The sequence below is a fragment of the Streptomyces sp. Tu6071 genome (assembly GCF_000213055.1).
GTDB classification, from domain to species: domain Bacteria; phylum Actinomycetota; class Actinomycetes; order Streptomycetales; family Streptomycetaceae; genus Streptomyces; species Streptomyces evansiae.
The window spans coordinates 3,556,945-3,672,287 of record NZ_CM001165.1 but is presented as its reverse complement, the minus strand read 5'-3'; the positions used below and the strand labels follow the sequence as shown (position 1 = coordinate 3,672,287).

General features: G+C 74.3%; 83 protein-coding genes, 10 tRNA genes, 1 other RNA gene, 2 pseudogenes and 1 riboswitch (1 of these 97 running past the window's edge). Of the genes and pseudogenes, 53 read left to right on the top strand and 43 right to left on the bottom strand.

Translation table 11 applies throughout. The features are described 5' to 3' along the window. From STTU_RS15125 to STTU_RS15115, 3 genes are all read right to left on the bottom strand, one after another. Positions 1-367 carry the 5' end (the start) of an SPFH domain-containing protein gene (locus STTU_RS15125; protein WP_007824309.1) on the bottom strand. The gene continues 764 nt to the left of window position 1, outside the view, so the window shows 367 of its 1,131 coding nt (coding positions 1-367); its start codon is at positions 365-367; the stop codon falls past the left edge of the window. Between the two features lie 27 nt (positions 368-394). Next, positions 395-637 (bottom strand): hypothetical protein, encoded by a 243-nt coding sequence (locus tag STTU_RS15120; protein ID WP_009067445.1) that lies wholly within the window; start codon positions 635-637, stop codon positions 395-397. 341 nt (positions 638-978) lie between these two features. Then, on the bottom strand, positions 979-1,899 hold the full coding sequence (locus STTU_RS15115) for a DUF6008 family protein (RefSeq protein ID WP_234019239.1): 921 nt from the start codon (positions 1,897-1,899) through the stop codon (positions 979-981). 369 nt (positions 1,900-2,268) lie between these two features. Here STTU_RS15115 and STTU_RS15110 point away from each other — a divergent pair, with 369 nt between their 5' ends. After that, on the top strand, positions 2,269-3,036 hold the full coding sequence (locus tag STTU_RS15110; protein WP_043255264.1) for an NPP1 family protein: 768 nt from the start codon (positions 2,269-2,271) through the stop codon (positions 3,034-3,036). Positions 3,037-3,184: 148 nt separating this feature from the next. Further along, on the top strand, positions 3,185-4,201 hold the full coding sequence (locus tag STTU_RS15105) for an NAD(P)/FAD-dependent oxidoreductase (RefSeq protein ID WP_007824304.1): 1,017 nt from the start codon (positions 3,185-3,187) through the stop codon (positions 4,199-4,201). 273 nt (positions 4,202-4,474) lie between these two features. On the opposite strand, the gene STTU_RS15100 is transcribed toward STTU_RS15105, so the two are convergent. Together STTU_RS15100 and STTU_RS15095 are read right to left on the bottom strand one after the other, a co-directional pair. Further along, positions 4,475-5,065: a GNAT family N-acetyltransferase gene (locus STTU_RS15100; RefSeq protein ID WP_007824302.1), complete on the bottom strand. Its 591-nt coding sequence runs from the start codon at positions 5,063-5,065 to the stop codon at positions 4,475-4,477. A gap of 44 nt (positions 5,066-5,109) precedes the next feature. After that, a complete protein-coding gene (locus tag STTU_RS15095) occupies positions 5,110-5,541 on the bottom strand; it encodes a hypothetical protein (RefSeq protein ID WP_007824300.1) in 432 nt (143 codons plus the stop codon). A gap of 177 nt (positions 5,542-5,718) precedes the next feature. On the opposite strand from STTU_RS15095, the gene STTU_RS15090 reads away from it, so the two are divergent. Continuing rightward, a complete protein-coding gene (locus STTU_RS15090; protein WP_043257422.1) occupies positions 5,719-6,678 on the top strand; it encodes a GlxA family transcriptional regulator in 960 nt (319 codons plus the stop codon). Between the two features lie 151 nt (positions 6,679-6,829). Here STTU_RS15090 and STTU_RS15085 read toward each other — a convergent pair whose 3' ends face one another. Beyond that, positions 6,830-7,120, bottom strand: coding sequence for a chaplin (locus STTU_RS15085; protein ID WP_043255262.1), 291 nt, complete (start codon positions 7,118-7,120; stop codon positions 6,830-6,832). A gap of 158 nt (positions 7,121-7,278) precedes the next feature. Beyond that, positions 7,279-8,235 carry a hypothetical protein gene (locus STTU_RS15080; protein ID WP_234019238.1) on the bottom strand — a complete coding sequence of 319 codons (957 nt, stop codon included), beginning with the start codon at positions 8,233-8,235 and terminating at the stop codon, positions 7,279-7,281. 285 nt (positions 8,236-8,520) lie between these two features. Between STTU_RS15080 and STTU_RS15075 the strand changes: the two genes are divergently transcribed. Continuing rightward, positions 8,521-9,177: a hypothetical protein gene (locus STTU_RS15075; RefSeq protein WP_007824291.1), complete on the top strand. Its 657-nt coding sequence runs from the start codon at positions 8,521-8,523 to the stop codon at positions 9,175-9,177. A gap of 15 nt (positions 9,178-9,192) precedes the next feature. Here the strand turns inward: STTU_RS15075 and STTU_RS15070 are convergent, their stop codons facing one another. Beyond that, positions 9,193-9,630, bottom strand: coding sequence for a hypothetical protein (locus STTU_RS15070; protein WP_043255260.1), 438 nt, complete (start codon positions 9,628-9,630; stop codon positions 9,193-9,195). 226 nt (positions 9,631-9,856) lie between these two features. On the opposite strand from STTU_RS15070, the gene STTU_RS15065 reads away from it, so the two are divergent. The 6 genes from STTU_RS15065 (at position 9,857) to STTU_RS15040 (ending at position 17,095) form a co-directional block, all read left to right on the top strand. Next, the gene (locus STTU_RS15065; RefSeq protein WP_234019237.1) at positions 9,857-11,221 is read left to right on the top strand and encodes a PP2C family protein-serine/threonine phosphatase; all 1,365 of its coding nucleotides are present in this window, start codon (positions 9,857-9,859) and stop codon (positions 11,219-11,221) included. A 26-nt stretch (positions 11,222-11,247) separates the two neighbouring features. Continuing rightward, a complete protein-coding gene (locus tag STTU_RS15060; RefSeq protein WP_043257419.1) occupies positions 11,248-12,291 on the top strand; it encodes an NAD(P)-dependent alcohol dehydrogenase in 1,044 nt (347 codons plus the stop codon). Positions 12,292-12,607: 316 nt separating this feature from the next. Further along, entirely contained in the window at positions 12,608-13,969 is a 1,362-nt protein-coding gene (locus STTU_RS15055; protein ID WP_007824289.1) for a hemolysin family protein, read from the top strand. A gap of 133 nt (positions 13,970-14,102) precedes the next feature. Beyond that, a complete protein-coding gene (locus STTU_RS15050) occupies positions 14,103-15,122 on the top strand; it encodes a hemolysin family protein (protein WP_007824288.1) in 1,020 nt (339 codons plus the stop codon). A gap of 397 nt (positions 15,123-15,519) precedes the next feature. Beyond that, on the top strand, positions 15,520-16,599 hold the full coding sequence (locus tag STTU_RS15045; protein ID WP_234019391.1) for an acyltransferase family protein: 1,080 nt from the start codon (positions 15,520-15,522) through the stop codon (positions 16,597-16,599). 58 nt (positions 16,600-16,657) lie between these two features. Next, on the top strand, positions 16,658-17,095 hold the full coding sequence (locus STTU_RS15040) for a nitroreductase family deazaflavin-dependent oxidoreductase (protein WP_043257418.1): 438 nt from the start codon (positions 16,658-16,660) through the stop codon (positions 17,093-17,095). 77 nt (positions 17,096-17,172) lie between these two features. Here the strand turns inward: STTU_RS15040 and STTU_RS15035 are convergent, their stop codons facing one another. The 3 genes from STTU_RS15035 to STTU_RS15025 all read right to left on the bottom strand — a co-directional run bounded on the left by STTU_RS15035 (position 17,173) and on the right by STTU_RS15025 (position 19,385). Beyond that, a complete protein-coding gene (locus STTU_RS15035; RefSeq protein WP_007824285.1) occupies positions 17,173-17,730 on the bottom strand; it encodes a Uma2 family endonuclease in 558 nt (185 codons plus the stop codon). Positions 17,731-17,826: 96 nt separating this feature from the next. Further along, positions 17,827-18,153, bottom strand: coding sequence for a hypothetical protein (locus STTU_RS15030; RefSeq protein ID WP_007824284.1), 327 nt, complete (start codon positions 18,151-18,153; stop codon positions 17,827-17,829). Positions 18,154-18,449: 296 nt separating this feature from the next. Beyond that, positions 18,450-19,385 carry an EamA family transporter gene (locus STTU_RS15025; protein ID WP_007824283.1) on the bottom strand — a complete coding sequence of 312 codons (936 nt, stop codon included), beginning with the start codon at positions 19,383-19,385 and terminating at the stop codon, positions 18,450-18,452. A gap of 26 nt (positions 19,386-19,411) precedes the next feature. On the opposite strand from STTU_RS15025, the gene STTU_RS15020 reads away from it, so the two are divergent. Further along, a complete protein-coding gene (locus STTU_RS15020) occupies positions 19,412-19,936 on the top strand; it encodes a CGNR zinc finger domain-containing protein (protein WP_007824282.1) in 525 nt (174 codons plus the stop codon). 12 nt (positions 19,937-19,948) lie between these two features. On the opposite strand, the gene STTU_RS15015 is transcribed toward STTU_RS15020, so the two are convergent. Then, complete coding sequence (locus STTU_RS15015) at positions 19,949-20,905, bottom strand: quinone oxidoreductase family protein (protein WP_007824281.1); 957 nt, start codon at positions 20,903-20,905, stop codon at positions 19,949-19,951. A gap of 161 nt (positions 20,906-21,066) precedes the next feature. Here STTU_RS15015 and STTU_RS15010 point away from each other — a divergent pair, with 161 nt between their 5' ends. Beyond that, positions 21,067-21,528 carry a MarR family winged helix-turn-helix transcriptional regulator gene (locus STTU_RS15010; protein ID WP_007824274.1) on the top strand — a complete coding sequence of 154 codons (462 nt, stop codon included), beginning with the start codon at positions 21,067-21,069 and terminating at the stop codon, positions 21,526-21,528. Positions 21,529-21,544: 16 nt separating this feature from the next. Here the strand turns inward: STTU_RS15010 and STTU_RS15005 are convergent, their stop codons facing one another. Next, positions 21,545-22,162 carry an RNA polymerase sigma factor gene (locus STTU_RS15005; RefSeq protein ID WP_007824272.1) on the bottom strand — a complete coding sequence of 206 codons (618 nt, stop codon included), beginning with the start codon at positions 22,160-22,162 and terminating at the stop codon, positions 21,545-21,547. A gap of 190 nt (positions 22,163-22,352) precedes the next feature. Here STTU_RS15005 and STTU_RS15000 point away from each other — a divergent pair, with 190 nt between their 5' ends. The 4 genes from STTU_RS15000 (at position 22,353) to STTU_RS14980 (ending at position 27,617) form a co-directional block, all read left to right on the top strand. After that, complete coding sequence (locus tag STTU_RS15000) at positions 22,353-24,056, top strand: serine/threonine-protein kinase (protein ID WP_043255258.1); 1,704 nt, start codon at positions 22,353-22,355, stop codon at positions 24,054-24,056. 102 nt (positions 24,057-24,158) lie between these two features. Then, complete coding sequence (locus STTU_RS14995) at positions 24,159-24,920, top strand: DUF4232 domain-containing protein (RefSeq protein ID WP_043255256.1); 762 nt, start codon at positions 24,159-24,161, stop codon at positions 24,918-24,920. A gap of 609 nt (positions 24,921-25,529) precedes the next feature. After that, positions 25,530-27,182 (top strand): ATP-binding SpoIIE family protein phosphatase, encoded by a 1,653-nt coding sequence (locus STTU_RS14985; protein ID WP_007824267.1) that lies wholly within the window; start codon positions 25,530-25,532, stop codon positions 27,180-27,182. Positions 27,183-27,302: 120 nt separating this feature from the next. Continuing rightward, on the top strand, positions 27,303-27,617 hold the full coding sequence (locus tag STTU_RS14980) for a hypothetical protein (protein WP_007824266.1): 315 nt from the start codon (positions 27,303-27,305) through the stop codon (positions 27,615-27,617). A gap of 92 nt (positions 27,618-27,709) precedes the next feature. On the opposite strand, the gene STTU_RS14975 is transcribed toward STTU_RS14980, so the two are convergent. Further along, a tRNA-Ser gene (locus STTU_RS14975) sits at positions 27,710-27,797 on the bottom strand. 98 nt (positions 27,798-27,895) lie between these two features. On the opposite strand from STTU_RS14975, the gene ffs reads away from it, so the two are divergent. From ffs to STTU_RS14950, 6 genes and pseudogenes are all read left to right on the top strand, one after another. After that, positions 27,896-27,994: signal recognition particle sRNA small type (gene ffs / locus STTU_RS32465), an RNA gene on the top strand. A 41-nt stretch (positions 27,995-28,035) separates the two neighbouring features. Continuing rightward, positions 28,036-30,179: pseudogene (locus STTU_RS14970) on the top strand (DNA polymerase III subunit gamma and tau). Between the two features lie 231 nt (positions 30,180-30,410). Then, on the top strand, positions 30,411-31,676 hold the full coding sequence (gene purD / locus STTU_RS14965) for a phosphoribosylamine--glycine ligase (protein WP_007824262.1): 1,266 nt from the start codon (positions 30,411-30,413) through the stop codon (positions 31,674-31,676). A gap of 457 nt (positions 31,677-32,133) precedes the next feature. Continuing rightward, positions 32,134-33,834, top strand: a complete 1,701-nt coding sequence (locus STTU_RS14960) for a hypothetical protein (protein WP_007824260.1) — start codon at positions 32,134-32,136, stop codon at positions 33,832-33,834. A gap of 392 nt (positions 33,835-34,226) precedes the next feature. Beyond that, a complete protein-coding gene (locus tag STTU_RS14955; protein WP_007824256.1) occupies positions 34,227-35,717 on the top strand; it encodes a N,N-dimethylformamidase beta subunit family domain-containing protein in 1,491 nt (496 codons plus the stop codon). Positions 35,718-35,881: 164 nt separating this feature from the next. Continuing rightward, positions 35,882-36,781 carry a phosphoribosylaminoimidazolesuccinocarboxamide synthase gene (locus tag STTU_RS14950; RefSeq protein WP_007824255.1) on the top strand — a complete coding sequence of 300 codons (900 nt, stop codon included), beginning with the start codon at positions 35,882-35,884 and terminating at the stop codon, positions 36,779-36,781. 163 nt (positions 36,782-36,944) lie between these two features. Here the strand turns inward: STTU_RS14950 and STTU_RS14945 are convergent. The 8 genes from STTU_RS14945 to STTU_RS14910 form a co-directional block, all read right to left on the bottom strand. Beyond that, positions 36,945-37,017: transfer RNA gene (locus STTU_RS14945), tRNA-Gly, on the bottom strand. 45 nt (positions 37,018-37,062) lie between these two features. Next, the gene (locus tag STTU_RS14940; RefSeq protein ID WP_010275894.1) at positions 37,063-37,707 is read right to left on the bottom strand and encodes a response regulator transcription factor; all 645 of its coding nucleotides are present in this window, start codon (positions 37,705-37,707) and stop codon (positions 37,063-37,065) included. Beyond that, entirely contained in the window at positions 37,704-39,320 is a 1,617-nt protein-coding gene (locus STTU_RS14935) for a sensor histidine kinase (protein ID WP_007824253.1), read from the bottom strand. The genes STTU_RS14940 and STTU_RS14935 overlap by 4 nt, the downstream gene beginning before the upstream one ends. A 118-nt stretch (positions 39,321-39,438) precedes the next feature. Beyond that, positions 39,439-40,230: an ABC transporter permease gene (locus STTU_RS14930; RefSeq protein WP_009067536.1), complete on the bottom strand. Its 792-nt coding sequence runs from the start codon at positions 40,228-40,230 to the stop codon at positions 39,439-39,441. Next, positions 40,227-41,291, bottom strand: a complete 1,065-nt coding sequence (locus STTU_RS14925) for an ABC transporter ATP-binding protein (protein ID WP_007824249.1) — start codon at positions 41,289-41,291, stop codon at positions 40,227-40,229. Before STTU_RS14925 ends, STTU_RS14930 begins: the two co-directional genes overlap by 4 nt. A 136-nt stretch (positions 41,292-41,427) precedes the next feature. After that, positions 41,428-41,500, bottom strand: a tRNA-Gly gene (locus STTU_RS14920). Between the two features lie 65 nt (positions 41,501-41,565). Further along, positions 41,566-41,637: transfer RNA gene (locus STTU_RS14915), tRNA-Gly, on the bottom strand. A gap of 278 nt (positions 41,638-41,915) precedes the next feature. After that, entirely contained in the window at positions 41,916-42,233 is a 318-nt protein-coding gene (locus tag STTU_RS14910) for a histone-like nucleoid-structuring protein Lsr2 (protein ID WP_007824243.1), read from the bottom strand. Positions 42,234-42,687: 454 nt separating this feature from the next. Between STTU_RS14910 and purS the strand changes: the two genes are divergently transcribed. Genes purS through purL form a run of 3 tightly spaced genes read left to right on the top strand, consistent with a single transcriptional unit; the run spans position 42,688 to position 45,856 of the window. After that, positions 42,688-42,933: a phosphoribosylformylglycinamidine synthase subunit PurS gene (gene purS, locus STTU_RS14905; protein ID WP_007824241.1), complete on the top strand. Its 246-nt coding sequence runs from the start codon at positions 42,688-42,690 to the stop codon at positions 42,931-42,933. Further along, the gene (gene purQ / locus STTU_RS14900; protein WP_043255251.1) at positions 42,930-43,610 is read left to right on the top strand and encodes a phosphoribosylformylglycinamidine synthase subunit PurQ; all 681 of its coding nucleotides are present in this window, start codon (positions 42,930-42,932) and stop codon (positions 43,608-43,610) included. The genes purS and purQ overlap by 4 nt, the downstream gene beginning before the upstream one ends. After that, entirely contained in the window at positions 43,607-45,856 is a 2,250-nt protein-coding gene (gene purL / locus STTU_RS14895; protein WP_043255249.1) for a phosphoribosylformylglycinamidine synthase subunit PurL, read from the top strand. The genes purQ and purL overlap by 4 nt, the downstream gene beginning before the upstream one ends. 58 nt (positions 45,857-45,914) lie before the next feature. Here the strand turns inward: purL and STTU_RS33090 are convergent, their stop codons facing one another. Next, positions 45,915-47,651: an MFS transporter gene (locus STTU_RS33090; protein WP_078518976.1), complete on the bottom strand. Its 1,737-nt coding sequence runs from the start codon at positions 47,649-47,651 to the stop codon at positions 45,915-45,917. A 160-nt stretch (positions 47,652-47,811) separates the two neighbouring features. On the opposite strand from STTU_RS33090, the gene STTU_RS14885 reads away from it, so the two are divergent. The 5 genes from STTU_RS14885 to STTU_RS14865 all read left to right on the top strand — a co-directional run bounded on the left by STTU_RS14885 (position 47,812) and on the right by STTU_RS14865 (position 52,072). Then, on the top strand, positions 47,812-48,480 hold the full coding sequence (locus tag STTU_RS14885) for a TetR/AcrR family transcriptional regulator (RefSeq protein ID WP_043255247.1): 669 nt from the start codon (positions 47,812-47,814) through the stop codon (positions 48,478-48,480). 41 nt (positions 48,481-48,521) lie between these two features. Beyond that, positions 48,522-48,809, top strand: a complete 288-nt coding sequence (locus STTU_RS35455) for a hypothetical protein (protein ID WP_007824236.1) — start codon at positions 48,522-48,524, stop codon at positions 48,807-48,809. A 412-nt stretch (positions 48,810-49,221) separates the two neighbouring features. Next, entirely contained in the window at positions 49,222-50,274 is a 1,053-nt protein-coding gene (locus tag STTU_RS14875; RefSeq protein WP_052862374.1) for a methyltransferase, read from the top strand. Beyond that, positions 50,271-51,128 (top strand): DUF3159 domain-containing protein, encoded by an 858-nt coding sequence (locus STTU_RS14870; RefSeq protein WP_043255246.1) that lies wholly within the window; start codon positions 50,271-50,273, stop codon positions 51,126-51,128. Before STTU_RS14875 ends, STTU_RS14870 begins: the two co-directional genes overlap by 4 nt. Before the next feature lie 140 nt (positions 51,129-51,268). Beyond that, the gene (locus STTU_RS14865) at positions 51,269-52,072 is read left to right on the top strand and encodes a maleylpyruvate isomerase family mycothiol-dependent enzyme (RefSeq protein ID WP_007824232.1); all 804 of its coding nucleotides are present in this window, start codon (positions 51,269-51,271) and stop codon (positions 52,070-52,072) included. Between the two features lie 105 nt (positions 52,073-52,177). Here STTU_RS14865 and STTU_RS35450 read toward each other — a convergent pair whose 3' ends face one another. Next, entirely contained in the window at positions 52,178-54,259 is a 2,082-nt protein-coding gene (locus STTU_RS35450; RefSeq protein ID WP_234019390.1) for an AfsR/SARP family transcriptional regulator, read from the bottom strand. Positions 54,260-54,353: 94 nt separating this feature from the next. On the opposite strand from STTU_RS35450, the gene STTU_RS14855 reads away from it, so the two are divergent. The 3 genes from STTU_RS14855 to purM all read left to right on the top strand — a co-directional run bounded on the left by STTU_RS14855 (position 54,354) and on the right by purM (position 58,284). Continuing rightward, the gene (locus STTU_RS14855) at positions 54,354-55,229 is read left to right on the top strand and encodes an alpha/beta fold hydrolase (protein WP_007824227.1); all 876 of its coding nucleotides are present in this window, start codon (positions 54,354-54,356) and stop codon (positions 55,227-55,229) included. A gap of 257 nt (positions 55,230-55,486) precedes the next feature. Beyond that, complete coding sequence (purF, locus tag STTU_RS14850) at positions 55,487-57,016, top strand: amidophosphoribosyltransferase (protein WP_007824225.1); 1,530 nt, start codon at positions 55,487-55,489, stop codon at positions 57,014-57,016. Between the two features lie 188 nt (positions 57,017-57,204). Beyond that, positions 57,205-58,284, top strand: a complete 1,080-nt coding sequence (purM, locus tag STTU_RS14845) for a phosphoribosylformylglycinamidine cyclo-ligase (protein ID WP_009067548.1) — start codon at positions 57,205-57,207, stop codon at positions 58,282-58,284. A 219-nt stretch (positions 58,285-58,503) separates the two neighbouring features. Here the strand turns inward: purM and STTU_RS14840 are convergent, their stop codons facing one another. Then, on the bottom strand, positions 58,504-58,761 hold the full coding sequence (locus tag STTU_RS14840; protein ID WP_007824221.1) for a DUF3073 domain-containing protein: 258 nt from the start codon (positions 58,759-58,761) through the stop codon (positions 58,504-58,506). 321 nt (positions 58,762-59,082) lie between these two features. Next, positions 59,083-60,222: a Leu/Phe/Val dehydrogenase gene (locus STTU_RS14835; protein ID WP_043255244.1), complete on the bottom strand. Its 1,140-nt coding sequence runs from the start codon at positions 60,220-60,222 to the stop codon at positions 59,083-59,085. Between the two features lie 233 nt (positions 60,223-60,455). Here STTU_RS14835 and STTU_RS14830 point away from each other — a divergent pair, with 233 nt between their 5' ends. Together STTU_RS14830 and bldC are read left to right on the top strand one after the other, a co-directional pair. Next, positions 60,456-61,286, top strand: coding sequence for a hypothetical protein (locus STTU_RS14830; protein WP_007824217.1), 831 nt, complete (start codon positions 60,456-60,458; stop codon positions 61,284-61,286). Between the two features lie 736 nt (positions 61,287-62,022). After that, positions 62,023-62,229 carry a developmental transcriptional regulator BldC gene (bldC, locus tag STTU_RS14825; RefSeq protein WP_007824215.1) on the top strand — a complete coding sequence of 69 codons (207 nt, stop codon included), beginning with the start codon at positions 62,023-62,025 and terminating at the stop codon, positions 62,227-62,229. Positions 62,230-63,121: 892 nt separating this feature from the next. Here bldC and STTU_RS14820 read toward each other — a convergent pair. The 7 genes from STTU_RS14820 to STTU_RS14790 all read right to left on the bottom strand — a co-directional run bounded on the left by STTU_RS14820 (position 63,122) and on the right by STTU_RS14790 (position 69,846). Then, a tRNA-Asp gene (locus STTU_RS14820) sits at positions 63,122-63,196 on the bottom strand. Between the two features lie 100 nt (positions 63,197-63,296). Further along, entirely contained in the window at positions 63,297-67,298 is a 4,002-nt protein-coding gene (gene hrpA, locus STTU_RS14815) for an ATP-dependent RNA helicase HrpA (protein ID WP_007824213.1), read from the bottom strand. 129 nt (positions 67,299-67,427) lie between these two features. Next, positions 67,428-67,501, bottom strand: a tRNA-Phe gene (locus STTU_RS14810). A 20-nt stretch (positions 67,502-67,521) separates the two neighbouring features. Next, positions 67,522-67,596 (bottom strand) — tRNA-Asp (locus STTU_RS14805). 28 nt (positions 67,597-67,624) lie between these two features. Then, a tRNA-Glu gene (locus tag STTU_RS14800) sits at positions 67,625-67,697 on the bottom strand. Between the two features lie 142 nt (positions 67,698-67,839). Then, the gene (locus STTU_RS14795) at positions 67,840-69,432 is read right to left on the bottom strand and encodes a metallophosphoesterase family protein (RefSeq protein WP_007824212.1); all 1,593 of its coding nucleotides are present in this window, start codon (positions 69,430-69,432) and stop codon (positions 67,840-67,842) included. A 63-nt stretch (positions 69,433-69,495) separates the two neighbouring features. Next, positions 69,496-69,846, bottom strand: coding sequence for a metallopeptidase family protein (locus tag STTU_RS14790; RefSeq protein ID WP_007824211.1), 351 nt, complete (start codon positions 69,844-69,846; stop codon positions 69,496-69,498). Between the two features lie 1,073 nt (positions 69,847-70,919). Between STTU_RS14790 and STTU_RS14785 the strand changes: the two genes are divergently transcribed. The 4 genes and pseudogenes from STTU_RS14785 to STTU_RS14770 all read left to right on the top strand — a co-directional run. Further along, positions 70,920-73,154: a DEAD/DEAH box helicase gene (locus STTU_RS14785; RefSeq protein ID WP_043255242.1), complete on the top strand. Its 2,235-nt coding sequence runs from the start codon at positions 70,920-70,922 to the stop codon at positions 73,152-73,154. Between the two features lie 107 nt (positions 73,155-73,261). Further along, positions 73,262-74,791: an amino acid permease gene (locus STTU_RS14780; RefSeq protein ID WP_007824203.1), complete on the top strand. Its 1,530-nt coding sequence runs from the start codon at positions 73,262-73,264 to the stop codon at positions 74,789-74,791. An 83-nt stretch (positions 74,792-74,874) separates the two neighbouring features. Beyond that, a tRNA-Lys gene (locus STTU_RS14775) sits at positions 74,875-74,947 on the top strand. 297 nt (positions 74,948-75,244) lie between these two features. Continuing rightward, positions 75,245-76,024: pseudogene (locus tag STTU_RS14770) on the top strand (GH12 family glycosyl hydrolase domain-containing protein); the annotation flags it as partial. 165 nt (positions 76,025-76,189) lie between these two features. Here STTU_RS14770 and STTU_RS14765 read toward each other — a convergent pair. The 3 genes from STTU_RS14765 to STTU_RS14755 form a co-directional block, all read right to left on the bottom strand. After that, positions 76,190-76,555: a hypothetical protein gene (locus STTU_RS14765; protein WP_007824200.1), complete on the bottom strand. Its 366-nt coding sequence runs from the start codon at positions 76,553-76,555 to the stop codon at positions 76,190-76,192. Positions 76,556-76,741: 186 nt separating this feature from the next. Continuing rightward, entirely contained in the window at positions 76,742-77,668 is a 927-nt protein-coding gene (locus STTU_RS14760; RefSeq protein ID WP_007824198.1) for a class I SAM-dependent methyltransferase, read from the bottom strand. Positions 77,669-77,769: 101 nt separating this feature from the next. Further along, entirely contained in the window at positions 77,770-78,399 is a 630-nt protein-coding gene (locus STTU_RS14755; protein WP_007824197.1) for an XRE family transcriptional regulator, read from the bottom strand. A gap of 127 nt (positions 78,400-78,526) precedes the next feature. Here STTU_RS14755 and STTU_RS14750 point away from each other — a divergent pair, with 127 nt between their 5' ends. Next, on the top strand, positions 78,527-80,161 hold the full coding sequence (locus tag STTU_RS14750; RefSeq protein ID WP_007824196.1) for an MFS transporter: 1,635 nt from the start codon (positions 78,527-78,529) through the stop codon (positions 80,159-80,161). Positions 80,162-80,745: 584 nt separating this feature from the next. On the opposite strand, the gene STTU_RS14745 is transcribed toward STTU_RS14750, so the two are convergent. Further along, positions 80,746-81,441, bottom strand: a complete 696-nt coding sequence (locus STTU_RS14745) for a TetR/AcrR family transcriptional regulator (RefSeq protein ID WP_007824194.1) — start codon at positions 81,439-81,441, stop codon at positions 80,746-80,748. 158 nt (positions 81,442-81,599) lie between these two features. Between STTU_RS14745 and STTU_RS14740 the strand changes: the two genes are divergently transcribed. The 8 genes from STTU_RS14740 (at position 81,600) to STTU_RS14700 (ending at position 91,880) form a co-directional block, all read left to right on the top strand. Beyond that, positions 81,600-82,331 carry an SDR family oxidoreductase gene (locus tag STTU_RS14740; RefSeq protein ID WP_007824193.1) on the top strand — a complete coding sequence of 244 codons (732 nt, stop codon included), beginning with the start codon at positions 81,600-81,602 and terminating at the stop codon, positions 82,329-82,331. 280 nt (positions 82,332-82,611) lie between these two features. Further along, positions 82,612-83,013, top strand: coding sequence for a TOBE domain-containing protein (locus tag STTU_RS14735; RefSeq protein WP_007824192.1), 402 nt, complete (start codon positions 82,612-82,614; stop codon positions 83,011-83,013). 71 nt (positions 83,014-83,084) lie between these two features. Next, complete coding sequence (gene modA / locus STTU_RS14730; RefSeq protein WP_007824191.1) at positions 83,085-83,921, top strand: molybdate ABC transporter substrate-binding protein; 837 nt, start codon at positions 83,085-83,087, stop codon at positions 83,919-83,921. 248 nt (positions 83,922-84,169) lie between these two features. Beyond that, complete coding sequence (locus STTU_RS14725; RefSeq protein ID WP_007824190.1) at positions 84,170-86,794, top strand: ABC transporter permease; 2,625 nt, start codon at positions 84,170-84,172, stop codon at positions 86,792-86,794. Between the two features lie 51 nt (positions 86,795-86,845). Then, positions 86,846-86,919 (top strand) — tRNA-Met (locus STTU_RS14720). A gap of 877 nt (positions 86,920-87,796) precedes the next feature. Beyond that, a complete protein-coding gene (locus STTU_RS14710) occupies positions 87,797-88,963 on the top strand; it encodes a PP2C family protein-serine/threonine phosphatase (RefSeq protein WP_043257410.1) in 1,167 nt (388 codons plus the stop codon). Positions 88,964-89,148: 185 nt separating this feature from the next. Further along, a riboswitch (cyclic di-AMP (ydaO/yuaA leader) is annotated at positions 89,149-89,287 on the top strand. Between the two features lie 12 nt (positions 89,288-89,299). Further along, entirely contained in the window at positions 89,300-90,652 is a 1,353-nt protein-coding gene (locus tag STTU_RS14705; protein ID WP_199785022.1) for a M23 family metallopeptidase, read from the top strand. Between the two features lie 283 nt (positions 90,653-90,935). Continuing rightward, positions 90,936-91,880: an aldo/keto reductase gene (locus tag STTU_RS14700; RefSeq protein ID WP_043255234.1), complete on the top strand. Its 945-nt coding sequence runs from the start codon at positions 90,936-90,938 to the stop codon at positions 91,878-91,880. A 13-nt stretch (positions 91,881-91,893) separates the two neighbouring features. Here the strand turns inward: STTU_RS14700 and STTU_RS36075 are convergent, their stop codons facing one another. The 3 genes from STTU_RS36075 to STTU_RS14685 form a co-directional block, all read right to left on the bottom strand. Beyond that, complete coding sequence (locus tag STTU_RS36075) at positions 91,894-93,387, bottom strand: PrsW family intramembrane metalloprotease (RefSeq protein WP_007824186.1); 1,494 nt, start codon at positions 93,385-93,387, stop codon at positions 91,894-91,896. A 231-nt stretch (positions 93,388-93,618) separates the two neighbouring features. After that, a complete protein-coding gene (trmB, locus tag STTU_RS14690) occupies positions 93,619-94,521 on the bottom strand; it encodes a tRNA (guanosine(46)-N7)-methyltransferase TrmB (RefSeq protein ID WP_007824185.1) in 903 nt (300 codons plus the stop codon). Between the two features lie 430 nt (positions 94,522-94,951). Continuing rightward, the gene (locus STTU_RS14685) at positions 94,952-96,382 is read right to left on the bottom strand and encodes a hypothetical protein (protein WP_007824184.1); all 1,431 of its coding nucleotides are present in this window, start codon (positions 96,380-96,382) and stop codon (positions 94,952-94,954) included. Positions 96,383-99,342: 2,960 nt separating this feature from the next. Here STTU_RS14685 and STTU_RS14680 point away from each other — a divergent pair. Together STTU_RS14680 and STTU_RS35890 are read left to right on the top strand one after the other, a co-directional pair. Next, positions 99,343-101,658 carry an asparagine synthase-related protein gene (locus STTU_RS14680; protein ID WP_158678794.1) on the top strand — a complete coding sequence of 772 codons (2,316 nt, stop codon included), beginning with the start codon at positions 99,343-99,345 and terminating at the stop codon, positions 101,656-101,658. Positions 101,659-102,775: 1,117 nt separating this feature from the next. After that, positions 102,776-106,276 (top strand): BTAD domain-containing putative transcriptional regulator, encoded by a 3,501-nt coding sequence (locus STTU_RS35890; RefSeq protein ID WP_052862372.1) that lies wholly within the window; start codon positions 102,776-102,778, stop codon positions 106,274-106,276. Between the two features lie 79 nt (positions 106,277-106,355). Here STTU_RS35890 and STTU_RS14670 read toward each other — a convergent pair whose 3' ends face one another. Next, positions 106,356-108,338 carry a sigma-70 family RNA polymerase sigma factor gene (locus STTU_RS14670; protein WP_043255232.1) on the bottom strand — a complete coding sequence of 661 codons (1,983 nt, stop codon included), beginning with the start codon at positions 108,336-108,338 and terminating at the stop codon, positions 106,356-106,358. 245 nt (positions 108,339-108,583) lie between these two features. Further along, positions 108,584-109,396 (bottom strand): TetR/AcrR family transcriptional regulator, encoded by an 813-nt coding sequence (locus tag STTU_RS14665; RefSeq protein WP_043255231.1) that lies wholly within the window; start codon positions 109,394-109,396, stop codon positions 108,584-108,586. 363 nt (positions 109,397-109,759) lie between these two features. On the opposite strand from STTU_RS14665, the gene STTU_RS14660 reads away from it, so the two are divergent. Both STTU_RS14660 and STTU_RS14655 read left to right on the top strand, forming a co-directional pair. Then, complete coding sequence (locus STTU_RS14660) at positions 109,760-111,049, top strand: NAD(P)/FAD-dependent oxidoreductase (RefSeq protein ID WP_234019235.1); 1,290 nt, start codon at positions 109,760-109,762, stop codon at positions 111,047-111,049. Positions 111,050-111,482: 433 nt separating this feature from the next. After that, positions 111,483-113,168: an ATP-binding SpoIIE family protein phosphatase gene (locus tag STTU_RS14655; protein ID WP_043257405.1), complete on the top strand. Its 1,686-nt coding sequence runs from the start codon at positions 111,483-111,485 to the stop codon at positions 113,166-113,168. Between the two features lie 72 nt (positions 113,169-113,240). On the opposite strand, the gene STTU_RS14650 is transcribed toward STTU_RS14655, so the two are convergent. After that, positions 113,241-114,587 (bottom strand): MFS transporter, encoded by a 1,347-nt coding sequence (locus STTU_RS14650; protein WP_007824170.1) that lies wholly within the window; start codon positions 114,585-114,587, stop codon positions 113,241-113,243. A 122-nt stretch (positions 114,588-114,709) separates the two neighbouring features. On the opposite strand from STTU_RS14650, the gene STTU_RS14645 reads away from it, so the two are divergent. Beyond that, on the top strand, positions 114,710-115,258 hold the full coding sequence (locus STTU_RS14645) for a MarR family winged helix-turn-helix transcriptional regulator (RefSeq protein ID WP_007824167.1): 549 nt from the start codon (positions 114,710-114,712) through the stop codon (positions 115,256-115,258). Positions 115,259-115,343 lie beyond the last annotated feature (85 nt).

Sequence of the window (115,343 nt, the reverse complement as noted above, 5' to 3'; positions counted from 1 at the left end):
TCTCCTCGACGGTCATCGAGCCGATGATGCTGCGCAGGTGGCCCGCGAAGATCCGGCCGGTGAGGACCGACATCTGCTCCTGGTCGGAGAGGAAACGCTGACCGGCGTTGACGATCGACTCGACGTCGTTGCCGACCTTGAAGGCGATGACCGCGCGCACGGTGAGCGCGATGCCCTGGCGCGTCACGCACTTCTCGACCACCTCGGACTCGGCCATCGCGAGCGAGAGGAAGCGGGACTTGCGGATGATGGGCAGCACGAGCTTGCCGTGCCCGGTCACGACGCGGAAGGGCGCGCCGCCCAGTCCGCGCTTGCCGCCCGAGATGAGCATGGCCTGGTCGGGCGCTGGTACGCGGTAGCCGAACATACGGTGATTCCCCCCTAGTTGGGTGGTCTAGGGGTGCGGGCCGAGGAGACCGTCGAGCGGGTCCTCCCAGGGCACCACGTCGATCTGCCGCGTACCGCGCGAGCCGACGACGAGGACGCGGGTACCGCGTGGGATCGGCGCCTCGGACCAGGCGAGGAACAACTCCCGCCCGCCGCGCACCTCCGCGAGCACTTCCCCGGGCCCCGCGGAACCCCGCGTGGCCACGACGACTTCCCCCGTACAGCCGAGCACCGCGTCATCCGACGCCAACGAACCGTCCCCCGGACCGTTCCGATACGAACGGGTGCAGGGTAGGACGCCGGATGCGCGGTCACCATCCCGGTTGCACCATGAACGGCCCATGAACGGATCATGTTTCGGGGACGAGGGCGGGGCGGTGCTGGTCGGAGCGCGGGTTCTCGGATCGAAGCGGTGGGCTCCCGGACCGGGCGCCTACGGCACGGGGCGCGGTCCTACGGCACGGGGCGTGGCCCTACGGCACGGGGCGTGGCCCTACGGCACGGCGCGCGGCCTGTGGCGCGAGGCGCGGCCCTGTGGCGCGGGGCGCGGGGCCCGGGAGCCGCACGGGACGTACGGGCGGCGGGGCACCGTCAGAGGTGCTTCGCCGGTGCGAGTACGCGCGAGGGGTCGTCCGCGTGCGAGGGCTCCTCTTCCCCGTGCGGGGAGCCGTCCGCGTGCGCGAGCACGTCTTCCGTGTGTGCGGAGGCGTCGGCCCGCGAGAGGTCGTCATCCGCGTGCGCGGGGTCGTCCTCCCCGTGCGGGGAGAGGGGTTCGGACACGTCCGCGGTGGCCGCGACGTCCCCGGGCTCCACGAGGCCGTAGCTCTCCCTGACCCTCCGCTTCTCCTTCCAGAGGTGGTAGACGGCGGTCACGAGGATGAACGTGCCGACCAGGTTGGCCACGAAGTGCCACCACACCCGGTACGTCACCAGCGCCGGGCCGGGCTCGATGGCACCGAACCACGTGGACAGGCCGATGGCCCGGCTCGCGCCGAACGCCACGGAGAGGGTCAGGGCGACGTGTTCGAGGCCGTGGATGCCCTGCATCCAGACGCCCATCCGGGCCCACTTGCGCGCTTTCAGCTCTCCGGTGACCCGGTGGGTGATCTGCACGACGCCGACGAGCCCGGCGAGGAACATGAAGTTCCCCGTCAGATGCAGGATCTCCATGCCGAGGGCGGGCTTGCTGGAGTCGACCTGGCCCAGGCCGCGCGAGAAGCTCTCGGCCCACGGCGTCATCCACGCGGGGGCGTACGGGTGGGCGACCCAGTAACCGGCCTGCGTGACGTGCTCCTGGAAATGCCCGAGCTGGCTCACGACGCCGACGCCGATGAGCGCGACGGCGAGCTTGTACATCCACGGCCGGACCGCGCGCCGGTTCCCGACCGCCAGCACGACGACGGCGGCCCACATCGCGGCGGTCCAGCCGATGAAGAGGACGGCGCCCAGGGTGTCCACCGTCGAGACGGTGGGTCCCATGCCGGGCATCCCCGGCATGCCTGAGTGATCCATAGGAGGTTCCTTCCCTGGTGTCCCCCCACCGCACCGCCGCACTCGGAGGGCGTGGAGGAACGCGGTTTGTGAGAAAGGGACTTCGTCTCGTGCCGAGGCACGAGCCGGTCGGCGCATCCCGTACAGAAGGCTGCTCCGGAAAAACCCTGACGGCCTCTTCCTCCATGCTGAAAAACCGGTGGCCGCCGGGGCCGTACGCCGTGGGAGAGAGCGAAGTGCGGCGTGGGGCGCCCGGGACGTTCCGGCGCGGGCCCCGACCGGTTGCCCGGCCGTCATGTGCCGGTCCCCGCACGGTGGTTGCGACGCCGTCCGCGTGTGAATAACTCCCCTTGCAGACCCCACACTTCTGCTCGTCCAAGGGAGAATCGCGTGCCCCACCTCACGAGACGCCTCGCCACCCTCGCCGCGCTCAGCGCCGTCACCGTCCTCGCAGCCGCCGGTACCGCGCTCGCCGATCCGCCCGGCGCGCTGCCCGAGAACGCGAGCGCCCTGGAGAAGACGTACGAACCGGCCTACGACTACGACAAGGACGGCTGCTACGCCAGCACCGCGATCGGCCCGGACGGCACGCTCAACGGCGGGCTGAAGCTCGGCGGCGACGTCAACGGCCAGTGCAGGGACGCCTCCGACCTGGACAACGTCAACGTCTACGCCCGCACGAAGTGCGACAACGACTGGTGCGCCATCGTCTACGCCTCGTACTTCGAGAAGGACCAGGCCGCGCTCGGGCCGGGCAGCGCGGGCCACCGGCACGACTGGGAGCACAACGTGGTGTGGGTGCACGAGGACCGCGTCGCGTACGTGTCGACCTCGCAGCACGGCGGCTTCGCCGTCCACGCCGCCGACAGCCTCCCCTTCGACGGCACCCACGCCAAGGTCGTCTACCACAAGGACGGCATCAGCACGCACTGCTTCCGCGCCGCCAAGAACAACGGCGGCGACGAGCCGCCCGAGAACCACAAGGGCACGTGGCAGCGCCCGCCCGTCGTCGGCTGGGACGGCTACCCGTCCGGCATCCGCGAGAAGCTGACCGCCGCCGACTTCGGCTCGGCCCTCCTCGGCATCCGCGACGACACCTTCGCGAGCCACCTCCAGAAGGCGCTGCCGGCGGGCATCCCCTTCGACCCGTACGCGTAAGGAGCGGGGGCGGGGCGAAGGACTGATCCGGCGCGCCCGCCCGCCGCCCCGGCGCGGGACGCGGGTCCCGCTCCTTTGCCGGGGCGGCAAACATGTTTGCCTCTCGCGCCGAGGCTGCCGCACGGTGGCGGCAAGGCAATGAGAGGCGGTGGTCGTGATGACCGGGGTACGGGAGCGGTACGACGTCGTGGTCGTGGGCGGTGGGCCCGCCGGGCTCGGTGGGGCGCTCACGCTGGCGCGGGCGCGGCGCTCCGTGCTCGTCGTGGACGCCGGCGAGCCGCGCAACGCGCCCGCCGAGGGCGCGCACGGGGTGCTCGGGCTGGAGGGCATCAAGCCCACCGAGCTGCTGCGGCGCGGGCGCGCGGAGGTGCGCGGGTACGGGGGCGAGGTCGTCGCGGGCGAGGTGCTGGACGTGACGCGGGACCGTGAGGGGTTCGCGGTGGCGTGCGCGGACGGGACGACCGTCCGGGCGCGCGCCGTGCTCGTCGCGAGCGGGCTCGTCGACGGCCTGCCGGAGGTGCCGGGGCTGCGGGAGCACTGGGGCGGGGACGTCGTGCACTGCCCGTACTGCCACGGCTGGGAGGTGCGCGAGCGGGCGATCGGCGTGCTCGGCACGGGGCCGATGTCGCTGCACCAGGTGAAGCTCTTCCGGCAGTGGACCGACGACCTCGTCTACTTCCCGGACCGTCAGCCGGTGCCCGAGGACGAGTGGATCGCCGCGCGCGGCATCCGCGTCGTGCCGGGAGAGGTCGCGGGCGTCGAGAGCGACGCGGAGGGGCGGCTGAGCGGCGTACGGATGGCGGACAGAACGTTCGTTCCGCGCCAGGCGCTCGCGGTCGCGACCCGTATGGAAGCCCGCGCCGGCTTCCTCACCGGCCTCGGTCTCGCCCCCGTACCGCACCCCTCCGGCATGGGCACCCACCTCCCCGCCGAGCCCACCGGCCGCACCGAGGTCCCGGGCCTGTGGATCGCGGGCAACGCGAGCGACCTCTCGGCTCAGGTCGGGGCCTCGGCGGCGGCGGGCGTCCTCGCGGCGGCCCAGCTCAACATGGAACTGGTCGAGGCCGACACGGAGCGGGCGCTGACGGCCCACCGCGCCCGCGAGGTGTTCTCGCCGGAGTCGGAGGCACGGGTGAGCGCGGTGGTACGGGGGAGCGAGGGCTGAGCCGCGCGCGGACGGCGGGGGCGGTCCCGCTCGCCCGGCTGATGGCGCGGCGTGTTCGCCCGGCTCATGGCGCGGCGTGTTCGCCCGGTCCGCGCTGGGGCTGTTCGCCCGGCCCGCGCCGGGGCGTGCTCGCCCGCCCACACCGCGGCGTGCCCGTCCCGCGCGCACGGTATGTTCCGCGCCCCCGCCCGGCCCCCGTTGCGCCCGTCCCGCCCGCCCCGGCGGCCCCCAGGGCTGACGCCCCTCGCCCTGGGGGTCACCGGGGCGGGCGGGTCATCCCACCCGTTCCGTACGGGGGTTGAGCGAGACGTGGGCGTGCATGTCGTGCCAGCCGTCCGTGTGGCGGGCCGCCGCGGAGCGGGTCGCTTCGAGGGGGTAGCCCGCCTTCGTCGCGACGCGGCACGAGGCGGTGTTGCCGGTGGAGTGCTGGAGGACGAGGCGGGCGAAGCCGCGCGCGAAGGCCCAGTCCGTGAGGGTCCGCACGGCGCGCGGGGCGAGGCCCTTGCCGCGCGCGGCGGGGACCGTCCAGTAGGCGACCTCGCCCTCGCCGTCGAGCGCCTCGATCCGGTGGAGGCCGCAGCGGCCCAGCAGGGTGCCGCCGGAGGCGATCGCCCACTCGGCCCGGGACTCCGTGTGCCACGCGTCCCGCCACTCCGCGATCCACTCCGCCGCCTCCGCCGCCGTGTCGGCCCGGCGCGCGTGCCAGTACTGGATCGCCGGATCGTCGTACGCCGCCCGTACCGCCTCCGCGTCCCCCTCCTGCCACGGCCGCAGCACCGCCTCCGTCCCCACGACGGGGAGGACCGGCTGCGGGTGGCCGGAGAGGGTGCCGGGGGGCAGGGTCAGCGGGGTGAGTCGAGGCATGGGGGCATCGTTCCGCGCCCGGCGCGGTGCGCGCACCCGGTTTCTCAGGCGCTCGAACCCGGGCGCGCGATCATCAGGACCGTCACCGCGACCCACAGCAGGTTGAAGACGCCCGTGAGCATGCCGAGGCGCGGCGCCGCCCACGCCCCCGTCGCCGGGCCCTCCCCGGTCAGCGCGTACTCCTGCCCCGGCAGGACGGCCAGGACGAGGAGGACGGCGGCCAGCGCCGTCAGCGCGATCGACGCCCCCACCCACGGATCGCCGAGCACCCCCATCGTCGCGCCCGTCGCGAAGCCGAGGACCGGTACGGCGAGGGACACGGCGGCGTAGACGCGGCAAATGCGGTGGAGGAGCGCGGGGCCCGGCGAGCCCGCCTCGCGGCGCTGGAACGCGGGGAACATGCTCGCCGCGACCGCCACCGGGCCCACCGCCAGGATCGCCGCGACGACGTGCAGGGAGAGGAGAAAGGTCTTCACGGGACAGTGACGCTACGGGGGAGCGCCGCCCGCCCCCAGTGGCAAAAGTGACACCCTTCGCCGACTTTCCGCCACGCGGGGACGAGGGGCCCCGTAAGCCCTCCGAGCTGCGGGAATCACGGCTCGTGGACGCTGGGCTGCGGGATGGCGGTGGGCGCGGCGCAGTACGTTCGTGCCATGCACACCGTCGCCGTCCTCGCCCTCGACCACGTCATCCCCTTCGACCTGTCGGTCCCCATCGAGACCTTCGGGCGGACGCGGCTGCCGGACGGGCGGGACGCGTACCGGGTCGTGGTCTGTGCCCTCTCGCCCGGCGAGGAGGTGGCCACCGGGGCCTTCACGCTGCGCGCCCCGTACGGGCTCGACGCGCTCCGCACCGCGGACACCGTCGTCGTGCCGGGGACCGCGACGCCGCTCGCCCCGCTGCCCGCTCCCGTCCGGGAGGCGCTGCGCGAGGTGGCCGCGCGCGGGACCCGTATCGCGTCGATCTGCACGGGCGCCTTCCCGCTCGCCGCGACCGGGCTGCTCGACGGGCTGCGCGCCACGACGCACTGGGCCGCGGCGGCGCTGCTCGCCGAGACGTACCCGGCCGTCGAGGTCGATCCCGACGTCCTCCACGTCGACAACGGGCAGTTCCTGACCTCGGCGGGGGCCGCCGCCGGGCTCGACCTCTGCCTGCACCTCGTCCGGCGGGACTACGGGTCCGCCGTCGCGGCCGACGCGGCGCGGCTCTCCGTGATGCCGCTCGAACGAGAGGGCGGGCAGGCGCAGTTCATCGTGGCGCCGTGGCCCGCGACGCCCCGGGGCGCCGAGCTGGAACCGCTGCTCGCGTGGCTGGAGGCGCACCTCGACGAGGAGGTGACCGTGGAGCGGATGGCGCGGCAGGCGGGGACGAGCACGCGGACGCTGATCCGGCACTTCAAGGAGCAGACGGGGACGACACCGCTGCGGTGGCTGCACCGGGCGCGGGTGCGGCGGGGGCAGCACCTGCTGGAGACGACCGGGTACTCGGTGGAGCGGATCGCGGGGCAGGTCGGATTCGGCTCCGCCGGGGCGTTCCGGGAGCGGTTCAAGCGGACGACGGGGGTCAGCCCGCAGGGGTACCGGCGGGCGTTCGGCGGGGTGGGGGCGGCGTAAGGCGTCGGGGGCGGGTCCGGGGGGTCCCGTGGGGCCAGTCCCTGGGCGGGGTGGCCCGTGGGGCGGTTCGTGGGAGGGGTGGCCCGTGAGGCGGGTCCCTGGGAGGGGTCCCGCGAGGTGGGCGGGCACGCGCTCACCTCGCGGGCGAGGGTCACCAGCCCTGGTGGTTCCAGCCGCCGTGGTTGCCGTGGTGGCTCGGGACGTCGGCGTTCACGCAGGTGTTGCCGAAGGCCGGGTTGAGGAGGCCGATGACGTTGACCGTGTTGCCGCAGGCGTTCACGGGGACGTGGACCGGCACCTGGACCAGGTTGCCCGAGAGGACGCCCGGGGAGCCGGCCGCGAGGCCCTGCGCGCCCGCGTCGGCCGAGGCGGCCCCGGCGGCTCCGACGATGGCCGCGCCGGCGGCGAGGGCGAGGCTCGCGGTCCTGATCATGCGTCGCATGAGGGTGCTCCGTTCCTGACCCGCGCGGTCCGCGCCGATCGCGGCGCCGTCACGGGGTGAGGCCGCCTGGGGGACGGCCTCGTGAAAGGTCCGGAGCGGGAGGGGCGGGGGATGGGCGAAGTCACCCGTACGGGTGCACGCGGGCCGCGCCCCCGGCGCTATCCGGCCCTGCGGGACGACCGCGTACCGCGGAACCGGGGGATGAGCAGGCCCACCGCTCCCGCCACGCCCACCGCGCAACCGACCCCCACCAGCCACCACGAGGCCGTCGTCAGGGCGTGGGTCAGCGCGTCGTACCCCGCGCCCGCCGCCGGGCGCGAGAAGCCGGACGGGATGCTGCCGAGGGTCTGGTCGCGGCCCGCCATCAGCGCCAGGCGCAGGACGACACCCGCGAGGGCGACCCCGAAGGCCAGGAACGAGAGCGCGCGGAGCCTGCGGTGGGCGAGCGCGATCGAGGCCCCGCCGAGGACGAACGCGGCGATCGCGGGCCACGGCCCCGCCGTCTCGAAGGCGTGGAACACCTTCCGGGCCGTGCCCAGCTCGCGGGACTCGACGAACGTGATCGACGTGTCCGTGTCCGGGATGCGGTCCGCGTACGGGACGTGGTTGTCGATCAGCTGCTGCTTGACCTGCTTGGTGACCGGGCCCAGGTCGATACGGATGTCCCCGCCCGACTCGCGGTCGCTCAGCGCGTCGAGCACCGCCGTGTGCGCGCCCCGCGCCGCCGCGTCCCACGCGTCGCGGAAGGCGGGCGAGCCCGTGAAGGACACCGCCGCCTCGCGCACGAACTCCCGCCCCTGGTCCTGGAGCGGACCGAGATCGACCTGCCGCATGACCCCGTCCGTCACCGCGTCGGCGACCGCCTCGCGCACGTCCCGGTTCGACGCGAGCGGCGAGACGGCCTCCACGAAGGTGTCCGTGTCCCCGATCTCGTACTTCGCCCACACGGAGAGCGCCCCGGCCGGTACGCACACACAGGCCACCACGGCGAGCACCACGGCGAGCACGGCCCGCACCACGTGCCCCGCACCGCGCCCGCGCCCCCGTACCCGCGCCTCGCCCTCCACCACCGCGCCGCCTCCCGCAAAGCCCTCGTGAATCCCTACGTCGTGCACGTCCCGCACCTACCCAGGCAACGCGCCCCCGCACGTGCGCGCCAGTCCCACGGGCGTACGGGTGAGCAGCGGGAACACGGCGCGGACGCGGCCGGACACGCCCCCGGGCGGGCCAATGGGCATATCGGGCGATTGCCGCATGATCTGCTGCCGGAGCCGTCCGCCGCCCCCGCCCCGCCGCCTCAACCGGCCGCACCGCCCAGCATCGCCGCTCGAACCGGCCGCACCGCCCCGCACCGCCCCCGCACCCCCTCCCGAACCGACAGACCCCGACGGGATGCCCCCATGCGCCACCGTCTTGCCGGTACGAGCACGACCGCCCTCCTCGCCCTCGCCGCGCTCTGCCCCGCGGCGCCCGCCGCCCCGGCCGCCCCGCCGTCGCCCGCGCCCGGCTCCCTCACCCTCGTCGAGCGCGTCCTCGACGGGCCGGGCGGGCCGGGCGGGGCGGCGCGGGCGGAGGAGTGGACGGTGGCCGCGCGCGGGCCCGTGGAGATCGAGGGGGCCCACGGCTCCCGCGCGGTGACCGGGGCGCGCGTTCCGGCGGGGGACTACCGGCTCACCGAGTACGGCGGGCACCCCGGGTACGCCTCCACGCTGTGGCACTGCGCGGGCCGCGCGGGCCCGCTGCCGACAGGCGACGGGAAGGTCACGGTGGCGGCGGGGGACGCGGTGCGGTGCGAGGTGACGAACCGGCCGGTCGCGGCGGGAGCGGGCCGGAGGACGGGTACGGGGGCCGGGTTGCCGGGGCCCGGCGGGAACCGCGCACCCGAGCCCGCGTCCGCGCGCACACGCGCCTCCGCGCCGGCCTCCCCCTCCGGTCGGCTCGCCGATGCCGGGGACGGCGCGGCGCCCGGCGCGTGGCTCTTCCTCGCCGTCGTGCCGGGGGTGCTGTGCGCGGTCGGCCTCGGCTTCCTGTGCGTGCGCGGGCGGCTGCGGGACTGAGCCGGGCGGGGCCCCTCAGAGGTGGGCGTCCGTCGGGACCTCGCGTGTGTAGAAGTGGTAGAAGGCCATGAGGAACGCGCTCGCCGCGAGGATCAGGCCGAGGAAGACCGACCACAGGATGGTCGGGTTCGACAGGCTGTGCAGGTAGCCGATCGAGCCGCCCCAGAAGACGGCCCACACGAGCGCGCGGCGCACGCGCGGGATCGCCGGGGTGACCTGCCGCAGGGCGAGGTACACGAGGCCGAAGACGATCCCGGCGACGCACCCGTAGAGGACGTTCCAGCCCGTCATCCTGTGCTCGTGGCGCGTGGTCACCGAGGCCCAGAGCCCGTACCCGGCCGCGAGCCAGAAGACATTGCTCGCCGTGATCGCCGTGATCCTGCGGGCCGGGCGGTGGCGCTGAGCCGGGGCGGGAGGCTTCGGAGCGGTGGCGGGGGCGGCGGCGTGAGCCATGGCTGTCTCCTTTGCGGTCCTTTGTCTCCAGAGTCCTCCTCCGGTACGGGGCGGCAACCGGAGCCGGGAGCGGTACGGGCCCGCCCCCCTCGCCACCCCCGGTCCGCCCCCGTCGCCGTCCCCCGGCCCGCTCCGTCGCCGCCCCCGCCCCTCGCTCCCGGACCGCCCCCCGCCGCCCCGCTCCGCTCCCGTGGCGCCCCCCTGCCGCCCGTGTTTCGCTGGGCGGGTGAGTTCTCGCCCGGCGATGCGACCCCTCACGTCCCGCATGTGGGGCGGGGAGCCGCTGCGGCTGCGCGGGCACCGCGTCGCCTGGCTCGTGCCCGCCGCGCTGCTCGTGCTCGTCGTCGGCCTGGACTGGAACACCGGCGGCGGCTACCGGATGATCACGTGGATCATCGTCGTCCCCGGCATCGCGGCGGCACTCTGCGGCGTGTGGACGACCACCCTCTTCGCCGTCGTCTCCTGCGCCGTGTACGTGCTCATGAACCTGGCCTGGTCGGAGCAGTACCGCACCGGCTGGCCGGACTTCGTCCTCGTCGTGGGCGGCGGCGCCGTCGCCGTCGCCACCTGCGTGCTGCGGCTGCGGGCCGGGCGGTACGTGGGCCACCTCCAGGACGTCGCGGAGACGACCCGTTCCACCGTGCTGCGCCCGCTGCCCCCGCACTGGGCGGGCATGGAACAGGCCGCGATCTACCTCCCGGCCGACACCACCGCGCGCGTCGGCGGCGACTTCTACGACATCCAGCCCTCCCGGTACGGCACCCGGGTGATCCTCGGCGACGTCCAGGGCAAGGGCCTCCAGGCCGTCACGGCCGCCGCCGCCGTCCTCGGCTGCTTCCGCGAGTGGGGCTACCACGCCGCCGACCTCGCGGTGGTCGCCGACCGGCTGGAGACCCGGATGCGCCGTTACCAGGCGTACAGCGCCGTCATGGGCCTGGCCGCCGAGGAGGACCGCTTCGCGACCGCCGCGCTGCTCGGCTTCCCGCCGATGTCCGGCCACGACGCCGACCCGCTCGACGAGATCGCCCAGGCCGACCCCTCGCAGTTCCCGCGCCCCACCCCCTACGAGATGGAGATGGTCGACTTCGGGCACGAGATGCCGCTCGCCGTGAGCCCGCGCGGGGTGCGCGAGATCGAGACCGTCCCCGTGCTCCCGCTCGGCCTCAGCGCCCTCGTGCGCACCGTCTTCGCCGTGCGGCGCTTCCGCGTCGCCGCCGACGAGACGCTGTTGCTCGTGACGGACGGGGTGACCGAGGCCCGCGACCGCGCGGGCGAGTTCTTCCCGCTCGTGGAGCGGATCGGCGCCCGCGTCGCCGCCGACGCGGAACTCGTGCGGCCGGTGCGGCTCGTCGAAGTCGTCCGGGACGAGGTGCTGCGCCACACGGGCGGGCGGCTCACCGACGACACCACGATCCTCGCCGTGCGCCGCGCGGGCGGGAGCGACTGGCCGCGCGAGCCGCCCGCCCGCACCCGTACCCGTACCGGACCGGCCCCCGCGCCGTCCCCCGCACCACCGGCGGACCGCCCCCCACCCGGGGCCGGCCCCCCCACCGGCGGACCGCACCCCGTAGGAGCGGACCGCACCCCGTAGTGAAGGAGTCCCTCATGGCAGAGACGATGAAGGCAGTCCAGTACCGCACCGTCGGCGCCGCACCCGAGGTCGTCGAGATCGAGAAGCCCGAGCCGAAGCCCGGCGAGATCCGGCTCAAGGTCACGGCGGCGGGGGTCTGCCACTCCGACATCGCCGTCATGAGCTGGAGCGCCGAGCAGCTCACGTTCCCGCTCCCGCTCACCCTCGGCCACGAGGGCGCGGGCGTCGTCGACAAGCTCGGCGAGGGCGTGCGCAACGTCGCCGTCGGCGAGTCCGTCGCGGTGTACGGGCCGTGGGGCTGCGGGCGCTGCTCCAAGTGCCAGCAGGGCAAGGAGAACTACTGCCTCGAAGCGGCCCGCCTCGGCATCTACCCGCCCGGACTCGGCAACCCCGGCGCGATCGCCGAGTACATGATCGTGGACGACGCCCGGCACCTCATGCCGCTCGGCGACCTCGACCCGGTCAGGACGGTGCCGCTTACGGACGCGGGGCTCACCCCGTACCACGCCATCAAGCGCTCGCTGCCCAAGCTCGTGCCCGGCTCGACCGCCGTCGTCTTCGGCACCGGCGGCCTCGGGCACGTCGGCATCCAGCTCCTGCGCGCCCTGACCCCCGCCCGCGTCATCGCGCTCGACGTCAACGACGAGAAGCTGCGCCTCGCCAAGGAGGTCGGCGCGCACGAGGCCGTGCTCTCCGACGAGAACGCCGTCGAGAACGTCCGCAAGCTCACCCCCGGGGGCCGGGGCGCCGAGGCCGTCTTCGACTTCGTCGGCGTCCCGCCGACCGTCAAGGCGTCCGGCGCCTGCGCCATGATCGAGGGCGACGTCACGATCGTCGGCATCGGCGGCGGCAGCCTGGAGGTCGGCTTCGGGCTCCAGGCGTACGAGACCGTCGTGACCTCCCCGTACTGGGGCAGCCGCTCCGAGATGGGCGAGACCTTCGACCTCGCGCGCGCCGGGGCGGTCGACGTCCACATCGAGACCTACGCGCTCGACGAGGCCCCCCAGGCGTACGAGCGGCTGCACGACGGGAAGGTCCAGGGCCGCGCGGTCATCCTGCCGAACGGCTGAGCAGGCCGACCGGTCGTCCCCGCCGGACGGCCGGGCTGCGGTCCGCCGTCCCGCCGAGCGGCCGGGCGGGCGGTCCGTCCACCCGCCGGACGGTCGCGCGGCCGACCGCTTGCTACGACACCCGTGTAGAGCACGATCGCCGGGACAGTCGTAGAGTCGCGGAACCCCCGTGGGGCCCGGCAGCACGCCGGGCCCCACACCCCGCTCCCTGTGCCCCGAGGAAAGGAACCCGAGGACCGATGGGTGAACCCCCGCGAGCCGCCCGCGCCCCGCGCACCGCCCGCGCCCTGCCCGCTCACCCCCGGCCGGTGACCGCGTGATCGCCGTCGTCCAGCTCCTCGTCGCCGCCCTTCTCACCCTCGCCTGCGCGCTCTTCGTCGCCGCCGAGTTCTCCCTCACCACCGTCGAACGCTCCGACCTGGAGCGCGCCGTGGACGCGGGCGAGCGCGGCGCCGAGGGCGCGCTCGCCGCCGTCCGCTCCCTCACCTTCCAGCTCTCCGGCGCCCAGCTCGGCATCACCGTGACCTCCCTGGTCATCGGGATGCTCGCCGAACCCGCCGTCACCGAACTCCTCCACGGCCCGCTCTCCGCGATCGGCCTGCCGCGCGGCGCCACCTCGACGATCGGCTCGATCCTCGGCGTCGGCGTCTCCACCGTCGTCCTCATGGTCATCGGCGAACTCGTCCCGAAAAACTGGGCGATCTCCCGGCCCGTGACCGTCGCCCGCGCCGTCGCGGGCCCGCACCGCCGCTTCTCGGCCTTCTTCGGCTTCTTCATCCACAGCCTCAACGCGACGGCGAACTTTTTCGTGCGGCGCCTCGGGCTCGAACCGACCGAGGAACTCGCCTCCGTGCGCGGCCCCGAGGAACTCGTCGCGCTGGCCCGGCACTCCGCCGCCGAGGGCGCGCTCGAACCGGACTCGGCCGAGCTGTTCATCCGTACGCTGCACCTCAACGACCTCACCGCCGAGAACGTCATGACCCCGCGCGTCGAGGTCCAGGCCCTCGCCGAGGGCGCGAGCGCGCTCGACGCCGCGAACCTCGCGCACGCGACCGGGCTCTCCCGCTTCCCCGTCTACCGCGAGCACCTGGACGAGGTCACCGGCACCGTCCACATCCGCGACGTCCTCGCCCTCGAACCGGCCGCGCGCGCCCGGACCCGCGTCACCGACCTCGCCACGCCCCCGCTCCTCGTCCCCGACTCGCTCCCCGCCGACACCCTCCTCGCCCGCATGCGCGCCGCGCGCACGATGGCCGTCGTCATCGACGAGTACGGGGGCACGGCGGGCGTCGTCACGGTCGAGGACATCGTCGAGGAGGTCGTCGGCGAGGTGCGCGACGAGCACGACCCCGAGGAGACCGAGGACCTCGTGCCCGGCGCGCCGAGCACCGACGGCCGCGAGACGTGGGAGGCGGACGGCTCGCTGCGCCTCGACCAGCTCCGCCTCATCGGCCTCGACGCCCCCGAGGGCCCCTACGAGACGGTCGCGGGGCTCCTCGCGACCCGCCTCGGGCGCATCCCGGAGGCCGGGGACGTCGTGGAACTCGGCGAACTCGACGCGACGGCCCAGGGCTGGGAGTTCACGGTCCTGTCGGTGGAGCACCACCGAGCCGAGCGCGTACGGGTCGTGAAACCGGCCGAGGACGACGCGGCCCACGTCGAGGAGGACGGCCGATGAGCACGCGAGGCACCGCCGCGACGGGCGCCCGAAGCACTGCCGCGACGGGCGCTCAAGGCCCGCGCACCCGCCGCCTTACCCGCACCCGCCCCCTTAGCCGCACCCGTATCCGTACCGGCCGGGAGGACGCCCGATGACCGCCGTTCAGCTTCTCGTCGGGCTGCTCACGCTCTTCACCAACGCCTTCTTCGTCGGCGGCGAGTTCTCGCTCATCTCCGTGCGCCGCAGCCAGATCGAACCGCTCGCGCAGGCCGGGGACAAGCGGGCGGCCAGCACCATCAAGGCACTTGAGCACATCTCCGCGATGCTCGCGACCGCGCAGCTCGGCATCACCGTCTCCTCGCTCGTCCTCGGCGCCGTCGCCGAACCCGCGATCGCGCACCTCCTGGAGCCGGTCTTCGAGGCGGTCAGCATCCCGCACGGCCTCGTGCACCCGCTCTCCTTCGTCATCGCGCTGACGCTCGCCACGTACCTGCACATGCTCATCGGCGAGATGGTCCCGAAGAACATCGCGCTCGCCGAACCCGTGCGCACCGCGCTCCTCCTCGGCCCGCCGCTCGTCGCGCTCACCCGCCTCCTCAAACCCCTCGTGTTCGGCATCAACAGCCTCGCCAACCACCTCCTGCGGCTGCTGCGCGTCGAGCCGAAGGACGAGGTCGAGTCCGTCTTCACCGACGACCAGCTCGCCCGCATGGTCGAGGACAGCAGCGAGGCGGGGCTGCTCAGCGAGGCCGACCGCGACCGGCTGCGCGACGCGCTCGAACTCGGCACCCGTCCCGTCGGCGAGATCATCAAGCCCGGCGCGACGCTCGTCACGGTCGACAGCACGGTCACCCCGGCCCGCCTCGAACGCGTCGCCGCCGAGTCCGGCTTCTCGCGGCTGCCGGTGACCGGCGAGGGCGGCGCGCTCCTCGGCTACCTCCACATCAAGGACACGCTCGGCGTCACCGAGCGGGACAAGCCATTTCCGCGCGCCGCCTACCACCCCCTCACGCGCGTCCGCATCGACACCCCGCTCGACGACACGCTCACCGCGCTGCGCACCGACGACAGCCACCTCGCGGCCGTGACGGGCGAGGAGGGGCGGGTACGCGGCTTCGTGACGATGGAGGACGTGCTGACGGAGCTGGTGGGCCCGGCGGCGGCGGGCTGAGGGCGCGGCTCGCCCGCCCGCCGGTGGCCCGGGGCCGTTCCCGTACCGAGTTTGTGAGGGCCCTGAGAAGGCGCTGAGAGAAGTACGCGGCCGAAACCGGACGCATCGCCTCCAGGGTGGGACAAGCCACACCCGGCGGCCTTGTGCCCGGTGCGGTGGGGGCCACTACGCTGCCGCTGATGCCTTCCACCGACATACTTCCCGCATTTCTGGTGAGACGCGTACCGACCCGTCGGCGTTCCATCGGGGAGGGATTGTGAACGAGTCCGCGCGCGGACACGGATCAGAGGGCGGTACGGAGCCGTCGTCCGAGGGGCGCGTACCGCTGCCTGCGGAGCGGGGGGCGAGAGGCGCCCTCGCGACGGGTACCGGCAGCGACACCCTCGTACTGAAGCGCGTGCGGGCGCCCGGGGAAGCGGCGGCGAAGCCCGCGGGGACCGGGGGGAAGCCGGCCGCCAAGCGGCGCGACCCCTTCTTCGACAACGCGAAGTACCTCGCGATCCTCCTCGTCGCGATGGGTCACGCCTGGGAGCCGCTGCGCGGGGACAGCCGGGCCGCCTCCGCGCTCTACATCTTCGTCTACACCTTCCACATGCCGGCGTTCATCATCATCTCCGGCTCTATGTCCCGCAGCTTCGACATGCGCCCGGACCGGCTGCGCCGCCTCATCACCGGGGTCGCGGTCCCGTACGTGATATTCGAGGTCGCGTACACGCTCCTGAAGCGCACGGCGGGCGGCGACCCGGACTACCCGTTCAGCCTGCTCGACCCCTGGTACCTGACCTGGTTCCTCATCGCGCTCTTCGTGTGGCGCCTGACGACACCGATCTGGAAGCTCGTGCGGTGGCCGGTGCCGCTCTCGCTCGCCATCGCGATCCTCGCGGCGATCTCGCCGGACATCGGCGACGACCTCGACATGCAGCGGGTCCTTCAGTTCCTGCCGTTCTTCGTCGTCGGCCTCAAGCTCAAGCCCGAGCACTTCCAGCTCGTGCGCCGCCGCGAGGCCCGCCTCCTGTCCCTGCCGGTCCTCGCGGGCGGCGCGCTCTTCGCCTACTGGGCGGCGCCGCGCATGAACGCGGCCTGGTTCTACCACCGCGACAGCGCGCAGGAACTCGGGGCGCCCGGCTGGACCGGCGTCGTCATGACGCTCGCGCTCTTCGGCTGCTCGCTCGTGCTCACCGCGTGCTTCCTCGCGTGGGTGCCGCGCCGGCACATGTGGTTCACGGCCCTCGGCGCCGGGACGCTGTACGGCTACCTGCTGCACGGCTTCCTCGCGAAGGGCTCGCGCTTCGGCGACTGGTACGCGGCGGACTGGCTGCACAGCCCGGTGGGCGAGATAGCCGTGACGCTCATCGCGGCGACCGTCATCACGGTGCTGTGCACGCCGCTCGTGCAACGGCTGTTCAAGTTCGCGATGGAACCGGAGATGCGGTGGGCCTTCCGCCGGGACGTCGAGGAACTCGCCAAGCGGCGGTGACCTGGCGGCGCGGGGCGTGGTGAGAGATTGTCGGCACCGACACGAAAGGGTGGACGCGATGCCTCTGAGTGGTGAGTACGAACCGAGCCCGGAGAAGTGGGTACGGGAGCAGGTCGCGGAGTACGAGGGCAGCGGCGGGACGCGCGGGACGGAGATGCGCGGGATGCCCGTCATCCTGCTGACGACGCTCGGCGCGAAGAGCGGCAAGATCCGCAAGACGCCGCTGATGCGGGTCGAGCACAACGGCCAGTACGCGGTCGTCGCCTCCAAGGGCGGCGCCCCCGAACACCCCGTCTGGTACTACAACGTCAAGGGCCACCCCGAGGTGGAACTCCAGGACGGTCCGACCCGCAAGGACTACACGGCCCGCGAGGTCACGGGCGCGGAGAAGGCCGAGTGGTGGGACCGCGCGGTGGAGGCGTTCCCGGACTACGCCGACTACCAGAAGAAGACGGACCGCCCGATCCCGGTCTTCGTCCTGACCCCGAAGGACTGACGCGGAACGACACGGAACCGCCCGCGCCCTCAAGGGGGCGCGGGCGGTTCCGTCGTGCGGGCGACGGGCCCGCGCCCTCACAGCTCGCCGGTCTCCAGCACGAGGTCGAAGGGAGCCGGGAGGGGAAGAGGCGTACCGAAGGGGTGGGGGCCCTCGACGCGCGTGTAGCCGAGCGGGCCCGGTTCCGAGAACAGCGTCGTGCTGCGTTCCTGGCGGTCGACCAGGAGGTACAGGGGAGCGCCGTACTCGGCGTAGCGACGGCGCTTGATCACGCGGTCGGTCTCGGCGTTGGAGGGGGAGGTCACTTCGACGACGAGGAGGGTCTGGTCGGGCAGGAGGGAGTCAGCGCTCTTGGCGACGTCTCGAGGTACGACCGCGAGGTCGGGGATGTACCAGTTGGCGGAGCCCGGCAGATCGAGATCTCCCGACCCGATGCGGCAGTTGAGCTCCCGCACCTTGGCGTAGATCTGCTCGCGGATCTCGTCAGCGGCTGACTCGTGGGACCAAGTCGGTGACACCGGCGTGATGACCCCTTCGACGATCTCGGCGCGTTCCCCCGCCACATGCTGGATGGCGTACTTGAGCGCCTGCTCCGCGTCGATGCCCCGACCGTAGTCGGACGTTGCCTCGCTCATGCCGCACCTTTCGCGGACGTTCTACCAGAGAGCGTCAGAGTAGTACAAAACTACCCCTACTCGTCTTGCGCACCCCAGACGTTGACCGGGACGGCCTCATCCCCCGCCCCCCAGTGCCGCGTCCCCCTCCATTCCCCGCTCCACCTGCCCCGGTACGTCCGCCAGCAGGTACAGGGACTCGTCGAAGACGGTCAGGACGACGACGACCATCACCGCGTGCGCGACCACGTATTCGATGAGGACCCCTGGCGCCACCTGCGCCTTCCGGTTGTCCTCGTGCGTGCCGATGGGGGCCGTCGCCGGGTGGTACGGGTTGCGGGCGAGGACCGCGAGGCCCCGTTCGAGGGTCTCCCTGCGGTCCGGTGAGAGCAGCGCCGCCGACTCGGCGCACTCCACCGTGTAGGTGACGCGGAATCCGTCCATGGCGGGAGGGTAACCGCTGCGGGGGTCAGTACTCCCGCCGCTCCGGGTAATGGCACGCCACCCCGCCTACACCCGTGGGGACTTCCCTCGCGCAGGGCCCCCGGTCGGCTTCCGGGAGCGCCGCGCGGCGGGGGTGGCGGTCGGCGGGGGCGCGTTTGGCCGGGGCGGATGCACGCGTACGGGTCCAGTGGCCGGTCCGGGTCCCGGCGGTGGGTTCCTGGCTCTGGCGCCCACCGCCGGGATGCCGCTCGTGACTCACTTACTTAGGTCAGCCTAACCTAACTCGCCCGTGTTCTTCAATCCTGCCCGGCCGCCCGTGCCCCGCCCCCGCTCCCCGCCCGCGCCGACCACCCCGCCGCCACCACCACGAGCGCGATCGCGACGACCTCGCGGACGCCGAGCGGTTCCCCGAGGAAGGCGAGCCCGACGAGCGCGCCGACCGCCGGGGTGAGGGCGAGCAGGACCCCGAAGGCGCGCGAGTCGATGCGGCGCAGGACGGTCATGTCGAGCGCGTACGGGACGAGCGAGGAGAGCAGCGCGACCGCGCACCCGGGCAGCAGCGCCCCCGGATCGGCGCGTACTTGACCGCCGCCGTGCACCGCCGCGAGCGGGACGAGCGCGCACGCCCCGGCGAGCAGCGCGAGCGAGAGCCCGCCGAAGTCGGGGAAGAGCCGCCCGACACGCTTGCTCAGGAGGACGTACGCGGTCCTGCACCCGGCCGCCGCGAGCCCGAACCCCAGCCCCGCGAGCGGCAGTTCACCCCCCGGCGCCCCGAGCAGCAGCACCCCGCAGAGCCCGAGCAACCCAGCCAGGAGGTGCGCGGCGCTGCGCGAGAGCGCGACGGCGAGCAGGAGCGGGCCGAGGAGCTCGACGGTCGCGGCGACACCGAGCGGGAGGCGGTCGAGCGCGAGGAAGAAGGTCAGGTTGTTGCCCGCGAAGACGAGCCCGAGCGCGCAGGCCCCGAGCCACTGCGCACGGCTGTACGAGGCGAGGCGGGGCCGGACGAGCAGCGCGAGCAGCACCGCCGCGAAGCCGAGCCGCATCCCGGCCACCACCACCGGATCGACGCGCCCGTAGAGGGACTTGGCGACAGCGGCCCCGAGCTGGAGGCTGCACATCTGCCCGAGCACGAGGAGCGGGGCGAGGCGCGCGAGGGAACCGGCCGCTCGCGGGCCGGTGGGCGCGTGGGGCGGGCCCGTGCGCGGGGGAGTGCTTCGTATGCCTGTACGCATGACCGCCAGCGTGGTGTCATGCCCTTGTGCAGTTCAACCATTACGGCGGCGAGGCGGCCCGCCTCGCGGCGGCCCTGGTCAACGCGGCCCCCGCCGAGGACCTGGCCCCGCTCCTCCGCGCCCACGGCATCCACCGCCCGCCGCCGACCCCGCGCGGCGTACGGGAGTTGCGGGCCTGGGCGGCGGCGTCCCTCGCCCCCTGCTTCGCCCCCTCCGGCGGCCGGCCCCTGGACCCCGAGGCGCTGGCGGCGCGCTGCGCCCACGCCAACGCGGCGCTGGAGCAGGCGGCCTCACTGCCGCGCATCTCTCTCCACGACGGCACCCCGCACCTGCACTACGGCCCCGAGGACCAGGCGACGGTAGGGCACGTGAAGGCGTCGACGGCGGCGGCGCTCGCGTACGTCATCTGCTCGTCGAGCGCGCACCGCCTCGGCCGCTGCGCCCGCTGCGACGCGGCGTACGTCGACACCTCGCGCGCGGGCCGCCGCACCTACTGCACCGTGCGCTGTGCGAACAACGACGCCGTGGCCCGCCACCGGGGCCGCGCCTGAGCCCCCCGCTCGCTACGGCACCAGCACGACCCGCTCCCCCGCGGCCACCTCCTCGCCCCACACCTCGTGCACGCGCGCCAACGGCCGCGCGACGGGCCGCACATCGATTCGTCCGCTCACGATCTCCTCGGCGAGCGCGGGGAGTTCGGCGACGATGCCGGCCGTCGTGACGGAGCCCTGCCCACTCCCGACGAAGGACAGCGCGCCCGCCCGCAACCACGCGGAGGAAAGGGTGAGTTCGGGTCCGGCGACGGAGCCGAGCTGAATCCAGGTGAGAGGGCGGGAGCGGTCGGTGCGGGCGGTGAGGAGGGCGGGCACGGCGCGCTCGGTGGGGGCGCCCCACAGGTAGTCGAGCACGACGTCGACATCCCCGGCGGCGGCCCCGAGCCGCCCGGCCACCTCGTGCTCCTCGCCGCGCAGGTCGAGCGGTTCGGCGCCGAGCGCGTCGAGGAGGCCCAGGCGGTGCGGGTCGCGGCCCGCACCGACGACGCGCGCGGCCCCGAGCCCGCGCGCGACCTGCACGGCGAGCCGCCCGGCGTTCCCGGTGGCGCCGAGGACGAGGACGGAGGAGCCGGGGGCGAAGTCGACGCGGCGGCGCAGCGCGACCCACGAGGACATGGCGGGGTTCATCCCGGCGGCGACGGCGAGCGGGTCCGTACCGGCGGGGAGCGGGACGGCGCGGCGGCGGTCGACGAGGGCGCGCTCGGCCAGGGTGCCGAGGGCGGTGTCGGGCGCGACGAAGTAGAGCAGTTCACCCTCCTCGGTCCGCCCCACGCCGTCGATGCCGGGGACGAGGGGCAGCTCGTCGCGCGAGGTGTAGTGACTGCCGTCGGCGGCGGAGCGGACGCGGGGGTGCAGCCCGGCGGCGAGGACGTCGACGAGCACGTCGCCGGGGCCGGGGGCGGGAGGGGGCCCGACCTCCTCGTAGCGGGGCGGGGTGCCGAAGGTGCGGACGAGTGCGGCGCGCATGAGGGGGCTCCTCGGGGTGGCGGGGGGTGCGGGGGCTGGCGCGGGGGGCTGGTGCGGGGGGGGGCTGGTGCGGGGCGGGCACGGCGCGGTAATTTGGTACGTGCCACGTACTACATTCGAGAGTAGTTCGTGCCACGTACTAACGCAAGGAGTCCCGTCCCGTGCCCACCCCCGCACCGCTCCCCGCACCGACCCCGCCCCCGGACGACGCCCCGCTGAACACGGTCGACGCGCTCGTGCAGCTGTCCTTCCTGGTCCAAGGCGTCCTGTCGGCGACCGGCGCCGCGCACGAGCTCTCGGTCGTGCAGCTCCGCCTCTTGGGCGTCCTGCGCGACCGGCGGGCGGGGATGCTCGCACTCGGCCGTCACCTGGGCCTGGACAAGTCCTCGATGACGGGCCTCGTCGGCCGCGCCGAGAAACGCGGCCTGGTCCGCCGCTCCCCGTCCCCGCACGACGGGCGCGCGGTCCTGGTCGGCCTGACCGAGGAGGGGCGGCGCCTCGCGGAGGAGGGGGCCGAGGAGATCGCGCGGCGGCTCACGGAGGCGACGGCCCACCTCGGGACGGAAGGGCGGGCGGAGCTGACCCGGCTCGTGGGGACGGTGCTCCGGGGCGTGGGGGGCTGAGGAGGCGCCCCGGGGGTCACCGCTTCCCCGTGTCTCCCCGTACCGGCGCGGGCGCGTCCCCCACCACGAGCCAGGGCCGCACCTGCCGCCGCGCGTGGTGCAGCCGCGACTTCACCGTCCCCAGCGGAATCCCCGTGCGCTCCGAGATCTCCGTGTAGTCCATCTCGCAGATGTCCCGGTAGACCAGCGGCGCGACGAGGTGCGGACTGTCGCGTTCGAGCCGGTCGAGCGCTTCGAGGAGGTCGAGCCGCGAGCCCGCGATCACGCTCGTCGTGCGCGGGTCGGGCCGCTGGTGCTCCTCGGCGGGCAGCGGCTGCTCGGCGGCCCGCCGCTTCAGCTCGCGGTACTTCTGCCGCGCGCAGTTCGCCACGATCGTGTACAGCCACGTACTGAACTTGCTGCGCCCCTCGAAGCGCCCGATGTTCCGCGCCACTTGGAGCAGCACGTCCTGCGCCGCCTCCTCCGCGTCCTCGCGGTAGAGCAGGAACCGCCCGCAACGCCGCACCACTTCGGGCTCCACCGCCCGCAGCAGCGCGTCCAGCGCCGCCGCGTCCCCGTCGGCCGCCGCCGCGGCGAGCGCCTCGGTGTCGGGCACCTCCCGGTACCCGTACGCGCCCTGCCCAGCCTCACTCATCGCCCCACCCCGAACCCACGACCCCGTACCCCCCGGCCCCGGACCAGCTACCCCCGCCCCCGCCCCCGCACACCACGACCCCGGCCCGTGCGCCCCCGCGCGCCCCGCCGCGCCAAGAAAATCCGGTGCCGAAAGCAAAAGTACGGAGGGGTCGCGGAGCGTCGGAGACCATCTGGGCATCATAAAAGGCATGCCCTCACCTCAGCGGATCGGCCGATACCTGGTGCAGCGCAGGCTCGGCTCCGGCGCCTTCGCCGTCGTCTGGCTCGCCCAGGACGAGCGCCTGCAAGCCCCCGTGGCCGTCAAGGTCCTCGCCGACAACTGGGCGGGCCGCCTCGACATCAGGGAACGCTTCCTGAGCGAGGCCCGCCTGCTCCGCCAGGCCGGTTCCGGGGGAGTCGTGCAGGTCTACGACATCGGCGAGCTGGAGGACGACCGGCCCTACTTCGTCATGGAGTACGCCGACGCGGGCACGGTCGAGGACCTCCTCATGGCCGGACCGCCCCCGCTCGCCGAGGCCCTCCGCCTCGTGGCGGGCGCCGCGACCGGCGTCGCGGCCCTGCACGCGGCGGGCATCGTGCACCGCGACATCAAGCCGTCGAACGTCCTGCTCAAGAGCCCCGGCGGCCCCGGCCCCGTCCGCGCGGGCACCGAACGTGTCCTCGTCGCCGACCTCGGCCTCGCCAAGAACCTCGCCGCCTCCTCGGGCCTCACCGTCGTCGCGGGCTCCGCCGGGTACATGGCCCCCGAGCAGTCCGACCCCCCGCCCGGCGGCATCGACGCGCGCGTCGACGTCTACGGCCTCGGCGCACTCCTCTACCACCTCGTCACCGGTACGGTCCCGGGCCAGGCGGGCCGCGTCCTGGACCCCGCGGAACTCCGCCCCGACCTCCCCGCCCCCGTCCGCGCCCTCGCCCTGCGCGCCCTCTCCCCGGCCCCCGACGACCGCCCGCCGAACGCGGCGGACTTCGCCCGCGAGCTGGAAGCGGTACGGGCGGCCGTCGCGGACGGGGCGGGCGTCGCGGACGGGACGGGCGTCGCGGACGGGGCGGGGGAGCGGGAGGGGAAGGCGGTACGGGAGCCGGAGGACGGCGCGGTCCGGGGAGGGGGCGGTACGCCGAGCCCCTCGCCGGACCCGTCCCCCGCACCGGCCAGCCCCGTACCGCCCACCCCCGTACCGGCCACCCCGACCCCCGTACCGGCCGCTCAGGCCCCCGTACAGCCCGACCCCGCCCCCGCCCCGCCGGAGCCCGCCCCCGCGCGCCGCCGCCTCCGTCCGCTCCTCGCCACGCTCACCGTCCTCGCCCTGGCCGCCGTCGGCACCACGCTCGCGCTGCGCGCGAGCGGCGGCAGTGGCGACGACTCCAGCGCGGGCAAGCGCACGACCAGCCGCCGCATCGCCGACGCCACCGGCGCCCTCCACCTCACCGTCCCCGCCGCCTGGGGGCGCGAGTACGCCGACGGCGGCTGGGACCCGGCCGCGATCGGCCTGCCCGCCGCGAAGGAGCCGGGCCTCACGGTCGCCACGAAGGTCTCGGACTGGTCCGACCCGGACAGCGGCGTCGACGGCGTCTTCGCGGGCGCCGTCGACCTCGGCGCGAAGGACGCCGCGCCCCTCACGGCCGCCGTCGAGGCCCTGCGCCACAACGACTGCCGGTCGCCGAAGGAGGAGGAATGGGACGAGGGCGAGTGGAAAGGAGTGGTACGCACGTGGACGGGCTGCGCGGGCCACCGCCTCTCCGAGGCCGCCCTGGCCCCGAAGGACGGAGGCACGCGCGGCGCGTACGTGCAGATCCGCTGCGCGGAGGACGGGGACGCCTGCGACGGAGCGACGAGGAAGGTACTGAACGGGCTGGAACTGGCCCCCGCGGGAAAAAGCACCGAACGGCCGTGAACTTTCCCCGGTGACCACGCATCGAAGGAGTACGTAAGCGGGACGTACTCGGCGAAGCCCCCCACGCCCCCGCCACGCCCCCCACGAGACGCGGAGACCACCATGCGCACGACCACCGGGAAGACCACGAAGGCCCGCCGCGCGGGCACGACGGCCGCGGCGTTCGCCGCCGCGGCCCTGCTCCTCACCGCCTGCGGCGGCAACGACACGGGCGGCACGGACGCCGCGCGGAAGGTCGACAGCCAGGCGGGCCCGCTCCCCGGAGACCAGGCCGACCCCAGCGCGAGCGAGGAGGGCGGCAAGGACCCGAGCGCCCCCGCGAGCCCCGGCGGCGACGCGTCCTCCACGCCCAGCGGCAAGGAGAGCACGGGCGGTGGCGGCGGCTCGAAGACCGGCGGCGGCACGGCCACGAGCGACCCGGGCTCCGACGCGAAGCCCGCCGCGAGCACCCAGTGCCACACCTCGGAACTCTCCGTCCGTCTCGGCGACAACCACCCCGGCGCGGGTCAGGAGAACTTCGCGCTCGTCCTCACCAACACCTCGTCGCGCACCTGCACCGTCTACGGCTACCCGGGCCTCGCCTTCGTCAACGACGCGGGCGAGCAGGTCACCGTGGACCCGGAACGCGCCCCCGGCACCAAGGAACGCGTCTCCCTCACCCCCGGCAAGAGCGCCTGGTCCCCGCTCACCTTCAGCAACCCCCGCGCGACCGGCGTCACGACCGTCACCCCGGCCGCGATCCGCCTGACCCCGCCCGACGAGCGCGACTACCTCAAGGCAGCGTGGAAGGGCGGCCCGGTGAGCAACACGGGCAAGGCGAGCGTCCCGCGCGTGGGCCCGTTCACAGCCGGTACGGGGGAGTGAGCGCGCGCGACGCGTAGCGCCCCCGCGCCCCCGTACCCCCGATCGGCCCCCTCCCGGACTGCACCCGGCCCGCATCCCCCCGACGATGGGGAGAACGGGCCGGTACGTCCCCCACGCGATGGCCGCCCGGACCCGTAGCGGGACGGCGAGAGGCGGGCACGGTGACCGGAAGCGGAGGCGGAGCGACGCCCCCCGGCGGCCAGGAACCGCCCGGCGGCCACGACCCGGACGGCGGCCAGGACCCGGAGGAGGGCCGGGGCGCGGACGGCGCCCACGACGGGGACGAGAGCCGCGGCGCGGACGGCGCCCATGACGAGGGCCAGAGCCGCGGCGCGGACGGCGCCCAGGTCCCGGACGAGGGTCACAGCGCCGCCGAGCGCGCCCAGATCGACCACCTCAACGCCCTCGAAGCCCCCCACCGCACCCCCGCGGGCAAGGAGAAGGGCGAGCCCGACCCCACGTGGGCCAAGAACGACAGCACGCGCGTCCAGGACCCGGAGCGCCCCCTCCGAAGAACCCCTCCCGCAGCCCCCGCCCCCGCCGCACCCCATCCCCTCGCGCGCCGCGGCCCTCCTCGCCACCGGCCACGAGCTGGCCGAGACGGTCACGATGGACGAGGCCCTGCGCGTCACCGCCCGGCTCCGCGACGAACAGGGCTTCGACCTCAACGGGCAGGTCGTCTTCGGCGTCGGCGAGAACTTCCTGCACGCCGAGGGCCAGTCCGGCTACCGCGCCCCCGGCCAGACGGACACCGGCGAACTGCGGATGCCGCTGAGCACCCGCCACCCCGCCACCGAGGTCGCGCACACGGGCCGCGCCGTCTGGCTCGAATCCCCCGAGGCGTACGCGCGCGGCTACCCCGCGATGTGGCGCCTCACCTCGCGCCGGGGCCGCGAGGCGTGGGCGTACCTGCCGCTCGTGACGGGCGGCAAGGTCCAGGGCGTGTGGCTCGCCGCCTTCGGCGCCCCGCGCGTCTTCTCCGCCGCCGATCGCGCCCTGCTCCGCACCGCGGCGGCGCTCCTCACGAGCGCGCTCGAACGCTCCCGCACGGGCGCCGCCGAACTCGCCCTCTCGCGCGGCCTGCGCTCCAGCATGGGCGCGGCGGCCGGCGGCGTCCGCAAGGGCCTGACCGTCGCGAACCGCTACGTGCCGACCGGCGGCGGCCTCATGGTCGGCGGCGACTGGTACGACGTGATCCAGCTCCCCGGCGGGAAGATCGCCTGCGTCGTCGGCGACGTGCAGGGCCACGACGTGCACGCGGCGGGCCTCATGTCGCAACTGCGCACGGCGGTCCACGCCTACGCCGCCGAGGGCCACGGGCCCGACGCGATCCTCGCCCGCACCTCGCGCTTCCTCGCCGCCCTCGACGAGGACCGCTTCGCGACCTGCCTGTACGTCGAGGCCGACCCCGCCACCGGCGTCCTCATGCTCGCCCGCGCGGGCCACCCGCACCCCGTCCTGCGCCTGCCGGACGGTACGTGCCTGATCAAGCACGTACGGGGCGGGCTCCCGCTCGGCCTGCTCGGCGGCGCCAACGACTACCCCGTCGACCTCGTCGAACTCGACCCCGGCGAGATCCTGATGCTCTGCACCGACGGGCTCATCGAGAACGGCGGCGACGACATGTTCACCGGCTGGGTCCGGCTGCGCGACGCGCTGACCGAGGCCGACCCGGGCGACCTGGAGGGCATGGCCGACCGCCTCCTCGCCACCGTCGAGACCCCCGACCCCGAGGTGGCCCCCGCGCACGGCGGCGACGACATCGCCCTCCTCCTGCTCCGCCGCGACGCCCACCCCGAACAGGGCACGGGCGCGATCCCCGAACGCCGCCTCGTCCTCACGCTGCGCCAGGACCGCCCCGAGGGCCTCGCCGAGGCCCGCGCGGAACTCCGCCTCCTCCTCCACGACTGGGCCCGCCAGGACCAGGTCGACACGGCGGTCCTCCTCACCTCCGAACTCCTCGGCAACGTCCTCGTCCACACCGACCAGTCCGCCGCCCTCGCCGCCCGCCTCCTCGGCCACGCCGGCACCCGCCACCTCCGCGTCGAGGTCACCGACCAGGGCGACGAACTCCCCCACCAGCAAGCCCCCGGCGAACTCGCCTCCTCCGGCCGCGGCCTCATCCTCCTCGACCTCCTCGCCTCCGCCTGGGGCGTCCGCCCCGAACCCGAGGGCAAAACGGTCTGGTTCGAACTGAACGAATCGGAGGACGACGACACCCCGGAAGAGAAGACCGAGGAAGAACTCCTGGAGAACTGGTAAAGCCCACCGCCCGCCCGAACCCGACAACTTCCCACCGGAAACCGACCGATACACACGAGTTGTCCCCGGCGCGCCCGTCCCCCGCTCACACTGTGGGGCCTGAAGGAATGAGGCCGCCCCATGAGCAACCCCTACCTCGACGCCCCCCTCAGGGCGCGCATGTACGCGAAGACCTGGCACAAACTCGTCCGGGTCTCCGCGGTCGTCCTCTCCGCGGGCCTGCTGGCCCCACCCCTCTTCTTCATCGCGGCGAAGAAGCGCGTCGTCCCCATGACCGTCCCGGCCCTCTACGCGGCGGCGACCTACGGCACGGCCGTCCTGGGCGACGCCCTCGGCAACGGGGGCAACTGGGTAGGCGGCATCCTCGCCCTCACCCTGATCACAGCGGCGGTCCACGCCGCGATCCTGGACACGGACTGGAAGACGGGCCGCTGACCACACTCCAACGTTGAGGTGTGATCGCCACAACGTCGAAGGGCCCCACCGAAACCGGTGGGGCCCTTCGACGTATTGCCCGGTGAGAGCAATGGCGGAGGATACGAGATTCGAACTCGTGAGGGGTTGCCCCCAACACGCTTTCCAAGCGTGCGCCCTAGGCCTCTAGGCGAATCCTCCGCAGGAGACATTACATGAGGCAGGGGAGTGCTCGCGAACCCGATCCGGGGGTGGGGGAGAGGGGTCGAGGGTGGGGTTCGGGATCGGGTAGGGTGGCGGGCAGCCCCTCACGTGGCGCTATCTGACTGAACTCCCCCAGGGCCGGAAGGCAGCAAGGGTAGGTCGGCTCTGGCGGGTGCGTGGGGGGCGTTGTCGTGTGCGGGGCCGTTTGTCGGTGGGCGCCTATAACCTCGTAGGTGTGTCGTCCCTCGCGCTGTACCGCCGCTACCGTCCCGAGACCTTCGCCGAGGTCATCGGGCAGGAGCATGTCACCGACCCCCTGTCGCAGGCCCTGCGCAACAACAGGGTCAATCACGCGTATCTGTTCAGCGGGCCGCGCGGGTGCGGCAAGACGACCAGCGCCCGCATCCTCGCCCGCTGCCTGAACTGCGAGCAGGGGCCCACGCCCACGCCCTGCGGCGAGTGCCAGTCCTGCCAGGACCTGGCCAGGAACGGGCCGGGGTCCATCGACGTCATCGAGATCGACGCCGCTTCGCACGGTGGCGTGGACGACGCCCGTGACCTGCGCGAGAAGGCGTTCTTCGGGCCCGCGTCGAGCCGGTACAAGATCTACATCATCGACGAGGCCCACATGGTCACGTCGGCCGGTTTCAACGCCCTGCTCAAGGTCGTCGAGGAGCCGCCCGAGCACCTCAAGTTCATCTTCGCGACGACCGAGCCCGAGAAGGTCATCGGGACGATCCGCTCGCGTACGCACCACTACCCCTTCCGGCTCGTGCCGCCCGGGACCCTGCGCGACTACCTCGGCCAGGTCTGCGGGCAGGAGGACGTACGGGTCGAGGACGGGGTGCTGCCCCTCGTCGTACGGGCCGGGGCGGGGTCCGTGCGTGACTCCATGTCGGTCATGGACCAGCTCCTCGCCGGAGCCGGTGACGACGGTGTGACCTATGCCATGGCGACCTCGCTGCTCGGATACACCGACGGCTCGCTGCTCGACTCCGTCGTCGACGCCTTCGCCGCCGGGGACGGGGCCGCCGCCTTCGAGGTCGTGGACCGCGTCATCGAGGGCGGCAACGACCCGCGCCGCTTCGTCGCCGACCTCCTGGAGCGGCTGCGCGACCTCGTGATCCTCGCCGCCGTGCCCGACGCGGGTGAGAAGGGACTCATCGACGCGCCCGCCGACGTCGTCGAGCGGATGCAGGCGCAGGCGTCCGTCTTCGGGGCCGCCGAGCTGAGCCGCGCCGCCGACCTCGTCAACGAGGGCCTCACCGAGATGCGCGGCGCCACCTCGCCGCGCCTCCAGCTCGAACTCATCTGCGCGCGGATCCTCCTCCCCGCCGCGTACGACGACCAGCGCGCCGTCCTCGCCAGACTCGACCGCCTGGAGCGGTCCGGGCCACCGGCCGGAGCGGTGGCGGGGGCGGCCTACCCGCAGGCCGCCGCGCCCGCGCCCGCTCCCGTCCAGGCACCGGCACCGGCACCGGCACCGGCGCAACCGCAGGCGCCCGCCCCCGCGCAGGCCCCGGCGCCCCACGCCCCCGCCCCCGGCGGCTGGCCCGCGCCCACCGGGCCCGGCTCCGGGGACCACGCGCCCCCGCCCGACGACTGGGACCTCGTCGAGAGCGGCTCAGGTTGTACGAGCTGATCGTGCGACCCGGACCGGCCGCCCAGGTCCCGGCGCACGCCCAGCCGCAGGCCCAGGCCCCCGCCGCGCCCCAGCCCGCCGCCCCGCCCCCCGGCAGCGGCCTCGATCCGCGCGCGCTGTGGCCCGAGATCCTGGAGACGGTGAAGAACACGCGCCGCTTCACCTGGATGCTGCTGAGCCAGAACGCGCAGGTCGCCGGTTTCGACGGGACGACCTTGCAGATCGGCTTCGTCAACGCCGGGGCCAGGGACAACTTCCTCAACGGCAACAACGAGGACGTGCTCAAGCAGGCGCTCCAGAGCCGCTTCCAGGTCAACTGGAAGATCGAGGCCGTCGTCGACTCGCAGGGCGGGGGCGGCGGCGGAGCGCCCCAGTCGCCACCGCCTCCGGGGGGCGGCTACGGGGGGTACGGCGGCGCACCCGCGGCGCCCGCCCCGGCGCCGAGCCCCGCCCCCGCACCGCAGAGCGGCGGCGCACCGACGGCGGCGCCCGGTGGCCCCTCCGCCCCGCCGCAGGCCCAGTCGCGGCCCGCGCCCGCCCCCTCCGTACCGGCCCCGGCCCCCGAGCAGCGCCCCGCCGCCGCTCCCGCGCGCCCGCCCGTGGCGCCCGAGGACGACATGCCGGCGGCCGACGACCCGGACCTCGTCGAGAGCGCGCTCAGCGGGTACGAGCTGATCGTGCGCGAGCTGGGGGCGACCGTGCTCGACGAGTACGACAACGACGCGGCGCCGCACTGAGCCGGTGACGGGTGACGGGTGACGGGTGACGGTGACCGGTGACGGGTCGGGCCGGGCCACCGGCTGAGGCACGTCGCCGACCGAAGCGGGATGTGGGGCCCGAGCCGTCGGAGGTCCGGCCGCCCGGCCCGACCAAGAGTCCCCGCCCCATCACGCCCCCGGCCCCCGCCCCCACCCCACCCCTCCGCCCGTGAGCCCCCCGCCCCCCACCCGCCCGTTAGGGTGAGCCGTGTGAAGGTCCTCGTCATCGGAAACGGCGCCCGCGAACACGCCCTGTGCCGCTCTCTCTCGCTCGACCCAGCCGTCGAAGCCCTGTACTGTGCCCCCGGGAACGCCGGGATCGCCGAGGTCGCCGCCGTGCGGCCCGTCGATGCCCTGGACGGGGCCGATGTCGTGCGCCTGGCCCGGGAGACGGAGGCGGATCTCGTCGTCGTGGGGCCCGAGGCGCCGCTCGTCGCCGGGGTCGCCGACGCCGTGCGCGAGGCGGGTATCGCCTGCTTCGGGCCCGGCCGCGAGGCCGCCCTGCTGGAGGGCTCGAAGGCGTTCGCGAAGGACGTCATGGCCGCCGCGCAGGTGCCCACCGCGCGCGCCTACGTGTGCACGACCCCGGAGGAGGTCGACGCCGCGCTCGACGCCTTCGGCGCCCCGTACGTCGTGAAGGACGACGGTCTCGCGGCCGGCAAGGGCGTCGTCGTCACGGACGACCGCGCGCGGGCGCGCGAGCACGCGCTCGCCTGCGGCCGGGTCGTCATCGAGGAGTTCCTCGACGGGCCCGAGGTCTCGCTCTTCGCGGTCACGGACGGCACGACGGTCGTCCCGCTCCAGCCCGCGCAGGACTTCAAGCGCGCGCTCGACGGCGACGAGGGCCCCAACACGGGCGGCATGGGCGCGTACTCGCCGCTGCCCTGGGCGGACGCGGGCCTCGTCGACGAGGTGCTGCGCACGGTGCTCCAGCCGACCGTCGACGAACTGCGGCGGCGCGGCGCGCTGTTCAGCGGGCTGCTGTACGCGGGGCTCGCGCTCACCTCGCGCGGCGTGCGCGTCATCGAGTTCAACGCGCGCTTCGGCGACCCCGAGACGCAGGTCGTCCTCGCGCGCCTGCGCACCCCGCTCTCCGGCCTCCTGAACGCCTCGGCGCGCGGCGAGCTGGCGACGCTGGAGCCGCTGCGGTGGAGCGAGGACGCGGCCGTCACGGTCGTGGTCGCCTCCGCGAACTACCCGGCCGCGCCCCGTACCGGCGACGTGATCACCGGGCTCGACGAGGTCGCCGCGAAGGACGCCCCGGACGCGTACGTGCTGCACGCGGGGACGCGCCGCGAGGGCGAGGACGTCGTGAGCGCCGGGGGCCGCGTGCTCTCGGTGACGGCGACGGGCACGGACCTGACGGTCGCGCGCGAGCGCGCCTACGCGGCGGTGGCGCGGATCGGCCTCAAGGACGCGCAGCACCGCACGGACATCGCCGAGCGGGCGGCGCGGGACGCGGTGGCCACGGGCTGATGCCCCCGGGACCACCCGGAAAACGTGCCGGGCGCCCCGGGGCCCGTACGCGTACACGTCCTCGTGCACACGTACGGACCCCGGGGCGTCCGCTTGTCAGCACCTTTGCCCAGAGCCATTCCATCGAGTGATCGAAGCCGCATACGGCTGACGACGGCGCGCGCCCCCACTAGGGTGCGGCGCACGTGCTCCATCGCCGGTCGGCCCGTGCAGAGCGGGCCGCGCGGGCGGGCTGCGGCACTTGGCCCACCGGCATTGCGATGTCGGGGGCCGGTGTCACAGTGGGGGATGTGAGCGACGCCGGAAAGCGCGACGGGCCGCGGTCCGCCGCGGATCAGCGCGGGAAGCAAGCGACGAGGCAGAAACGGACCGGGCACCAGCACGGGTGCGCGGCCCGTCGGTGCAGGCCGGGCCCGCGGGGGTCCGGCGGGCGCCAGGGGTAGGGGGTCGGCAGGTCGTGTCGTCGGGTACGGGTGTGGAGGTGGGCGCGCTCGCCGCGCGGTCCAGGGCCGCCGCGGTGCTGCGGGTCAAGTCCGCGGCGACCGCGCTGGCGGTGCTGCCCGCGGCGTGCGCCGTCGTGCTGTGGGCGGGCGCGGTCGGCGGGCGGCTGGAGGGTACGGGGTGGGACGCGGCGAGACTGTGGGTCGCGGTGCTCGCCGTGCTCGCGCTCGCCCTCGCCGGGGCGACCGCGCTGCTCATCGCGCGCGCCGCGCCCGCCGAGTCCCCGGCCGTGCCGGTCGAGGAGCGCGCCGCGCCCGCCCTGTACCACCTGGTGCGGGAGCTGGCGGAGCGGCTCGGGGTCCCGGCCCCCGCGGCGATAGCGCTCACGCCCGACTGCGACAGCTGGCTGGAGGAGCGCGCGGCGGCGCCCGGGGTACGCGCGCAGGTCCTCGTGATCGGCTCGCCCTTCCTGTGGTGGCTGCGCGTCGCCGAACTGCGCGCGCTGCTCGCGCCCGTCGTCGCGGGCACGGAGCCCGCGGCGGAGCCGACGACGGCGCAGGCCCGCAAATTCGTCCGGGGCCTGGACGCGGCGCTCGCGACGGCCGGGCCCCGCGCCCCGCTCGCCCACCGGGTGCTGCTCGCGGTGCCCGCGCGCCTCGCACGGCTGCTGCTCGTCCGGTGCCGGGGCGCCGCGGCCGACATGGAGCGGTACGTGGCGGCGGCGTGCGCCGAGCGGGCCAGGAAGGTGGACTACGGGCGACGGATCACCGCGCAGGAGCAGGTGGGGCTCGCGTACGCGGGCTGGGACCGGCTGCTGGGCCGGGTCGCGGTGCCCGCGTGGCGGCTCGGGCGCTGGCCCGCGCGGCTCGACGCGGGCGTCGCCGCGGCGCTCGCCGAGCTGTCCCGCAGAGACCGGCTCGCCGCCGACGAGCAGGCGATGCGGCTCACCGAGCCGCCCGCGAGCGAACTCCTGGAGGAGCCCGAACTCGCCGACGAGGCCGCCTCCCTGCTCGCCGCGCGGCTCTTCCACGGGGAGCGGGGCGGCGAGTGGCGGCCGGTGAGCTGGCGCGACTACCCGCGCGAGGTCGTGGAGCGGCTGTGGCGCGCGGACGTGGCGCGGCTCGGCGAGGTGCTGGGCGAGGACGGGCGGCCGTGCACGGTGGCGCGCGTCCTGGAGCACCTGACGGTGAGCGACAGCCCGCCCGAGCGGGTCGGGGTGATGGCGGCGCCGCCGCTGCGCGAGGGCGGGGCGCGCGGCGGTGCGCCCCGTACGACGGAGTACGCGGCGCGGACCGAGCCCGAGATCTTCCCCGAGACGCCCGAGGAGGAGGCCGACCGCTTCGCGCACCCGCGCGCGGCGGCGCTCGCCGCCGGGCTCGCGGCGCGGGTCGCGCGCGAGGAGACCACCGGGGGCGTGGGAGCCACGCGCACCTCGGAGGGGGTCTACGAAGGGAACGGCGGGCTGCCGCTCTTCGCGCCGCCGCCGGTACGGAGCGGGGTGGAGGTCCTCGCGGACCACGTGACCTCGCTGGTGTGCTGCGCGGCGGTGGACGCGGGCGGCGCGATGCCGGGGCTCGACTGGCTGGACGGCCCGGTGCTCCTGGTGGACGGGGAGCGGGTGCGCGACCTCGGGGCGCGGGTGCGGAGCCTGGTGGAGGACGGCGACTCGATCCCGCTGCGCCGCTGGCTGGCGCGGGTGGGGGTACGGGTCGGGTAGGGGCGGGGTGGTGCGCGGGGGCGCCGACCGGCGGGGAGGCGCGGCGCCTTACGGGGGCGTCCGGCGGGAAGGCAGGGCGGTGCGCGCGGGCGCCCGACCGGCGGGAAGGAAGGGCGCCGTCTCGCGGGAGCGCACGGGGGTGCGCGGGGGCGCCGCCCCGGCGGGAAAGGGGCGGCCGTTTGTGCGGGCTCACCCGAACGAGGAACTCCGTTTCCGTCCGCCCGGCCCACCGCCACCAGGCAGAAGCGGTTCTGCACCGCTTCGGGCACAGGGCCGTTGGCGGGGATTCGGGGGGAACGGTGACGGTGTGCGTGCTTAGTGTGATGTGCTGGCTTCCGCCCCGGTGACGAGGGGCGCGGCACCGGGATGCGGGGGACGAGGGAGGGGCGGAGATGGGGGCGGAACGCGGGAAGGGCCGGTGGGAGTCGGGGGCGGTCGCGCACGCGGCGACGGACCCCTTCGGGCAGGGCCCGCTGCCGTGGCTGCGCGCGAGCGAGACGTACTTCGACGACACCGGCAGGGTCGTCCCCTGGTACGTCGAGCACGCCCCGGCGCCCGGCGCCGAACTGCGGATGCCGAGGCCGCGCCGCGAGGAGGGCTCGCCGCGTTCGTCCGACGACGTGCACCAGCAGATCAAGGGCTTCACCTCGACGGGCGCCGTCGCCCCCGGCGAGTCGATCGACTTCCACGTCACGGTCAACCCGCCGCAGTCGTACTCCATGGACTTCTACCGCATCGGCCACTACGCGGGGGCCGGTGCCAGCAAGATCGCCTCGACGCCCCGGCTGCAAGGACTCACCCAGCCCGAGCCGCTCCTCGCCGACCGCACGGTCTCCTGCCACCACTGGTGGCGCACGTGGCGGCAGCAGATCCCCTCGTACTGGAAGCCGGGCGCGTACGTCGCGGTCCTCACGACGTACGACGGGCACCGCTCGCACATCCCGTTCACCGTCCGCGACAGCGAGCCCGCCGACCTGCTCCTCCTGCTCCCGGACGTGACCTGGCAGGCGTACAACCTCTACCCGGAGGACGGCAGGACGGGCGCGAGCCTGTACCACGCCTGGGACGACAAGGGCGGGCTGCTCGGCGAGGAGGACGCCGCGATCACCGTGTCCTTCGACCGCCCCTTCGCGGGCGCGGGCCTCCCGCTGCACGTGGGCCACGCCTACGATTTCATCCGCTGGGCCGAGCGCTACGGCTACGACCTCGCCTACGCCGACGCCCGCGACCTCCACGCGGGCCGCGTCGACCCGACCCGGTACCGGGGCCTCGTCTTCCCCGGCCACGACGAGTACTGGTCCGTCCCGATGCGCCGCACGACCGAGCGCGCGAAGGAGGCCGGGACCTCGCTCGTCTTCCTCTCCGCGAACACGATGTACTGGCAGGTCGAGCTGAGCGCGTCCCCCTCGGGCGTCCCCGACCGGCTCCTGACCTGCCGCAAGCGCCGGGGCCCCGGCCGCGCGACGCTGTGGCGCGAGGTGGACCGGCCGGAGCAGGAGCTCATGGGCATCCAGTATGCGGGCCGGGTCCCCGCCCCCGCCCCGCTCGTCGTGCGGCACGCGGAGCACTGGCTGTGGGAGGCGACCGGGGCGCACGAGGGCGACGAACTCCCCGGGCTCGTCGCCGGGGAGGCCGACCGCTACTTCCCGCGCACGCAGTTGCCCCCGTACGAGGACCGGATGCTCCTCGCGCACTCGCCGTACGAGGACCAGGGCGCCGTCCGCCACCAGGAGACCTCCCTCTACCGCGCCCCCAGCGGCGCCCTCGTCTTCGCCTCCGGCACCTTCGCCTGGTCGCCCGCGCTCGACCGGCCGGGCCACGTCGACACCCGTATCCAGCGCGCGACGGCGAACCTCCTCGACCGCATCTGCAAACGCGACTGACCGGCGTCCGCCGACGTCGGGGGCGGGGGCTCGCACCGCTCGTACGGGCGGGCGTCACGCGTGCCCCACCGCCCTCACGCCGTCCACCCGGCACCCTGCGGCGTCGCGCCTCGCTCCCGTACGGGACAATCGGGGGGCATGGGACGGAAGCACGTGGAGGAACCGTGTCCGGATTCGTAGAAAAGCCCGAGCCCGTACAGGTGCCGGGGCTGGTGCATCTGCACACCGGCAAGGTGCGCGACCTCTACCGGAACGAGGCCGGCGAGCTCGTGATGGTCGCGAGCGACCGCTTGTCCGCCTACGACTGGGTGCTGCCCAGCGAGATCCCCGACAAGGGGCGCGTGCTCACGCAGCTCTCGCTGTGGTGGTTCGACCAGCTCGCCGACCTCGTCCCGAACCACGTCCTGTCGACGAAGCTGCCCGAGGGCGCCCCCGCCTCCTGGGCCGGGCGCACGCTGGTCTGCCGCTCGCTCGACATGATCCCGGTCGAGGCCGTCGCGCGCGGCTACCTCACCGGCTCGGGGCTCGTCGAGTACAACGCGTCCCGCACGGTGTGCGGGCTCGCGCTCCCCGAGGGCCTGGAGGACGGCTCCGAGCTGCCCGGCCCGATCTTCACCCCGGCGACGAAGGCCGAGGTCGGCGAGCACGACGAGAACGTGAGCTACGAGGAGGTGGCCCGCCGGGTCGGCGCCGAGACCGCCGCGCAGCTCCGGCAGACGACCCTCGCGGTCTACGCCCGGGGCCGGGACATCGCCCGTGAGCGCGGGATCATCCTCGCCGACACGAAGTTCGAGTTCGGCTTCGACGGGGAGGAACTCGTCCTCGCCGACGAGGTCCTCACCCCCGACTCCTCGCGCTTCTGGCCGGCCGATTCCTGGGAGCCGGGCCACGCCCAGCCCTCCTTCGACAAGCAGTTCGTCCGCGACTGGCTCACCTCCCCCGTCTCCGGCTGGGACCGCAAGAGCGAGCAGCCGCCGCCCGAGCTGCCCGCCGAGATCGTGGAGCGGACGCGGGCGAAGTACGTCGAGGCGTACGAGAAGCTGACGGGCGTGCGCTGGGGCTGAGACCCGGAGCGGCACGGGCCGAGCGGTCGACGGGTGCGGGGCGATGTTCCACGTGGAACATCGCCCCGCACCCGTCGACCGCCATGTTTCACGTGAAACATGGCGCGCCCGGAGACACCGCGCACACGAAGAAGGCCCCCCGTTCCCGGGGGGCCTTTCGCTGAGCGGACGACCAGGTTCGAACTGGCGACCTCAACCTTGGCAAGGTTGCGCTCTACCAACTGAGCTACGTCCGCACCGCGCTTCTCCGCCGCTCTCGCGGTGTTCAGCGCGTGAGACCACTATACCCAACCCCGGGAGCGGGCCGTGCGCACGGCGGCGTGACGGTTCTCGGCCCCGAGCTTGGTCACGGCGGAGGAGAGGTAGTTGCGGACGGTGCCGGGGGAGAGGCCCGCGCGCTGGGCGATCTCGGCGACGGGGGCCCCGTCCGCCGCGTACTCCAGGACCTCGGCCTCGCGGGCGCTGAGCGGGGAGTCCCCGGCGGCGATCGCGTCGGCGGCCAACTCGGGGTCGACGTAACGGCTTCCGGCGTGGACGGTGCGGATGATCTCGGCGAGCCGCTGCGCGCTCACGGTCTTCGGCACGAAACCGCGCACCCCCACCTCCAGGGCCCGCTTGAGGTGCCCGGGACGGCCGTGGCTCGTCACGATGAGGCAGCGGCAGCCGGGCAGTTCGCTCCGCAGGCTTGTGGCCACGCTCACACCGTCGCCGTCCGGCATCTGGAGGTCGAGGACGGCGACGTCGGGGCCCTTGGCGCGGGCCATCGCGAGGGCCTCGGCGCCCGAGGCGGCCTCCGCGACGACTTCGAGGTCGTCCTCCAGAGCGAGGAGGGCAGCGAGGGCACCCCGGATGAGGTGCTCGTCGTCGGCGAGCAGCACGCGGACCCGGGGAGTGGCGGGAGACGCGGGCGGGGGCTCGGTGGTCACGGGCGGTTTCCTCCGGGGGCGGGGTCGGGAACGGGCGGGTGCGGTACGTGGGCCGCGAGGCGGAAGCGCCCCGGCGCCGTGGGGCCGGCTTCGAGTACGCCGCCGAGGGGCGCGAGGCGTTCGCGGAGCCCGGCGAGCCCGGAGCCGCCCCGGGTGGGGCCGGGCGACTCGGGGGCGCCGTCGTTCTCGACGGTGAGGCTCGTGCCGGAGCGGCTCGTGGCGAGCGTGATGGTGCAGTGGCGGGCGTCGCCGTGGCGCAAAACGTTCGTCGCGGCCTCGCGGACGACCCAGGCGAGGGCGGCCCGCACGGGCGGAGCGAGGGACTGGATGTCCCCCGCGGCGGTCGCGCAGTCGATCCCGGCCGCTTCCAGGACGCTGCGCGCGCCGAGCAGCTCGGAGCCGAGGTCGATGCCCCGGTAGCCGCGTACGACCTCGCGGACCTCGCGCTGCGAGCGCTGGGCGATCTCCTGGACCTCGGCCATCTGCGCCACGGCGTCCTCGGTGCGCTCGCGGCGGGCGAGCCGGACCGCGAGTTCGCTCTTGAGGGCGATGGTGGCGAGGTTGCGGCCGAGGACGTCGTGGAGGTCGCGGCCGAAGCGGAGGCGTTCCTCGGCGACGGCGAGTCGCGACTCCGTCTCCTTGGCGCGCTCGACCTTGTCCTTCGCCTTCTCGATCTCCTGGCGCGCGTACTCGATGTCCCAGGTACGGGCGAGGGACCAGCCGGAGGGGCGGCAGATGACGAGCGCGAGGAGCGCCGAGCACGGGACGATGATCGCGAGGACGGCGCTCGGGGTGCCCTCGGGGTCGGCGAGGAGAGCGGCGGCGGAGAGCGCCGCGGTGCCGCCGACGACGGCGAGGAGGAAGCGGGGGACGGGGACGCGGAGGGCCAGGACCGCGTAGACGGGGTTGATGAAGAACATCACCGCCGTCACGAGCGCCTGGGTGTCGATCGTGCCCGTGCCGAGGCACACGAGGTAGAGCGCCGCCGTGAGGACGGTGAGCGCCAGGAGCCGCCACGCGGCCGGGGCGCGCAGCGCGTCCGTCCTGCCGAGATAGCGGTCGAGGGCGTCGAGGAGCGCGGGGCGGGTGGCGACGCAGAGCGCGAGCGAGGAGAGGAACAGCGCGGAGCGGAGCACGAGGTCGGTGCGGTCGCCCCGCCCGAAGTGCTGGAGGAGATCGGGCAGGACCCAGCCCGCGAAGAACCCCCATACGTAGCGGCTGAGGGTGGCCCGCGTGTAGTGGTCGAGCTGCTGGACGGGGCGGTGGCCCCTGGTCAGCGACGGGGGCCGCCAGGAGAGGCGCTCGAAGCGCGGGAAGCGGGGCTCGGCCACGGACCCGCGCTCCCCGGCCACGGACCCGCGCTCCCCGGCCACCGACACGGGCTCCCCGGCCACGGCCGCTTCCGCGCGCACGGCGGCTTCCGGCTCCCCGGCCGGGACCGCGTCCACCGTCGTCTCCCCGTCCACTGCCGGGACCGCGTCCACGGTCCGGACCGAGTCCTCGGCCGGTGCGGCGGACGCCGCCGACGCGGCGGACGCGCCCGGTCCCTTGCCGTCGGCCGGTGCGGGCACCACGGCCGTCGCCGTCGTGGTCTCCTCGTGGCTGCCGCTCAAGGGTCACCCCTTCCTGTCTCCGGTCGGTCTCTCCATGGTGCGGGGTCGCGCCGGTGACAGCACGGGTACGGGGCGCCACCCGGCGTCGGCCGCCCCGGCCCCGTACCGCCGCCCCCGCTCAGCGCCTCGGCTCCCAGCGGAACCAGCGGCGGACGCCGTAGACGGTGAAGGCGGCCCAGGCGAGGCCGGTGACGACGGCCAGGAGGGTGTCGCCGCTGTCCAGGTTCCCCGCCCAGCCACCGCGCAGGAGCGAGAGCGTCGGCGTGAAGGGGAGACAGCGGGCGACGGCCGCGAGGGTGTCGGGCATCACGTCGAGGGGGACGCCGACGCCCGAGCCGATCATGGTCAGCAGGATGACCGGCATCGCCATGACGGCGGCGGTCTCGGCGGTACGGCTGAGGGTCGCGGTGAGGGCGGCGAGGCCGATGGCCACGACGATGCCGAGGACCGCGCCGAGCACGACGAGCGCCGGGTTCGAGGGCGCCCCGGGGTGCACGAGCAGGGTGAAGCCCACGATGACCACGAGCCACTGCACGAGACACGTGACGACGGCGGGCACCGCCGAGCCGATGAGGATCTCGGGGTCCCGCACCTCCCCGGTGCGCAGCCGCTTGAGCACCAGCTCCTCGCGCCGGGTCACGTAGGTGCTCACCAGCGTCGAGTAGACGGCGAAGAGGAGGGAGAGGCCGAGAGCGGTCGGGAGGAGGACCGTGCCGAGATCGAGGCCCGTGCCGCTCAGGTCCATCGAGTCGATGGCGTTCTTGAAGCTGAACGGGAGGACGAGCGGTACGACGAGGGCGGCGAAGAGCGTCCCCTTGCCGCGCAGGAGCAGTGTCGTCTCGGCACGCGCGAGCGCGCCCATGCGGCTGCGCGCGGTCGAGGCGGGACCTGTGGGGGCGACGGTGCTCATCGGGTGGTCTCCTCTGCGAGCGCGGGGGCGGGGACGGGGGACGGGGCGGACGGGCCGCCGGTACGGGTGCCGGCCTGGGCCGCGATCCGCAGGAACGCCTCTTCGAGCGAGGCCGCGCGGATGTCGAGCCCGTCCAGCTCGATGTTCTCGGCACGCGCCCACAGCAGCAGCTCGGTCGCCGCGTGCTGGAGCCGGTGGGTGCGGAGCCGGACGGTCCTGCCGTCCGCGTCGAGGAGCGCGGCGCGCAGTGCGGCGGCGTCCTCGGGCGGCGCGAGCCGGTCGGCGCGCGCCCCGGCGGGCTCGGCCCACAGGCGGGCGAGCGGGGGCAGGTCCTCGGGGCGGTGGCTCGCCGGGAGGCGGAAGGAGATCCGCGAGGGCTGGCTCGCGAGGACCTCGTCGACGGTCCCGGTGACGTTGATGCGGCCCGCGTGGAGGATCGCGAGCCGGTCGGCCAGCTCCTCGGCCTCCTCCAGGTAGTGCGTCGTGAGGAGGACGGTGGTGCCCTCGGCGCGCAGCGCGCGGACGAGGTCCCAGGTGGCGCGGCGGCCCTCGGCGTCGAGCCCGGTCGTCGGCTCGTCGAGGAAGAGGATCTCGGGGCGGCCGAGCAGGGCGCTCGCCAGGTCGAGGCGGCGCCGTTCGCCGCCGGAGAGCTGCTTGACGCGGACGGTGCGGCGCTTGCCGAGGCCGACGAGTTCGAGCGCCTCGCCGACGGGGCGGGCCCCGCTCGTGCAGGCCGCCCACATCCGTACGGTCTCCTCGACGGTCAACTCGGAGGGGAAGCCGCCCTCCTGGAGCATGACGCCGGTGCGCGGGCGGATCGCGGCCCGCTCGCGGTAGGGGTCGTGGCCGAAGACGCGGATCGTGCCGCTCGTGGGCCGGGCCAGTCCTTCGAGAAGTTCGACGGTGGACGTCTTGCCCGCGCCGTTCGTCCCGAGCAGGGCGAAGAGTTCGCCCCGGTCCACGTGGAAGGTGATCCCGCCGACCGCTTCGAACCCGCCCCCGTAGACCCGGCGCAGGTCAGTCACATCGATGACTCGCGTGGTGTCTTTCGCGCTGTTCATGTCTTCGAGTCTTCCCGCGCCGAGGGGCCCGGGGCAGTGCGCGGTGTCACCAAGGCGGATGACATCTGTCATCGGGGCCCGCGAACCCCGGCGCGCACACGAAGAAGGCCCCCCGTTCCCGGAGGGCCTTTCGCTGAGCGGACGACCAGGTTCGAACTGGCGACCTCAACCTTGGCAAGGTTGCGCTCTACCAACTGAGCTACGTCCGCAGATGCTCCCACGACTCACGTCGTGCGGTGCGGTGACCACCCTACCTCACGGTCGAGCGGTGCAGAGCGGGTGACAGGGATCGCACACTGCGCCTCCCCCTTGGAAAGGGGGTGTTCTACTACTGAACTACACCCGCGCGGCTCCGGGTTCCGGCCTTTCGGCCCGTTCCCTTCGGCGTGCTCCAGACTTTAGCCGATCACCCGGGGTGGAGCGCAAATCGAGGGCGACGGGCCGTCAGGAGAGGGGGGCGGGGTGCGGCCCGTGAGGTACGGGGCGGGCGGCCCGGAGAGGTACGGGGGGCGGCCGGTCCGTGAGGTACGGAGGGGCGGCCAGGGGCACGGGGGCGGGCGGGCCGCGAGGAGCCGATGCCCCGCCCGCCCCCGTACCACCGGGGCTCACGCCCCGGCGCTCGCCTCAGTTGGCCGCCTCGAACTCCTCAAGAACCTTCTTCGGGATGCGTCCGCGCTGCGGCACGTCCATCTGGTGCGACCTGGCCCAGGCGCGGACGGCGGCGGGGTCGGCCGCCACGGAGGTGCGCCGGTAGGCGCGGCCCGAGGAGGAGCGTTTGCGGCCTGCGGCCACGAAGGGCTCCAGTGCCTTGCGCAGTTTCTCCGCGTTGGCCTGGCTCAGGTCGATCTCGTACGACTTCCCGTCCAGCCCGAAAGTGACGGTTTCCGCCGCTTCCTTGCCGTCGGTGTCGTCGTAAAGCGTGACCACGACACGCTGCGCCACGAATATCGGTCCTTTCGTCGGCGGCTCCCGCCGCCCGACCTGTACACGGCCGGAGTTCCGCGCTCCCGGTCGGGGCGCGGCCCTGTGCACGCGGTGGCGCGTACGGGATCATGCGTGCCCGTACGCACTTTTACCGAATGTCTTTTCCCGGCCGATTCCTTTTTACAGGCCGGGGTGCGGAGTGGGGAAGTCCTTAAGGAGTTCCGCCGCGTGTTCCCGCCGGTGTTCCACCGGCAGTCGTGCGCATTGCCACCCCGTATATGCGCACGGATTTTCCGGCGCGGACGACTTCCTGTGTGAGTACCGCCACAGGTCCGCGGGTGCGCGCCCTCCGTCCCGCCCCCGGGGCCGCTACCGCCCGTAAGTGATCCACTTCCGGTCTACCCGCGTAGAAATTCCGGCCCGGTACGCTGAACGGACAAGCTCAACGAAGCACCACACACCGGGAGTGCCCGTGGCACGCGTCGTAGTCGACGTCATGCTCAAGCCGGAGATCCTCGACCCCCAGGGACAGGCGGTGCAGCGTGCACTGCCGCGCCTCGGCTTCGAGGGGATCGCCGACGTGCGTCAGGGAAAGCGATTCGAACTCGAAGTGGACGGCCCCGTGGACGACGCCGTCCTCGCGCGGGTCCACGAGATGGCCGAGACCTTCCTCGCCAACACCGTCATCGAGGACTTCGTCGTAAAGGTGGAATCGTGACGGCACGTATTGGGGTCGTTACTTTTCCCGGCACCCTTGATGACCGTGACACGCAGCGCGCGGTGCGGATCGCGGGCGCGGAAGCCGTTCCGCTGTGGCACCGCGACAAGGACCTGAAGCAGGTCGACGCGGTGGTCCTGCCCGGGGGATTCAGCTACGGCGACTATCTGCGCGCCGGCGCGATCTCGCGGTTCTCGCCGGTCATGGAATCCGTGATCGCCGAGGCGAAGTCCGGAATGCCTGTCCTCGGTATCTGCAACGGATTCCAGGTCCTCACCGAGGCGCACCTGCTGCCCGGCGCGATGCTCCAGAACGACCGTATGCGTTTCGTGTGCCGCGAGCAGAAGCTCCGGGTGGAGAACGCGGGTACCGCGTGGACCACCGAGTTCACGGCGGGTCAGGAGATCCGTATTCCGCTCAAGAACATGGACGGCCGCTACACGGCCGACGAGCGCACCCTCGACGCCCTGGAGGCCGAGGGCCGGGTCGTCTTCCGGTACGTGGACACGAACCCCAACGGCTCGCTCCGCGACATCGCGGGCGTGACCAACGAGGCCGGCAACGTCGCGGGCCTCATGCCGCATCCCGAGCACGCCGTGGAACCGCTCATCGGCAGCGGTGGCACGGACGGCCTCGGGTTCTTCACCTCGATCCTGAGGAAGCTGGTTTCCGCATGAGCCTGGACACGGTCGAGAACGCGGCCGCGACCCCGGAAACGCCGCTGCCGTGGAAGGAGCTCGGCCTCAAGGAGGACGAGTACCTGCGGGTCCGCGAGATCCTGGGCCGCAGGCCCACGGGCGCCGAGCTGGCGATGTACTCGGTGATGTGGTCGGAGCACTGCTCGTACAAGAGCAGCAAGGTCCACCTCAAGCAGTTCGGTGACAAGGCCCCGCAGTCCGACGCGATGCTCGTCGGCATCGGCGAGAACGCCGGGGTCGTCGACGTCGGCCAGGGGTACGCGGTGACCTTCAAGGTCGAGTCGCACAACCACCCCTCCTACGTCGAGCCCTACCAGGGCGCCGCGACCGGTGTCGGCGGCATCGTCCGCGACATCATCGCGATGGGCGCGCGCCCGGTCGCGGTCGTGGACCCGCTGCGCTTCGGCGCGGCCGACCACCCCGACACCAAGCGCGTGCTGCCCGGTGTCGTCGCCGGGATCGGCGGCTACGGGAACTGCCTGGGCCTGCCGAACATCGGCGGCGAGGTCGTCTTCGACGCCTGCTACCAGGGCAACCCGCTCGTCAACGCGGGCGCCGTGGGCGTCATGCGCCACGAGGACATCCACCTCGCGAAGGCGTCCGGCGCGGGCAACAAGGTCATCCTGTACGGGGCCCGCACGGGCGGCGACGGCATCGGCGGCGCCTCGATCCTCGCCTCCGAGACCTTCGACGCGACGAAGCCGAGCAAGCGCCCGGCGGTGCAGGTCGGCGACCCCTTCCAGGAGAAGCTGCTCATCGAGTGCACGCTCGAAGCCTTCGCCGAGAAGCTCGTCGTCGGCATCCAGGACCTCGGCGCGGCCGGGCTCTCCTGCGCCACCTCGGAGCTGGCCTCGAACGGCTCCGGCGGCATGACGGTCGTCCTCGACGACGTACCGCTGCGCGACTCCACGCTCTCGCCCGAGGAGATCCTCATGAGCGAGTCGCAGGAGCGCATGTGCGCCGTCGTGGAGCCGGAGAAGGTCGAGCGCTTCCTCGCGATCTGCGAGAAGTGGGACGTCATCGCGACGGTCGTCGGCGAAGTGACCGACGGGGACCGGCTGGAGATCTTCTGGCACGGCGAGAAGATCGTCGACGTCGACCCGCGCACCGTCGCGCACGACGGCCCGGTCTACGAGCGGCCCCTCGCGCGCCCCGAGTGGCAGGACGCGCTCCAGGCGGACGACGCGAACAAGCTCCCCCGCCCGGCCTCGTCGGCCGAGCTGAAGGAGCAGGTCAAGCGGGTCCTCGGTGCGCCGAACCAGGCGTCGAAGGCGTGGATCACGGACCAGTACGACCGGTACGTGCAGGGCAACACCGTCCTCGCGCAGCCGGAGGACTCCGGCATGATCCGCGTGGACGACGAGAGCGGTCTCGGTGTCGCGCTCGCGACGGACGGCAACGGCCGGTACGCGAAGCTCGACCCGTACACGGGCGCGCAGCTCGCGCTCGCCGAGGCGTACCGCAATGTGGCGACGACCGGCGCGCGTCCGCTCGCCGTCTCGGACTGCCTCAACTTCGGCTCCCCCGAGGACCCGGCGGTCATGTGGCAGTTCTCGGAGGCCGTGCGCGGGCTCGCGGACGGCTGCCAGCAGCTCGGCACGCCGGTGACCGGCGGCAACGTCTCGCTCTACAACCAGACCGGTGACGTCGCGATCCACCCGACGCCCGTCGTGGCCGTCCTCGGCGTCATCGACGACGTGGCGCGGCGCACCCCGGTCGCCTTCGCGGAGCAGGGCCAGCTCCTGTACCTCCTCGGCGACACGAAGGAGGAGTTCGGCGGCTCGGCGTGGTCCGAGGTGATCCACGAGCACCTGGGCGGCCTGCCCCCGGCCGTCGACCTGGAGCGCGAGCGGCTGCTCGGCGACATCCTGATCTCGGCCTCGCGCGACGGCATGGTCGACGCGGCGCACGACCTCTCGGACGGCGGCCTCGTCACCTCCGTCGTCGAGTCGGCGCTGCTCGGCGGCAACGGCGTGCGGCTCGTCGTGCCCGAGGGCCTGGACGCCTTCACGTTCCTCTTCTCGGAGTCGGCGGGCCGCGCGGTCGTCGCCGTGCCGAGGAGCGAGGAGCTGCGCTTCACCGACATGTGCGGCGCGCGCGGCCTGCCCGCGACCCGGATCGGCGTCGTGGACGGCGAAGCGGTCGAGGTGCAGGGCGAGTTCGCGCTCTCGCTGGAGGAGCTGCGCGAGATCCACGAGGGGACGGTGCCGGGCCTGCTGGCCTGAGCCCTCCCCCGTACGGGGGCGATGCCGCGCTGCTCGCGCGTCTGCCCCCGTGCGCGCGTCAGCTGACGCGCTCCCGAGCCCCTGCCCGGTCCCTGCGACCGGGTGGGGGCTCCGGCGTTCCCGGGGGTGTCCCCGCGGGCGCGGTCGGCGGGACCGGGAGGCGCAGGACGAGTGCCGTCGCGAGGAGCATGAGGGCCGCGAGGCACGCGAAGACCGTGTCGATGCCGCCCGTGAAGGAGAGGGCCGCGCCCGGGACGGTGGTGGAGGGGTCGTGGCCGCGTGCCGCCGCCCCGTCGAGTCCGGTGAGGCGGGTGAGGAGCACGCCGCTGAGGGCCGCGCCCGCCGCGCCGCCGAGCGTCTGGAAGAAGCGGGCCGCCGTCGTCGTGACGCCGAGGAGCCCGGCGGGCGCGGAGTCCTGCGCGTACTGGACGAGCTGGCCGACGAGGAGCCCGAAGCCGCAGCCCAGGACGAAGAGCGCGCCCCGCGTGGCCCACGCGGACGTGTGCGCGGTCGAGGTGGCGAGCAGGGCGAGGCCGAGCGCGGCGCCCGAGGTGCCGAGGGCGAGGGGCAGGCGGGCGCGCTGGTTCACGTACCGCTGCGAGAGCACCCCCGAGACCGTCATGCCGGCCGCCATGGGGAGCAGGAAGAGCCCGGCGCTCGCGGAGTCGAGGCCGCGCGCGACCTGGAGGTAGAGCATGACCTGCACGATCGCCGAGGTGAGCCCGATGCCGAGGAGGAGCTGCACGGCGAAGCCGAGCCGCAGGGCGCGGGAGCCGAACAGGGTCAGCGGGAGCACCGGTTCGGGCGCGGTCGCCTGCCGCCACAGGAAGAGCACGAGAAGGGCGAGGGCCGTCGCCGCGAGCGCGAGGGTCTGCGGGGCGAGCCAGGGCCAGCGGCCCCCGCCCCATTCGAGCGTGAGCAGGAACGCCGAGGCGAAGGCGGCGGCGAGCGCGGCGCCCGCGTAGTCGACCCGGCGGCGCGCGGGGCGGTCCGGGAGGCGCAGGACGGCGGCGGCGGTGAGCAGGACGGCGAGGCCGACCGGGAGGTTGACCCAGAAGATCCAGCGCCAGGACAGGTGCTCGGTGAGCATCCCGCCGACCCAGGGCCCGAGCGCCATCCCCGCCCCGGCGACGAGCCCACCGGCTCCGGCGCCGCGGCTGGGGGAGGAGGTCTTGGGGGCTCCCGGGGCGGCGGGGGGTTCCGGGGTGGCCAGGGATTTCGGGGTGGCGGGGGGTTCCGGGGTTTTGGCGGTTTCCTGGGGTGCGGCTCCCGTGGTCCCGGCCGCTTCCGGGGGGACGGCGGCTCCCGTGGTCGCTGCGGCTCCCGGAGGTCCTGCGGCTTCCGGAGGTCTTGCGGCTTCCGCCGCCCCGGCGGGCTCCGCCTCCTTGCGGGCCTGCGACGCGAGCCGGATCACGACGAGCGTGATGCTCATGAGCCCGCCCCCGCCGACCCCTTGGAGGGCACGGAAGGCGAGGAGCTGGGGCATCGACCGGGCGAAGCCGCACAGCGCGGAGCCGAGCAGGAAGATGCCGAGCGCGCCGAGGAAGACGCGTTTGGCGCCGAGGGTGTCGCAGAGCTTCCCGTAGAGGGGGAGCGCGGCGGTGGCGGCGAGCTGGAAGGCGGTGACGAGCCAGGGGACCTTGGCGAGGCCGCCCTCGGGGTCGAGATCGCGGACGAGCGGGACGGCGGCGGCCGAGACGATGTTCGAGTCCAGGACGGCCAGGATGATCGTGACGAGGCAGAGCGCCGTGACGAGGCGGAAACGGGACGGGGAAGCGGGCGGCGGGTGGGGCACGGGGGCTCCTCGGGGTGGACGGGCGCCGACGAGCCGAGGATGACGCACATACGTGTACCGAGTCAATCTTTCATCTCGGTCAATGTCCGTGATCCGGGTCCCTCGCGGCCGGGAAACGGCTGGTCCGCACCCCGCGAGGGCCGCTGGTACCGTGCGCGGCATGAGCAGCCTGCGGGAGCGGAAGAAGGCGGAGACGCGGCGGAAGCTGCGCGAGGTGGCGCTCGATCTCTTCGCCGAGCGCGGTTTCGACGCGGTCTCGGTCGCGGAGATCGCGGAGGCGGCCGGGTTCTCGAAGATGACCGTCTTCAACTACTTCGGCAGCAAGGAGGACCTGGTCCTCCAGCCGCTCCAAGAGCACGTCGAGGACACCGCGCGGGCTGTGCGGGAGCGGGCGCCCGGCGAGTCGGCGGTGGCCGCGCTGCGCCGTACGTACCTCTCGGCGCTCGCGGCGGGCGACGCCTCGCTCGGCGGCAGCGACCTGCCCCTCGTGCTGCGCCTCCAGGGGCTCATCGCGTCGACGCCCCCGCTCCTCGCCCGGGTCCTCGTCCTGCGCCGCCGCTCCGAGCGGGCGCTCGCGGCCGAGCTGACGGCGGCGACGGGCGACGACGCGGGCTCCTCGCTCGCCGCCGCGCAGATCCTCGCCGTGTGGCACACGCTCGTCGGCCGCAACTTCCGCGGCCTGCTCGCGGGCATCGAGGTGAGCCGCGTCATCGCGGACGGCCTCGCGCTCGCCGAGCGCGCCTTCGGTCAACTGGAGTCAGGGCTCGGGAACTTCGGGCGCGCGGCACCGGGGCGTACGGACGCGGGCGGCGACGTTCCGCTGAGGTGAGGCGCGGGACAGCGGCGGCCCCGGCGTTCTCCCGTCCGCGCATGGACCGGCACGACTGGCACCGCGTGTACGACGACCCGGACTCCGTCCTCGGGCGCCGCCTGCGGACGGTGCGCGCGCGGATCGCGGAGGCACTCGACGCGGCGCCGCCCGGCGGGATCAAGGCCGTGAGCGTGTGCGCGGGGCAGGGCCACGACCTGCTCGGCGTCCTCGCCGCGCACCCGCGCCGCGCCGACGTCCGCGCCCGCCTCGTCGAACTCGACCCGCGCAACGCGGCGGAGGCGCGCCGCCGCGGCCGGGCTCGGGCGGCGACCGCATCGCGGTCGTGACGGGGGACGCGGCGCTCGTACGGAACTACGCGCGCCCGGCGGCACGCTCGTCCGGACCCGCGACCGCAAGGCCCCCGACCGCGTCCCGCGCGTCTGCGACTGGCTCGAAGCGCGCGGCTTCACCCGCGACAGCCCCCCGAGGTCCGCCAGGCCGTCGCGGCCCACCGCCGCACCGGACCGGCGGCCCCGCTCCCGCCCCCGCACACGCCGCTGTTCGCGTTCGTCGGGTACGACGTGCCGGCGGAGCGGGAGGGGCGGGACGGCTGACGGAGGGGCGGGGCTGACGGAGCGGCGGGACGGCTGACGGAAAGGCGGGACGGCTGACGGAAAGGCGGAAAAGAAGTCGGAGCCGTACGGAGCGACTTGGGGGGCACCCGCCTTCAAAGAGTCCGTCCCCGTGAGGAGAGCACGCGTGACCCTCTACCAACGCCCACTGACTCCGGCGGGCTCGCCGGAAGCCGCCCCGGACGAGACCGGGCGCATGTTCCAGATGATCACCGGCTACTGGGCGACGCAGATCGCCCGCACGGCGGCCGAGCTGCGGCTCGCCGAACACCTCGGCCAGGGCCCGCGCACGGCGGCGGAACTTGCCCGCGCCGCGGCCCTCGACCCCGCGGCGACCAGGCGTTTCCTGCGCGGCTGCGACGCCCTCGGCCTCGTCACCACCGAGGACGGCGAGCGGTACGCCGCGACGCCCCTCCTCGACACCCTGCGGGCCGACCGGCCCGGCTCCCTGCGCGACCTGGCCCTGTGGGGCGGCATGACCTCGCACTGGCAGCCGTGGGGCCTGCTCCCGGATGCCGTGCGGACCGGGCGGGCGCAGTCCGAAGCCGTCTTCGGCGAGGACCTGTTCACGTACTTCGCCGCGCACGAGGAGGAGGGGACGCGCTTCGCCGCGGCCATGTCGGCGATGACCCGGGGCGTCGCCGACGACCTCGCGGACGTCATCACGCTCCGGGGGGACGAGACCGTCATGGACGTCGGCGGCGCGGCCGGTGCCTTCGTCCAGACCCTCATGGCACGTCACCCCGCGCTGCGCGGAGCCGTGCTGGAGCTGCCGCACCTGGCCAAGGCGGCGGAGGAGTCGACGGCGGCGGCCGGGCTCTCCGAGCGCTTCACGTTCGTCGCGGGTGACTTCCTCGACGTCGTGCCGCCCGCCGACGTCTACCTGCTCAAGTACGTGCTGCACGACTGGGACGACGAGACCGCCGTCCGGATACTGCGCAACTGCCGCGCGGGACTGCGGCCCGGCGGTCGTGTCCTCGTCACCGAACTCGTCATCGACCCGGAGGAGTCGCGCGGGCTGCCGCCGCTCATGGACCTCAACATGCTGACCCTCTCCAACGGCGGCCGTGAACGCGAACGCGCCGAGTTCGCCGAGCTGTTCGAGGCGGCGGGCCTGCGGCTCGTGGGTGTGACGCCCTCGGCCTCGCTCGTCTCGGTCGTCGAAGGGGTGGCGGCGTGAACGCGCGCCCCGGGAAGAACCCCCGGCCGACGATGATGGACCAGCTCGGCGGCCCCCGGGGCCTGCTGTACACCGGGCTGCCCATCATCGCCTTCGTCGTCGCCAACGCGGCCTTCGGGCTCACCGCCGCCATCGTGACGGCGATGGCGGTCGCGGTCGGCCTCGCGGTGCTGCGCCTCGTGCGCAAGGAGTCGGTCCAGCCGGCGATCGGCGGGATCATCGGGGTGGGCACGGCGTCCCTCGTGGCCTGGAAGACCGGCTCGGCGAAGGGCTACTTCCTGCTCGGCATCTGGTTCAGCCTCGCGGCGGCCGTCGTGCTGCTGCTCTCGGTGCTGATCCGCAGGCCCCTCGCCGGATACGTCTGGAGCGCCCTCAACGGGCAGGGCCAGGAGTGGCGCGAGGACCGGATCGTGCGGCGCGGGTACGACATCGCGACGCTCGCCCTCTTCGCCGTCTTCGCCGCCCGCTTCGTCGTGCAGCAGTGGCTCTACGACCACGACAGCACCGGCTGGCTCGCCTTCGCCCGCATCGCGATGGGCTATCCGCTGCTCGCCCTCGCGCTCCTCGTGGTCGTCTGGGCGGTCCGCCGGGCCACGAAGCGGTCCGCCGGGCTGCGCGAGGCGGAGGCGCGGCAGGGGACGCGTGAGGGGGAGGCGCGGCAGGAGACGCGCGAGGCGGAGGCCCGGCAGGGTGCGCGCGGCACCGGGGGGTACGGACGCCCCGCCGGAGCGCCTGACGGCGCCGTACGCGGCGGCATCGGTGCGGCGCGCGTCGGCCCGGCCGAGGGCCCCGGCACCCCGTGGGGCCGGTCCGCGCGCGGCCCCGCCGCCCCGGGGAGCGACCCCCGCATCTGAGCACGGCCCGAGGGCTCCGGCCGCCGCGAGGAGGGCGGCCGGAGCCCCGTCGTGCCGTGCCCGCGCACCCCCGGCCCGGCCGCCCGGCCGCTTCCGGCCGCACGGCGCGGCCGGTGCCGCGAACCGCCTACGCTCGTCCCATGCCACCCGCCAAGCGCCGCCCCCGCACCTATGACTTCCGGAAGACGAGCACCGCGCTCTTCGCCCAGTACGGGCTCGCCCGAGCGGCTGTGCGCGGGTTCGGCGAGAAGGAACTCGCGCTGCCCTCGGGGCTCGGCGAGTGGACCGTCGCGGAGCTGGTCACGCACCTCGGGCTCACCCTGGAGTCGGTGACCCGCGCGGTGGAGGCGGAGCCCCCGGCGGGTCCCCAAGTAGCGCTCACCGACTGGCCGTTCACGACCGCCTCACGAGCCGCGCTCAACGAGGAGCGGGTACGGGAGCGGGCGGCCGGGCTCGTGGGGCGCGCGGCGCTCGACGACTGGCTCGCCGAGACCGCGACGCGCGCCGACCGGGTGCTCGAAGGGGCGCTCCCCGGGCGGCTCGTCGCCGCCCCGGCCGGGCCCATGGCCCTCGGCGATCTCCTCGTCACGCGGTGCGTCGAACTCGTCGTGCACAGCGACGACTTGGCGCGAGCGACGGGGCACGAGGTGACCCTCGACCGGCAGGCGCTCGCCGCCTGCACGCGCCTGCTCGCCGACGCGCTCGCCGCCCGCGTCCCCGGCGCGTCGACGGAGGTGCGGGTGCCGCCGTACGCCGTCGTCCAGTGCGTCGAGGGCCCCCGCCACACGCGCGGCACCCCGCCCAACGTCGTCGAGACCGACCCCCTCACCTGGATTCGCCTGGCCACGGGCCGCACCGACTGGACGAGCGAGCGCGCCGCCGCCCGCGTCAGCGCGAGCGGCGAACGAGCCGACCTCTCCCCGTACCTGCCCCTCCTGGGCTGATCCGTCACCCGCCCCGCCGCGAACCGGCGTCCACCTCGGGGTGGACGCCGGTTCCGTCTTTCGGGCGACACGCGCTCTTCCCGGCTCCGGGCCGGGGCGCCCGCCTCACCCCCGAAGCCCCTGGAGCTCCCGCGTCCCCGGAGCCCCCAGTGCCACCACCCCGCTCCCGGCCCCCATGAGCCCGCCGGGCCCGGGGCCCGTCCCCAGGACCCGGGCGGCCTCCGCCACCAGACCCCGCAAAACCCCTGTCAGGTGGTCCGCCGGCGGCTGCGGCACCCGCGCCAGCGCCTCGCGCGCCGCCTCCCGCTCGCGCGGCTGCGGCACCCGCGCCAGCGCCTCGCGCGCCGCCTCCCGCTCGGCCGCGCCCCCGTACGCCCCCAGGAGAGGCCGCACCCACGGCTCGTACGGCCCGAAGTCGCCGTCCGGCGGGGGGTGTTCGCCCTGCCGTACCGCGACCGTGAGGCGCGCGAGGGCCGGGAGGCCCGTGGCGAAGCCCGGCATCCCGCAGCCGGGGAGCAGGGCCACCGCCTCCTCGTACGGCTCCCACCCGCCGCCCGCGAGCGAGGCGCGCAGCGCGCGGAACCACGTCGTGAAGACCCGTACGAGAGGCAGCCCGTGCCGCGCGGCCAGCGCGTCCGCCGCCGCCGCGCACCCCTCCGCCCCCGCGAAGTCCCCGAGCCCGCACCGCGCCTGCATCCGCACCAGGAGCCCCAGCACCTCGTGCGGGACGAGCCCTGCCGCCCCCGCGACGGCGATCAGCTCGGCCCCCAGCGCGTCCCGCCCCACGTCCCCGTTCCGGCCGCCGTCCGCGCCCGAAGCCCCCGCACCCGTCCCGCCGGAGCCCGCGCCCCCGGAGCCCGCGCCCGAAGCCCCCGTACCCGTCCCGCCGAACCCCGCGCCCCCGCCGCCCGCGAGCCCCGTACCCCCCGTCGCCCCCGCGAAGCTCTGTACGAACACCCCGTTCAGCGCGAACACGAGCAGGCCCGGGTCCCCGAGTCGCCGTGCCAGCGCCTCCGCCTCGCGGGACGCGCGCAGCGAGCGCGCTCCCGCCGCCGCGCCCCGCGACTCCACCGCCACCGTCGCGAGCAGCCGCGCCCGCTCCGCCTCGCGCTCCTCCGGCAGCTCCCGGAGCGCGTCCTGCGCCGCCGCCACGAGGCGCGCCGCCCGCACCGGGTCGTCCGAGCGCGTCCACAGCGCCGGTACGTCGTAGACGCCGATGACCCGTGCCGTCAGTTCCGCGTCCCCGTACCGCCGCGCCTCCGCGACCGCCGCGAGCCGGTGCTCGCGCGCCGCGCTCAGCCCCTCGCCGCCCGTCACGGCGACATCCCGCATGAGCCCCGCCGCCGTCCGCAGGCGGCTGCGGTCCGCCGCCGGGAGCGCCCGCGCGTACGCCTCCGCCGCCCGCGCCCACACCTGTCCGCCGCCCTCCGGGGCCGGGTCCAGGTGCGGCGCCTGGCGCAGGATGTCCTCCTCCAGGCGGGACAACCGCGCCCCCGGCTCCAGCCCCAGAGCGACGGCGAGCGTCCGCCGCGCCCGTCGTACGGCGGACAGCGCCTCCGCCTGACGGCCCGAGCGGTACAGCGCGAGAGCGAGCAGCCGCCAGCCCTCCTCGCGCGCCGGGTGCGCCGCGACGAACTCCTCCAGGTCCGGCACGGCCCGCGCCGCGCCGCCCCGCGCGAGCAGCGCGGCGGCGGCGCGCTCCACGACGTGCAGCCGCAGGCCCTCCAGCCGCGCCGCCTCCGCGCGCGCCCATGGCGCCGTCGCCACGTCCGCGTAGGCGGGACCGCGCCACAGCGCGAGCGCCCCCTCCAGCGTCTCCACGAGCGCGGGCGCGCCCTCCTCCGCCCGCGCCGCCCGCTCGAAACGCCACGCGTCCACGTCCTCCACGGCGGCCCGCAGCGCGTACCCCGGCCCCTCCGTGACCAGCACCTTCGCCGCCGTCCTCGGCCTGCGCCCCGGTTCGAGCACGCGCCGCAGCGCCGCCACGAAGGTCCGTACGGCCCCCTCCGGGTCGCCGGGCAGCGCCTGGCCGTCCCACAGGTCCGCGACGAGACGCGGCAGCGGGACGACCTGGCGGCGCGCGACCAGGAGCCGCGCGAGCACCGCCCGCTGACGCGGCCCCCCGAGCCGCAGCTCCGTCCCCTCCGCGTCGTACGCCGCGAGAGGGCCCAGCACCGCGAGGTCCACCACCGGGACCACCTCCCACCCGTACTCATCCAGTACTCATCGCCGACCCCGAGGCTGACACCACCGACCGACACCGCGCCTCCCGGAGGTCCCCGTGCACCCCGCCGTCCCCGGCTTCGCCCACCACACCGTCCCCGTCGCCGAAGGCGTCCGCCTGCACGCCGCCGTCGGCGGCTCAGGCAGCCCCGTCGTGCTCCTGCACGGCTTCCCGCAGACGCACCTCATGTGGCGCCACGTCGCCGCGGACCTCGCCGCCGACCACACCGTGATCGTCCCCGACCTGCGCGGCTACGGCGCGAGCGACAAGCCCGCCGAGTCCGGCCCCGGGACGTACGCCAAGCGGACCATGGCGCGGGACGTCGTCCACCTCGCGCACGCCCTCGGCCACGAGCGCTTCGCCCTCGCGGGCCACGACAGGGGCGCCCTCGTCGCCTACCGGGCCGGACTCGACCACCCGGGCGCCGTGAGCCACCTGCTGTGCCTCGACGTCCTGCCGATCCTCGACTCCTGGGAGGCGATGCGCGGCACGAGCGCGGCGGTCGGCTTCCACCTCTACCTGATGGCGCAGCCCCCTGGCCTGCCCGAGGCCATGATCGGCGCGAGCGCCGACGCCTTCTTCGGGTACTTCCTCGACGCGTGGGCGAAGAGCCCGTTCCCCGCCGACGTCCGTGCCGCCTACCTCGCCGCGAGCCGCGCCGCGGTGCCCTCGATCGTCGCCGACTTCCGTGCCTCGGCCGGTGCCGACGCCGAGCACGACCGCGCCGACCGCGCGGCGGGCCGACGCCTCGCGATGCCCGTCACCGTCCTCCAGCAGGACTGGGGCGCGGCGCTGGGCTACGACGCGGAGGCGGTGTGGCGGGCCTGGGCCCCCGACCTCGTCCACCGCACGACGGACGCGGGCCACTTCATGGCGGAGGAGGCACCGGAGGAGGTGGCGAAGGCGCTGCGGGAGCTGCTCGCGCGCGGCTGAGGGCGCGGGGGGCGACGTGAGACACCGCACACCCGCGCACACCCGCCCGCCCCCCGCACCCCACCGGGTGCCCCCACCCCCGTAGCCCCGCGCGTAGACCCCCTCCCACCTGCGGGATCACCGGCCCGCAGGCCCCCGCCCGCGGCCCGCCACCGCCCCCGCGAAGAGCCGTCGTCGCAGGTCGAACCGCCCGCGCCGAGTGGAGTGACCCCGTCCCCAATTCGGACCAGTGCACGACCTCCCCTACACTCGAAGGCGTGCCAGTACGTGGTGACGGACTCCTTAATCACGATCTCCTCCCGGGCGAGAAGGGCCCCCAGGACGCTTGCGGCGTCTTCGGTGTCTGGGCTCCGGGCGAAGAGGTCGCCAAGCTCACCTACTTCGGGCTGTACGCCCTCCAACACCGGGGCCAGGAATCCGCGGGTATCGCGGTCAGCAACGGCTCCCAGATCCTCGTCTTCAAGGACATGGGCCTCGTCTCCCAGGTCTTCGACGAGACCTCCCTCAGCTCGCTCCAGGGCCACATCGCCGTGGGGCACGCGCGCTACTCGACCACCGGTGCCTCCGTGTGGGAGAACGCGCAGCCCACCTTCCGCGCGACCGCGCACGGCTCGATCGCCCTGGGCCACAACGGCAACCTCGTGAACACCGCACAGCTCGCCGAGCTGGTCGCTGCGCTCCCCAAGGAGAACGGCCGCGCGACGCAGGTCGCCGCGACCAACGACACCGACCTCGTCACCGCGCTCCTCGCCGGCCAGACGGCCGACGACGGCACCCCGCTCACCGTGGAACAGGCCGCCCCGCGCGTCCTCCCGCACGTCAAGGGCGCCTTCTCGCTCGTCTTCATGGACGAGAACACGCTCTACGCGGCCCGCGACCCGCAGGGCATCCGCCCGCTCGTCCTCGGCCGCCTGGAGCGCGGCTGGGTCGTCGCGAGCGAGTCCGCCGCGCTCGACATCTGCGGCGCGAGCTTCGTCCGCGAGATCGAGCCGGGCGAGCTGGTCGCGATCGACCAGAACGGCCTGCGCACGAGCCGCTTCGCCGAGGCCGCGCCCAAGGGCTGCGTCTTCGAGTACGTGTACCTGGCGCGCCCCGACACCGACATCGCCGGGCGCAACGTCTACCTCAGCCGCGTCGAGATGGGCCGCCGCCTCGCGCGGGAGGCGCCCGTCGAGGCCGACCTGGTGATAGCGACGCCGGAGTCCGGGACGCCCGCCGCGATCGGCTACGCCGAGGAGAGCGGCATCCCCTTCGGCAACGGCCTGGTGAAGAACGCCTACGTGGGCCGCACCTTCATCCAGCCCTCGCAGACCATCCGCCAGCTCGGCATCCGCCTCAAGCTCAACCCGCTCAAGGAAGTCATCCGGGGCAAGCGCCTCGTCGTCGTCGACGACTCGATCGTGCGCGGCAACACGCAGCGCGCGCTCGTCCGGATGCTCCGCGAGGCGGGCGCCGCCGAGGTGCACGTGCGGATCTCCTCGCCGCCCGTGAAGTGGCCGTGCTTCTTCGGCATCGACTTCGCGACCCGCGCCGAGCTGATCGCCAACGGGATGACCCCCGACGAGATCGGCGCCTCGCTCGGCGCCGACTCGCTCTCGTACATCTCGACGGACGCGATGATCGAGGCGACGACGATCCCGAAGGACCGGCTCTGCCGCGCCTGCTTCGACGGCGAGTACCCGATGGAGCTGCCGGACCCCGAGCTGCTCGGCAAGCAGCTCCTGGAGACCGAACTGGCCGCCGGGGTCGCCGAGCCCGCCGCGACCGAGGCCCTGCGCCGGCCCTGAGCCGGGCGAGGTGCCGGGGTACGGGCCACGCGGCGCGGCCCCCGGCACCGAAGGCGCGGGCCCACCCGTCCCCGTACGCCCGCACCCGCCCGTACCCCGGCGGCCCGACGCCGCGCGTACACGTGACCCGTGACCCCAGCCCGCGCGGAGAACCGCCGCCGCCCCGCAGACGAAAGACCTGAATGCGCATGTCTCCCACCCCCGCCCAGCCCACCGGCGCCTCGTACAAGTCGGCGGGCGTCGACATCGAGGCCGGTGACCTCGCCGTCGAGCTGATGAAGAAGTGGGTCGCCAAGGCCACCCGCCCCGAGGTCGTCGGCGGCCTCGGCGGCTTCGCCGGGCTCTTCGACGCCTCCGCGCTCAAGCGCTACGAGCGCCCGCTGCTCGCCTCGGCGACCGACGGCGTCGGCACCAAGGTCGACCTCGCGCGCCAGCTCGGCGTCTACGACACCATCGGCCACGACCTCGTCGCGATGGTCATGGACGACATCGTCGTGTGCGGGGCCGAGCCGCTCTTCATGACCGACTACATCTGCGTCGGCAAGGTCCACCCCGAGCGGATCGCCGCCATCGTCAAGGGCATCGCCGAGGGCTGCGTCCTCGCGGGCTGCGCCCTCGTCGGCGGCGAGACCGCCGAGCACCCGGGGCTGCTCGGCGCGGACGACTTCGACGTCGCCGGTGCCGGTACGGGAGCCGTCGAGGCCGACCGCGTCCTCGGCGCGGACCGGGTCCGCGAGGGCGACGTCCTGATCGCGATGGCCTCCTCGGGCCTGCACTCCAACGGCTACTCGCTCGTCCGGCACGTCCTCCTCGACCGGGGCGGGCTCTCGCTCGACCGCCGCTTCGAGGACTTCGGCCGCACGCTCGGCGAGGAACTTCTGGAGCCGACGAAGATCTACTCGCTCGACTGCCTCGCGCTGCTCCGTACGAGTGAGGTCCACGCCTTCTCGCACATCACGGGCGGCGGGCTCGCGGCGAACCTGGCCCGCGTCATCCCGGACCACCTGCACGCGCGACTCGACCGCACCACCTGGGCGCCCGCACCCGTCTTCGACCTCGTGGGCCGCACGGGTGACGTGGCCCGCGAGGAGCTGGAGAAGACCCTCAACATGGGCGTCGGCATGATCGCCGCCGTGCCCGCCGAAGCGGTCGAGCCCGCGCTCGCGACCCTCGCCGACCGGGGCGTGGACGCCTGGGTCGCCGGTGAGGTCCTGGCCCGGGGCGCGCACACCGAGGGCGCGGCCCTCGTCGGGGAGTACGCGAAGTGACACACGGGCGCGGCGGTCGCACGACGGCGCATCCGGTGATCCGGGTGCCGTCGCGCGCCGCCGCGCCCGCGGTGGTGCTCTCGGTGTGGGTTCTCCACCACGACGTGCGGGACGCACGTGCCGTTACCGCCGGCTACGAAGCGTCGCCGCTACCGCTCGGGGACAGCAGTAAACCCGGTCCGGGTCGTAGCCCGGACCGGGTACCGCGAGACCGCGAGGTCAAGCGTCGTGGTGGCGGGAGGAGGACGGAGACTGCCCGTCCGCCTCGTCCTCGTCGTCGTCGGCGTCGTAACGATCCGCGTACTGCGCGTACGGGTCGTCTTCCTCGTCGTCCTCGAACGGCTTGCCGTTCGGAGGCTGACTCGACGTCGAAGCGCCCAGCTCGTTGGCCAGACGCGAGAGGTCAGTCCCGCCGCTGTTGTACTTCAGCTGGCGGGCGACCTTCGTCTGCTTGGCCTTGGCCCGGCCGCGCCCCATGGCTCGACCCCCTCGGTGACGGGGCTCGACGGCCCCAGAGTCTTGACACGCGTTCATGTATCAGGGACGGCACTCCACGATGAGAGGCCGTGCCCGTAGTGGTTCCACGGTACCTGCTCCGACGGGCATCCGGTACGCCGCCCGTGACGGGTGCGGTGTCGCGGGGGCGTTACGGAAGGCTGTCGTCGCTGGTCAACGACGATTTTAGCCTTATCTGGACGGGCGACCCGCCGGACGGGGTGAGTTCTGTCTCCCGACGGGTGGCGGAGCGGCCTGCCGTGTCCGGGGCGTTCCCCAGGGGCCGCCCCGGACCCCCGCTCCTCAAAGGCCGGAGGGGCTGGAGACGGCGGGGCCCGGCACGTTGACCGTCGCCTTCGTCATCCGCTCCTCCGCCAGCCGGTCCGCCGCCACCGCCGGGGGCACGCCCCCCGCCTTCGCTGCCGCGAACACTTCGCACACCGTTTCGAAGATGCGCGCCGTCTTGGCCTTGCACTGCTCGAAGTCGAAGCCGCCGCCCTGCTCCGCCGCCACCTGGATGACGCCCCCCGCGTTCACCACGTAGTCGGGCGCGTACAGGATGCCCCGGTCCGCGAGGTCCTTCTCGACGCCGGGGTGGGCGAGCTGGTTGTTCGCCGCTCCGCAGACGAGGCGCGCGGTCAGGGCGGGGACGCTCTCGTCGTCGAGCGCGCCGCCGAGCGCGCACGGCGCGTAGACGTCGAGACCCTCCGTACGGATCAGCGTCCCCGTGTCGGCGACGACCCGGACCCGCCCCGCGTGCCGCGCGGCCACGTCCCGTACCGCCGCCTCGCGCACGTCGGTCACGACGACCTCCGCGCCGTCCTCGACGAGGTGGTCCACGAGGTAGCGGCCGACCTTGCCGATGCCCGCGACCCCGACCGTGCGGCCCGCGAGCGTCGGCGCGCCCCACAGCTCGGCCGCCCCGGCGCGCATCCCCTCGAAGACGCCGTAGGCCGTGAGCACCGAGGAGTCGCCCGCGCCGCCGTTCTCGGGGGAGCGGCCCGTCGTCCACGGGTTGGTCCGCGCGACGACGTCCATGTCCGCGACGTACGTGCCGACGTCGCACGCCGTGACGTAGCGCCCGGCGAGCGAGGCGACCGCGCGGCCGTAGGCGAGGAGGAGGTTCTCCGTCTTGTCGCGCGCGGGGTCGCCGATGATGACGGCCTTGCCGCCGCCCTGCCGCAGGCCCGCCATCGCGTTCTTGTACGACATGCCGCGCGAGAGCCGCAGCGCGTCGGCGAGCGCGTCGGCCTCGTTCGCGTAGGCGTGGAAACGGGTGCCGCCGAGAGCGGGCCCGAGCGCGGTGGAGTGGACGGCGATGATCGCCTTGAGGCCGCTCGCGCGGTCCTGCCAGAGCACGACCTGCTCGTGCCCGCCGGCGTCGCCCGCGGTGGTCTCGGGGTGGAAGAGGCCGTGCAGAACGCCGTTGTCCGTGTCGGTCACTGTGGTGACTCCTCGATCGTGAAGTCGCTTGCGCCGCCGCGCGTGTGCGGTGGCGAACGTCCCGTCCCGCGAGGGTGGTGGGGACGGTCCGGCATGAGCGTAGGACGTGCGGGGCCGCCCCGGGCGGGACGTGGCGGGGATCACCCGGGAGGGTGAGGGGCGTGCGTGGCACGATGGGCGGGACGGTGTGGTCGCGCGGGTTTTCCCCGCCTGGGACCGGGGAGGGAGGAAGCGTGCCCAAGGTGTCCTCGCTGAGCGTCCCGTACGCCGCCTACCTCCGTGTCTACGAGCCGCTCGCCGCCTTCCCCGACGCCGAGCGCGCATACTGGGAGCGGTACGCGCAGAAGGCCGAACTCCCCTCCTGTCAGGACGAGTTGCGCCGCTCGCTCGCCGATCTGCTGCCCACTCCGCCGATCCCCGTCCCCGTGCACGAGAGCGGGGACGCCTTCGTCGCCGAGGTGGACGGGGTCGTGTGCGTGTGCCCCTGGCGGACCCGGCTGCGCGGCTGGCAGGCGCTGGGCGGCCTGGCGGACGAACTGCCGGCCCCGGTCCTCGACGCCGCGCTGCCCGAGGTCGTGCGCAAGCAGGCGATGGCTGATTTCGATCGGTGGCTCACCCGGCATCCGGACGCGCGGCCGTGGATCCGCACGGGCCGCTGGCAGGTCCCGCTGAGCTGGTTCGCGCTCGTCGCGGACGGCGAGCGCGAGTGGCGGCCCGAGCCGCCCCGGCTCCGCTACCGCACCCCCATGGTCGAGGCCCGCCGTCGCGTCGCGCGCGGGCTCAAGGCGCTGCGGGACACGGTGGAGGAGGGCGCGCTCGTGGACGGGCTCATCGACGTGGGCAGCTGGCTGGAGGACTTCCACCCGCGCTCGCTCGTCGAACTCGACTACGGCGGTCTCGTCCACGCGCTCACGGCGGAGGGCCTGGACGAGGACCACTCGGCGGCCGACATGGCGGCGGCGCTCGCGGGGCTGCGGGACGACGAGCCGGAGGCGGCGGGCGAGGCGTACGGGCGGCTCGTGGAGCGGTGGCGCGCGGTGCGCGAGCGGCAGTTCGCCAACTGAGGACGCGGCTGTCCGGCGCCTGAGGACGCGGTGGTTCGCCCACTCAGGATGTGGGGGTTCGCCCCCTGAGGACGCAATGGTTCGCCTGCTCGGGACGGGCAGTCCGCCCACCGGGGCCGCCGCAGTTCGCGAACCGAGGGGGGCGCCCGGCCGGGCGCTTTCGGCGGGGGCCCGTCGCCGTCCTCGCGCGCTCGCGCCCCCGCTGCGTACCCTTCACTCCGGCGCACGCCGTGAACCCTTCCGAGTCCGTCTCCGTGGAAGGTGGTTGACGGCCCCGTCCGGCCCGGCGCCAGACCGGGGCAAGCGGGGTGATCCGTGACGGATCGCACGTAGAGGGCCCCTTGCGGCCTTCCCCCCTCCTCGTGCCAAAATAGGACAAGGAGCCCTGTGCGGGCTCCTTCCGTTCACTTGTGGGCGGTTTGTCGTGCCTCGTCCGGGAAAGTACTTTCGTGGGGGGTGTAGTGGTCAGCGATCTTGCTGTGACTGATCGTTACGGCGGAGTAACTGTCCGCTATGGCACGGTCCATCGGCTTCCGTCGCTGATGGCCGTCTGAGAGGGCAATTCCATCGGTTTGGCCGACGCGGCTGGACGGATGGTGTAGTTGTAGTGCCGAGGACAAGCCGTTCGTCCTATAACCGACTCGACCTTCGTCCGCCCATTTCGGGCAACGCGGGTCAAGGTGCAGAATTTAGAGGAATGAACCGAGAAGGTTCGGTTCTCCCGAGGAGGCCGCTCATGACCGCTCGCACCCCTGATGCCGAGGCCCTGCTGACCCCGGCTGAGGTCGCCACGATGTTCCGCGTCGACCCCAAGACGGTCACGCGCTGGGCGAAGGCCGGCAAGCTCACGTCGATCCGCACGCTCGGCGGGCACCGCCGTTACCGCGAGGCCGAGGTTCGCGCCCTGCTGGCGGGTATCCCCCAGCAGCGCAGCGAGTCCTGATCGCGCGGCGAAACGGGCTCTACCGGGCGTTTCGGGTCCCCAAACCCGTTCCGCCCCGCTTCACAGCTTCATATCCGACGTCGGCCGCCTGCCCCAACAGGCGTCCTTGCCGCAAGTCTTGGGTACGTCATTGGCCGCGCTGGACTCCGCCGGGTCCAGCGCGGTTTTTTGTTGCCCGCGCGCGCCCGCCCTCCGGCGCGGCCCGCGCGGTTCCCGGGGAGGCCCCTCATCCGGTGCGGGTGTGCGGAAGTGTGCGGACCGGGCTGCGAGGCCGGTGGTCCGCGGGGGGTGGCGTGGCAAAGTGTGCGGTCATGCCGGGGGAGTATTCAGCTCCGTGCATGACGGTGCAATTGCACATATTAAATTGACCCCATGTAGGCGCGGGTTAAGTCCGACCTGTCCGCCAAGAAATTCCGTGACACCCGTCACACTGCGGACTCCTTGTGGCGACCACGCACTGTGCGTTAGTGGGGCGGGGGCCTCCTTTCGCCCGGTGGCCGCGTGTTCGACGGCGTGGGAGAACACCTATCAGCTCGCACCCGCTGTAGGGGCTTCTCGCGCCGCGATATCACTCGTTGGGGGGACTTTCGTGCCCGTGCGGCTCCCGGGCGCTCCCAGGGGCACTCAGGGGCCGCCAGAGCCCGCTTACGGATTACTCGCGCGTAAGGCGACGGGTCAAGGCAAGAGTTGGTCAGCCGAGGGCAAGGGATGGTCAACTACCCGCGTCCGGCTGGGCGCATACCGCTCCCGAGGGGGCGGGCGGGAGCGGTGCGGAAGGCGCGCGGGGGCGGGTGCGGCGCGGAGGGCGTGCGGGGTCGCGCGGGCGCAGGGGAAGGCGCACGCGAAAGGCCCGCCACCGGGGTGACGGGCCTTTCGTTCGCTGTCTCTGCTGCGGTCCTGACGGGATTTGAACCCGCGGCCTCCACCTTGACAGGGTGGCGAGCACTCCAAACTGCTCCACAGGACCAGAAGCGGCACCTTCGCGGTTGTTCACCGCGCTGGGCTGCGAGAAGGACTCTACAGCAGCCCCGGGGTCCTGGTCGAACTCGCTGTCCGTGAGCGCCCGCTCACGGCGCCGCCGCGTCGATCGCCTTCACGATCCGCTTGTCCGAGACCGGGTACGCCGTGCCCAGCGCGTGCGCGAAGTAGCTGACCCGCAGCTCCTCCACCATCCACCGGATGTCCCGCGCCTCCCGCGGCACCGGACGCCCCGGCGGGAACTGCTCCAGGAGCCACAGGTACTCGTCCCGCATCTCGCGGACCTTCTCCATCCGCGTCGTGTCCCGCTGCGCGTTCGCCGGCATCTGCTGGAGGCGCCGGTCCACGGCCCGCAGATAGCGCAGCAGATCGGAGAGCCGCATCAGCCCGGCCTCCGCCACGAAGCCCGGGTGCACCAACTCGTCGAGCTGTTCGCGCACATCCGCCAGGTTCGCGAGCAGCGCGGGGGAACGGGTGCTTTTCAGCCGTCTTTCGCACGCCTGCCAGGCCGCCACGACCTGCTGCACGGCGGCAACGGCGTTGACGGTCGTGTCCACGATCCCGGCCCGTACGAACTCGTACAGCTTCCGGTACCCCGCCTCGTCCCACGCCGGACCGCCCGCGCGCTCGATCAGCCGGTCCGCCGCGGCCGTCGCGCAGTCCGCGAAGAGCGCCTGCATCGAGCCGTGCGGGTTCGCCGAGAGCGCGAGCTTCTGCGGGTTGGTGAGCTTGTCCTGCGCGAACTTCGCCGGGTTCACCGGGATGTTGCGGAGGATCAGCCGTCGCGTCCCGCGCCACATCGCCGCGCGCTGCTCCTCCTCGCTGTCGAAGAGCCGCACCCCGACGGTGTCGCCCTCGTCCACGAGCGCCGGGTACGCCTTCACCGGCTGCCCGCCGCGCCGCGTCTCGAAGACCTTGCTCAGCGTCCCGAGGCCCCCCCAGTCCGTGAGCCCCTTCCGCTCGACCGACGCCTGCCCCGTGCGCTCCGCCGTCGCCGCCGCCGCGCGCGAGAGCGCCTGCCGCGCCTTGGGCCGCAGCCGGTCGCGCAGCGCGTCGAGGTCCTTGTCCTCGGCGAGCTTCTTGCGCCGCTCGTCGACGATCCGGAACGTGATCTTGAGGTGGTCGGGGACCTTCGCGACGTCGAAGTCCCCGGCCGTGACCGGGACTCCCACCATCTGCTGAAGTCCCTTCGCGAGCGCGGTCGTCAGCGGCGCGCTCAGGGGGCTCGCCGTCGCGAGGAAGCGCTGCGCGAAGTTCGGCGCCGGCACGTAGTTGCGGCGGACCGGCTTCGGGAGCGAGCGGATCAGCTCCGTCACGACCTCCTCGCGCAGCCCCGGGATCTGCCAGTCGAAGCCCTCGGACGTGACCTGGTTGAGGACCTGGAGCGGTACGTGCACCGTCACGCCGTCCGCGTCCGCGCCCGGCTCGAACTGGTACGTCACACGGAAGTCGAGCGGCCCCTGCCGCCAGCGGTCCGGGTAGTCGTCCTTCGTGATGCCCCGCGCCGCCTCCGTGAGCAGCATCGAGCGCTCGAAGTCGAGGAGTTCGGCCTCCTCCTGCCGCTTGCGCTTCCACCACGAGTCGAAGTGCGCGCCCGAGACGACGTGCGCGGGCACCCGCTCGTCGTAGAAGTCGTACAGGGCCTCGTCGTCCACGACGATGCCGCGCCTGCGCGCCCGGTGCTCCAGCTCCTCGACCTCGGTGAGCAGCCGCCGGTTGTCCGCGAAGAACTTGTGGTGCGTGCGCCAGTCGCCCTCGACGAGCGCGTTGCGGATGAACAGCTCGCGCGAGACCTCCGGGTCGATCCGCCCGTAGTTGACCTTGCGCTGCGCCGCGAGCGTCACGCCGTACAGCGTCACCTTCTCGTACGCCATCACGGCCGCCTGGTCCTTCTCCCAGTGCGGTTCGCTGTACGCGCGCTTCACGAGGTGCGCGCCGAGCCGCTCGGCCCACTCCGGCTCGATCCGCGCGTTGACGCGCGCCCACAGCCGCGAGGTCTCCACCAGCTCGGCGGACATCACGTACCGGGGCGGCTTCTTGAAGAGCGCCGAGCCGGGGAACACCGCGAACTTCGCGCCGCGCGCGCCGAGGTACTCGTTGCCGCCGCGCCGCTTCTCCTTCGCCTGCTGCGCGGGGTCCTTGGCCGTGGACTCCTTCACGTCCTTCATGCCGATGTGCGAGAGCAGCCCCGCGAGCAGCGAGACGTGCACCTGCTCGGGCGGCGAGTCGTCCGTGTTGATGTTCAGGCCGAGCTGCTGCGCCACGGAGCGGACCTGCGCGTAGATGTCCTGCCACTCCCTGATCCGCAGGTAGTTCAGGAACTCGTTCCTGCACATCCGGCGAAAGGCGGAGGAGGAGAGGGCCTTCTGCTGCTCGCGGATGTACGTCCACAGGTTGAGGAAGGCGAGGAAGTCGCTCGTCTCGTCCTTGAAGCGCGCGTGGAACTGGTCGGCCTGGGCCTGCTTCTCGCTCGGCCGCTCGCGCGGGTCCTGGAGCGAGAGCGCCGCGGCGACCACCATGACCTCGCGCACGCAGCCGTTGCGGTCCGCCTCCAGGACCATGCGCGCGAGGCGCGGGTCCACGGGCAGCTGCGCGAGCCTGCGGCCCGTCTGCGTGAGCCGCTTGCGCTGGTCCTTCTGCTCCGGGTCGAGCGCGCCCAGCTCCTGGAGGAGCTGCACGCCGTCGCGGATGTTGCGGTGGTCCGGCGGGTCGATGAAGGGGAACTTCTCGATCTCGCCGAGCCCGGCCGAGGTCATCTGGAGGATGACGGACGCCAGGTTCGTACGGAGGATCTCCGCGTCCGTGAACTCGGGGCGCGCCTCGAAGTCCTCCTCCGAGTACAGCCGGACGCAGATGCCGTCCGAGGTGCGCCCGCAGCGGCCCTTGCGCTGGTTGGCGCTCGCCTGCGAGATCGCCTCGATGGGCAGCCGCTGCACCTTCGTCCGGGAGCTGTAGCGCGAGATGCGCGCCGTGCCCGGGTCGATGACGTACTTGATGCCGGGCACCGTGAGGCTCGTCTCGGCGACGTTCGTCGCGAGGACGATGCGGCGCGCGCTGTCCCCGGGGGCCCGCTTGAAGACGCGGTTCTGCTCCGCGTGCGAGAGCCGCGCGTACAGCGGCAGCACCTCGGTGAACGGAAATTTCTTCTTCTCCAGCGCGTCCGCCGTGTCCCTGATCTCGCGCTCGCCGGAGAGGAACACGAGGATGTCGCCGCTCGGCTCGCGCCGCAGCTCCTCGACCGCGTCGATGATCGCCGTGGTCTGGTCGCGGTCCGGTTCCTCGCTGTCCTCGGCGAGCAGCGGCCGGTAGCGCACCTCGACCGGGTACGTACGGCCCGAGACCTCGACGATCGGGGCGTCGCCGAAGTGCCGCGAGAAGCGCTCCGGGTCGATCGTCGCCGAGGTGATGATCACCTTCAGATCGGGGCGGCGGGGGAGGAGCTGGGCGAGGTAGCCGAGGAGGAAGTCGATGTTGAGGCTGCGCTCGTGCGCCTCGTCGATGATGATCGTGTCGTACGCGCGCAGCTCGCGGTCCGTCTGGATCTCGGCGAGCAGGATGCCGTCCGTCATCAGCTTGACGTACGTCCCGCGGCTGACCTGGTCGGTGAAGCGGACCTTCCAGCCGACCGCCTCGCCGAGCGGCGTGTCCAGCTCGCTCGCGACGCGCTCGGCGACGGTACGGGCCGCGAGGCGGCGCGGCTGCGTGTGGCCGATCATGCCGCGCACGCCGCGCCCCAGCTCCAGGCAGATCTTCGGGATCTGCGTCGTCTTGCCCGAGCCGGTCTCGCCCGCGACGATCACGACCTGGTGCTCGCGGATCGCGTCCGCGATGTCGTCCTTCTTCGCGCTGACGGGGAGCTGCGGCGGATAACTGACCTCGGGGACGTGCGCGGCGCGTTCGGCCAGGCGCTCCTCAGCCTTCGTGATCTCCGTCTCGATCTCGGCGAGTACGGCGCTCCTCGCCTCCGGCTTGCGCATCCGGCGGGTGCCTTCGAGCCTGCGGCCGAGCCGCTGGGCGTCGCGCGGGGCGAGAAGTGCGAGTCGGGGCGCGAGGTCCGCGCTGGCGGGGGCGGGGGCAGGCGAAGTGGACATACGTACTCCAGGATCGCACCAGCGGCACCGACGCGGCGAGGGGATTTTCCCCGGGGCCCCGGTCCGCCTGGCGGGCGGCCGTACACGCCAGCGAGCCCCCCGTCCGGGAACGGGGGGCTCGTGCGGCGGTGGCTGGGGCCGGGATCGAACCGGCGACCTATCGCTTTTCAGGCGATCGCTCGTACCAACTGAGCTACCCAGCCACGCAACCTCGCGGTTGCAGCGGTCCTGACGGGATTTGAACCCGCGGCCTCCACCTTGACAGGGTGGCGAGCACTCCAAACTGCTCCACAGGACCTCGACGTACGTTTCCGTACGGCAAAGCGTGCCCCCAACGGGATTCGAACCCGTGCTACCGCCTTGAAAGGGCGGCGTCCTGGGCCACTAGACGATGAGGGCTAATTGGCCCGCCTGGGCGCTTCGCAGCGCGTCGGGGACGTGAGAAGCATATGGGATGGGGGGAGGGTTCGCCAAAACGGTTTCCCGGGAGGGGCGGGCCGGGTGCGTGGAAGCGGCCCGCCCGGGTTCCCGGGCGGGCCGGCTAGCGGTGCGCGGACGGGCCGGCCGCCCCGCTCCCCGTCGGGCCCGGACTCGCGCCCGGCTGGTTCTCACCGGCGATGTGGCGGCTCACCTCGGCGCTGCTGAGGCCGAGGCCGCCGAGGGTGATCTCGTCCCATGCCTGGAGCCGGTGGGTGTCCTTGTCGAGGTACAGGACCGAGGTCTGCACCGGGTCCGGGTGCTCGCCCTCGACCGCGCGCAGTCCGCTGCCGCCCGTCGAGCCCTCGATCCGCAGCCGGGTGCCGCCCGGCAGGAGCTCCTGCTCCCTGTGGTGCAGGTGCCCCGCGAGCGCGAGCGGGACCGCGCCGTCCGTCTCGCGCGCCGCGTTCGGGTCGTGCGCCACCGCGATGTCCACGGGCTCGTCCTGCTGGCGGATCTCGTACGCGAGCTTGATCCCCGCCGCCTTCTCGGCCGCCCTGCCGCCGCGCTCCGCCGTGCGGTCGGGGGTGTACTGCGGGTCGCCCGTCCCCGCGACGCGGAGCCCCGCGACCGTCACCACGCGCCCCTCGTCGAGCACGCGGACGTTCTTGAACCGTTTCGTGTCGCCGAGGTACTTCTGCGTCGTCGCCGAGTCGTGGTTCCCGCGCACCCACACGTACGGGGCGCCGAGATCGGCGACCGGGTCGAGGAAGGCGTTCTCGGCGGCGCTGCCGTGGTCCATCGTGTCGCCCGAGTCGATGATCACGTCGATGTCGTACTGCTCCACGAGCGAGGCCACGATGGGCCACGCCGCCGGGTTCAGGTGGATGTCGGAGACGTGCAGGACGCGGACCGTGGACGGGTCGGGCTGGTACACGGGGAGCGTCGACGTCACGTCGTACAGCTTCGTGACGTTGGTGACGAGCCGGGCCAGCTCCCGCGAGTAGACGTCGAACTCCGTGACGATGCTGCGCGCGTCGCCGACCACCGCCGGGGCGCTGCTCAGCAGGCCCGAGAAGCGCGGCTCCAGGACCGACTTCGGGTTCCACGTCGCCCAGGCGGTGCCGCCCGAGGCGGCGAGCAGCGCGAGCGCGAGACCGCTCGCGAGGAGCGCGGGGCGCGGCCTGCGGTAGACGAGGAGGCCGAGCGCGGCGGCCCCGGTGACGACGGCGACGCAGGAGCGCACGCCCAGTTCCACGGCCCCGTGCCGTACGTCCCGCGCCACCTCGTCCTGGAGCCCGCTCAGCCGCTCCGGGTGCGCGACGAGCGCCTGGGCGCGGACGGGGTCGAGCCGGTCGACGTCGACGTCGAGGCGGACGGGGGCGCGGTGGCTGTCGAGCGAGAGCGCGCCGAGCGGCGAGACGTCGACGCGGGTGCCGCCGCTCGCCGAGGGCGTGAGCGCCATCCGGGTGTCCATGGGGCCCACGGGGACCTTGACGGTGCCGACGACGAGGAGGCCGAGCCAGGCGCCGAGGAGCGTGACGACGACGAGGGCGAGGGCCTGGAGCCAGCGGCGGCCGGGAGCGGCGGCGGCGGTGGGCCCGGGGAGCGGGGCGAGGGCGCGGGCGGAGGCGCGGGGGCGGGGGATGCGGACGCGGTGTGCGCGGGCGCGCGGCGTCGGGGCTGTGCGGGCGGGCGGTATCCGGTCGGGCGCCATGGGGGTGCTCTGCCCACGCGGGGCGGCCCGGATACGTGGGAGGGCCCCCGGGATGCCCGCCCCTCAGCCCCACCCCAGCTCGTGCAGCCTCTCGTCGTCGATCCCGAAGTGGTGCGCCACCTCGTGCACGACCGTCACCGCGACCTCCGCCACGACCTCGTCCTCCGTCGCGCAGTAGCGCAGCGTCGGTCCCCGGTAGACGGAGATCCGGTCGGCGAGCACGCCCGCGTACCACTCGCCGCGCTCGGTGAGCGGCGTGCCCTCGTAGAGGCCGAGGAGTTCGGGGTCGTCGGCGGGCGGCTCGTCCTCGACGAAGACGGCGACGTTGTCCATCACCCGGGTCAGCTCGGGCGGGATCGTGTCGAGCGCCTCGGCGACCAGTTCCTCGAAGCGTTCCCCGCTCATCTCCAGCACGTCGCCATTGTGCGGGACGCGCGCCCGCCGTGTCCTGTGCGGCCCCGGGGGAGTTGGGCACGGCGTACCCCGCCGTCCCGCGCCACCGGAGGTCCTTCCGTGCGCCACTTCCCCGTCCCCCTGCGGCTCGCCGCCGTTCTCGCCGCGACCCTCGCGGGGACCGGCTGCATGAACGTCGGGGAGGACCCGGCCGGTTCGACGAGTTCCGGCGCCACCGCGGGCGTCGCCCACGAATCGCCCGACGGCGGTACGGGCACGCTGCGCGCCGTACCGCAGGGCGGCGGGACACCCGGCCGGGCCCGGCCGGGCGGCGCGCGGCCGGAGCCCTCCGCCAGCCCCTCCCCGCGCTCCGGCCGCCCCACCGCGAAGGATTTGGCGACGCCGGACGGGGACCGCCCCGGCCCGCGCCCCTCGAAGCCCACCGCCTCCCGCCCCGACCGCTCCGCTCCGCCCACGCGCCCGGCCCCCACCGGCCGCCCGAGCACCCCGGGCGCCCCCACGCCCACCAGGACCAGGCCGCCCGAGCCCCCCCACGTCCGCCCCTCCGACCCCCGAGCCCAGCGACACGCCCGAAGAGCCGCAGCCGAGCGATCCGGGGGAGGAGGGGGACGCGGCCCGGACCCACCAGCGCGAGCAGCGGGCCCCGGATCAGTCCGCCGCGCGGGAACAAGACGGTGGCACCGCGCGTTCGGACGAGTACACGCCCGCGCCCTAGGCGTCCCTCAGTCCCGTACGTTGTATTCGGCGGAGACCTCCGCGGTCCTCCGCCTCCACCCGTACGAGCCGAGGGCTCAGGTGTTCCCCGAAGCTCGTTCCGAAGCTCCGTAACCGAGTGCAGTCCCCTGCCCTCGCGCCCCCGTGACCGGCTGGTTTGCCAGCGGGTGAGCGTGGTGCGTATGGTGGCAGATCGTTTCATCCGCTGTTCGTTTTTCATCCCTGTGCCCGGCGCTGATCTAAGAGCGCCGCGTGTGGCGCGTACCTTCCTTGCCGTAGCTGGATCGCACTGAGGCGGTCGTCTGCGCGTACACGGAGCTGGGGCACGTGCCGAAACTCCGGAAGGTTTCGCGTTTCACATGTCTGTTTCCACGTCCGATCACTCTGTCGTGCCCGCGTCCGACCAGGCGCCCGCCGACACCACCCCCGAGCTGAGCGCCCCCGCGCAGCCGACGGCCGAGACCGTTGACGCGGTGGACGCGGTCGAGGCCGAGGCCGCCGAGAGCGCGCCGGCCGACGAGGCGCCCGCCGAGAAGGTCCCCGGCTTCGCCGAGCTGGGCCTCCCCGAGAACATCGTCCGCAAGCTGACGCAGAACGGTGTGACCAGCCCGTTCCCGATCCAGGCCGCGACGATCCCCGACGCGCTCGCGGGCAAGGACATCCTCGGCCGCGGCCGTACCGGCTCCGGCAAGACGCTCTCCTTCGGCCTGCCGCTGCTCGCGTCCCTCGCGGGCGGCTTCACCGACAAGAAGAAGCCGCGCGGCATCATCCTCACGCCGACCCGCGAGCTGGCGATGCAGGTCGCCGACGCCCTCCAGCCCTACGGCGACGTCCTCGACCTCCGCATGAAGGTCGTCTGCGGCGGTACGTCCATGAGCAACCAGATCTACGCCCTGGAGCGCGGCGTCGACATCCTCGTCGCCACCCCCGGCCGCCTGCGCGACCTCATCAACCGCGGCGCCTGCTCCCTGGAGAAGGTGCGGATCGCGATCCTCGACGAGGCCGACCAGATGGCCGACCTCGGCTTCATGCCCGAGGTCACCGAGCTGCTCGACCAGGTCCCGGCCGGCGGTCAGCGGATGCTCTTCTCCGCGACGCTGGAGAACGAGATCGACGCGCTCGTGAAGCGCTACCTCGTCGACCCGGTCGCCCACGAGGTCGACGCCGCCCAGGGCGCCGTCACCACGATGAGCCACCACATCCTCATCGTGAAGCCGCGCGACAAGGCCCCCGTCACCGCCGCGATCGCGTCCCGCAAGGGCCGCACCATCATCTTCGTCCGCACCCAGCTCGGCGCCGACCGCGTCGCCGAGCAGCTCCGCGACGCCGGGGTGAAGGCCGACGCGCTGCACGGCGGCATGACGCAGGGCGCCCGCACCCGCGTCCTCGCCGACTTCAAGGACGGCTACGTCAACGTCCTCGTCGCGACCGACGTCGCCGCGCGCGGCATCCACGTCGACGGCATCGACCTCGTCCTCAACGTCGACCCGGCGGGCGACCACAAGGACTACCTGCACCGCTCGGGCCGCACCGCCCGCGCCGGCCGCTCCGGCACCGTCGTCTCGCTCTCGCTGCCGCACCAGCGCCGCCAGATCTTCCGCCTCATGGAGGACGCGGGCGTCGACGCCGCGCGCCACCAGATCGGCAGCGCCGTCTTCGACGCCGAGCTGGCCGAGATCACCGGCGCCCGCTCGATGACCGAGGTCCAGGCCGAGTCGGCGGGCCAGTCCGCCAAGCAGGCCGAGCGCGAGGTCGAGGACCTCACCCGCGAGCTGGAGCGCGCCAAGCGCCGCGCCAGCGAGTACCGCGCCGAGGCCGACCGCCTCGTGGCCCGCGCGGCGCGCGAGCGCGGCGAGGAGCCCCCGGCCCCGGCCGCCGTCGCCGAGGGCACCGAGCCCGTCGCGGAGCAGGCCGTGGCCGCCGCGGAGCCGGCCCCCGTGGCCGCCGCCGAGCCCGCGCCCGTCGCCGAGCGCCGCTCGTACGACCGCGACCGCGACGAGCGCCCCTCGTACCGGGGCAACGACCGGCGCGACGACCGCCGCGACCGGGACGACCGTCCCTCCTTCCGCCGTGACAACGACCGTCGCGACGACCGCCGTGACGACCGTGGCGGGCGCGGCTTCGACCGCGACCGCGGCGGGGAGCGCGGTGGCTTCGGCGGCCGTGGCGGCGAGCGCGAGCACCGCTCGTACGACCGTCGTGACGACCGGGGCGGCCGTGGCTTCGAGCGCCGCGACGACCGCGGGGGCCGCGGCTTCGACCGCGACCGCCGTGACGACCGCCGCGACGGCGACCGTCCCGCGTTCCGCCGCGACGACCGCCCCGGTTTCCGCCGGGACAACGACCGTCGTGACGACCGGGGTGGCCGTGGCTTCGAGCGCCGCGACGACCGTGGCGGGCGCGGCTTCGACCGCGACCGCGGCGGCCAGCGCGACGCGGGCCGCCCGCAGCACCGCGGCGCCGGCGACCGCCCGTACAACCGCGACCACCGGGGCACGGGCGACCGCCCCTACGGCCGTCGTGACGACCGGGGTGCGGGCTCGTCCTTCGCGCCGCGCCGCGACGACAAGCCGCGCTGGAAGCGCAACGGCTGAGTGAGGCCATGACCGAGGGCCCGTACGGAACTCCCTTACGGGCCCTCGGCAATTCCCGCTCCCCGCAGGGGGGTTGACGGGGCTGCGCGCGGGGCATCGCTGCGCACATGACAAATACAGCAGCGAGTGGCGAGAAACCGCCCCCACCGTCCGCCGGCCCGGCCGAGGCGTCGTCCGACGAGGCGCGGCTCGCCGAACTCGGCTACACGCAGGTCCTCGCGCGCCGCATGTCCGCGTTCTCGAACTACGCGGTGTCCTTCACGATCATCTCGGTCCTCTCCGGCTGCCTGACCCTCTACCTCTTCGGCATGAACACGGGCGGCCCCGCGCTCATCACGTGGGGCTGGGTCGCCGTCGGCGCGATGACGCTGCTCGTGGGGCTCGCGATGGCGGAGATCTGTTCGGCGTACCCGACCTCCGCCGGGCTGTACTTCTGGGCCCACCGGCTCGCCCCCGCGCGCTCGGCCGCCGCCTGGGCGTGGTTCACGGGCTGGTTCAACGTGCTCGGGCAGGTCGCCGTGACGGCAGGGATCGACTTCGGCGCGGCGAACTTCCTCGCCGCGTACCTGAACCTGGAGTTCGGCTTCGGGGTCACCCCCGGCCGCACGATCCTCCTCTTCGCCGCGATCCTCGTCCTGCACGGCCTCCTCAACACCTTCGGCGTCCGCATCGTCGGCCTGCTCAACAACATCAGCGTGTGGTGGCACGTCGCGGGCGTCGCCGTCATCGTCGGCGCGCTCGCGCTCGTCCCCGACCACCATCAGCCGACGACGTACGTCTTCACGCACTTCGAGAACCACACGGGCTTCGGGAGCGGCGCGTACGTCGTCCTGATCGGGCTGCTCATGGCGCAGTACACCTTCACGGGCTACGACGCCTCCGCACACATGACCGAGGAGACGCACGACGCGGCGACCGCGGGCCCGAAGGGCATCGTGCGGTCGATCTGGACCTCGTGGATCGCCGGGTTCGTGCTGCTGCTCGGCTTCACGTACGCGATCCAGTCGTACGAGACCGCCCGCGACTCGCCCACCGGGGCGCCGCCCGCGCAGATCCTCCTCGACGCGGTCGGCGCGACCGGCGGCAAGCTCCTGCTCCTCGTCGTCATCGGCGCGCAGCTCTTCTGCGGCATGGCCTCCGTGACCGCCAACAGCCGCATGATCTACGCCTTCTCACGCGACAACGCGCTCCCGTTCTCGCGCCTGTGGCGCACGGTGAGCCCGCGCACCCGCACCCCCGTCGCCGCGGTGTGGCTCGCGGCGCTCGGCGCGCTCGTCCTCGGGCTCCCGTACCTGATCAACGAGACGGCGTACGCGGCCGTGACCTCGATCGCCGTGATCGGCCTCTACATCGCCTACGTCGTCCCGACCCTGCTCCGCCTGCGCCGGGGCGACGACTTCGCGCGCGGCCCCTGGCACCTGGGCCGCTGGTCCCGCCCGATCGGCGTCGCGGCGGTGACGTGGGTCGTGGTGATCACGATCCTGTTCATGCTCCCGCAGGTGTCCCCGGTGACGGTCGAGACCTTCAACTACGCCCCGGTCGCCGTCCTGGTGGTCCTGGGCTTCGCGGCGACGTGGTGGTTCGCGTCGGCACGGAAGTGGTTCCTGCGGGGAAAGGGCCCGACGGCGGAGGACTGACCCCGCCCTCCCCCGGGCACCCCGAACCGCGTACCGGATCGGCCTCGCGCGGCCGGGGGGCTATGCTCGGGGGAGCACCACTGGGACCGTTAGCTCAATTGGCAGAGCAGTGGACTTTTAATCCATTGGTTGTGGGTTCGAGTCCCACACGGTCTACGCGCATACGCCCCAGGTCAGGGACTCCCGGCCTGGGGCGTTCGGCGTTTCGGGGGCTGCTGAACGGGGCCGTGCCGGGGCGTCTTGGGGCGGGCGGGCCGCGGGGTGGGGTGGGTTCTGGCCAATGGTGGGGGGTGGGTTGTCGCGGGAGGCTCGGCTTCGTACGGTTCCGGACTGAGGTGGTCGGGAGCGCTCCCAGGAACGGCTCTCCGGGTCGTATCCCGCGCGGCTCCCCGCCCTTCGCACGACGGGCCCCCACGGCCCTCCCCCCACGTTGTCCGAGGGAAGGAACCCTCCATGTACGTCACTACTCCTCGTTCCCGCCCCGCCGGGAAGGCGCGGGCGGTGGCCGCCGCGCTCGTGCTCGCCGCCGGTCCGCTCACCGCCGTCGCGGCCGCGAACGGACCGGCTGTCGCCGACGCGCAGGTCTGCGAGCAGTTCGGCAGTGTGTCCACGCCCGGCGGGTACATCGTGCAGAACAACGCCTGGGGCACGACCGCCCCGCAGTGCGTCGACCAGTCGGGGGACGGCTTCACGCTGAGCCGCGCGGACGGCTCCGTCCCGACGAACGGCGCCCCGAAGTCGTACCCCTCGATCTACGCGGGCTGCCACTACACCAACTGCTCCCCGGGGACGGTGCTTCCGAAGAAGGTGAACGCGATCGGCAGCGCGCCGAGCCGGATCGCGTACCGCTACACGGACGGCGCGGTCTACGACGCCGCGTACGACATCTGGCTCGACCCGGAGCCGAAGACCGACGGCGTCAACCGCACCGAGATCATGATCTGGCTCAACAGGGTCGGGCCGGTCCAGCCCATCGGCTCCAAGACCGGCAGCACGACGATCGCCGGGCAGAACTGGGACGTGTGGAAGGGGAGCAACGGCTCCAACGACGTCGTCTCGTACGTCGCGCCCGGCGCGCTCGCGGGGCTCGACTTCGACGTCAAGGACTTCGTGAACGGCGCCATCGCCGAGGGGCTGGCCACGCCGGAGTGGTATCTCACCAGCGTCCAGGCGGGGTTCGAGCCGTGGGAGAACGGCGCGGGCCTCGCGGTGACGGACTTCTCGCTGAGCGTCGGGTGAGGGGGGAGAAGGCGGCGGTGGGGGAGCGCGGTTGAGGGCTGACGGCTCACCGCGCTGAAGGCTGACGGCGCTGTACGCGCTGACGGCTGTGGGCGGTCCGGGCCGGGTCCACGGGCCCGGACCGGCCGCCGCCGTGCCGGGATCGGGCGGCGGGCCGGGTCACAAGCCGCGGACGAAGGTCTTCGCGCCGTTGTGGTAGTCGATCGTGAGGCCCGGGGTCGTGGGCCACACGGTGATCGCGGCGATCTCGGGGTGCGCCGCCGCGGTCAGGGTGGCGGCGAGCCATGCGGGAGCGGGGGCCGTGTCGGGCGGCGGCGGGCCCTCGGTGGGGGTACCCGTGGTGGCGGGGGCCGGGGTGTCGTGCTTCTCGGCGGGCGAGAGCTGGCCGATCACCTGCCAGCGGTCCTCGCCGGACGGGCGCGGGATCACCATGCCGAAGGGGTACTTCTTCTCGCCCGCCTCCGCGAAAGTGCGGGCGGTGGGGAGGAGTTCCTTGAGGTATGTCAGGAATTGTTCCGGTCGCATGAGCAAGTCCCCTGTCCCGGTCGGCCGTTGAGGTCAACGGGGTCAACGAGGCAGGGGGCTCGGCGTTGCGGCCGGGCTCGGACAACGGCCCGGGGTGTACGGGGTCGGAGGCGTACGTACGGGGGTGTGAGCGTAAGGGGTTGGGGCGTACGGGATCAGGGGCGAGCGGGCTCGGTGAGGACGGCGTCAGGGGCGCGCGGCCCAGATCTGGCGTGTGGTGCGGACCGTCAGGTCCCGGCGGGGGGTGAGGTTCTCGGGGGCGATGAGGGTGTCCAGGGCCCTCAGGTCCTCGGGGGACAGGGTCTCGGCGACCGTCGTGCGCAGGCGGGTCAGGCCGGCCAGGGCGTAGCGGGCGATCGCCGGGTTCTCGGGTGCCTCGATCCGTACGTCCAGGGTGCGTTCGCCCGCGATACCGAAGCCCGCGGCCGTCAGTTTCGGCCCCCACGCCGCGCCCCGGTGCGGGACGTGCTCGGCGTGGAAGCGGTCGCTCGCGGTGTGCGCGCGCTCTTCGAGCGCGGCCTCCTCCCCCGCGGGCATGAAGCGCGGGAAGCCGGAGAGTTCGAGCAGGGCGAACAGACCGTCAGGCGCGAGGAGTTCGCGGACGTGGCGCAGGGCCTGGTCCGGGTCGGCCATGTGGTGCATCGAGGCCGAGGCCCAGACCAGGTCGGGGGCGCCGAGCTCGGGCCAGGCCGCCGCGTCCAGGTCGGCGTGCACCGTGCGTACGCGCCCGTCCAGACCCGCCGCGCACGCCTTCTCGCGCAGCCGCTGGAGGTGCGGGGCGGAGGAGTCGACGGCCGTGACGTGCGCCTCGGGGAAGCGGGCGAGGAGCGCGAAGGTCCCCGCGCCCGTGCCGGAGCCGAGGTCGACGATGTGGCGCGGCGCGGCGGTCAGCGGCAGCCAGTCCGTGAGCGAGGCGATGTGCGAGGCCAGGACTTCGGCATCGAGGTCCAGGATCTTGGCCTGGTCGGCGGACAGCTCGTGGTGCTGGTCGTGGGCGGGGGCTCCGGGGCCGTGGCCGGGGTCGGGGGCGTTGTGGTCGTGCGGGGTGTGGGGCGCGCGGGGGGTGTGGGGTTCGGGGGTGTGGGGCTCGGGGGTGTGGTGCGAGTGCGACATGGGGCCACGGTACGGGGGATATGCGTACGGGGCCCGGTGTCTGGCCTCTCGCGCAAGAGCGTCGGGCGTTCCGGTGCCGTACGCGCAAGGGGGCGGTGCCGTCAGCGCTCCGTACCGGCTCCGCCGCCACCGCCTACGCCGGCTCCGCCGCCACCGCCTCCTGCCGCGCCGTCGCCCCGCTGGTGCCCCCTGCGGGCGTCGCGGTCGAAGATGCCCAGGATCTCGCAGGGGCCGGACTCCGTGCCGATCGCGTGCGGGAGCATCGTCGGGAACTCGGCGGACTGGTTCGTCTCGACGCGGAAGCGGCGGTGGCCGAGGAGCAGCGTCGCCGTGCCGGAGAGGACGACGAGCCACTCGCGGCCCGGGTGGGCGCGCAGCTTCGACGGGTTGTCCGGCGGCGGTTCCGTCATGCGCTGCCGTACGACGGTCAGCCCCGGGTCGGCCTTCACCGGCCAGCGCATCTGGCCGCGCGCGCCGTCGATCATCGGGTTGGTCACGACGTCGTCGGACGCCGTCTCGACGAGCTGGTCGAGGCTCGTGTCGAGGGCGCGGGCGAGGGTCACGAGGCTGTCGAGCGCGAGGCGGCGCTGACCGTTCTCGATCCGGCTCAGTGTGGACTGGCTGAGGTTCGCGCGGCGGGCCAGTTCTTCGAGCGACCAGCCCTGGGCCACGCGCAGGGCGCGGACCCGTTTGCGCACGAGGCTGTCCAGGTCGTCATCGTCTTGCGTCATGGGCAAGAGTGTATGCGTGCTGGGCATGCATGGGTCTAGCTTCGGCGCTGTCCGTGCTCGTGTCGTCCCTCCCGGCCCGGGGTCCCTTGCCCGGGACTCCCGTGGCCCGGGTCTCTTGGGGGTAACCATGTCCCAGCAGCTTGCCGATGCTCCACGTCGGCTGCGGCTCGTACTGATCGCCGTCTGTATCGCGCTCATGGCGGTCATCGCCTCCGTGTCGGGGCTCAACGTCGCGCAGCCCGATCTCGCGGTGGCCTTCGGGGCCTCGCAGTCCGCGATCCTGTGGATCATCAACGTCTACACGCTCGGGCTCGCGGCCCTGCTGCTGCCGCTCGGCGCGCTCGGCGACCGGCTCGGGCGCAAGCCCGCGCTGCTCGCGGGGCTGCTCGTCTTCGGTGTCGCGAACGTCGTCGCGGGACTCGCGACGAGTACCGAAGTCATGTTCGCCGCACGGTTGTTGAGCGGCCTCGGGGCGGCCATGATCATGCCGGTCACGCTCGCCGTCATCACCGCGACCTTCCCCACCGAGCAGCGTGGCAAGGCGATCGGCGTGTGGACGGGCGTCGCGGGCGGCGGGGGCATCCTCGGGATGTTCGTCTCGGCGCTGCTCGTGGACGTCGCCGGATGGCGGTGGCTTTTCGTGCTGCCCGTGGTCCTCGTCGCGGTCGCGCTCGTGATGGCCGTACGGTACGTGCCCAACTCACGCGAACGCGAGGGGCGTTCGTACGACGTTGTCGGGGCGGTCACCTCGGCCGTCGCCGTCGTCGGGCTCATCCTCGTACTCCAGGAAGGACCCGCGCGGGGGTGGGGCGACCCGCTCACGCTCGCGGCGCTCGTCGCCGGGCTCCTCGCGGCCTGCTGCTTCGTCGCGTGGGAACTGCGGCGCGGGGAAGGGGCCTTGCTCGACGTGCGGCTCTTCCGCTCGCGCGGCCTCGCGAGCGGCTCCGTGACGCTCCTCGCCGTGTTCGGGGTGCAGGCCGGGATCTTCGTGGTGCTCTTCCCCTTCTTCCAGGCGGTGTTGGGGTGGTCGGCGCTCGTCTCGACGCTCGGCATGATGCCCATGGCCCTGCTGATGATGGTCAGTTCGGGACTCGCGCCGAAGCTCGCGGTACGGGCCGGGGCGCGCGCCACGATGGTCGCGGGCATCGCGCTCGCCGGGGCGGGGCTCGCGCTCATGGCGGGCATGGTCTCGGTCGACGGCGGTTATCCGTCGCTGCTGCCCGGGATGCTCGCGATGGGCGCGGGGATGGGGCTCTCCATGACCCCGTCGACCGAGGCGATCACCGGCACGCTGCCCCGCGCGCGCCAGGGCGTGGCCTCCGCGCTCAACGACGTGACCCGCGAGTTCGGTACGGCGCTCGGCGTGGCGCTGCTCGGCGCGCTGCTCTCGGCGGGCTACCGCCACGCGCTCGCGGGCCGTCTCGACGGCGTACCGCACGACACGGCCGCGACCGCGCGCGAGGGACTGGCGAACGCCGTCGAGGCGGCGCCGGGAGCGGGCGATCGGGCGGACACGCTCGTCGACACGGCGCGGAACGCGTTCGTATCGGGCTGGCAGCACGCGATGTGGGCGGGCGTCGGGGTGATGGCGGCGCTGTGCGTGTACGTGGCGGTGCGGGGACCGGGGCGCGGGGCTCCGGAGGGGGCGGAGGACGCTGGGCGCGCTGAGGGTGGAAGGGGCGGCGGTGACGAGGACGCGGAAGGCGGCGGAGGCGGAGACGCGCAGGGGGGCGGGGTGCGGGAGCGGGAGGTCGCGGGATGAGGTGAGGGGCGGCGGCGCGTGGACGGGCAGGGGCGACCGGGCTCGCGAGCGCCGTCGTCGTGGTGCCGCGCGTGAGGGACACGGACGGGCCGGCCGGGCCGTTGTCCGACGAGGGCGGGCGCGTGGACGGGCGGGGCGATCGGGCTCGCGAGCGCCGTCGCCGTGGTGCCGCGCGCGTGGGACGCGGACAGGTCGGCCGGGCCGTTGTCCGACGAGGCCGCGAACGTACGGGCCATGCTCACCGCGCCCCGCGACGGCGTCCTGACCGCTCTCGCCCTCGCGCCGCTGCCCGCGCGGACGGCCGCGAGGGGCGGCCAGCGGTGAAGCGGGCTGGGCGGGACGGGCGGTGGGGGGGCAACGCTGCCGAGTGGGAGGGGAGTTGTGGAGGCGCCCGCTCGTGCTTCCCGGCCCTGGGAGGCCGGGAGGGTGCCCGCGCGCGGCGGTGCAGCGGTGCGTCCGCGCGGCGGCGAGGGGGACGCCTGGCCCGTACGGACGCGAAGGCACGGACCGCTCGTGAACGCGAGTCCGGCCCTGTCTCGCCGCAGGAGGGCGGACGGTCGGGAGCCGCGTGCCCGGCCGGAGGGTCAGGGGCGCGTACGCAGTCCGTTGAGGAGCACGTCCAGGAGGCGGCGTGCCCGCGTCGGCCACTCGGACTCCTCCAGGCGCGAGAGGTACGCGATGAGGACCATGACGTCGCGCGCGTCCACGTCCGCGCGGATGCTCCCGTCCGCCCGTCCCGCCGCGAGCAGGCGCTCGATCGCCTCGGTCAGTGTGCCGTGACTGCGCGCCGTGAGCGCGTTCCACGCGCGGGGCTCCAGCGCCGCGAGCACCCCCCGCTTCACGCGCGCGTACGCGGTGAGCCGGTCGAACCACCGGCCCAGCGCCTCCACCGGCGAGTACGCGGCGAGCAACGTGTCCGCCTCGTCGACCAGTTCGGCCACGTCCTGGCGGTGAACCTCGGCGAGCAGTTCCTCGCGCGTCGCGAAGTGCCGGTACAGCGTGCCCTGGCCGACCCCCGCTGCCTTGGCCACCGCGTTGAGCCGCAACTCCTCGCCCGGCGCCGCCTCCGCCAGCGCGTCCCGCGCCGCCGCCACGATCCGGGCGCGATTGCGCACGGCATCGGCGCGACGGCGGTCGGCGGGAGGGGCGTCGGCGTCAGCCTCGGGGCGGGGGGCGTCGGCGGGTGCCCCGGCTCGGGAGGCGTCGGCGGGTGCCTCGGGGTGCGCGGGCGGCTCGGGTTGCCCGGGCGTGGGTTCGGCGTGGCCGGGGTCGGTCGGCATGGTGCTCCTGTCGGTGGCGCACGGTGGCGCACTCACCCTCGTACGCGCGGAGGGGCCCGTTCGTGGACAAGCGGACACGTGTCCGGTACGGTCCGAAGGTAAGCGGACACGTGTCCGTCTCTCTTTCCGTCCCCCACCGTACGAGAGTGAGCCGCCCCATGTCAGGCATCACAGGGAAAGTAGTCGCCCTCACCGGCGCGAGCAGCGGCATCGGCGAGGCCACGGCCCGGCTGCTCGCCGCGCGCGGCGCCGCCGTCGTCCTCGGCGCCCGCCGCACGGACCGCCTTGACGCCCTCGCCGCCGAGATCCGCGCCGAGGGCGGCCGGGCGCTCGCGCTGCCCGCCGACGTCACCGTGCCGGGCGACCAGGAAGCGATGGTGGCGCGGGCGGTCGAGGAGTACGGGCGACTCGACGTCCTCGTCGCCAACGCCGGAGTCGCCACCGTGGGCCCCGTCGCCGCACTCGACCTCGCCGCCTGGACCGCGATGGTCGACGTCAACCTGCGCGGCGTCCTGCACGGCGTCGCCGCCGCCCTCCCCGTCTTCCGCGCCCAGGGCGAAGGTCACGTCGTCGCGACCGTCTCCACCTCCGGCCTCAAGATCGTCCCCGGCCAGGCGGTCTACGCCGCCACCAAGAACGCCGTCCGCACCTTCATGGAGGCACTCCGCCAGGAATCCACGGACGGCACCCTGCGCACCACCACGATCAGCCCCGGTTACGTCCGCACCGAACTCACCGCACCCCCGTCCGGCGCCGACAGCCCCCACGCGGCGATGCTCCCCTTCGCCCTCGCCCCCGAAGCGGTCGCCCGCGCCATCGCCTTCGCCGTCGAACAGCCCCACGACGTCGAGATCGGCGCCATCACACTCCGGCCGACCGTCCAGGGGTGAGGCGGGGGAGTGGGGGGCTGAGCCTGGGGTGGGTCTGGCTCTGGGGGCTGGCTCTGGGGGGGGGGCTGGGGGGGGCTGGGCGAGGGGCGCGGGGGTTCGGTGGGCTCGGAGGGTTCGGGTTGCAGGGGACGTGCGGGGTCGTAGCGGCCGTCCGAGGGCGGCTCGGACCGTGCGGGCCGTCCGAGGGCGGCTCGGCTCCACGTAGCGGAGAACCGCAGGTGCCAGGAGAAAAACCGTCCGATCTTGCACTTGCGAGCCCAGGCGCCCTAGTTTTCCGCACATGCAGTCCTACACAATTGGCCGCGCGGCGCGGCTGCTCGGGGTCAGCCCCGACACCGCACGGCGCTGGGCCGATGCCGGGCGGGTAGCCACCCACCGGGACGACTCCGGACGCCGGCTCATCGCGGGGCGCGACCTCGCCGCGCTGTGCGTCGAGGTCGGCCAGGGCGGAGGAGGAGGTGGGGAGGACGAGGAACCGTACACCTCCGTGCGCAACGCCTTCCCCGGCATCGTCACCGCCGTCCGCCTCGGGGACGTCGCCGCCCAGGTCGAGATCCAGGCCGGACCGCACCGGCTCGTCTCCCTGCTGACCCGCGAGGCCGTCGAGGAACTCGGCCTGGAGGTCGGCATGGAAGCCACCGCACGCGTCAAGTCCACGAACGTGCACGTGGACCGCTACTGACCCCGGCCACCGCCTCTCGTCCTCCCCTTCCTCGTCCCTTCCTCCGCCCCCACCGTCAGGAGCCCTCCGCCATGTCCTCGCTGCCCACAGCCCGCACCCTGCGGCGCGCCACGACCGGGGTCTTCGCCTCCGCCCTCCTCGTCGGCGCCCTCGCCGCCTGCGGCGACGACCACGAGACCGCCGAGAAGCGCGACCCCGGCTCCACCAGCTCCTCCAGCGCCAAGGACGTCAAGGAGTCCGAGAAGGCCGACCTCACCGTCCTCGCCGCCTCCTCACTGACCGACGTCTTCGGCGAGGCGAAGAAGACGTACGAGAAGGAACGCCCCGGCATCGCCCTGAAGTTCTCTTTCGCCGGTTCCCAGGAACTCGCCGCCCAGGTCCGCCAGGGCGCCCCCGCCGACGCCATCGTCACCGCCGACACCAAGACCATGGACGGCCTCAAGGGCGAGACGGGCACCCCCGCCGTCATCGCCAAGAACCGCCTCGTCATCGCCGTGGGCGACGGCAACCCGGAGAAGGTCGACAACCTCAAGGACCTCACCGACCCCAAGCTCAAGGTCGTGCTCGCCGCGAAGGAGGTCCCGGTGGGCAACTACTCCCGCCAGGTCCTCGACAAGCAGCACCTCAAGGTCAAGGCCGTCTCCGAGGAGCCGAACGTCCGCGCCGTCCTGAGCAAGGTCCAGCTCGGCGAGGCCGATGCCGGCATCGTCTACAAGACCGACGCCGCGACCGTCCCCGACAAGGTCGACGCCATCGACATCCCCGACGCCCAGAACGCCGTCGCCTCCTACCCCGCCGCCGCCCTCAAGGGCTCCAAGCACGCCGAGGCCACCGCCGACTTCCTCACCTGGCTCTCCGGCAGCGAGGCCCAGAGCATCCTCCAGCACGCGGGCTTCCAGCAGCCGTGACCGACCCCGCCCACCCCGACAGGCCCACGCCCACCGAGCCGTCCGCCCCGCCCGCACCACCCGGGACGGACAACACACCAGGCGCGGGCCTGCCGGACGTGCCGGACCGGCCGACGGAGGACCGAGCGGCACGGGAGGAACCCGCCACGCGGGAGGAACGCGCGGCGCGGGAGGGTCCCGGTGGGCCGGAGGGGCCTAATGGGCCGGAGCCCGGTGGGGTGGAGCGGCCTGATGGGTCGGAGCCTGGTGTGCTGGAGCGGCCCCAGGTGGGGACGGGCCCCGATGTTCCGGAGGTCCCCGACGAGCCGGAGGTCTCCGGTGTGCCGGACGTCCCCGGCGTACGGGAGGTCCTCGGTTCGCCGGAGAACCCAGCCGTGCGGAAGGCCCCCGGCGTCCCGGAGAACTCGGGCGTGCTGGAGAACCCGGCCGTGCGGAAGGTCCCCGGCGTCCCGGAGGACCCGGGCGTGCGGGAGGTCCCCGGCGGGCGGGGAGACTCCGGCGCCCCGGAGGACCCAGGCGTCCCGGAGGACCCAGGCGTGCGGGAGGTCCCCGCCGCGCCGGAGGGCCTCGGCGTCCCGAACGGGCCAGGAGTACGGGACGCGCCCGACCGTCCCGTCGCCCCCGCCGACACCTCTCGAACTCCGAGCCCCCGTCCCCACTTCACGCGCACCCCACGCCCTGGCCCAGGCGTCGGCACGCCGAGCGCCAGTCGCCCTCGTCGCGGCGCCGCACGTCCTCGTCGCCGCGCGCCGCGCCCCCGCCGTCGCGCCCCGCTCGCCCTTGTCGTCCCCGCTCTCCTCGGTGTCGCCCTCCTCCTGATCCCGCTCCTCGGGGTGCTGGCCCGCACCTCGTGGAGTCAGCTCGGGACCCACCTCACCAGCCCCGAGACACTCACCGCCCTCCGTCTCTCGCTCCTCGTCTCACTCGGTGCCCTCGGGCTCTCCCTTCTCTTCGGCGTGCCCCTCGCCTGGCTCCTCGCCCGCACCGACTTCCCCGGCAAGGCGCTCGTCCGTTCCCTCGTCCTGCTGCCGATGGTGCTGCCCCCCACCGTCGGCGGTGTCGCGCTGCTGCTCGGCTTCGGGCGGCGCGGGCTGCTCGGGCCGTGGCTGGAGGACACCTTCGGGATCGTCCTGCCCTTCCACACCTCCGGCGCCGTACTCGCCGCCGCCTTCGTCTCCATGCCCTTCCTCGTCATCAGCCTGGAAGGCACCCTCGCCGGGCTCCGCCCCGGCTACGAGGAGACCGCCGCCTCGCTCGGCGCCTCCCCGCTGCGCGTCTTCCGTACCGTCACCCTCCCTCTCGTCGCCCCCGGCCTCGCCGCCGGAGCCGCACTCACCTGGGCCCGCGCGCTCGGCGAGTTCGGCGCCACCATCACCTTCGCCGGCAATCTCCCCGGCACCACCCAGACCCTCCCGCTCCAGGTCTACCTCCTCCTCCAGGACTCCCCGGAAGCCGCCACCTCCGTCTCCTTGCTCCTCCTCGCCATCGCGATGGCCGTCCTCATCGGCCTGCGGGGCCGCTGGACCGGCGCCGCCCCCGACGCCCGTACCGCCCGCTCCCATTCCTCCGCCGTCACAGAGGAAGACGTCCGGGACCCCGCTCCGGGTGCCCGCGAAGCCGAACAAAGCGGCGAGTTCAGCCGTTGGAGTGAAGAAGCGGTGGAAAAGGGTCGCGGCGATCTCACGGGGCAAGGTGCGGGCAAGCGAGCTCTCGCCGAGTCGCGCCCCCGGCCCGGCGAAGGACCCGCTTCCACCACGTCCGACGAGGACCTCGCACCTGGCGAGGCCCGCGACACCACCGAGGAGGCCCATGACCCCACACCCACGTACGCGCTGCACGCGAGCCTGAGCGGCTACACGCATCTCGACCTCGACGCGGAGCCCGGCACCACCGTCGCCGTCGTGGGCCGCAACGGAGCGGGCAAGACGACCCTCCTACGGGCCCTCCTCGGCCTCACCCCCCGCGCCCACGCCGAACTCCGCCTCGGCGCCGACGACGTCACCGCCCTGCCCCCGCACCGGCGCGGCGTCGCGTGGGTGCCGCAGGACGGCGCGCTCTTCCCGCACCTGAGCGCGCTCGCCAACACCGCCTACGGCCTCCGCGCCAACGGCGTGCCGCGCGCCCAGGCCCGCCGTACCGCGCGCGCACACCTGGACCGGCTCGGCGTCGGGCACCTCGCCCACCGTCGCCCCGCCCAGCTCTCCGGCGGCCAGGCGCAACGCGTCGCGCTCGCGCGCGCCCTCGCCGTCCGCCCCCGCCTGCTCCTGCTCGACGAACCCCTCGCCGCGCTCGACCAGACCACCCGCGCCCAGGTACGGCACGCCCTGCGCCGTCACCTCAACGGCTTCGGGGGCGTCTGCCTGCTCGTCACCCACGATCCCGTCGAGGCGGTCTCGCTCGCCGACCGCGTTCTCGTGCTCGACGGGGGCCGTACGGTGCAGGACGCGCCGCCCGCCGAGGTCGCGCGCCGTCCCCGGTCCGCCTGGGTCGCGCGCATGCTCGGCCGCAACGCCTGGCCCGGCACCCTCACCCCGGACGGGCTCGCCCCCGAGGGCGGTGGCCACCTCGTCGTCGCACCCCCCGCCGACGCTCCCGCCCCGCCTCCCGGCACCCCTGGGCTCGCCGTCATCGCCCCCGAGTCCGTCGCACTCCACCCGAGCCGCCCGAGCGGCAGCCCCCGCAACACCTACGCCTGCACCGTCACCGAGATCACCGCTCTCGGCAGCCGCCTCCGCGTCCTCCTCGCCGGCCCCGACTGCCCCGCCCTCATCGCCGAGATCACCCCCGAGGCCGCCGCCGACCTCGCCCTCCACGAGGGCACGCCCGTCTGGGCGAGCGTGAAGGCCACGGACATCACCCTCGTGCCCCTGTGAACAACGGTGGCGCGGAGCACTCCGGGAAGGGTGTAGAGTTGGGTTTACCGACGCGGGGTGGAGCAGCTCGGTAGCTCGCTGGGCTCATAACCCAGAGGTCGCAGGTTCAAATCCTGTCCCCGCTACTCAGTACGAAGGCCCCGGCGCCCCCAAGGCGCCGGGGCCTTCGTCATGCCGTGGCGGAGCCCCGCCCGGCCGTCCCCGACTCGCGGCACCGCTCTCCCGGCGCGACCCTGGAAGAAGTACGTACGTACAAGGGGCGCGGGCGCGCGCACGGCCGGCGGGAGGCGAGCCTTGGGGCAGCGAGGAACGGGGCCGGGCGGGGACAACGACTCCGCACGCCCCGAAGACCCCACCCCCGGCTCGCCGCCCTCCGTATCTTCTACGCCAAAGAACTCCGGACAGGCGGGGCCCGACGGGCTCGACCCCGAGCCGGAGGGCGGCCCCCGCACGACCCCCGGGCAGGAGAGCCGCCCGCACACCGACCCCGGGCTGATCGGCTCCGGGTCGGTCGGCCCTGGGCCGGTCGGCTCCGGGCCTGTCGGCTCCGGGCCGGTCTTCGGGGGGCAGGGCGGTTCGGCCGCTGACGACTCAGAATCGGACCACCGAGCCGGTACCGGTTCCGAGGGTTCCGGTGCCTCCGCGAATCCGGAGTCCTCCTCCGACTCGGCGCCCGCGAGCGGCCCCGAGTCCTCGGGTGTCCCCGCGTCCGCCGCCCGCCCCGGCTCCTCCGGCAACCCACCATCCTCCGACGCCTCCGACGCCTCCGCGGCTGCCGCCTCCCGCAGCCCCTCCACCTCCACCTCCGCCGACCCCTCCCTCAGCCCCTCCGCCTCCTCAGGCAGTTCCGGCGATTCCGGCAGCTCCAGCGATTCCGGCGGCTCCACGTGGGACACCCCGCCCCGTCAGGACTACAAGCCGGTTCCGCCTCCGCCGCCGCACCGGCCCCAGCCGCACCCCCAGCTTGCGGCCGCGTGGGCGCGGCGGGAGGTGGCGGTGCGGGTGCTGGTGCGGGTGGTGCCGTTGCTGCTGGTGGTCTGCGGGTTCGTCCTCGGGTTGTTCGCGCCCGCGACGTTCACCGGGGCGCCGTTCTTCGCCGCGGCGCCGCTCGTGGCCGCGCCCTTCGCCTCGTCGCGGGTCACCGCGGGGGTCGGGGGGCTCGCGGTCGTCGGGGAGATCCTGCTCCAGGTCATCCGAGGAAGGTTGCCCACCGGGCCGTTCCTCATCGAGCTGAGCACCGTGCTCACCGTCGCCGCGCTCGCCGTGCTGATCAACGCCCTCATCCGCCGCGGCGACCGCCGCCTCGCCTCCGTGCAGAACGTCGCCGCCGTCGCGCAGCGCGCCGTGCTGCCCGTGCCCGCCGAGCGGATCGGCGGGCTCGACGTCGCCGCGCAGTACGAGGCCGCCGAGGCCGACGCGTTCATCGGCGGGGACCTGTACGCCGTGCAGGACACCCCGTACGGCGTCCGTATGGTGCTCGGCGACGTGCGGGGCAAGGGGCTCGGCGCGGTCGAGGCGGTCTCGGTCGTCATCGGGGCGTTTCGCGAGGCCGCCGAGCAGGAGCCGACCGTGGAGGGCGTCGCCCAGCGCCTCGAACGCGCCCTCGCCCGCGAGGGCCTGCGCCGTCGCGCGCTCGACGCCTTCGAGGGCTTCACGACCGCCGTGCTCGCCGAGGTCCCGCGCGGCGCCGCCGAACTGCGCCTCGTCAACCGCGGCCACACCGAACCGCTGCTCCTCGAACGCGACGGCCGCCTCCACGTCCTGACCCCCGGCGAGCACGCGCTCCCGCTCGGGATGGGCGAACTCGGCGCCTGGCCCGACCGCGCCGAGATCATCGACTTCCCGCCCGGCGCGACCCTCCTCCTCTACACCGACGGCCTCTCCGAGGCCCGCGACGCGCGCGGGCGCTTCTACGACCCCGTCGCCCGCCTCAGCGGCCGCGTCTTCCCGCACCCGCGTGCCCTGCTGACCACGATCACCGAGGAGGTCCTGCGGTACACGGGCGGCGCCACGACGGACGACATGGCCCTGCTCGCCGTCCGCCGCCCCGATGCCCCGGCCCAGGGCACGACCGGCGCGACGGCCGGGGCGGCTGGAGGGACCGGTACGGCCGCCGAGACCGAAACTCTGGGACCCGTGACCCCGCGTGAATCATTCGATAACAATTGACGCCCCATCAGATTCACAGCCTGGACGATTGCCCGGTCAACTCGTCCGGATCACTCGCCACATGTCCGTTTAGCCGCTGGTGGTGGCCGTAAAGGATCATCGGCAACGGCTTGGAATCACCCCTCCGGGTCTATTAACGTTCGATAACGCAGCGCGGTCGTCCCAGTCGGCGAGAGCGTCGGCTCCGCGCGCGTGCGCCGAATCCCGCGAGGGAACCGGGGAACCACTCTTCCGGGGTGAATCGGGTGCCCGTACGGGTGCCCGTAGGAGACCTTCCTGCTCCGAACCCGTCAGCTAACCCGGTAGGCGAGAAGGAAGGAAAGGAGAGTCGCCTTCGTGGCGTCCAACCCGCCTGCCCCCGGCCCGAGCGCCTTCCCCACCGGCATGCTCACCCCCGGCGGTTCGCTGCCGGCCCAGCCCCCGGCCCCCATCTCCGGCGCGCCCTACGGGTCCGCCGTCCCCACCCAGTCGTACGGGTCCGTCCCCGCGCAGCCCTACGGGTCCGCCCCGGCGCAGTCGTACGGTTCCGCCCAGTCGTACGGGTCCGCCCCGCGCCTGCCGTACGGGACCGACGCCGCCCCCGCCGCGTACGCGCCCCCCGCGGGTCACGCCGCCCCGGTGGACGTCTACCCGGGCTCCGTCGGATTCGGCGCGTACGGGAGCGGTGCTCCCGAGGCGGGCGGCGAGTGGAACCCGACAGAGGAATCGCTCGGGTCCGTGCGCGGCCGGCACCGGGTCGCCAAGCAGCGCGGCGGACTCGCCCGCAGCTCGACCGTGCTCGGAGTCGGGGTGCTCGCTGCGGTCGGCGCGGGCGGTATCGCCTCGGCGCAGGAGAAGCCGCCGGTGAAGCTCTCGCTGCCGGAGAAGGTCACGGAGGTGACCGGGCAGCTCAAGCAGGTGCTGCCGGACGCCGAGTCGCTCCCCGGCATCGGCTCGCTCGTCGCCGACGCCAAGGGCGACACGCCCGAACAGCTCGCCGCCAACCCCGCCGCCGCGCCGCTCACCAACGCCGGGCTCAGCGACACCGACCGCGAGCAGGGCGCCACCGACGCGGGCGAGGCGCTGCGCGCCCGCATCCTCGCGCAGGCCGAGAATCAGGCCGACAGCGCGGACCGTACGGCCCGCGAACAGGCCGAGGCGGTCGCGGCGCAGGCCGCCGCCGACCACGCCGCGCAGGCGCAGAAGAAGGCCGCGGACGAGCAGGAGAAGAAGGAAGCGGCGGCGAAGGCCAGGGCGGAGGCCGAGGCGAAGGCGAAGGCGGAGGCGAAGCGCCTCGCGGAACTCGCCCGCAGCTACACCCTCCCCGTCGCCTCCTACACCCTCACCTCGCACTTCGGCGACGGTGGCTCGATGTGGTCCTCCGGGCACCACACGGGGCTCGACTTCGCCGCGCCGACCGGCACGCCGCTCAAGGCGATCCACTCGGCGACCGTCCAGGAGGCGGGCTGGTCCGGCGCGTACGGCTACCGCACCGTGCTCCTTCTCGACGACGGTACGGAGCTGTGGTACTGCCACCAGTCCTCGATCTCGGTGAGCGTGGGGCAGAAGGTGACGACCGGTGAGGTCATCGGTCGCGTCGGTGCGACCGGCAACGTGACAGGCCCTCACCTCCACTTGGAGGTCCACCCGGCGGGCGGCGCGGCGGTCGACCCGCTCCCGTGGCTCCAGGACCACGGCCAGCAGCCCTGAGCCGGCCCGCGCGGGAGGGGTGACCGCGCGAGAGGGGTGACCGCGCGGGAGAGGTGACCGCGCGGGAGAGGTGACCGCGCGGCGGAAGAGTCCGCACGCAAGAAGTTTCAGCGTGGCGGAAGTGTCCGCGTCCGTGCGGATACCTCCGCCGCGCGGACTCCGCTGCGACGCAGACCCGTCCCACCGCAGCCGACGCCCTGCCGCCGCGCGGTCACCGCTTCCCCCGCCCCAGCGATTCCCCCCGCCGGGAATTTTCTGACCGCCTCAGGAGTTGGTTGTCCTCATGACTTCTCTCCGCCCCCTCGGTGCCTCCGACATCGAGGTCTTCCCCCTCGCCCTCGGTGGCAACGTCTTCGGCTGGACGGCCGACCGCGACACCTCCTTCGCCGTCCTCGACGGCTACACGCAGGCGGGCGGCAACTTCGTCGACACCGCCGATGCCTACAGCCAATGGGCGCCGGGCAACGAGGGCGGAGTGTCGGAGCGCATCATCGGCGAGTGGATGAAGGCGCGCGGCAACCGCTCCGACGTCGTCGTCGCGACCAAGGGCGGCGCGCTGTCCACGCGCAAGGGCCTGCGCGCCGACACGGTCAAGGCGGCTGTCGAGGACTCCCTGCGCCGCCTCCAGAGCGACTACATCGACCTCTACTACACGCACTACGACGACGAGTCGGTCGAGGTCGGGGAGTTCCTGACGGTGCTCGACGAACTGGTCGGGGCGGGCAAGATCCGCGCCATCGCCGCCTCGAACATCTCCCCGGAGCGGCTTCAGGAGGCGCTGGACTTCTCCGACCGCGAGGGGATCGCGAAGTACGTCGCGCTCCAGCCGCAGTACAACCTCGTCTCGCGCGACACGTACGAGGGCAGGCTCCAGGACATCGCCGGGCGCGGCGGGCTCGCGGCCGTCCCGTACTACGGCCTCGCGGCCGGCTTCCTGACGGGCAAGTACCGCCCCGGCACCACCGTCGACAGCGCCCGCGCGCAGGGCGCGGGCAAGCACCTCGAAACGGAGCGGGGCCGCAAGGTGCTCGTCGCGCTCGACGAGGTCGCCGAGGCGCACGGCGCCGAGATCGCCACCGTCGCGCTCGCCTGGCTGGCCGCGCGACCGACCGTCGTCGCGCCGATCGCCAGCGCCCGCACCCCCGAGCAGCTCAAGGCGCTCGTTGCCCTCGCCGACCTGACCCTCACCCAGGGCGAGGTGGACAAGCTCACGGCGGCCTCCGCCTGAGGCCCCGCCCCCGCTACTCCCGTGGTGGCGCCCACGGATCGTGGCGCGCGTCCTCCCCGGTCGGCTGTAGCCCCGTCCCCGTCGGAATCCCGGCGGGGACGGCCGCGTACGGGGGCTGTCCCGGGACGCACGGGGCCGGGCCGCCGTAGCCGTACGGGGCCGGACGCCCGCCGTGGCCGTGGGGGGCCGGGCTCCCGCCGTAGCCGTACGGGGCCGGGCTCCCGCCGTACGGGGCTTTGGCCCGGCCGTGCGGCGGCGGTGCCCCGTGCCCGTGCCCGAACCCGTGCCCGTAGCCGGGGCCCTGCCCGTACCCGCGTGGCGGGGCGGGTGGCCACCCGGCCGGAGGGGCGTACCAGCCCCCGGGGGCCGCCGCGTCGGCCGGTTGGGCGGGGAGGAGGTGCGGGGCGCGGGGCGGGGCGAGGCGCCAGGAGTGGGCGAAGGCGGGCCGGGCGAGGGCGCGGTCCCGCCACAGGTGGTCGAGGAGCGCGCGCTCGCGGTGCGCGAAGTCGGGGGTGCGACGGCCGCGTTCGGCGTCGGAGCGCAGCAGCGCGAGGCGTGTTGCGGCGGCGGCGTACAGGCGCAGGCGGCGCGCGTCGGCACGTATCCCGTGGTACGAGGCGAACTCGGCGGCGATGCGGCGCGAGCGCAGCGAGCCGAGCGCGAGGGGTTCGTACGGGGAGAGCCAGCCCGCGAGGGCGTACCGGGGCAGCGTCTCGCGCACCGTGCGCAGTTCGCGCTGCCGGTGCCACAGCACGAGCCACACGGTGAAGCCGAGCGCCGGGATCATGATCGTCACGTACACGAGCGGGAAGCCGAGCGGGCCGAGGACCGTCGAGCCGTTCCACGCCGCGTGCATGCCCATCGCGAGCAGCAGGCCCGCGACGGGGAGCAGGACGCGGCCCACGCGGCGCCGGCTCAGCAGCGCGAGGCCCACGCCGAGGCCCGTCATGCAGGTGAAGAGCGGGTGCGCGAAGGGCGAGAAGACCGCACGGATGAAGAACGTGGCGACCGTGATGGCGGCCCCTGTGCCCTCGTCGCGGTCGGAGCCGAACGCCTTGGCGAGGTAGAGGATGTTCTCGGTGAAGGCGAAGCCCGTCGCCGTGAGGCCCGTGAGGACCACCGCGTCGACGGGCCCGCGTATGAGACGACCGCGGAAGACCAGGACGAGCAGGAGTGCCGTGGCCTTCGCGCTCTCCTCGACGACGGGCGCGACCGCGAACGCGGCGAGCGTGTTCGGATCGACCGGGTGGGCCCAGGCGTCGGCCAGCCACACCGCGACGAAGCTGTTCGCGACGAGCGCGATGAGCGCTCCCGCGCAGGCTCCCCAGGCGAGCACGAAGGCGTGCGTGCCCCAGGGCAGGGGGTGCGCGCGGCCCAGCCAGCGGAACGCGAGCACCACGGCGGGCGCGGGCAGTACCGCGAGGCCGAGGCCCACGAGGAACGCCTCGGTCCCCGTCTCCTCCCGCACGAGCCCCAGCATCACGAGGCCGCACAGCGCGAGCAGCACGGCGAGGCCGGTGAGACGCGCGCCCCGGCGGCGCCACCAGCGCGGCCGTCGCGGCGTCAGAAGCCCCTGCGGTGCGGGCGGGGCAGACGGAGAGTTCACGCCTCCGACCTTAACGACCCGCACCGACAGCCGAACGCGGAACGCGTGTTCGTCCTCGGGAGGCACCGGCGGCGGCTGCGCGCCGGCCGACACCACGGCGGCCGACCGCGGCCACGGCGAGGCACCCGGGGCTCACCCCTCCTCGGGCGCGGCCCCCACCCGCTCGGGCTCCGCCACCTCGTACCCGTTCCGCCGGAAGAGCAGGTCGTGCACCACGTGGCCCTTCCGCAGGCCCTGGCCTTCGAACCGCGTCTCGGGCCGGAAGGCGGGGCGCTCGGCGAAGCCGTCGCCCGGGGCCGTGTTGTCGAAGGCCGGGTGGGCGCTCAGCACCTCCAGCATGTGCTCCGCGTACGGCTCCCAGTCGGTCGCGCAGTGCAGCACGCCGCCCTCCGCCACGCGGCTCGCCGCCAGGTCGAGGAAGTGCGGCTGGATGATGCGCCGCTTGTGGTGCCGGGTCTTGGGCCAGGGATCGGGGAAGTAGACCCGTACCCCCGCGAGCGAGGCGGCGGGCAGCATGTCGCGGAGCAGGACGACGGCGTCGCCGTTCGCGACCCGTACGTTCTCCAGGCCGCTCGCGGCGGCGAGACCGAGCAGCTGCCCCTGCCCCGGGGTGTGCACGTCGACGGCGAGGATGCCCGTCGTGGGATCGGCGGCGGCCATCCTCGCCGTCGTCTCGCCCATGCCGAAGCCGATCTCCAAAACGACGGGCAGCCCTTCGAAGAGCGTCTTGAGGTCGAGGACCTCACGCCCGTCGACGTCCAGGCCCCAGCGCGACCAGTGCTGCCGCAGGTGTTCGGCCTGCGCGGTGGTCACGCGGCTGCGGCGCGGCGTGAAGCTCTTGATACGGCGCTCACCCAGCGCGCGCGAAGGATCGGCGGCGGGGCCCACGCCCTCGACGAACATCCGCCCCTGCGCCCGGGTACGGGGCGGCAGGGCCTCGGCGCCGGGGCGCGTGGCGGGCTCGGTGGTCGGCGTGGCGGACTCGGCGGCCGTGGGGCTCGCGGTCGGCGCGGGGGTGGTGGGGTGCTCGGACACAATGCCGTCGATTCTACGGAACCGGGGCGGCGGACGGAGGCGGGCGGCGAGGCGGGCGGAAGGGCGCGGCAGTGTGATTGTCCACAGCCTGTGGATAACCGCACGCCTTCGCGCCCTGCGTACGCCCTCCCTCTCGCCCACCGCCCTCTCCGCGCCGCACTCCCTCGCGCTCACCGCACGCCTTCGCGCCCTCTACGCGCTTCGAGCGCCTGGTGGTGGCGCGGGGCGGGCGGTGGGAGCGGGCGGCGGAGGTGGGAGCGGAGTGACGGAAGCGGGGCGGCGGAAGTGGGGTGGGGCGACCGTACGGGCCGAGCCGCCCGCGCGCCCGGAGCCACCCCGTACGGCCGGGCCCCGGCCCCGTACCGCCGGGCCGCCCCGTACCGCCGGCCCCGCCCCGTGCCGCCGCCCCGCCCCGTACCTCCCCGTCCCCCTACGCCGGTGCCACCAGCAGCGGTTTCGCGCGCTCCCGCAGTTCGGCGACGCGTGGCTCGTCCCCGTACGGCTCCAGCTTCCGGAGCAGGTCCTTCACGTACTCCTTCGTCCGCGCGGAGGAGATCCGCCCGGCGACCTCGACCGCCCGTGAACCCTGCTCGCACGCCGCGTCGAGGTTCCCGGACTCCAGCTCGGCGACCGCCGAGACCACGAGCCGCAGGCCGTGCGAGCGCACGTACTCCTCCGTCGGCCGCGACAGCGCCTGCTCCGTGAAGCGGCGCACCTGGCGCGGATGCTTGAGGTCGCGGTAGCACTCGGCGGCGTCCGCGGCGAAACGGTCCTCGCCGTAGAAGCCGAGCCATGCCGGGTCCTCGTCGCCGGGCCGCGCCCGCTCCAGCCAGCTCTCCGCCGCCCGCAGCGCCGCCGAGGCCGCCGGGGCGTCCTTGGCCCGCGCGTGCGCACGCGCCTCGACGAGCCGGAAGAAGCTCATGGTGCGCGCGGTCGCGAGCCCCCGGTTCCGCTCGGCGGCGGCCTGCGCGAGATCGACGCCCTCGTCCCCGAAGCCCCGGTACGTGGCCTGGAGCGACATCGTCGCGAGCACGTACCCGCCCAGCGGCACATCCGCCGCCGCACGCGCGAGCCGCAGCGCCTGGATGTAGTAGCGCTGCGCCGCCTCCTGCTGCCCCGTGTCGAAGGCCATCCAGCCCGCGAGCCGGGTCAGCTCGGCGGTCGCGCCGAAGAGCGCGCGCCCGACGTCGTCGGAGTACGCGCCGAGCAGGAGTGGTGCCGCCTCGACCCGCAGGCATTCCGGCACCATCGACGAACGCCAGTCGCCGCCCCCGTACTTGGAGTCCCAGCGCCGCGCGTCCTCGGCGGCCTCGCGCAGCTTGCGCACATCGCTGTGCCCGACGCGGAACGCCGTGCCGCCCCCTTCTCCCGGCCCCGCCGCGGCGGGCTCGCGCGCCACCGAACCGTCCGCCGGGGATATGAGCCAGCGCGAAGCCGGCGTGGCGTAGGCGCTCACCGAAAAAGACCCGGCGAGCGACTGCCAGATGCCTCCCCCGGCGCGACGCCCGGCGAGGTCGAGCCGGTACAGCTCGGTCGCCGATTTCACGGCCCTGCCGACATCGCGCGGGAAGGTGAGGCCCACCTCCGGCGTCGGGTCGGCGTCGGCGAGGCCGATCTCGTGCAGCGGGACCGGTCGGCCCAGCTTCTGCCCGATGGCCGCCGCGATGAGGTGCGGGGCGGCGCCCTGCGGCACCATCCCCTTCGACACCCAGCGCGCCACCGAGGTCTTGTCATAACGCAGGGTCAGCCCCCGCTGCTGACCGAGGTCGTTCACACGCCGCGCAAGCCCCGCGTTGCTGATGCCCGCGAGGGCGAGGACGGCACCGAGTTTCTCGTTCGGTCCGCGTTGCTCCCTGGACATGCGCCACCCCTCGACACAGACGCCCGCCGCTCCGGCATAACCGTGCGGCATTGGTAAACCCAGCGTAGTTCTTCGCATCCCAAGCGTTAAGAGCGGCGGTTCCGGATGGCGAGATTGTTGCCGCTCCCCGTGGCCGGGCGCGCCTCGCCGCCGGGCCTCGACGACGCTCGTGCCCCGCCCCCGGCCGGACCCCCGACGCGGCGCCGCCCGCAGCGCCGGGCAGCGCCTTTCCCGCGCCACGGGCCCCGGCGCCGAACCCCGCCGCCCCACCCGCAGCGCCCTGCCGGCCCCTCCGCCGCCGGTCACGGTCTGTTGACGCCGTCCTCCTCCGCCCACCCCGCCGCCGCCCGCCCGCCGCCACATCCGGAGGGCGATCCCCCGCGTCCCCACCGCCCCCCGCGCGCCGCCTCGCCCGGGGTGGCCCGGGGTTGGCGGCCCACAGGCCGAGTTGGTCGCCACCCGGGGGTGGCGGGGGCCTGGCGCGGGGGAGCGGGGCGGGGGAGTGGGACGGGGGGAGGGCGAGGGGGGGCGAGGTTGATGGGGTGTGGGGTGGGGGTGAGGTGTGGGGCTGGGGGTGGGGAGACGGGGTCGGGTGGGGGTGGGGGGAGCGGTGAGGTGGGGGAGGAGGGGGTGAGCGGAGGGGGCTTCGGGGCGGGGGATTGGGTGGGGCTGGGCTGGGGGTGGGGGATTTCGGTGTGCAGGCGGGGCTTCGGTACGGGGTGGGCTGGGGCCGGGGGCGCTGGCTCGGTACGGGGGCGGGTGCCGTCCGGACGGGGGCGAGCTGCCTGCTGGAGTGGGTTCGCCGCGTGCCGGACTGAGGGCGGGTCGGGGACGGGGCGCGGGGTGCCGGGCTGAGGGTTGGCGGGGCTGAGAGCGGGCCGGGGCACCTGTGCGGTCAGGGTGCGGGCGGGGCTGCTGCGTTGGCCGGGCTTGGCCTGCGGTCGTTGTGGCCCTGGCTGGGGGACTGGCGGATGGGGGGCCTCCGGCTGGGCCGGTGGGCAGTGGGCGGTGGGCGGGGGCTCCAGGCTGTGGGCGGGCCTCCGTCCGCCCCTGCCGCCGCCCCCTGCTCCGGCCCCTTCGCCGCACGCTCCGCACATGGCACCGTGCGCCCGGCCGTGCGCTCTCCACACGGCCCGTACCAGCGGCTTTATTGGTGGGGCGTGGGTCGGCCCGCTGAGAGTGACGCAGTGGGCCGGGGGAGACCGCCGTCCTCATCCCCGCGGACGGCGGACCGGTCCGGGAGGTGAACGGCGCCTCCCGGACCGCGCGCGTTTCAGGAACCGCGCGCATTTCACGAGCACGCCCGGCCGCCGCCGCCCGGGACTTCACGAGGGGCGCCGACGGGCTGGAAGGCGGGGTGGCGGGGAGGCGGGGGCGGGGAGGCGGGGTCGGCGCGAGGGCCGACGCGAGGGCCGACGCAAGGCGAGAGGGCGGACGCGAGGCTGTACGAGTTCGGATACGTGTGGGGCGGCCCGAGCCCGCGCGGCCCCGTACGAGCGCCCGCCGCCTGGTGCCAGCGTGGCCCCGCCTTCACGTGAGGCGGACGGTGCCCTCGAGTGAGTGCGGCCTCCGTGCGACCAGGCTCTGCCGATGCCTTCGGCAACAACCTCGTCGTCCCGCGGCCTCCTACGAGCGAGGCATCGCCTTCAAGCGAAGGCGACCCGGCTCGCGCGAGCCGGGTCGGGGTCAGGCGCCGACTGCGCGCGGCAACCGGAGCGAAAGCAGTACGGGCCAACGTGGCCCCCGCCCCGTACACCGGCAGCCCTGCCTCATACCGCCTCCGCCCCGCCTCTCACCCTGGCACATGCCGCTGGCCTGCCCACCGCGACCGGTTCCCGCCCCCGCCGAAACGATCCGCCCACGCCCCCGGCACCCCACCCGGCGTACCGCGCCTCCTCTCCTCGCGGTATCCCCCGCCCCCCACCCCGCCGTAACTCCTCCCGGCCCCGCCCTCCGCCACCGCCCGAACCAACTCGCCAGCACCTTGCCAACTCCACCCAACCGCGCCTTCCTCGCACCAACTTCACCCAGGAATCCGCCAGGCCCGCATCCCGGCCGAGCCTTTACAGGCCGAAGGTGGGCGTTCCGCTTGCGGTCCGCAACGACCTGGTGGCCCGCACCGGAACTTCCGCACCCGGGCTGGCGACCGCTTGGTAACGGGTGGGCGGCGGATGCGGAGCGCCAAGGCCGACAGGTGCTTCGGGGCGTGCGGCAGGCGTGTGTGAAGGCGTGCGGTGACGGCCGGTTCCGGTGGCCGCCCAGGTGCGCGATGCCGGGACCCGGGCCAAGCGCCCCGGGAAGGAGACCCGCCCCACACCGTACGAAGAGGTACGAAGGAGGAGTACGCACCCCGCCCCGCCCCCACTGGGAAACGCCCCGAACCCCTGCCGGAGAGCGCCACGCCCGCCCCCGTACTCGCCATGCCCCGAACCGTAATTGGCCGAATTCCTTCGGTCCCCGCCACGCGCCGGGCTCTTCCGCCGCCCCGTCGATCCGTGACGCGTGGGACACCCGGGCCCACTGTGGCGCACGTTGCCCACCGGGTCGCCGCCTTCCCGTACCCCACGCCCCCGGCACGCCGCCCCGTCGACCACCTCCCATCACTGTCGCAACGCCCCCGCCCCGTCACCCGACCCGTCGCCACGGCCGGTCACCGTCCCGAGTCACGCTCCACGCCCTGGCCAGAACTCATCGACACAGCACGCGGGTTCGCTTCGCGGCGCCCCGGCGTGGGGTCGGCGTACGGCCAAATGGCTTGTGCCGGGGGCGCATTCACCCGGCGCATGTGCCCGTCCGCAGGTGAGCCCATCACCCCTGCCCGGCGCGGACAGGCAGGCCGCGACGCGCGACCAGCACCCCCCGGAGTAGGGCTTCTTCGTGGCAGCATGGGCGGAAGCGGGGGGACTTTCCGGCGGAACTCCCCTGCGCGACTGGGTTGTCCACAGCCTGTGGAGGCGACGATGCGCTGGTTGGTGGGGTGGAGCAGCACCGCGGCCCGGCGCCGCTCACCCGGCCCTGCGGCGTACGCACCGCCGGGCCCGCCCACCGGTTCCGTCGCAGCCCACGACACCGCCTTCGGCAGCGCGGGAGCCGAGCACGGCTACGGCGACCCCTACGGCTTCGACCAGTACGGCAGCCGCGGCGGCGCCGCCGAGCACGGCCGCGGCCGCACCCACGACCCGGCCCCCGGCCACGGCACCTCCTACGCCAGGGACCACACCGCCGCCGAGGACTACGCCGAGGACACCATCCAGCCCGTCGGCGCCCAACTCCTCTGGGGCGACCCGGACCCGCTGTGGGCAGTCGGCGACTGGCGTCCCGACGAACTCCGCGTCGTACGCGCCGACGCCGAGACCCGTATCGCCGTCCTCGGCACCTGCGCCGCCACCGACGCCCAACTGCGCGCCGCGCTCTACTCCGCGAAAGGTGGTGCGCTGCGCCACCTCACCGCGTGGGCGGGCAGCTACACGGCGGTCGTCCAGGTCGGCCGCCGCACCATGGTCGTCGGCGACCTCGCGGGCGCCCGCCCCGTCTTCCACACCCCGTGGGCGGGCGGCACCGCCTTCGCCACCGCCGCACTCCCGCTCGCGGACCTCATCGAGGCCAACCTCGACATCGGCTACCTCGCCGCACTCCTCGCCGCCCCCGATGTACCCGAAGCTCTCCAGGACGCCACCCCGTACGCAGGGGTCCACCGTGTCCCCCCGGGCCACGCCCTGATCATGCGCGCGGGCGTCCCGGAGATCGCCGGGTACGAACAGATGACCTCGCTCGCCGTCTCCGCCGCTCCCGTGGCCGCCGACAGCGCCGTCGAGGCGGTGCGCGAAGCACTCGTCGAGGCGGTACGGGTCCGCCTCGCCGCCCCCCGCCACGTCCCCGGCACCGAGGCCGACCAGGGTCCGGTCCCCGGCATGGGCCCCGCCGAGCGCCGCGCAGCGCGCGGGATGCCGCAGCCCGGCATCGGCGCCGACCTCTCCGGCGGCAGCGGCTCCGCGACCCTCGCCCTCCTCGCCGCCGGACTGCCGGGGATGCCCGGCACACTGCTGGGGCAGGGCACCGGCGCGGGCGAACGACTCGTCGCCGTCACCTTCAACGACCTCGTCGTCCCGGGCCGCGAACCCGAAACCGAACGCGCCGCCGCCCTCGCCGCCAACCCGCGCCTGCACCACGTCGTCGTCGCGGGCGGCCCCGACACCCTCCCGTTCGCCGAACTCCGCGTCCCGCTCACCGACGAACCGGGCCCCGCGCTCGTCGCCGCCGGCCGCCACCGCGCCCGGCTCCTCGCGGGCAGCGCCGACCATTTCACCGGACACGGCGCCCGCCAGGTGCTCGACGCCCACCCCGCCCGCCTCGCCGACCTCCTCATGGACCGGCGCAGACGCCACCTCGTCCGCCCGGTCGCCGCACTCACCAAGGCCGAGGGCTCCGTCATGGTCCCCGGCAAGGTCTACGGCGCCGCACGCCGCCTCGCCCGCACTCCCTACCGCGAAGGGCTGGAGGACGCCGCCGACCTCCTGTTGCGCCGCCGCTTCCCCGAGACGACGGATGGCGCCATGGGCGCCTCGCTCGCCGCCCTCGCCTGGGCCCGCCCTGGCCCGGCCGCACGTTGGCTGACCGGCGAGGCGCTCGCCGAAGTATCGGTTCGCCTCCACGAGGCGGCGGCCCGCCCCGGGCCCGGCTCGGGCCGCCGCCCCGGCGACTTCCGCGCCCGCGCCGCCCTCGCCAGACACGCCGCCGACCTGCGCGTACTCGAACAGGCCGCCGAAATCCGTTTTCAGCGACTGCATGCCCCCTTCCTGGACAACCAGGTCGTACGGGCATGCCGCGCCCTCCCCGAAGCGCTGCGGGTACGCCCCGGGGCACGGGCCGGAGTGCTGCGCGCCGTCCTGGAGGGCGCGGGCGTCCACGAACTGCCCCCCGGCTGGGGCACCCCGTCGACTGCCGACCCGTACGCGCCCCTCCGCATCGGCCTGCGCAACCACCTGGACGCCCTCCTCGACGTCTTCCGCACACCACTCCTCGCCGAGGCGGGCCTCATCGAGGCCCGAGTGGTCCGCAAGGCGCTGCGGCAGGCCGCCGAGGGCGTGCCGGTACCACTCGACGGCCTCGCGGAACTCGTCGCGACCGAGCTGTGGCTGCGTCGACTCCTGGAACGGCGAGGCACCTCCTGGACGGGCACGCCTACGCGCCAGCGCGCGGTACCGACTGGCTCGGTGGCTCCGGCACGGGGGGCGGCGGGCGCGCTGGGGGCGGGCCGTGGGGCCGTCAGCGGCTGAACGCACCCTGGTTGCCCTGGGGGCCTGACGGCGGGACCTTCGCGGCCAGCGGCGCGTGCGACCCCGGGGGAAAGGGCCGTGGCACTTACGGCGGCAGCTCGGTCGTTTCCTCTCGTCGTTGGTCTCCTCGCTCTCCCTCCAGGCCGGGCACGGTCCTCAACCTCCGTACAGCCGTTCTTGGTCATCGCGCCCGCGTTCGGTGCTGGGTCACGGTGGTCGGCACCGAGAGCGGCGTCCTGCTGTAGGGGACGCTTACCTCGTCGGGCTTCAAGTCCTCCTCGTCGCCTCCCGCTTGCCTGCGACGTCCTGCGCCGGGCAGGCGTCGTGCATCTGCTGTGGATGGTGGCCGCGCTGTCGGTTCTCGCGAGCCAGTGCACGAGGCGCGGGGATGAGGAGGCCGGTCCCGAGACGACCCCGGCCGGGGGTGACCCCCTTGCCGCCGGCTGGCGCCAGGGCCTGTTGTCCAACCTCCTCGGCCCCAAGATGGCGTGTTCTACGGCGCCATCCTTCCCCCGTTTACGGCGGAGGAATTGCCGCATCTCGCGATGGGCTTGACCCTCACGTGTGTGCACATCACGCTCGGACTCGTGTGGACCGCCAACCTGGCCGGCTGCGCTGGTGAACTCACAGCGCCCACCTCCGTCAGCCCAGGGCACGCGCGCTCTTGGACAGGGTGACAGGAGGTCTCATCGCAGCCCTGGCGATCCGGCCGACGATGAGCGACTGAGCTCGCCCGCGGAAGGGGCCCCGGACGTGGGGCCCGTAACAGCGGACGGCCTCCGGGCACACGAGCCGCCCGGGAGATCCGGAGCGGCCTCGGACGCCCCGGTGCCCGCAGCATAGGCACATGTCCGCGGAGCCCGCTGCCCGCTGCACATCTCCTCACTCGGACGAGTGGCACGATTATTTTCTCGCCCGGAGTTATCCACAGATGTGGGCGGATGGCCGGGGCGGGTGGGTGGACGCGAAAGAATGGATGCAGGGGAGCCCCCCCCCGGGTGGGTGGGGGTCTGCCCGCACGCACCTCGCGCCCCCACACCCCGCGCCCCCACACCCCTCCCCGCCACACCGCCCCGAACATTCGTTCCCGCCCCCACCCCTCGTGGACAATGGCCAGGTGAAGTACCGCATCCTCGGTGCCACCGAGACCCACGCCCCCGACGGCACGCCCGTGCCGCTCGGCGGTGCCAGGCTGCGCTCGCTGCTCGCCGCGCTCGCGCTGCGCCCCGGCCGTGAGGTGACCGCGGGCACCCTCGTGGACGAGGTGTGGGGCGGCGAGCCACCCCGGGATGCCACCGCCGCGCTGCAGGCGCTCGTCGGGCGGCTGCGCAAAGCCCTCGGGCACGAGGCGCTCGCCTCGGGGCCGGGCGGCTACCGGCTCGTAGCGGAGCGGGGTGACGTCGACCTGTACCGGTTCGAGGACCTGCTCGGCGAGGGCTCTGCCGCGCTCGACGCGCACTCCTACACGAAGGCCGCGGAAGTCCTGCGCAGCGCGCTCGGGCTCTGGCGCGGCCCCGCGCTCGCCGACCTGCCCGAGGCCGCGGCGGAGGCCCGCCACGCGGAGGACCTGCGGCACACCGCCATACGCCGTAGGGTCGAGGCCGACCTGGGGGCGGGGCGCGCCGCCGCACTCGTACCCGAGCTGCGCGGGCTGACCGCGGCCCACCCGTACGACGAACGCCTTCACGGCCTTCTGCTAAGCGCCCTGCGCGCGGACGGCAGGCCCGCCGATGCCCTCGCCGCGTACGAGGACCTCCGCCGCACCCTCGCCGAACACCTCGGCACCGACCCCGGCCACGAACTCCGTGCCCTCCACGCGGAACTCCTGCGCGAGACCACAGGCCCCGCCCCGGCGCCCGCCGCGACCCCACTCCCCGAGAGCCCTGCCCCCACCACCGGCATCCGCCGCAGGCTGACCTCCTTCGTCGGACGCGCCCGGGAGATCGAGAGCATCCGCGCCGCCCTGCGCACATCCCGCCTCGTCACGCTCACCGGCCCCGGCGGCTCGGGAAAGACCCGCCTCGCCGAAGAAGCCGCGCTCGGCTACCCGTACGGAAATATGCCCGCCCCGGACGAAGCCCCTCACCCCCTCCAGGACGAAGCCCCTCGCCCCCACCCGGGCCCAGCTCCTCACCCCGTCCCGCACGCGGCCCTCCGCCCCACCCCCGCCGCAGCCCCCCACCCCACCCCCGCCGCAGCCCCCCACCCCACCGCCGACGAAGCCCCACCGCCGGGCACCACCCTCCCCCCGCCCGGAGGCACCACCCCGCCCCTTCACCCTCACCCGCACATCCGCATGGCGGAACTTGCCCCCCTCGACCGCCCCGAAGACGTCCCCGCCGCCGTCGTCAGCGCGCTCGGCGTGCGCGAGACGGTGTTGCGCACAGCCCCCGAGCGGCCCGTGGCCACCGCCGACCCCGTCGAACTGCTCGTCGAGTACTGCGCGGGCCGCGAACTGCTGCTCGTCCTGGACAACTGCGAGCACGTCATCGAGGCCGCCGCGCGCCTCGCCGAGACCCTCCTCACACGCTGTCCCGGCTTCACCGTGCTCGCCACGAGCCGCGAACCCCTCGGTGTTCCCGGCGAGGCCGTGCGGCCCGTCGATCCGCTGCCCGCCGCCGAGGCGGTCCGGCTCTTCGGCGAACGCGGCGCCGCCGTGCGACCCGGTTTCACCGTCGCCGAGGACGCGGACGCCGTCGCCGAGATCTGCCGCCGTCTGGACGGCCTGCCCCTCGCGATCGAACTGGCCGCGGCACGCCTGCGTCTCCTCGGTCCGCGCCAGCTCGCCGACCGGCTCGACGACCGTTTCCGGCTCCTGACCGCCGGGAGCCGTACCGTGCTGCCCCGCCAGCAGACCCTCCGCGCCGTCGTCGACTGGTCCTGGGACCTCCTCGACGAGGAAGAGCGCGACGCCCTGCGCGAACTGTCCGTCTTCGCCGGCGGCTGGGACCTCGCCGCCGCCGAGGCCGTCTGCGCAGGGCCCGCCGACCTCCTCGTCGGCGCGCTCGTCGACAAGTCACTCGTCGTCGCGAGCCCGGAGCCGGACGGTACGGGCATGCGCTTCCGCATGCTGGAGACGATCCACGAGTACGCGGTCGAACGTGCCGCCGAGGACGCGGACCGCGCCCTCGCCGCCGGGCGCCGCCACACCGCCTACTACCGCGCGCTCGTCACCACCGCCGAACCTCTCATTCGTTCGGGTGAACAACTGCCCTGGATCGCCCGCCTGGAGACCGAACTCGACAACATCCGCGCCGCTCTCGCCCGCGCTCTCGCCGCGGGCGAGGAGGAGGACGCCGTCGCGCTCGTCCTCGGCTGCGGCTGGTTCTGGTGGCTGCGCAACCACCGCATCGAGGGCGCCGAGTGGGCCGAGCGCACCATGGTGCTCGCCGGTGGAGTCCCCGCGGCGGTCGGTGACCTGCACGTCCGCCACAGACGCGCCGAGGGCGGTACGGGCCGGTCGGCGCCCACAGAGCCGGGCCCCGGCGTCCCACCGGGCGACGCCCGTTACTGGCCCCGCCTCCACCTGCGCATGCTGCACCTCTTCCTCTCCTCCGAGACCGATCCGGACCACGAGAACCTGACCCCGGCCGCACGCGCCTACGTGACCGGGCTGCGCGACCTCTTCTCCGAGGCCGACGCGCCCGAGGCCACCGTCTTCCCCGGGCTCCTCGCGGCCTTCGCCCCCTTCTTCCTCGACACGGCCGAGGACGCCTACCCGCTCATCGACGGCGCCGTCGACCGCTGCCGCCGCCTCGGCGCGGAGTGGGAACTCGCCACGGCCCTCATGTTCCGCGTCCACATCACCGTCGACGCCCCGCGCGAGAACGCCGACGCCCAGGCCGACCTCGGCGAACTCCGGCACCTCTGCGCCCGTACCGGCGACCGCTGGCTCGGCGCGCAGGTGGCCAGCGCCCGCGCGGAACTCGCGATGGCACAGGGGCGGTACGAGGACGCGCGCGCCGAGTGCGAGGAGGCACTGCACCTCGCCCAGGAGGTCGGCGCCTTCGCCGAGACGCCGTTCCTCCTCGCGCGCCTCGCCGAGATCGCCCACCACTCCGGCGACCGCCCCCGGGCCGAGGCGCACATGGTGCGCGCCGCCGCCGTCGCCGACGAGACCGCCTCGCTCGACGCGCACGCCTTCCTGATCCTGCTCCGCGCCCGCATGGCCCTGGAGGACGGCGCACCGCACGAGGCCGAGGCCATGTGCGCACAGCTCAGGGTCGTCAACGGCAGAACAGGCGGCCCGCCCACCTGGATGGCCGCCTTCGCCGATACGGAGATACGGGTGCGGGCAGCCCTCGAAGGCGCCGACGCGGCACTCCCGCAGTGGCGCGAAGCCCTCGCCGCCGCCGTCTCCGCACGCCTCTCCGGCAGCATCACCGCCTCGCTCCTGGAAACCGGCGCCCTCCTCCTCATGGAGACCGGCGATCACACCGCCGCCGTGCACGCCCTCACCATCGCCACGCGACTGCGCGGCCCGCACGCCCGCGGCCCCCACGAAGCGGACCTCGCCGCCCGCGTCACCGCGACCACCCGCGCCGCCCTCGGCCCAGCGGCCCACGCCGAAGCAGTCGCCGGGGCCGCCTCCATCGACCCCGCCGACCTCATCGCCTGAACTGCGAAGCGGCAGCTCGCGGTAACCGCCCTGAGCAGGACACCACAGCGACCTGCGGCCTCATCAGCGCCTCACGAGCTCATTCGCAGGTGAACCGCGACCCCGCCCAGTCCGCCACACCCAACCGTCCCAGGTGTCCCAACGTCCCCCGCGCGTCCCCGATCTCCGGTCCGCCCCCGTCGTCGCCACCCCCGACGGACCCCGCGACGGACCCCGCGACAGGACCCCCCGGCGAGGGCGGCAACGCCGACGGGTCCACCGCCTCCACCACCAGCCGCACCGTCCGCCGCCCCGCGATCCCCACCCGCACGGGGACAGCCGGCTCGCCGCCCCGCAGCACACCCGACCGCCACAGCCGCACCCCGTCGGCCCAGACCGCGAAACGCGCCGCCCCGAGGCCCAGCGCCATGTCGTCGAGCCCCGCGTACGCCTCGTACTTCGCGCACTTGCGGTTGAGGTCGATCGTCGTCTCGGACGGAATGCGCACGCTCACTCCGTGCCCGTACCGCGTCCCCCCGATCGACATCCCGCCGGGTCGCTGCCACACCGGGCTCGCGCTGAGCCGCATCTCCGGTCCCGTGCCGTCCCCGGTGAGCCCGTACGGCAGCGTGCTCCAGCGGTACTCCACCGGTTCGACGGGCGCCTGTGGCGGTGGGGAGGTCGGCGGAGCGGGCGTGGGGGAGGGCCGGGGAGGGGCCGGAGTCGGCGAGGCGGGCGCGGGCCGGTGCGGGCGGGGCGTCGGGCGCACGGGTTCCGGCGTGCGCGGCGGTACGGAGACGTGCGGCGGCGCGCTCGGCTCGGCCGCGACCGGCGCCGGACGGTACGGCGGCGGGGAAGTCGGTACGAGCGGCTGCACCGCGGGCGGCTTCGCGTCCGGGACGGGGGGCTGCTCGGGGTGCCGCTTGCCCTGTTCCTGGGCGGCGAGTACGAGAACGAGCGCGACGGCGGCCGTGGCGACCACGCCCGCAGCGATCCCCGCCTTGACGGGCGCGCCCACCCCTTCCGAGGCCGCCCCGCCGCCACCGACCGCGGCCGCCGAACCTGCCGCCCCGGCTCCCGCCGCGCCCCCGATGAGCGCGAGCGCCTTCCCGTACCCGGCCGCACCGAACCAGCCGATGACCGCCAGCGGCACGAGCCCGGGAATGCCTCCGGCGACCTCTTTGACCTGCGAGGCGGCGAGCCGGCACTCCGCGCACTCCTTCAGGTGCTTGCGCAGCCCCCGCTCGGCGCGGCTGCGCAGGCCCCCGCGCGCGTAGGCGCCGAGGCGGTCCGCGTACGCCGCGCAGCCCTCGCTCGCCGTCCGCGCCGCGCTCACGTGCGCCTGGAGGTATGCCTGCTTGAGGCCCTCGCGCGCCCGGCTCGCGAGGACACGGGTGCCGTTCGCGTCGAGCCCGAAGAGCACCGCGACCTCGCTCGGCGACTCGTCCTCGACCTCCGTGTGCCACAGCACCGCCTGCCAGCGCTCGGGCAGGCTGCGGAAGGCGCGCACCGCCATCGACTGCTCGGCCTCGTGCATCGCGAGCACGTCCGCGCCGAGGTCGACGGTGTCCTCGTCCGTCCCCGAGACACGGGCCGCCTGCGCGGCGAACACCGCGAAGTCATCGACCAGTTGCTCACGCCTGGCCGTCTTCGCCCAGTCGGCGGCGACCCGCCGTACCGTCGTCAGCAGGTAGGCGCGCATCGCGTACTCGGGCCCCGCGCCGTGCCGCAGCGCCGCCAGCGTGCGCGCGAAGACCTCGGCAGTCAGGTCCTCGGCCGTGTCCCGGTCCCGGCAGCAGGTACGGGCGTAGCGCCGCACCCCGTCCGCGTGCCGCCGGTACAGCTCCCCGTACGCCGCCTCGTCCCCGCCGCGCGCCCGGTTCAGCAGGTCGCCGTCCCCGACCGCCGGGTGCCCACCCTGCCGTGGCACGTGTGCCCGCGCCCCGTCCTGCTCCGTACCGCTCTCCCGTGCCCCGCGTCCCTGCCCCGGCACGGTCTCGCGCGCCGGACCCTCGACGCCCTCCGTGCCGGCCCCCGCGTCCCCCGCACCGGTCCGTGGCTCGGACCGGTCCTTCTTGCTCACCGCGAAAACGCCCCCGTACCGACGCGAAGATCCGGACTTCGGCACAGACTCGCACGGACCGGCACGCCGAGGGGAGGGGGCGGAGCGGCCTCCAGCCGTGCGCGTACCGCCCCTGAGCTGCGCGAACACCATTCGTATCGGTCCTCATAGCTCACCCGAACGGATGAACGCGCAAAGCGGCGCGGTGACCCCTGAGGCGGTACCACCGCACGCCGGGACCCACCGCGCCGCCACGCGAGACCCGCTTACTCCAGCGGCCGGCTCCGCAGCCCTTCGAGCAGGATGTCGAGCAACCGCGTCGACGCGGCTGCCTGCTGCTCCGGGTCGGGCAGCGCGGGCGCCGCCGTGGCGATCACGAGAAGGATGTCCGAGACCGTCACGTCCTCACGCAACTCGCCCGCCTTGCGCGCCCGTTCGACGAGGCGTCCCACGACGTCGAGCAGGACTGCCGCCCCGGAGTCCTCGGCGACGGCCGTCGTCCCCGGCCCGTCCCCGAACGCCCCGCGCTGCGCCGGCACCCGCTGCGCGTCGGCAACAGCACCGGCACCCGCCCCCGAAGCACCGCCCGGCCCCGCACCCGCCCCGATCCCCGCACCGCTCGCCGGAACGACCCGCAGCACCTGCGGCGGCAGCAACCGCCCCGCGCCCGAGGCCACCGACATGCGCAGGAACCGCGAGAGCGCGGACCAGGGCTCCTCCTCCTGGCCGAGTGCCGAGCGCGCCTGCTCCGTGAGCCGCGCCGTCTCCTCCTCGGCGATCCGCCGCACCAGCACGTCCTTGCTGGGGAAACGCCGGTACACGGTCCCGACGCCCACCCGCGCGCGCCGCGCCACGTCCTCCATCGGCGCGCCGTACCCCAACTCGCCGAACACCTCACGCGCCGCGCGCAGCACGTGCTCCAGATTCCGCTGCGCGTCCACGCGCAACGGGGCCGTCCGCGAGGCCGCCCGCACCCCGCGCGGCGCCGGGGGCCCGCCCCGGAAGCCCGCCGCCGATCCCGCCGTCACCGCCCCCGGAGTGATCCGTGCCGCCGGCCATTGCGCATCCCGTATCTCCATGCTGTTCCCCCGGTCGTGGGGTCTCCCCCCGGAGACCCCCTCAGCTACGGCCGGAACGTGAGGAACGGTCCGTTTCCCCGGGAGCGCGCCCATGCCGCTCCGGCGACTTACGAACATAGTTGAGTGCCGGGCAATTCAGAAGGGCCCCGTTCCGGACAGAAAACACCCCACGGCAAGCACACGGCGGTCCCCTGCCCCCCACCCCCGGCGACCCCACCCGTACCACCCCCGCCGACCTGCGAGAACACCATTTTTCCCGGCTTCTCGCCAAGCCCATAAGCCTTCTGATTGCCAGTCATATGAATTGCGGGGCCTGTGGACAAACCTGAAGTGCCGTTGCCTCATGGGGTGGTGAAGGAACCCGTGCGCATTCTCGTGATCGGCGGCGGTCACGCCGGTACGTACACCGCGCTGCGCCTGGAGCGCCTGCTGCGCGCCGCCGGGGCGCCCCGCGCGGAGGTCCGGCTCGTCACCCCGGAGCCCTACCTGACCTACCGCCCCCTGCTCGCCGCCGCCGCGGCCGGCACCCTCTCCCCGCGCCACGTCCTCGTCCCGCTCCGCCGCGTCCTGCGCACGACCCGGCTCCTCCTCGGCGAGGCCGTGTCCCTCGACCTCGCCACCCGCACGGCATACGTACGCACCCCTGCCGGACCCGAGGCGGCCCCCGTCCCGTACGACGCCCTCGTCCTCACCCCGGGCACCACCCCCGCGCCCGCGCCGCCCCACGCGCTCGCGCTCCACAGCCTCGCCGACGCGCTCGCGCTGCGCTCCCACGTCCTCGCCCAGCTCGACCTCGCCTCGTCGACCCGCGATCCCGCCGTCCGCGAGGCCGCGCTCTGCTTCGTCTTCCTCGGCGGCGGGTGCGCGGGCGTCGACGCGCTCACCGCCCTGCGCGCCATGGCCGAACGCGCCCTCACGCAGTACCCGGGCCTGCACCGCGACGACCTGCGCTGGGTCCTCGCCGAACCAGGCGAACGCCTGCTGCCCGAGGCCCCGGCGGATGCAGGTACGTACGCGTCGCGCGCCCTGCGCCGCGGCGGCGCCGAGATCCGGCTGGGCGCCGCGCCGCGCACGTACCGCCCCGGCCTTCTCGTCCTCGATGACGGCGACTCGCTCGCCACCCGCACCCTCGTCCACACCCCGAGCGCCGTCCGCGCCCCCGGCGCACCACCCCATCCCCTCCTCACCACCCCCGCGCTCCCACTCACCCCCGACGGCCGCCTGCGCTGCACGCGCGACCTCGCCGTCTCCGGCACCCCGCACACCTGGGCCGCCGGGGATTCCGCCGCCGTCCCCGACCCCGGAACGCCGGGCGCCACCTGCGCCCCGCACGCCGGACACGCCCACGGCCAGGCCCACGTCCTCGCCGACAACCTCCTCGCCACCCTGCGCGGCGAGCCGACACGCCCGTACGACGTGAAGAACGAGGGCCTGTACGTGGCACTCGGGCCGCACGACGGCCTCGCCCGCCTCCACGACCGCACGCTCACCGGACGCCCCGGCGCACTCCTGCTGCGCGCCCACCACCTCAGCCGGCTGCCCACCGCCCGGCGCAAGGGACGCGTCCTCACCGAATGGGCCTTCGCCGCGCTCTTCCCGCGCGAACCCGTCGCCCTCGGAACCCCGGGGACCGAGCCGGGCGAACCGCCCTGAGCCCGGCCCGCAGAGGACCCGCCACGACCAGCCAAGGGACCCGCCCCCACCGCCCGAACCCTCCCGCACCCGACCGGTCGCCCACGAGGCACGACCGGTCCGCACCGTTCCCGGCGCCAGCGCACCACCCCCGCGCACGCCGGATCCCGCACCACCCCGTGAGCGCCCCGCGCAACCCGAAAGCGGGGCCACCCCGCCAGAGCGGAACTCCCTGTGAGCGCCGTCCGTCTGAGGGGTGACGGAGGAGCCCCGACCCGCCCGGCCCCCCGCGCCGCGCCCTGCCCACCCTCCCCGGTGTTCGGTACCTTCACAGGCTCCGGACACCACCGGCCCCCGCACCGGACCGGCACCGTCGCCTGTACCCGGAGCGACGGCCGCCGCCCACCGCACCCGCACGATGTACGACGACCCCGACACCACGAGGCGAGACTCGGTGAACTTCACGCGCTGGAGCGCCCGGCTTCCCGGCACGCAGCGTCGCGCCGCCGCACGGACCGACCGGGGCGCCGTCCCCGCGGCCCGCGCGCGGGAGCACGGCGAAAGCCCGGCGGACAGCGCCCCGGAACCGGCACCCCCGGCCCCCACCGTCGACCGGCTGCCCGCCCGCGAACTCCTGGAGCACGCCCCGGCGCTCACCGCCCTCCTCCACGGCCCGGACCACCGCCTCCTCCACGTCAACGAGGCGTACCGCACCGCCTTCGGCACACCACCGGACGAGGCCACCGGCACCCCGGCGCAGGGAGCCCTCCCCGAACTGGCGGCACTCGGGCTGCTCCCGCTGCTCGACCAGGTCCACCGCTCGGGCCGCCCCCGCACGGTCAAGTCCCGCAAGGCACCGGACGGCCGCAGCTACACCTTCACCTGCGCGCCGGTCTCCGTACCGCCCGCGGCCCCGGACGGACCCGCGGACACCGCGATCCTCCTCTTCGCCACCGACGTCACCGACCACGCCGAAGCCGCCGAACGCCTCCGCGCCAGCGAACGGAGCCAGCGCGAGACCGCCGTCACGCTCCAGCGCTCCCTGCTCCCGCAGGAACTCGAACAGCCCGACGACCTGCGCATCGCCGCCACCTACCAGCCCGGCGGCACCGAAGCGGCGGTCGGCGGCGACTGGTACGACGTGATCACCCTCGGCGGCGGACGCACCGCCCTCGTCATCGGCGACGTCATGGGCCGCGGCGTCCGCGCTGCCGCCGTCATGGGACAGCTCCGCACTGCCGTCCGCGCCTACGCCCGCCTCGACCTGCCCCCGCACGAGGTCCTGCAACTCCTCGACGGACTCGCCGCCGAGATCGACGCGACCCAGATCGCCACCTGCGTCTACGCCGTCCACGACCCCAACGAGGGCCGCCTCGTCTACGCCTCCGCCGGACACCTGCCGATCCTCGTCCGCGACGAGAACGGCGTCATCCACCGCGCCGAGGAACCCACCGGACCCCCGCTCGGCACCGGCGGCTGGCTGCACGCCTCCGGCTCCGTCCCCCTCACCCCCGGTTCCACCGCGGTGCTCTACACCGACGGCCTCGTCGAACGCCGCGACCAGGACATCGACCAGGGCGTCTCCGCCCTCGCCGACGCCCTCGCCGGGGCGAGCGGCAGCCCCCAAGTCATCTGCGACCGCCTCCTGCGCGCCCTCGGCGTCACCGCCACACACGACGACGACGTCGCGGTCCTCGTCGTCGAGCACCCGGCCCGCGACAGCTCCGACGCCGACCTCTTCCGCAACGCGACCCTCGAACTCCTCGGCGGCGTCGAGGCCACTCCCCGCGCCCGCGCCTTCGCCACGGGCGTCCTCAGCAGCTGGCGGTGCCCGCCCGACCTGCACGACATGGGGGTCCTCGCCGCGAGCGAACTCGTCGCGAACTCTCTCCAGCACGGCGCCCCGCCGATGCGCCTTCGTCTGCGCCGCACCGACCGCCGCCTCATCGTCGAGGTCACCGACGGCGACGACCACCTCCCGCGCCGCCGCCGCGCCGAGCCCGCCGACGAGGCCGGCCGCGGCATCGCGATCGTCGCCCACGTCTCCTCGGCCTGGGGCTGCCGCCGCATCCCCGGCGGCGGCAAGGCCGTCTGGTGCGAGTTCGCCCTCCCGGCGAAGCGCACGCCCCACGGTTCCTGAGCGTTCAGGAACCGTGGCGGCTCCGGTACGCGGTCGACTGGTTCCTTCCGGGTCGGCCGCGGCCGGTACGGGTCAGATCCCGGCCGGCGCCGGGTTCTCGCCCGTCGTGCTGGACTCGCGCGCGTCGAGCGGCAGCGGCGCCTCCTCGGCGGCGGGTATCAGCCCGCCCTCGGCCGCCGCACCCATCGCGACGACCCGCGACTTCGCCCCGTACGGCTGGTCCTGCGCCGCCGTGAGCCGGGGCCCGATCCGCAGCGCGAGCACCGTGATGACCAGCGAGAACACCAGGAAGGTCAGGATGTACGGGGTGTGCAGCGAGGCCGCCATCGGGCCCCCGATCGCCGGGCCCAGGGCCAGCGCGAGCTGTTTGACCAGGGCGAACGCCGAGTTGTACTGACCGACCATGCCTTCGGGCGCGAGATCGGCGACGAGTGGCGCCACGGTGGGCGAGAGCATCGACTCGCCGAGCCCGAAGAGCCCGTACGTGGAGATGAACGCGGCGGTCGCCATGGCCTGGCTGCCGTGGCCCAGCCCGGCGAAGCCCGCCACGGCCCAGGCGAAGGCCCAGATGAGCCCCACGAGCGCGATGACACGGCTGCGCCGCCGCCGCTCCACGAGCCTCAGCACGGCGAACTGCGCCACGACGATCACTGCGGTGTTCGCCGCGAGTGCCACACCGAGTGTCGAGGCCGAGACACCGGCCGCGTCCACGCCGTACGCGGCGAGCCCCGAGTCGAACTGTCCGTAGCAGGCGAAGAAGATCACGAAGCCGAGGACGGACAGCTGCACCATGGCCCGGTCCTTGAGCAGCGACCGCATGCCGCGCTTTCCGCCGTCGCCCGCGGGGACGGCCTCGCTGATGCTCCCCGCGTGGGGCAGGCGTGTGCTCGCGGCGATCGCGGCGAGCACGAGGAACATGGCCGCCTCGATCGAGAAGAGCAGGACGAAGCTCGACGGGTCGTGCTCGTCGACGAGCTGGCCGCCGGCGAGCCCGCCTATGCCGAGGCCCAGGTTCTGGAGGAAGAACTGCGTCGCGAAGGAGCGCGTCCTGGTCTGCGGCGTCGAGCACCACACGACCATCGTCGCGAGGGCCGGGGCCATCACCGCCGTACCGGCCCCGAGCAGCGCCGCCGAGGCGAGCGCGGCGACCTCGCTCGTCGAGAAGCCGAGCGCCATCGCGCCCGCGGCCGAGAGCAGCGAGGCGACGACGAGTACGGGGAGCGGTCCGCGCCGGTCGATGGCCCGTCCCACGAACGGAAGCACGACCAACGCGGCCACGGCGAACACGGCGAGCACGAGCCCCGCCGCCCCGGCACCGAGATCCCGTGTCTGCGCCACGTAGACGTAGAGGAACGGAACCGTGAACCCGATGCCGAACGCGCTGAGCGCGCTGCCCACCTGAATCCTGCGCATGGCCATGCCCAGTGCCCTGGTCACCTTCACCTGCCTTAGGTCTCAACACTTCGAAGCTAAAGTTTCGTATTGAAGAGTACATCGTCAAGGACTTCAATGCCAAGCCGGGGCGTGCGATACTCGGCACCATGGGCGATACGACCGGCCCCCCTGAGCCGACACTCGAAGAGCAGATCGCCGCGTACCAGCGCGAATACAGCGATCTCGACCCGCAGGTGGAGCAGATCGTCTCCGCGCTCGGGCGCCTCAACCGCCGCATGAACGTCGCCTACGGTCGGCAGAGCGCGCAGCTGAACATGAGCAACGCGGACTGGGAGGTCGTGAAGGCCCTCGTCCTGTCGGGGCCCCCGTACCAGCTCGGTCCGGGCGACCTCGCGAAGCGGCTCGGTCTCACGCCGGCGGCGATGACCCACCGCATCGACCGGATGGTCGCGGAGGGCCTGGTCACCCGGGACCGGGACGAGCAGAACCGGGTGCGGGTCATCGTCGAGCTGACCGACGAGGGCCGGCAGAAGTGGCTCCGCTCCATGAGCCTCGCGTCCGCCTTCGAGGAGGACCTGCTCCAGGACCTCACGCCCGGAGAGCGGAGCATCCTCGGCGGGATGCTGACCCGTCTCCTGCGCAGGGTCGAGGAGACCCAGCCGGACGCGGGCGGCCGGCTCAGCGATCTCGACTGAGCGGTGGCACGGAGGCGCAAGCCCCGCTGTCACAGGTCCCGTTCCCGGAACCTTGTCTCGCACGGCATGCTCAACGTGGACGGGG

Coding starts and splice junctions, on each gene's coding strand:
- STTU_RS14995 (WP_043255256.1), top strand. CDS start 24,159: ATGCGCACGACCACCGGGAAGACCACGAAGGCCCGCCGCGCGGGCACG.
- STTU_RS14740 (WP_007824193.1), top strand. CDS start 81,600: ATGTCAGGCATCACAGGGAAAGTAGTCGCCCTCACCGGCGCGAGCAGC.
- purL (WP_043255249.1), top strand. CDS start 43,607: ATGAGCCTGGACACGGTCGAGAACGCGGCCGCGACCCCGGAAACGCCG.
- STTU_RS15085 (WP_043255262.1), bottom strand. CDS start 7,120: ATGCGACGCATGATCAGGACCGCGAGCCTCGCCCTCGCCGCCGGCGCG.
- STTU_RS14840 (WP_007824221.1), bottom strand. CDS start 58,761: ATGGGGCGCGGCCGGGCCAAGGCCAAGCAGACGAAGGTCGCCCGCCAG.
- STTU_RS15115 (WP_234019239.1), bottom strand. CDS start 1,899: ATGGATCACTCAGGCATGCCGGGGATGCCCGGCATGGGACCCACCGTC.
- purM (WP_009067548.1), top strand. CDS start 57,205: ATGTCTCCCACCCCCGCCCAGCCCACCGGCGCCTCGTACAAGTCGGCG.
- STTU_RS14760 (WP_007824198.1), bottom strand. CDS start 77,668: ATGTCGCACTCGCACCACACCCCCGAGCCCCACACCCCCGAACCCCAC.
- STTU_RS14665 (WP_043255231.1), bottom strand. CDS start 109,396: ATGGAGATACGGGATGCGCAATGGCCGGCGGCACGGATCACTCCGGGG.
- STTU_RS15040 (WP_043257418.1), top strand. CDS start 16,658: ATGCCTCTGAGTGGTGAGTACGAACCGAGCCCGGAGAAGTGGGTACGG.
- STTU_RS14685 (WP_007824184.1), bottom strand. CDS start 96,382: ATGTCCAGGGAGCAACGCGGACCGAACGAGAAACTCGGTGCCGTCCTC.
- STTU_RS14985 (WP_007824267.1), top strand. CDS start 25,530: ATGGACGAGGCCCTGCGCGTCACCGCCCGGCTCCGCGACGAACAGGGC.
- STTU_RS14700 (WP_043255234.1), top strand. CDS start 90,936: ATGACTTCTCTCCGCCCCCTCGGTGCCTCCGACATCGAGGTCTTCCCC.
- STTU_RS14735 (WP_007824192.1), top strand. CDS start 82,612: ATGCAGTCCTACACAATTGGCCGCGCGGCGCGGCTGCTCGGGGTCAGC.
- STTU_RS14930 (WP_009067536.1), bottom strand. CDS start 40,230: ATGAGCACCGTCGCCCCCACAGGTCCCGCCTCGACCGCGCGCAGCCGC.
- STTU_RS15100 (WP_007824302.1), bottom strand. CDS start 5,065: ATGCCTCGACTCACCCCGCTGACCCTGCCCCCCGGCACCCTCTCCGGC.
- bldC (WP_007824215.1), top strand. CDS start 62,023: ATGACCGCTCGCACCCCTGATGCCGAGGCCCTGCTGACCCCGGCTGAG.
- STTU_RS14745 (WP_007824194.1), bottom strand. CDS start 81,441: ATGCCGACCGACCCCGGCCACGCCGAACCCACGCCCGGGCAACCCGAG.
- STTU_RS14955 (WP_007824256.1), top strand. CDS start 34,227: ATGGGGGCGGAACGCGGGAAGGGCCGGTGGGAGTCGGGGGCGGTCGCG.
- STTU_RS15000 (WP_043255258.1), top strand. CDS start 22,353: ATGCCCTCACCTCAGCGGATCGGCCGATACCTGGTGCAGCGCAGGCTC.
- modA (WP_007824191.1), top strand. CDS start 83,085: ATGTCCTCGCTGCCCACAGCCCGCACCCTGCGGCGCGCCACGACCGGG.
- STTU_RS15025 (WP_007824283.1), bottom strand. CDS start 19,385: ATGCGTACAGGCATACGAAGCACTCCCCCGCGCACGGGCCCGCCCCAC.
- STTU_RS14865 (WP_007824232.1), top strand. CDS start 51,269: ATGCCACCCGCCAAGCGCCGCCCCCGCACCTATGACTTCCGGAAGACG.
- STTU_RS15005 (WP_007824272.1), bottom strand. CDS start 22,162: ATGAGTGAGGCTGGGCAGGGCGCGTACGGGTACCGGGAGGTGCCCGAC.
- STTU_RS14755 (WP_007824197.1), bottom strand. CDS start 78,399: ATGACGCAAGACGATGACGACCTGGACAGCCTCGTGCGCAAACGGGTC.
- STTU_RS14750 (WP_007824196.1), top strand. CDS start 78,527: ATGTCCCAGCAGCTTGCCGATGCTCCACGTCGGCTGCGGCTCGTACTG.
- hrpA (WP_007824213.1), bottom strand. CDS start 67,298: ATGTCCACTTCGCCTGCCCCCGCCCCCGCCAGCGCGGACCTCGCGCCC.
- STTU_RS14650 (WP_007824170.1), bottom strand. CDS start 114,587: ATGGCCATGCGCAGGATTCAGGTGGGCAGCGCGCTCAGCGCGTTCGGC.
- STTU_RS14925 (WP_007824249.1), bottom strand. CDS start 41,291: ATGAACAGCGCGAAAGACACCACGCGAGTCATCGATGTGACTGACCTG.
- STTU_RS14785 (WP_043255242.1), top strand. CDS start 70,920: ATGTCTGTTTCCACGTCCGATCACTCTGTCGTGCCCGCGTCCGACCAG.
- STTU_RS14885 (WP_043255247.1), top strand. CDS start 47,812: ATGAGCAGCCTGCGGGAGCGGAAGAAGGCGGAGACGCGGCGGAAGCTG.
- STTU_RS15075 (WP_007824291.1), top strand. CDS start 8,521: ATGCGCCACCGTCTTGCCGGTACGAGCACGACCGCCCTCCTCGCCCTC.
- STTU_RS15050 (WP_007824288.1), top strand. CDS start 14,103: ATGACCGCCGTTCAGCTTCTCGTCGGGCTGCTCACGCTCTTCACCAAC.
- STTU_RS15070 (WP_043255260.1), bottom strand. CDS start 9,630: ATGGCTCACGCCGCCGCCCCCGCCACCGCTCCGAAGCCTCCCGCCCCG.
- STTU_RS14680 (WP_158678794.1), top strand. CDS start 99,343: ATGCGCTGGTTGGTGGGGTGGAGCAGCACCGCGGCCCGGCGCCGCTCA.
- STTU_RS15015 (WP_007824281.1), bottom strand. CDS start 20,905: ATGCGCGCCGCACTCGTCCGCACCTTCGGCACCCCGCCCCGCTACGAG.
- STTU_RS14980 (WP_007824266.1), top strand. CDS start 27,303: ATGAGCAACCCCTACCTCGACGCCCCCCTCAGGGCGCGCATGTACGCG.
- STTU_RS14765 (WP_007824200.1), bottom strand. CDS start 76,555: ATGCGACCGGAACAATTCCTGACATACCTCAAGGAACTCCTCCCCACC.
- STTU_RS14645 (WP_007824167.1), top strand. CDS start 114,710: ATGGGCGATACGACCGGCCCCCCTGAGCCGACACTCGAAGAGCAGATC.
- STTU_RS15030 (WP_007824284.1), bottom strand. CDS start 18,153: ATGGACGGATTCCGCGTCACCTACACGGTGGAGTGCGCCGAGTCGGCG.
- STTU_RS14780 (WP_007824203.1), top strand. CDS start 73,262: ATGACAAATACAGCAGCGAGTGGCGAGAAACCGCCCCCACCGTCCGCC.
- STTU_RS15090 (WP_043257422.1), top strand. CDS start 5,719: ATGCACACCGTCGCCGTCCTCGCCCTCGACCACGTCATCCCCTTCGAC.
- STTU_RS35455 (WP_007824236.1), top strand. CDS start 48,522: ATGGACCGGCACGACTGGCACCGCGTGTACGACGACCCGGACTCCGTC.
- STTU_RS15035 (WP_007824285.1), bottom strand. CDS start 17,730: ATGAGCGAGGCAACGTCCGACTACGGTCGGGGCATCGACGCGGAGCAG.
- STTU_RS15060 (WP_043257419.1), top strand. CDS start 11,248: ATGAAGGCAGTCCAGTACCGCACCGTCGGCGCCGCACCCGAGGTCGTC.
- STTU_RS14795 (WP_007824212.1), bottom strand. CDS start 69,432: ATGGCGCCCGACCGGATACCGCCCGCCCGCACAGCCCCGACGCCGCGC.